Source organism: Ensifer sp. R-19, from assembly GCF_049905105.1.
GTDB lineage: Bacteria > Pseudomonadota > Alphaproteobacteria > Rhizobiales > Rhizobiaceae > Ensifer.
Genome location: NZ_CP184570.1, coordinates 1,605,491 through 1,716,779, shown reverse-complemented (window position 1 = coordinate 1,716,779; position 111,289 = coordinate 1,605,491). Strand labels below are relative to the sequence as shown.

Genomic DNA, 111,289 nt, shown 5'->3' with positions numbered 1-111,289 from the left:
AGCGTCGACTTGCCCGCGCCGTTCTCGCCCATGAGCCCATGGACGGCGCCCTGGCGCACGGAAAACGAGACGTCCGACAGCGCCTGGACGCCCGGATAGCCCTTTGAGATGGAACGGAATTCAAGAAAGTCTTGCATGCGCGGCTCCGAGGTGGAACGCCCGGCGGCCAAGCCGCCGGGCTGATAGTGTCGCGAGCAGCGACTACTCGATTCCGAGGTCCTTGCGCACGGCTTCGTAGTTGTCGCGCAGGGCAAGCTGGCCTGCGGTCAGGGTCAGCTTTTCCGGCTCCTTGCCGTTGGCGATCCACTCATACATGTTGAGTGCGGTCTCGTAACCGTGACGCTTCGGCGAGATGATGACGGTGCCGAAGAAGCCGGTGGCCGAGGGCTTCTTGAATTCGTTGATCGCCGAATCCGCGCCGCCGATGCCGACGCCGATCATGCTGTCGGCGGGAATGCCAACCGTCTCGGTCGCGCGCACAGCGCCGAGCACCGCTTCGTCATTGAGGCCGATGGCGACCCACTTCTTGATGCCGGCATTCTTGTTCAGAACGATCGTCGAGGCGTTCAGTGCTGCCTCGGTGTCGGTCTTTGCCTGCGGGGCGTCGAAGATGTTGGCTTCGGGAAGGCCGTTGGCTTTGAGCACCGAGAGGGCGCCCTCGACACGGTCGACGGCGGTCGGGAGCTGGTCGTAAGAAACGCGGATGGCGCCGACGTCCTTCATGTCCCAGCCACGCTTCTTGACCTCGTCGACGATCGCCTGGCCGACGGCTTCTCCGATTTTCGTTGCCGAGATGCCCATATGCGGAACGTCCTCGATCGGGCTGCCATCGGCGTTGACCAGCCGGTCGTCGACCGTCATCAGTTTGAGCTCATTGGCGGCCGCCTTGGCGACGATGCCGGGGCCGAGCTTGACATCAGGCGTGCAGACGATGAAGCCGTGTGCGCCCTGGGCGCCGAGGTTGTCGATCGCCGACTGAACCTTCTCGCCGTCTTCAGCGCCGATCTTCACCAGCGTGAAGCCCTTTTCCTTGGCGGCGACGTCGGCGAACTTCCACTCGTCCTGGAACCACGGCTCTTCCGGCTGCTTGACGATGAAACCGATCTTGACGTCGGCAGCGAACGCTGAGGTTGCCGTGAGCACGGCGACGGTACCAGCCAGAATGGCTGCCTTGATAAAGCGCATGATCTCTCTCCCTGGTGAACTGCCTCCTGCAGTGGACATTTGTGTATGATGAATCATCATATTCGTCAATTGCCTTTGTATGATGAATGAGCTAGTGGTGTATAACGATAGCAGCGTGCTTCGGTGCGTTGTCGCGTTCGGGCGTCTGCGCTAAGCAGCAGCTGGGAGACGCGAGCGGGAGGAGATGGCGGTGGAAGAACAGCAGCACCAGAGTGCCATTGAGGAACGCGGCCAGCGCCGCCCACGCGTCCAGAAGAACGTGACGCGCGCAATCGCTTCGGACATCTGCGCCGACGTTTTTCCGGTCGGCTCCTATCTGCCGCGTGAGAACGATCTTTGCGAACGCTATGGCGTCAGCCGAACCGTCATTCGCGAAACGCTGAAGGTGCTTGAATCAAAGGGAATGGTCCGTGGACGTTCCCGGGTCGGCACCGTCGTCTGCAACAAGGACGAATGGAACATTCTTGATTCGCAGGTGCTTGAATGGATCGGCGAGCGCATCTTCGAGTTCGACCTCTTGAACTGCATTCTGGAAGCCCGCCGGGCGATCGAGCCAGCGGCGGCGGAGTTTGCCGCCGAACGCGCCACCGTTCAGGAAATCGCCGATCTCGAACGCGCCTGGCAGGCGATGCGTGACGGCGAGCGCGATCTCGTTGGTTTCACCGATGCCGACGTCGCCTTTCACACATGCCTGCTCAAGGCCAGCCACAACCAGGTCTTCTTGCAACTCGTCGGCATTATCCAGGCGGCGCTGAAGTTCTCGCTGCACGCCTCCAACGAAGTCGCCGATCGCCGTGACGAAGCCGTCGACATTCACGGCGAACTGGTCGAGGCGCTGCGCCTGCGCGACAAGGCGCGGGCGCGCGACTGTTCGATGCGCATGCTCGACCTTGCGGCGCGCGACCTCAAGCTTGCCGTCGAACGTCACCGACCCGCCCATACGGCGGGCTGAAATCCTCTCTGAAGCGGCCATCGCCGCCTCGTTGCACCCAGCGGATATCGCACCATGAAAATCACCAAGCTCACCACCTATATCGTTCCGCCACGCTGGCTGTTTCTGAAGATCGAGACGGACGAGGGCATCGTCGGCTGGGGCGAGCCGGTCGTCGAAGGTCGAGCCCTGACGGTGGAAGCCGCGGTTAACGAGCTCTCGGACTACCTGATCGGCAAGGATCCGCTGCTGATCGAAGACCATTGGCAGGTCATGTATCGCGGCGGCTTCTATCGCGGGGGGGCGGTCCATATGTCGGCACTTGCCGGCATCGACCAGGCGCTCTGGGACATCAAGGGCAAGGCCTACGGCCAGCCAATCCACGCGCTGCTCGGCGGACAGGTGCGTGACCGCATCAAGGTCTATTCCTGGATCGGCGGCGACCGTCCGTCCGACGTCGCCAACAATGCGCGCGATGTCGTTGCCCGCGGCTTCAAGGCGATCAAGCTCAATGGTTGCGAGGAGATGCAGATCGTCGACACCTGGGAGAAGGTGGAGAAGGCGGTCGAGACCATCGCAACGATCCGCGAGGCGATCGGCCCGCATATCGGCATCGGCGTCGATTTCCACGGTCGCGTGCATCGGCCGATGGCCAAGGTGCTGGCGAAGGAACTGCAGCCCTTCAACCTGATGTTCATCGAAGAACCGGTGCTTTCGGAAAACCGCGAGGCACTGAAGGAAATCGCCAACCATTGCTCGACGCCGATCGCGCTCGGCGAAAGGCTCTATTCGCGCTGGGATTTCAAGTCGGTGCTTTCAGACGGCTATGCCGACATCCTGCAGCCGGATCTGTCGCATGCCGGCGGCATCACCGAGTGCCGCAAGATCGCGTCGATGGCGGAAGCCTACGACGTGGCACTGGCGCCGCATTGCCCGCTCGGACCGATCGCGCTCGCCGCCTGCCTTCAGGTCGACGCCGTCAGCTACAACGCCTTCATCCAGGAGCAGAGCCTGGGCATCCATTACAATACGGGCAACGACGTCCTCGACTACATCTCCAACAAGGAAGTCTTCCATTACGCAGACGGCTTCGTGTCGATCCCGCAGGGACCGGGCCTCGGCATTGAGGTGGACGAGCAATATGTCATCGAACGCGCGAAGGAAGGCCATCGCTGGCGCAACCCGATCTGGCGCCATGCCGACGGCAGCGTCGCCGAGTGGTGAGGAGCGCGGACATGGCGGGTCGTCTCGAAGGAAAGCGCGTCGTCATCACTGGGGCGGCTCAAGGCATCGGCCTTGCTATTGCCGAGACCTTCCTTGCGGAAGGCGCGAGCCTCTACCTCATCGATCGTGATGGCGGTCTGCTGGCGACCGAGGCCGAACGGCTCCGTGCGACCGGCGGAAAGATCGGCTACACCACGACCGACATCACGGATGCGGATGCCATCGAACACGCGATTGCCACGGCCAGCCGCGAGATCGGCCAGCCGAACGCGCTGGTCAACAATGCCGGCGTCAACGTCTTCTTCGAGCCGCTGAAACTCTCGGATGCCGACTGGCAGCGCTGCTTCGACATCAACCTCAAGGGCGCATGGAACTGCAGCAAGGCCGTGCTGCCGGGCATGATCGCTGCGGGTGGCGGCGTCATCCTCAACATCGCCTCGACCCACGCCTTCACCATCATCCCGCACACCTTCCCCTATCCCGTCGCCAAACATGCGCTTCTCGGCATGACCAAGGCGCTGGGGCTGGAATATGCCGGGCAGGGCTTGCGGGTGAATGCGCTGGCACCCGGCTACGTGCGCACGCAGAAAGCCGTGGAATACTGGAACTCATTTCCCGACCCGGCCGCGGCGGAAGCCGAAACGATGAAGCTTCATCCCGGCGGTCGCATTGCGACGCCGGAGGAAATCGCCAAGGCCGCCCTCTTCATGATTTCGGACGAATGCCCCTTCATGAACGCCACCTGCCTGACGGTCGATGGCGGGGTGAGCGTGCTGCATCATCCCTAAACCGTCGGCTGATGCGCGCGCCTGTATGGCGATCTCTGCTACAGCAGACGGGTAGAGCATCCTTTTTCATTGGAACGGCGCTGGGCACCAGGCGGTTCGGAGACCGAAGCATCACGGCCGCGACCCATCCTCACTTCCACATGGAACGCATCCGGGCGCCGACATCGATGCGGATCTGCTTGGCGCTGCGTTCGCCGACGGCCGCCGAAATCTTCGGCCAGTTCGTCGTCTCGAAGAACTGCAGCAGCGTCGCCGGAATGAAGCGGGTCCGCGATGCGTAGACATGCCGGTCGCCTTGGCTGTTCTGGCCGTAGGTGAAGAACCTTTGCGGCGTCACCAGCGCCAGGTGGTCGCGCGCCCGGGTCATGCCGACATAAAGCAGTCGCCGCTCCTCTTCGAGTTCGGCGGTTGTGCCGACACCAAGATCGGACGGGATGCAGCCGTCGACGACATTGAGCATGAAGACCGAGCGCCATTCCTGTCCCTTGGCAGAATGAATGGTCGACAGGATCAGGTAGTCCTCGTCGAGCAGGGGCACGCCTGCCTGGTCGCTGGTGGCATCCGGCGGATCGAGCGTCAGTTCGGTCAGGAAACGCTCGCGGTTCTGGTAGCCGCCGGCGATCTGCTCGAGTTGCACGAGGTCGGCCTTGCGCGTTTCGGCGTCTTCGTGGATGCGGTCGAGATGCGGTTCGTACCAGGCGCGCGCCGTCGCGATTTCTCCCGGCCATCCCGCGTCGGCTTTCCGCAGAGCGGAAACGAGATCAACGAAGCTCGCCCAATCCTCCCCGGTCTTGGGTGGCGCTGGAATTTCCGCGAGCGCTGCGAGCGGTTCCGGATCGGCGGCGATCGCGTCTAGGATTTTGCCTGCCGTCTGCGGGCCGATCCCGGGCAGCATCTGCAACAGCCGGAAGCCGGCGACGCGGTCACGCGGGTTCTGCGCGAAACGCAAGGTTGCCAGCAGATCCTTGACATGGGCGCTGTCAAGGAACTTGAGACCGCCGAATTTCACGAAGGGAATGTTGCGACGGGTGAGCTCGACTTCGAGCGTGCCGCTGTGGTTGGCGGAGCGAAACAGCACCGCCTGCTGCTTCAGGGCTATGCCGACCTCGCGGTTGGCGAGAACCTGCTCCACGATATAGGCGGCCTGGTCCGCCTCGTCCTTGACGGTGACAAGCTGCGGGCGCTGCTCGGACTGCCTGTCCGTCCAGAGGTTCTTGGTGAACCGTTCCCGCGCAAGCCCGATGACGCCGTTGGCGGCAGCGAGGATCGGCTGCGTCGAGCGATAGTTTTGATCGAGCGTGATGACGTCGGCGGGTTCCGGCGAAAACGCATTCGGGAAATCGAGGATATTGCGGACCGTCGCGGCCCGGAAGGAATAGATCGACTGGGCGTCGTCTCCAACGACGGTCAGGCCTTGGCCCTCGGGCTTGAGCGATAGCAGGATCGAGGCCTGAAGGCGGTTCGTGTCCTGATATTCGTCGACCAGGATATGATCGAAACGACTGCTGATATCCTGCGCCAGCTCCGCGTCGGAAACCATCTGGGCCCAGTAGAGAAGGAGATCGTCGTAATCGAGCACGCTTTGCGCCTGCTTTGCCTCGACATAGCCGGCAAACAGTTCCTTCAATTGCTGTTCCCAGCTCACAGCCCAGGGATACGCGGTCTTCAAGACGTCGATGATCGAGCTTTCCGAGTTCACGACGCGCGAATAGATCGCAAGGCACGTGCCCTTTGTCGGGAAGCGGCTTTCCATCTTGGAGAAGCCGAGCTCGTGGCGGACGAGGTTCATGAGATCGGCGCTGTCTTCGCGATCATGGATGGTGAAATCCGCGCCAAGGCCGATCTGTTCGGCATAGATCCTAAGGATCCGCGCGCCGATCCCGTGGAACGTGCCGGCCCAGGAAAGTGCATCCGTCATGACGGCGGCATTGTCGCCGAGCACCTGGCGGCAGATGCGTCCGACCCGGCGCGTCATTTCAGCGGCGGCACGGCGGGAAAAGGTCATCAGCAGAATGCGACGCGGATCGGCACCATTGACGATCAGATGCCCCACCCTGTGGGCGAGCGTGTTCGTCTTGCCCGACCCGGCGCCGGCAATAATCAGCAAAGGGCCGCCGACCTGGCCTTGCGGCAATCCCACACCATGCACCACCGCCTGGCGCTGGCGGTCATTCAGCTTTTCGAGATAGGCGGCGCTCATACGTGTCCAAGCGTTGTCAGCAAGATTCCCAAAATCTTCGTTCCGTTTCATCTCCTTGAAAGAATTCACGGATTCCGCTTCACGGCGTCAAACTCTTCGCCCGAAGCAGATGACTCGGAACAAAAATGGAACGTATCAGCTTCGATTGCCGCTGGAAACCCGGCTGGCCGGGCTTTCACAGGCTGCTATGCCGCAGAATATCCGGAACATCGAGGAGCGGAGCCGTGGACGGCCGAATTTTCGATCTCGAGAAGCAGATCCGGGGGCTATTGGTCACTGTGTTCGGAAACCTTCGACCTGGCCTTCGGTGCGCCGAACAAGCCAACCCGTCGGTGTTTAGATTGCCCGGGCCACGACCTGCGCAGCGACCGACACCAACAAGGTTGCCAGAGCGACGGCCGTGCCAAATCGTGCGATCTTCATGCGGCGCCCGCGTGCGCCATCCCAATCGTAACCCATCGTGCTCTCCCATAGGCATCATGCCATGGGTCCGATGGTGGGCAAACTTCGTAACAGGGGAGTAAATTTGCGATTGCTACTTCTGCGGGTCGAGCTGGTGCCCTTGGTGAGTGACAAGCAGCATCTCCCGCGCGCGCCGGGCGCGCGCGGGAGTGGAATGAGCGGTTACACGCTCTTGCGCGTGACGAAGCGGGTTTCCAGATAGGCTTCGATCGCCTCGGAGCCGCCTTCCGTGCCGTAGCCGGAATCCTTAATACCGCCGAAGGGCACCTCCGGTAGCGCCAGGCCGAGATGGTTGATGGAGATCATTCCGCTCTCGACTTCGCTTGCGAGGCGATGGGCGCTTCGCTCGGAGCCGGTGAAGGCGTAAGCCGCAAGCCCGAACGGCAGGCGGTTGGCCTCATTGATCGCCTCATCGAGCTCGTTGAAGCGGTTGATGATGGAGACGGGACCGAAGGGTTCGTCATTCATGATACGGGCGCTGACCGGCACGTCGGCAAGCACCGTCGGCTCGAAGAAATAGCCCCGGTTGCCGATACGATGACCGCCGATTGCCAGCCGGCCGCCATGCTCCACGGCATCGGCGACCAGGCTTTCGATCGCGGGGATGCGCCGCTCATTGGCCAGCGGCCCCATGTCGATGCCAGTCTCGAGGCCGTTACCGACCTTGATCTTCCGCGATGCGGCGACAAAACCTTCAAGGAACTGGTCTGCCACCCGTTCCTGGACCAGGAAGCGGGTCGGCGACACGCAGACCTGACCGGCGTTGCGATACTTGCTGCCGGACATGATCGCGACGGCCTGCTCGATGTCGGCGTCCTCGGTGACGATGACAGGGGCATGGCCGCCGAGTTCCATCGTCGCGCGCTTCATGTGCTGGCCGGCGAGTGCCGCCAGCATCTTGCCGACCGGGGTCGAGCCGGTGAAGGACATCTTGCGGATTACCGGATGCGAGATCAGATACTCCGAGATGACCGCCGGCACGCCATAGACGAGGTTGACGACGCCTGCGGGAATACCAGCATCGACGAAGCACCGGATCAGTTCGGCCGGCGATGCCGGTGTTTCCTCGGGTGCCTTCACGATGATCGAGCACCCGGTGGTCAGCGCGGCGGACAGCTTGCGTACGACCTGGTTGATCGGGAAATTCCAGGGCGTGAAAGCGGCGACCGGGCCGACGGGCAGCTTGACGGTCATCTGGGTGACATCGGGCGTGCGCGGCGGAATGATCTGGCCATAGGCGCGCTTTCCCTCCTCGGCAAACCACTCGATGATTTCGGCGGCGCTGAGGATTTCGCCCTTGGACTGGGCCAGCGGCTTGCCCTGTTCCCGCGTCATCAGCCAGGCGATGTCGCCGACACGCTCGCGCAGCAGCGCCGCTGCCGTTCGCATGACCTTTGCCCGGTCGAAAGCCGAGGTCGCACGCCAGACTTGGAAACCTTTTTGGGCGGCGTTCAGCGCTTCATCCAGATCCGCCACTTCTGCCCAGGCCACCTGGCCAATCGTTTCCTCGGTGGCAGGGTCGATGACGGGAATGGTCTTGCCCGCGCGCGCCGGCCGCCAGGTGCCGTCGATATGAAGGAGGATATCGGGATACTGGGTCATGGGGGAACCTTTGAAGATTGACGTCTATCGCTTCGAGTGCAGGACGCGCCGGTGAGGAAAGTGCGAAGGAGCGCGATGCCGATCAGTTGGGCGCTTCCGCCGGCAATATCAAGACGCGATTTGTCAGGAATAGGCGTGTCGGGTTTGAAGCCCGATGGCGATGGGGGATGGGGGCTACCCGCGATGATGTGCTCTGGCGATCGCGCCAGACCTTGAACATTGATCCTTCCAGCAGGCGGAATTCACGGCCGCGTCAGCAGCATCGAGATGCCCTGTCCGACGCCGATGCACATGGTGGCGATCGCACGCTTCGCACCGTGCTCCTCAAGCTCCAATGCTGCCGTCAGCGCCAGGCGTGCTCCTGACATGCCAAGCGGATGGCCGAGCGCGATGGCGCCGCCATTCGGATTGACGTGGGACGCATCGTCGGCAAGTCCGAGCTGCCGCATGCAGGCGAGCGCCTGTGCCGCGAAGGCTTCGTTCAGTTCGACGATATCGATGTCGCCGATATCAAGACGGAGGCGCTCCAGGAGCTTGCGGGTCGAAAACACAGGGCCGATGCCCATGATGCGTGGCGGAACACCCGCCGTTGCCATTCCGTCGACCCGGGCGAGAGGCTTTAGACCGTAGCGTTCGACCGCTTGGCCGGAGGCAAGGATGAGGGCAGCCGCGCCGTCGTTGACGCCGGAGGCGTTGCCGGCCGTTACCGTGCCGTTGGCGCGGAACGGTGTCGGCAGACTGGCGAGCTTCTCGATGGTCGTTTCGCGCGGGTGCTCGTCTTGCTCGACGCATGTCGTCTCGCCCTTGCGTGCCTTGATCGCATAAGGGGCGATTTCGCGGGCGAAACGCCCGCTCTTTTGCGCAGTGGCCGCCCGGGCCTGGCTGCGCAGTGCAAAGCCGTCCTGGTCTTCGCGCGAGATGGAAAACTCGGTCGCGACGTTTTCGGCGGTCTCCGGCATGGAGTCGATGCCGTATTGGGTTTTCATGACAGGATTGACGAAGCGCCAGCCGATCGTCGTGTCATGGATTTCAGTGCTGCGCTGGAACGGGCTTTCGGCCTTGGGCATGACGAAGGGCGCGCGCGACATGCTCTCGACGCCGCCGGCGACGATAATCTCGGCTTCACCCAGTCGGATCGCGCGGGCGGCGTAGCCGACGGCGTCCAGCCCGGAACCGCAGAGCCGGTTGATCGTCGTTCCGGCTGCCGTCTCGGGCAACCCGGCGAGCAAGGCGGCCATGCGCGCGACGTTGCGGTTGTCTTCGCCCGCCTGGTTGGCGCAGCCAAGAACAACCTCATCGATCGCCTCAGTCGGAACGGACGAAACGCGCGCCAGCGCCTCGCGGATCACGTGGGCGGCAAGATCGTCCGGGCGCGCGCTCGACAGCGCGCCGCCATAGCGACCGATGGGCGTGCGGACGCCGCCGACGATATAGGCTTCACCCATGGGATTTGTCCTTGCTTTGCTCGGCTGTAAACATCGGCCCGCCCTTATGCGCGGGAAAGCCGTAGCCGTTGATCAGCACCAGATCGATGTCGCCGGGACGTGCGGCAATGCCTTCCGCCAGCAGGGCCGTTCCCTCGTCGGCCATCGCTTTCAGAAGCCGGCTCATGATCTCGTCCGCGGTGAAATCGCGCGGCGTGATGTTCTTCACCGCCCTTGCGGTGTCGATGATCGCAGTGACCTCGGGATCGACGGTCCGCTTGCCATCGGGATAGGCGTACCAGCCGCGGCCGCTCTTGCGCCCGAGACGCCCCGCTTCGCAAAGCCTGTCGGCGATTTCGACATAACGGGCAGCGGGATCCCGCGTCGCAGCCTGTCGCTTGCGGCGCGCCCAGGCGATATCGAGCCCGGCCATGTCATTGACGGCGAAGATACCCATCGGAAAACCATAGGCCTCGAGCGCGGCGTCGATCTGCTCAGGCAGTGCCCCATCCTCCAGCATGAACTCCGCCTCGCGGCGATAGGCGGAGAAAACTCGGTTGCCGATGAAGCCTTCGGTGACGCCTGAGACGACGGGCAGCTTGCCGAGACGTTTGACGAAGGCAAGCGCGCTCGCCAGCACGTCAGGTGTGGTCTTGGCGCAGTTGACGACTTCGACAAGCCGCATGACGTTGGCGGGCGAGAAGAAATGCAAGCCTACGACCCGCGACGGATCGGCTGCCGCGGCGGCAATCGCATCGGGATCGAGGTAGCTCGTATTGGTCGCGAGGATGGCGCCGGGTGCGACGATGCCGTCGAGCCTCTGAAACAGCTGCGTCTTGACCTGAAGGTCATCGAAGACCGCTTCGATGACGAGGTCGGCTTTCGCGAGGTCTCCGGCCTCCGCGGTCGTCTGCAGTCGCGCGAGGCAGTCGTCGCGGCCGGCCGCAGTCAGCCGTCCGGAGCGCAGGGTCTTGTCGAGGGTCTCGGCGATACGTGCCCGCCCGCTGGCGGCGGCTTCTTCCGTCTGCTCCAGCGCGACCACGCGATAGCCGGAGGTCAAGGCGGAGACGGCGATGCCGGAACCCATCAACCCGGTGCCGACGACACCGACGGTCTCGATCCTGCGCGGCGATACCTTGTCGAGCCCCTCGACCTTGCCGGCGGCACGCTCGGCAAAAAACACGTATCTGAGCGCAGCGGACTCGGTGGAATCGCGCAAACGCAGGAAGGCCGCGCGTTCCTCGCTCAGGCCTTGTTTCAAATCGAGTTCGCCAGCTGCCTTGACGAGGCGAACGGCCTCTGCGGGGGCGGCTTGGCCGCGGGCTTTCGCCAGAACCTTGGCTGCAGCGACGTCCACGGCTGCGGCGTCCGCCGGCGGAACGGCGATCATGCCGGTCCGGTGGAGCGGTTTGGCAGCGCGTTCCTGCACGAAAGCCAGTGCGGCACCTACGGGATCGGCGGCAACGCTGTCGGCAAGGCCAAGCGTCACAGCTTCGGCGGCCTTAACGGCACGCCCGGTTCCGATGAGGTCTATCGCCACGACGATACCGGTCAGACGCGGCAGGCGCTGCGTCCCGCCTGCGCCCGGGACGAGGCCGAGTTTGACTTCGGGGAGGCCGAATGATGCCTTCTCGCCGGCGACGCGGCCATGGCAGGCGAGCGCGAGTTCGCAGCCGCCGCCAAGGGCGGCGCCATTCACTGCGGAGATGACAGGCTTGTCGAAGGTCTCGATGCGCTCGATCACGTCCGGAAGCGTCGGTTCGACCGGTGGTTTGCCGAACTCCCTGATGTCGGCGCCACCGATAAAGGTGCTGCCGGCGCCCGTGATGACCACGCCGCTAATCGTCGGGAGACTGGCCGCATCGTCGAGCGCCGCCATCAGGCGGGAGCGGACATGGGCAGAGAGCGCGTTCACGGGCGGATTGTCGATGGTGACGACCAGAACGCCGCCTTCAATACGAGCGGATACGCTCTCAGAAAATCGGACCTCGGACATGGTGGCAGCCTCAGTCGGGGATGACGGCCGTGGCCTGGATCTCGATCTTTGCGCGGTCCTCGACCAGCGCCACGACCTGCATCGCCGCCATGGCCGGGAAATGCCGGCCGATGATCTCGCGATAGGCCTGGCCGATGCCGCGCAGATTGCCGATATATTCCTGCTTGTCGGTGAAGTACCAGGTCATCGTGGTGATGTGTTGCGGCTCCGCGCCGCCGGCAGCGAGCACAGCGACGACGTTCTTCAGCGTCTGGCGCACCTGCTCGACGAAATCGTCGGTCTCAAACTCGGATTGCGCATTCCAGCCGATCTGGCCGCCGACAAAAACGGTGCGGCCCGTTGCAGCCACGCCGTTGGCGTAGCCGATGGGCTTTGCCCAGCCTTCAGGTTGCAGGATGGTGTGCATCGGTCGTCTCCAGGTGTTGTGTCAGCGCAGCGCGGATGTCGTCCGGCCATGCCAGTGAAGCGTGATTGTCGAGCGAGGTGGCGACGACGCGCTGTTTCGCCGTCCAGAGCACCGTGTCCCTTGCCGAGACCGTATGCTCCATGTCGAGCGACGACCGACCGATGCCGTGGACCTTGAGCGTGAAATCAAGTTCGTCGCCCTGAAAGCCCGGGCGAGTGAAGGTGAGATCGAGGCGCACGGTCGGCACGCCGATCCGCAGCCCGTCGTTCATCGTCTTCCAGGGAAAGCCGAGCGACGCGAAGAAGTCCTCCGTCACCCCGACGAGAATGTTGAGGTAGGACGGGAAATAGGCGATGCCCGAGGGGTCGCAGTCTCCAAAGCGCAGCGGTCTATTGGCCCTAAACATGATCTCGATCTCAGTTCGCGAAGGCGGCGATGCCGGTGATGGCACGACCGAGGATCAGAGCGTGGATGTCGTGCGTGCCTTCGTAGGTGTTGACCACTTCGAGGTTGACGAGATGGCGGGCCACCGGAAACTCGTCCGAAATGCCGTTGCCGCCGAGCATGTCACGGGCAGTCCGGGCGATTTCCAGTGCCTTGCCGCAGGAATTCCGCTTGAGGATCGAGGTCAGCTCGACCGGCGGGTTGCCTTCGTCCTTCATGCGTCCGAGGCGCAGGCATCCCTGCAGGCCAAGGGCAATTTCCGTCGCCATGTCCGCCAGTTTCTTTTGGATCAGCTGGTTGGCGGCGAGCGGCCGGCCGAACTGCTTGCGGTCGATGACGTATTGCCGTGCCGTCTCGTAGCAGGACTCAGCCGCACCGAGGGCGCCCCAGGCGATGCCGAAGCGCGCGGAGTTGAGGCAGGTGAAGGGGCCCTTCAGCCCGGTCACATCGGGCAGCATGTTTTCTTCCGGCACGAACACCTCGTCCATGACGATCTGGCCGGTAATCGATGCCCTGAGACCCACCTTGCCGTGGATCGCCGGCGCGCTGAGCCCCTTCCATCCCTTTTCGAGGATGAAGCCGCGGATCAGACCATCCGCGGTCTTCGCCCAGACGACGAAGACGTCGGCGATCGGCGCATTGGAGATCCAGGTCTTGGAGCCGGAAAGCAGATAGCCGCCATCGACCTTGGTGGCCTTGGTGATCATCGAGCCGGGATCGGAACCATGATCGGGCTCGGTGAGACCGAAGCAGCCGATTTTCGTGCCGGCAATCAGTCCCGGCAGGTATTTGCGTTTCTGGTCCTCGCTGCCGAAGGTATAGATCGGCACGATCACCAGGGAAGACTGGACGCTCATCATCGAGCGGTAGCCGCTGTCGATGCGTTCTACTTCGCGGGCGATCAGACCGTAGGAGACGTAGTTGAGGCCCGCGCCGCCGTGTTCCTCGGAGACCATCGGTCCGAGCAGGCCGAGTTCGCCCATCTCGGCGAAAATCGACGGATCGGTCTTCTCGTGGCGGAAGGCCTCCTGCACGCGCGGCGCCAGTCGGTCTTCGGCAAAACCTTGCGCGGTGCGCCGCACCATGCGTTCTTCTTCGGTCAACTGCGCATCCAGGTTGAATGGATCCTGCCAGTCGAATGACGCCTTCGAACCATGCATGTTCGACATCCCCCTCGTTATCGTCCCGTACCTTTCATCAGCTCGCGGCCGATGATGAGCTTTTGAACCTCGGTCGCGCCCTCGTAGATCCGCAGTGCCCGGATCTCACGATAGAGCCGTTCGGTGATTTCGCCGACGCGCACGCCGCGGCCGCCGAAGAGCTGCAGCGCCTGGTCGATGACCCATTGTGCATTCTCGGTCGCCGTCATCTTGGCCATGGCCGCTTCCCGCGTGGTCGGCCGCTTCTGCACGTCGCGCTGCCATGCCGTGCGGCAGGTCAGAAGGGCGGCGGCGTCGATCGCAGTCGCCATCTCGCCGAGCGTGCTTTGCGCTGTCGGCAAATCGGCAAGGGTTGCGCCGAACATCTTGCGGTTCTTTGCATGCGCCACTGCCTCGTCGAGCGCCCGGCGGGCAAAGCCTGTTGCGGCGGCCGCGACGGAGGGGCGGAAGATGTCGAGCGTGCGCATGGCGATCTTGAAGCCTTCGCCGGGGCTTCCGAGAAGCTGCGACGCCGGGATGCGGCAATTGTCGAAGCGAAGCCGGGCAAGCGGATGCGGCGCAATGGTCTCGATGCGCTCGGCGATCGTGAAACCCGGCGTGTCGGCGAAGACCACAAAGGCGGAAATGCCGCGCGTGCCGGGCGCTTCGCCGGTGCGGGCAAAGACGGTGTAGACGTCGGCGATGCCGCCGTTCGAGATCCAGGTTTTCTCGCCATCGAGCACGAAATGATCGCCCTCGCGTCGCGCACCACAGGCCATCGCTGCGACATCCGAGCCAGCCTCGGGTTCGGAAAGCGCAAAGGCGGAAATCCACTCGCCGCGGCTGACCTTGGGCAGGACGGCCTGCTTCAGTGCCTCGGAACCGGAAAGGCTGATCGCGCCGGTGCCAAGCCCCTGCATGGCGAAGGCGAAATCGGCAAGACCGTCGGTATAGGCAAGCGTTTCGCGGATGAGGCAGAGCGACCGGCTATCGATCTCCTCGCTTGCGCCGCCAAATGCTTTCGGCACGCAATGGCGAAGCACGCCTGCGGCGCCAAGGGCGCTGACGAGGTGTTTGCACGCGGCATCGGCATTTGCGTGATCGATCTCGCCGAGGCCGCCACGGGATACGAAGTCATCCAGCTCCGTAGCAAACGCACGATGACCATCGTCGAAGAACGGCCAGTCGAGATGGTCGCGGGTTGGTGGGCGCAAAGCCGTGTCACGGGAACTCATGCTCAATTCCCTTTGAATTCCGGCTTCGCCTTGGCGGCAAAGGCCTCGAAGGCGCGGCGGAAATCGCCGGTCGCCATGCAGATCGCCTGGGCCTGGGCTTCCGATTCGATCAGCTGGTCGATGCCCATCGCCCATTCCTGGTCGAGCATCTTCTTTGTCATCGCATGGGCGAACCAGGGGCCATCGGCGATGGTGCGTGCGAATTTCTGCGCCTCGGCAAGCAGCGACGCACGCTCGTGCAGGGCGTTGTAGAAGCCCCAGGCATGACCCTCGGGCGCGGTCATGACCCGGCCGGTGAAGAGCAGTTCGGCGGCGCGGCCTTGGCCGATGATGCGGGGAAGAATGCCGCAGGCGCCCATGTCTGCACCCGCGAGCCCAACGCGCGTGAAGAGAAAGGCGGTCTTCGCTTCCGGCGTCGCGACGCGGAAATCGGAAGCCATCGCCAAGATAGCCCCGGCGCCGGCGCAAATTCCGTCCACGGCCGCGATCACGGGTTGGGGGCAGGCGCGGATCTGGCGCACCAGTTCGCCGGTCATGCGGGTGAAATCCAAGAGGTCCGGCATCGACATGCGCGTCAGCGGCTCGATGATTTCGAAGACGTCGCCGCCGGAGGAGAAGTTGTCGCTGGCGCCGGTCAGCACCACGGCGCGCACGTCGCTGGCGCGGGCAAGCGACCGGAAGAGGTCGCAAAGCTCCTCGTAGCTCTCGAAGGTCAGCGGGTTCTTCTTTTCCGGACGGTTGAGCGTGATCGTCGCGACCCGGCCGTCCGCGTCCGTTTCGAACAGGAAGTGCTTGGCCTTGTAGTCCTTAAAGGCGCGCTTCTTGGCCTGCATCGGGTTTGTCATCTCTATCCTCCGAGAACTTCGCCACCGGCAACGGCGATCGCCTGGCCGGTGATTGCGGTCGCTCTTTCCGACACCAGCCAGGAGACCGTGTCTGCCACCTCATCCGGGGTCACCAGGCGCCCTTGCGGATTGGAACGGGCAAGGCTGGCACGTGCCTCCTCGCGCGAACGACCGGTCTTCTCGCTGATCGTGTCGAGTGCGCCATCGATCAGCGGCGTGTCGGTGAAACCCGGGCAGACGGCATTGACGGTCACGTCGGTTCGCGCCAGCTCGAGTGCCAGAGCGCGCGTCAGCCCGACGACGCCGTGCTTCGATGCGCAATAGGCAGATACATAGGCATAGCCGGTGAGGCCCGCCGTGCTTGCGACATTGACGATGCGGCCGTTGCCGGCCCGGCGCACGGAGGCAAGGGCTGCCTGCGTTACGAGAAAGACGCCGGTGAGGTTGATCGAGATTACCCGCTGCCAGAGCGCGAGATCGGTCTTCTCGAACGGCGCCGAGGGCGCTTCGCCGGCGCAGTTGACGAGAACGGCGATCTCTCCGCTCTTGGCAATCGCAGCCGCAATGCCTTGCTCGATGGCGGACGGGTCGGTCACGTCAAACCCATGGTGGACGTGGGCTTCGCCGCCCGATGAGAGAATCTCTGCTCGCACGGCTTCCAGCGGTGCTGCGCGTCGCCCGGCAAGGCTGACGATATGGCCGTCGGCGGCAAGCGCAAGCGCGATCGCCTTGCCGATCCCGCTGCCCGCGCCTGTGACAAGGGCGTGCCTCTTGCTCATGGCTTGCCCGCCGTCGTTGCCGCACGCGCCAGATTGTTCACATATTGCGCGCGGGCGGAGTGGTACTGCTTGGGCCAGGGCTGATCGTCATAGCCGATCTTTGCCGCCTCATGCATGACGAAGGATGGGTCGGCCAGATGCGGGCGGGCAATCGCGCAGAGGTCGGCGCGACCGGCAGCGATGATGGAATTGGCGTGGTCGGCCTCGGATATCGCCCCGACGGCAATCGTCGCGACCTGGATCTCGTTGCGGATCTTGTCGGAAAAGGGTGTCTGGAACAGGCGGCCGTAGACCGGCTTTTCCTCTTTCACCACCTGACCGGAGGAGCAGTCGATCATGTCGGCGCCGGCCTCCTTGAACAGGCGGGCAAAGATCGCCGCGTCCTCGGGCGTGTTGCCGCCTTCGTGCCAGTCATGCGTCGAAAGGCGCACCGACATCGGCCGATCCTCGGGCCAGGCCTTGCGGACCGCATGGAACACCTCGAGTGGGAAGCGGGCGCGAGCCGCATGGTCGCCGCCATATTCGTCCGTGCGAAGGTTGGTGAGCGGCGACAGGAAGCTCGACAGCAGGTAGCCGTGCGCCACGTGCAGTTCGAGGATGTCGAAGCCGAGATCGCGGGCCCGTTCGGTAGCGTGCACGAAGTCCGCGATGACGCGGTCCATGTCGGCACGCGTCATTTCGCGCGGCGTGTCCGAATGCTTGAGATAGGGCAGGGCAGACGCCGAGATGAGCGGCCAGGCGCCTTCGCTCAAGGGCTGGTCGATGCCCTCCCAGGCGAGCTTGGTTGCGCCCTTGCGTCCGGCGTGGCCGAGCTGGATGCCGATCTTGGCGGGTGTCTGCTGGTGCACGAAATCGACGATCCGCTTGAAGGCATGCGCCTGCTCGTCGTTCCAGAGACCGAGGCATCCGGGCGTGATGCGGGCATCGGCCGATACGCAGGTCATTTCCGGGAAAACGAGAGCGGCGCCCCCCATGGCGCGCGCGCCGAGATGCACCAAGTGGAAATCGTTCGGCACGCCATCGGTCGCCGAATACATCGCCATCGGCGAAACGACGATGCGGTTCTTCAGCGTCAGGCCGCGGAGCTTGAACGGCGTGAACATCGGCGGCGGGACCGTGCCGTTTGCGGCCGGCTCGACGCCGGCGCGTTCGGCAAACCAGCGCTCGAAGCCTTCAAGCCAGTCCTTGTCGCGGAGGCGAAGGTTCTCGTGGCTGATGCGTTGCGAGCGGGTCAGCATCGAATACATGAACTGCTCGGGCTCCAGCGTATCGGCATAACGCGTGCCGGCGACTTCGAACCACTCCATGGCATTGCGGGCCGCATTCTGGATGCGGGCGACATCGACCCGGCGTACCTCCTCGTAAGCAGCGAGAACGGCGGGGATATTGGCCTTGTCGTGGCCGAGAATGTCGAACTGCCGGGTGAGCTCGATGGCGTCGTCGATCGCAAGCTTGGTGCCTGAGCCGATGGCGAAATGGGCTGTATGGGCGCTATCGCCCATCAGAACGACGTGGCTGCGGCCGTTGAAATGGCTCCACTTCTCGCAGATCAGCCGACCGAAATTCAGCCAGGCCGAGCCACGCAAATGGCGCGCATTGGTCATCAGCTTGTGGCCGTCGAGGGTCCCGGCAAAGAGCTTTTCGCAGAATTCGATCGACTGCTGCTGGTCCATCTGGTCGAGACCATGGGCCCTAAAGACGTCATCGGTGGTCTCGACGATGAAGGTCGAGGTGTTTTCGTCGAAGCGGTAGATGTGCGCCTGGAACCAGCCATGTTCGGTGCGCTGGAAATCGAAGGTGAAGGCGTCGAACTGTTTGTTCGTGCCGAGCCAGACATAGCGGTTCGGCCGAACGACCATATCGGGCTGGAATACGTCGGCGTATCTGTTGCGGATGCGCGAATTGACGCCGTCGGAGGCGATGATCAGATCCGCGTCGGCGAACTGCTCGTCGCTCTCGACATCCTGCTCGAACACCAGTTCGACGCCGAGTTCGAGGCAGCGCTCCTGAAGGATGTTGAGCATCTTCTTGCGGCCGATGCCGACGAAGCCGTGGCCGGTCGTCCTGATCTTGCGGCCCTTGAAGACCAGCTCGATATCGTCCCAATGGTTGAAGGAGATCTCGATCGCCTCGGCTGTCTCCGGATCCCATTGGCGCATCGATTGCATGGTTGCGTCCGAGAAGACGACGCCCCAGCCGAAGGTGTCGAAGGCGCGGTTCCGCTCGACCACGGTTACGTGGTGTTCCGGGTGCTGGCGCTTCATCAGCAGCGCGAAATAGAGCCCGGCTGGCCCGCCACCGATACAGACGATCCGCATGTCGTTCTCCTCCCGAGTTCCGGCTGCGTGGGTCGCTGTCGAGATGCCGTTGGCCGTCATCCCGGACTGCTGGGAACAAGGTGGACTCGTTCGGGAGAAATTTCAAGCTTAAAATTGTTTTGGGTCGACGTGATGCCTATACGCGCGTTCAGACGACGGCGCGTGGTCATCACGCCGCTCTATGCTCTTGGGAAAAGGGAAGAGTGTTGCCCTCAGGAGTTGCGGGCCAGGGAAGCGATAACGGACCGCTTGAGCTTGGCAAGCTCGTCCATCAGCACGCCACCGTCCTGCGGTGAAACACCCGCGAACAGGTCGGAGATCCAATCGGCATGGGTTGCTGCCATCTTCTCGAATTCGGCGCGGCCGAAGGGGGTCAACGCGATGACCTGCACGCGGCGATCCGTCGGGAGCGTCGTGCGGCTGATGTGGCCGCTCTCGGTCAAGCGCTCCACCAGCACCGTAATGTTGCCGGGCGAAACCATCATGCGCTTCGAAACTTCGCCCAGCACCATGCCGTCAGGGGCGCGTTCGAGCTGGGCCATCAGGTCGAAGCGCGGCAAGGTCGAATCGAATTCTTCCCGAAGCCGGCGACGAATCTCGCTCTCGACCAGCGTCGAGCAGGTCAGCAGGCGCAGCCAGAGCCTGAGCTCGGCGCGGTGATCGCCTGGAGCTTCGAGCGCCTTGGTCTCGCCATCCACCCATTCCGGCGAAGTATCGAACTTGTCTTCACCCATCATTGCAAACGCCCGCTTCTTTTCCTGCGCCTTGGCAGGCACTTCCCTGTCTCTTTGCTTTTTAGAGACGTTTCCGGCTCTTGGACAGGCTGTCACGCGCCGTCATTTGGACGCATGCCGCGGCAACAGCGCTGCAGGGCGGCCGCCATCTTCGGACTGGTCGTAGACATTGACCGTAAAGCCGATGTGGTCGGTCATCAGCTTTCGGGCGCGGTCGACGTCGCGGTCGAGTGCGGCCTCCATCAATTCCGTATGATGCTCTATCGCCATCGCGTCCTGCAAGGCGGCAACCGCTTCCTCGTAGCCCTCGCTCATCCCTGCCGCAGCGCGCAGTGTGGGGGCAAGGCTCAGGAATCGGTGGTGGCGGCGGAGCTGGTCGGAGATCGTCGCCTGGAAGCGGGAAAGCCAGCTCGATCTCGCCGCACCGATCAGCGCGGTGTGAAAGGCGGCATGCTTCTCGTCCCACTCGTCGATCTCGCTTTCGGAGACGTTTTCGACGGCAATCTTGCAGCGCGACAAGCGATAGTGGGCGGTGACGACGGCGGACTCCCATGCGCTGTCACCATTTTCGATCGACTCGATGAGCAGCGGAATTTCGACGACCTGCCGCGCTCGGGTGAGGTCGTCGAGCGCCTCTCGCGAGACCGGCGCGACGGCAAAGCCGCGATTGCTGATGGCCGTGACAAGACCCTCCGCTTCCAGCCGCGACAGCGCTTCGCGCAGAGGCGTCCAGCCGATCCCGTAGCTTTCGCGCAGCGCGCTCAGCTTCATCGGTGCGCCGGGCTGCAGCCGCGTCGCCAGAATGTCGCGGCGGAGCAACCGGTAGGCCGATTCGGTTTTGGTCGACTGTTCGTGGTCTTGCATCAAGTTCCCTTAACGCCCGCATCGGATCGCAACAATTATATATAGTTCTGCGGCTCAGATGAAAATATATATATTTATTTGACAAGACCTCCGACCGTCGCCATCATCCACGCACGCCGCCGAGGAGGGCGGTAACGCTCGTCAAATTCTGGGAGGGATGTATGAGCAGGCTTAAGAGCACTTGGCTTTCGGGGTTGGTCGTCGCCGGCGCAATGGCGTGGGGGCTGGGAACGGCTGCCGCTGATCCGATCCGCATCGGCATCGCCAACTTCGGCGAACATCCACAACTGAGCGCGTCGATCGCCGGCTTCAAGAAGGCGCTGGCTGAAAACGGCTTCGTCGAAGGCAGCGACGTCGTCTACACCGAGAGCCACACCAATTTCGACGCCTCGCTGGTTCCGCAGATGATTGCCAAGCTGCAGGCCGAACAGCCGAAACTGATCTACACCATCACCACGCCGGTCTCGCAGATCGCCAAGAAGGCGCTCGCCGGCTCCGGCATCCCGGTTGTCTTTTCTGCCGTCACCGATCCGGTGGCCGCCAAGCTCGTTCCGTCCTGGGAGGCCGGTGACGAGGGGATGACCGGTGCGACGGACCTTCAGGACGTTGGCGCCGTGATGGCCTTTACCCGCAAGCTGCTGCCCGAAGCCAAGCGCTTCGGCGTGCCCTATAACCCGGGCGAGGCGAACGACACGGCGCTGCTCGACAAGATCAAGGAAGCCGCACCTGCCGCCGGCTTCGAAGTCGTCGCTGTCGGCGTCGACAACGTCAACGACATTCAGCAGCGCATCGCCTCCTTCGCCGGCAAGGCCGACGTGATCTACACGCCCGCATCCAACCTGCTGCAGCCGGCAATCGGTGCCGTTTCTGCGGCGGCACGCCAGGCAGAGATCCCGATCGTCAATTCCGACGATGGCGCCGTCCGCGATGGCGTCGTGCCGGCAAGCTTTGCCGTCAACTACGAGCAGGTCGGCGTCAATGCCGGCAAGATCGCTGCGGAAATCCTCAAAGGCAAGGACCCGAAGGCCATCGCGCCGTCGCGCCCGAGCTATGAAGACCACGCGCCGCTGATCTCGAAAAAGGCGACGGCCGCCTTCGGCATCGAAGTGCCGGCAGCGCTCGCCACCGACTGCAGCTGCGTCGTCGACTGATCTCCAATTGGTCTCAACAGTGGCGGCGCCGGGAGCGCCGTCACTCCACGGATAGGGGGAGCCAATGCTGGAAATCAGATCGGCCCGCAAGGTTTTCTACAAGGGGCAGGCAGACGAGAAGGTCGCGCTCGACGGCCTCAAACTCAGCCTCGCCACAGGCGAATTCGGTGTCGTCATCGGCTCGAACGGCGCCGGCAAGAGCAGCATGCTCAACGCCATCTCCGGCGCGCTCGTGCTCGATAGCGGCCAGGTCGTCATCAATGGCGACGACGTGACGGCCATGCCCGTGCACAAGCGTGCCATGCGGCTTGCCCGCGTTTTCCAGGACCCGATGCGCGGCACCGCCGCCAGCATGACGGTGGCGGAAAACATGTTGCTCGCCGAACTGCGCAGCAACAAGCGCACCCTGCGTCGCGGGCTGAATACGACGCGGCTCGCCACCTACAAGGAACGGCTGTCGCTGCTAGGCCTTGGCCTCGAAAACCGTCTCGATACGCGGGTGGAGCTTCTGTCCGGCGGACAGCGGCAGTCGCTGTCGCTGATCATGGCGGTCGGCGGTGAGCCGGAACTGCTGCTGCTCGACGAGCATACCGCAGCACTTGATCCCCGCACCGCCGATATCGTCATGCAGGCAACGATCCGCGCGGTCGAGGCGCTGAAGCTGACGACGCTGATGGTGACACACAACATGCAGCATGCGGTGGACTTCGGCCACAAGGTGATCATGCTCGATGCCGGGCGCGTCCGCCTCGAGATCGACGGCAAGGAAAAGGCCCAGACGACCGTGCCTGAGCTGATCGGCCATTTCTCCGTCAAAACCGACCGCATGTTCCTGGCGAGCTGACGATCATGGATATTCTTCAAAACACCATCGCGAGCTTCGTCTCGCTCGTTCCCGTCACTCTGGCGCAGAGCCTGATCCTCGCCTTCGTGGTGCTCGGGATCATGATCCCGTTCCGCATGTTGAGCTTCCCGGATCTGACCAGCGAAGGCGCGTTTCCGCTCGGCGGCTGCGTCTGCGGCGTGCTGATGGCGGCGGGGATGTCGCCGCTGGCCGCGATCGCCATCGCGCTCGTCGCCGGCTTCGTTGCCGGCTGCTGCACGGCTTTCATCCACCTGCGGTTCCGGATCCACACCCTGCTCGCCGGCATCCTGATGATGACGATGCTCTATTCGATCAATCTGCGCATCATGGGCCGGTCGAACCTCTCGGTCTTCGGCGCAACGACGGTGTTCGACTGGGCGCCGGGGTTGCAGCCGGGCTTCCCGGCAAGCAAGATTGTCGTTGCCGGTTTGATCGCGCTCGTTGTCTTCTTCGTGCTCTATCATTTCTTCCGCACCGAGAAGGGCACCGCCGTCCGTGCCGTCGGCGCCAACCCTGATATGGCCGAAGCGCAAGGCATCAACGTCTGGCTGGCGACGATCGGCGGTGTCGGGCTTGCCGGCGCGTTTTCCGCAGGCAGCGGTGCGCTGATGGTGCAGTCGCAGGGCTTCGCCGACGTCAACATGGGCCTCGGCATCCTGATCAACGGCCTTGCGGCGCTCATGATCGGCGAGGCGATCGTCGGCAAGCAAAGCGTGCTGCGCCAGCTCGCGGCCCCCTTTGTCGGTGCGATCGTCTACTACCAACTCGTTTCCTTCTGCCTGGCGGCCGGTATGCCACCGCCGGACCTGAAACTTGCGACCGGCCTGTTCGTTCTCGCCATGCTGGCTCTTCCGAGCCTCAAGCGAAGCCGCGGACCGGCACCTGCCCGCGAAACCGTTCGCGAATAGATGAGGACCACCTTCATGAATGCAGTTCCTGATTTTGCTGCGATCGAGGCGATGGATGCGGCCGATGTGCTGCGTCCGATGCGCGAGCGTTTCATCTTGCCGCCGAACCTGATCTACCTGGACGGCAACTCGCTTGGCGTCGCCTCGACCGCCGCTTTCGACGAACTTCGCAAGGCCGCGACCGAGGAATGGGGGCAGGATCTCATCCGCAGCTGGAACACGGCCGGGTGGTTCGAGATGCCGCTTGCGCTCGGTGACCGGGTCGGGCGGCTGATCGGGGCGGCCGCCGGCCAGACTGTCGTTTGCGATACGACGTCGATCAACATCTACAAGGCCCTGCACGCGGCCGTGGCGCTGCGGCCCGATCGCTCTGTCATCGTCAGCGAAGGCGGCAGTTTCCCGACGGACCTCTACATGGCCGAGGGCGTGGTTTCGACGCGCTCGGGCGCTTCGTTGCGGCTCGAAGGGGTCGATGCGCCCGATATCGAGGACCTGATCAACAGCGACGTTGCCGTGGTTCTGGTCAACCATGTCAACTACAAGTCCGGTGAACTGCGCGACATGGCGGCGCTGACACGCAAGGCGCATGAGCATGGCGCGCTGGTCATCTGGGATCTCTGCCATACCGCCGGCGCCCTGCCTGTCGATCTCGATGGCGCCAATGTCGATTTTGCCGTCGGCTGCACCTACAAGTACCTGAACGGCGGTCCTGGCGCGCCTGCCTTCATCTATGCCGCGACCCGTCATCACGGCGATATCCGCCAACCGCTCACCGGCTGGTGGGGCCATGCCCGCCCCTTCGCCTTCGAGAAGCACTATGCGGCCGGCGAGGGCATCCGTCGTTTCCTCTGCGGCACGCAGCCGATCCTGTCGCTGCGGGCGCTGAAGGGCGCGCTCGACGTCTGGGACGAAGTCGACATGAACCAGTTGCGCGAGAAGAGCATCCGGCTCACCGATCTCTTCATCACGCTCGTCGAGGCGAAATGCGCTGCCTACGGCCTGGAACTCGAGAGCCCGCGCGACGGGACAAAACGCGGAAGCCAGGTTTCGTTCAGCCATCCGAACAGCTACGAGATCATGCAGGCGCTCATTGCCCGTGGCGTCATCGGCGATTTCCGCGCCCCCACGACGATGCGCTTCGGCTTCACGCCGCTCTATGTGAGCTATGCCGATGTTTGGCGGGCGGTCGGAATCCTTGAAGAGATCCTTCTCACGGGCGCATGGCAGGACGCGCGCTTTGCGGTCCGCGCAGCCGTGACCTGATCTCGATGGTGGACTGCGGGCGGTCTGCCGTCCGGAGTCGAAAGCCGAGTCATAGGTCGCGATCCGCACGCCCGAACGCGTGAGGCAGACAGGAGACTTCGCAATGACTGCGCCGCAGCGCCCGACACCGGACGAAATCGCGGACGCTCGCGGCCGCATCGCTCCCCACTTCGCGCGAACCCCGCTGGTGCGGCTCGACCTTGGGTTCCCGGACCGCCAGATCTTTCTGAAACTGGAGACGCTCTCTCCGATCGGCGCCTTCAAGCTTCGCCCGGCGCTGAACGCACTCTTGTCGCGTGATCCGGCCGATCTGCAAAACGGCATGGCCGTCACCAGTTCCGGCAACATGGCCTATGGCATGGCCTGGGCCGCCCGCCTCATCGGTGTGCCGATGGTGGCCTACATGTATCGCGGCGCGCCGCAGACGAAGATCGACGGCGTGCGCGAGCTTGGCGGCGAGGTGCGCTTCGTCAGTACCGCGACCTGGTGGGACTACATTACCGATGCGGCCCGTCCGGATGCGCCGGAACTGCTGATCAATCCGGTGACCGATCAGGCGGTGCTTGCCGGCAACGGCTCCATCGGCATGGAAATCATCGAGGACTTGCCCGATGTCGACGTGGTGCTCACCCCCTATGGTGGCGGCAGCATGACGACCGGGGTCGCAAGCGCTGTCAAGGCCACTTCCGACCGTTGCCGTGTCTTCGCCGCCGAGGATGACAGCGCCGCTCCGGTTTCGGCGGCACTTGCGGCGGGACGGATCGTGACGATCGAGACCCGCCCGTCGTTCATCAAGAGCATCGGCGCGCCATCGCTTGTGCCGCAGCTTTGGCCAGTGGCACGGGAACTCATCGACGGGGCGATTGCCGTCAGCCCGGCCCAGGTGACCGATGCGATGCGGCTTCTGTTCAAAAAGGCCAAAGTCGTCGCCGAGGGGGCAGGGGCCGCCTCGCTCGCCGCCGCGATCTCGCGGCCCGACCTGACCGGAAACATCGTCTGCGTCATCTCGGGCGGCAACATCGACGCGGCTGCCTATTCCGTGGTCCTTGGCGGCGGCATTCCCTCGGCCTGAACGGCAAGCTCAGACGCCGAGATAGCGGTCCTGAAGTGCCGGTGTCAGCGCTGCCGGCGATCCTTCGAACACCGTCGCACCCTTTTCCAGGACGAAGCAGCGGTCGGCCACCGGAAGCAATTCCGAAAGCGTCTTGTCGACGACGAGGATCGATTGGCCGGCGACCTTCAGCGTGCGGATCGCCGACCAGATGTCCTGCCGGATCACCGGCGCAAGCCCCTCGGTTGCCTCGTCGAGAATGATCAGGCTAGGATTGGTCATCAGCGCCCGGCCGATGGCAAGCATCTGCTGCTCGCCGCCCGAAAGCGTGTTGGCATATTGGTCACGCCGTTCGCCGAGACGGGGGAAGAGCGCGACCACTTTCTCGAAGGTCCACTCGCTGCCGCGGGCCGTGGCAACCAGGTTCTCCATGACGGTGAGATTGGGAAAGCAGCGCCGTCCTTCGGGCACGAGGCCCAGGCCGAGTCTCGCTATCCGGTGCGGTCGCATGCCCGAGATCACCTTGCCGGCGAAGCTGATCGCGCCGGAGCGCGGCCGCACGAGGCCGAGGATCGAGTTGATCGTCGTCGTTTTGCCCATGCCGTTGCGGCCCATGAGCGCGACCACCTCGCCCTCCCGCACATCGAGATTGACGCCGAAGAGTGCCTGCGATGCGCCGTAGAAGGTTTCGAGACCTTTCAGTTCGAGCAGGCTCACGCGGCTTCTCCCAAATAGGCGCGGCGAACGTCCGGATCGCTGCGGATTTCATCGACCGTGCCTGTTGCGATGATGCGGCCATAAACGAGCACGGAAATGCGATCCGCAAGCGCAAAGACCGCGTCCATGTCGTGTTCCACCAGCAGCATCGGCGCTTCATGGCGCAAGCCGTCGAGCAACGTCGTCAGCCGCTTGGAACCTTCCGGCCCCATGCCGGCCATCGGTTCATCGAACAGAAACGCCTTCGGCGAAAGCGCCAGCGCGATGGCGATTTCGAGCTGGCGGCGCTCGCCGTGGGAAAGCTCTGCCGCCGGCACATGGGCGCGCGCGGCGAGGTCCACACGCTCGAGCATCGCCATTGCCGGCTCGGTCAGGTCCCTATCGCTCGTAACCTGGCGGAAGAAGCGGAAGCTGCTGCCTTGCCGCGCCTGCACCGCCAGCATGACGTTGCGAAGCGCTGAGAACTCCTGCGCCAGCGACGAAATCTGGAAGCTGCGCGCAAGGCCGAGCCTCGCGCGGGCTGCCATGTCGAGCCCGCTGATATCCTCGCCGAGAAAGCGGATGCTGCCGCTGTCGGCCTTGAGCGAACCGGCGATCTGGTGGATCAGCGTGCTTTTTCCGGCACCGTTCGGACCGATCAGCGCATGGATCTGTCCCGGACGAAGCTCAAGGCTGACCCCGTCGGTCGCCTTGAGGGCGCCGAAGGATTTGCGGAGATCGCGGATTTCGAGAACAGGCTCAGACATGGCGCGGCTTTCCGGAGAGAAGGCCCAGCAGCCCGCCGCGTGCAAAAAGCACGATGCCGAGCAGGATGAGGCCGAGGAAGAACTGCCAGCGCTCGGTGATACCGCCGAGCACATATTCGAAGAAGACGAAGATCATCGCGCCGGCGACGGGGCCGAACAGGCGGCCCTTGCCGCCGAGGATGATCAGCACGATCAGTTCGCCCGACATGTGCCAGGAGAGCATGGAGGGCCCGACGAAGCGATTGAGGTCGGCATAGAGCGCGCCGGCAAATCCGGTGATCATGGCCGAGGCGGCAAACGCGACGAGCCGAATATTGAAGGGCGCGATGCCGACGGCGGCAAGGCGGATTCCATTCTGTCTCGCCGCCTGCAGGGCGCTGCCGAAGCGCGAACCCTCGACCACGCGGAACAGGAGAAGTGCGGCCATGAGTGCCGCATAGCAGATCAGGAAATAGGGCAGGGGCTTGGCGGTGTTGACGCCGGGAAAGGCGTTGCGCACCGACATCGAGAGACCATCTTCGCCGCCATAGGCCGGCCAGGAGATCGCGAAATAGTAGATCATCTGCGCGAAAGCGAGCGTGATCATGATGAAATAGACGCCTGATGTGCGCAGGCTGATCGCGCCGATCGGCAGCGCGATGAGGCCGGCAACCGCCACGGCCGCTATCCAGATGAGCGGCATCGACGTTGTCGCCGGAATGCCGGCAAACAGCGGCTCGCCATTGAAGGCGTGGGTGGCGAGGATGCCGGCGACATAACCGCCAAGGCCGAAGAAGGCTGCGTGGCCGAAGGACAGCAGCCCGCCGGACCCGAGCGCCAGGTTGAGGCCGACGGCGGCAAGCGCCAGGACGACGACGCGGGTCGCGAGCGTCACATAGAAGGGTTCGCCCATGCCGGCGGCGACAAGCGGTGCGCCGAGAAGCAGAAGGGCAAGCAGCAGGTTGACGGTGGTTTCGCGGCTCATCTTGACCTCACGACTGTGCCGAAAACAGGCCGCTCGGCCGGAAAGCGAGGATGAGGGCCATGACCACATAGATCAGCATCGAAGCGAGCGCCGCGCCAATCGTAGTCGCCTGCGATGCGGGCATGGTGAGCGCCAGGACCGATGGGAGCAGGAAGCGGCCCATCGTGTCGACGACGCCGACGATGACAGCGCCGACAAGCGCGCCCTTGATGGAGCCGATGCCGCCGATGACGATGACGACGAAAGCGAGGATGAGCACCGGCTCGCCCATGCCGACCTGCACCGACTGCAGCGCGCCGACCAGGGCGCCGGCAAGACCCGCGAGTGCCGCGCCGAGCGCAAAGACGACCGTGTAGAGCGTGCCGATGTCGACGCCGAGCGCGCCGATCATCTCGCGGTCGGATTCGCCCGCGCGGATGCGCATGCCGAGCCGCGTCCTGGCGATCAGCAGATAGAGACCGATGGCAACCGCGATGCCGACACCGATGATCGCCAGCCGATAGAGCTGGTACTGGCCGCCGCCGGGCAGAGGCACCGCGCCCTGCAGCATGGGCGGTATGTCGAGATAGAGCGGGAAGGAGCCGAAGAGCCAGCGCGCGCCCTCGGACAGGATCAGGATCAGTGCGAAGGTGGCGAGCACCTGGTCGAGATGGTCACGATCATAGAGCCTGCGGATGACGGCAACCTCGATGATTGCACCGACGCCCGCGGCTGCCGCAAGACTGGCGATCAGGCCGATCCAGAAGGAGCCGGTGGCGGCGGCGACCGTGGCGCAGGCGAAGGCGCCGATCATGTAGAGCGAGCCGTGGGCAAGGTTGATCAGGCCCATGACCCCGAAAATCAGGGTCAGGCCGGCGGCCATTAGAAACAGCATGACGCCGAGCTGTAGCCCGTTGAGCAGTTGTTCGATCAGGAGTGCGGTGAACAAGAGGTCGGTCCAAGCTTGATGTCGGGATGACGCGGGTCATCGACCGGATGGCGGCGTCACGGCCGCGCATCCGGGCAACGACGGGTGCGAGCGTTACATGCTGCACTTGTCGGCGTAGGCGTCCTTGTGGTCTTCGAAGGCGGTGGCGATGATCTTGTTGGTCAGGACGCCATCGTCTTCCTTCACCACCTCACGAACGTAGATGTTCTGGATCGGGTGGTTGTTGTTGTTGAAGGTGAACTTGCCGCGCACCGACTTGAAGTCCGCCGCCTTGAGCGCCGCGCGGAAGGCGTCCTTGTCCTTGACGCTTGCCTTCGATAGCGCGGCGAGGATCAGGTTTGCTGTATCCCAGCTTTGTGCGGCGTAGATCGAGGGCAGGCGCTTGTACTCGGCCTTGAAGGCCTCCACGAACTTCTTGTTGGCTTCGTTGTCGAGGTCCTTGGACCAGGTCGCTGAGTTCTTGACGCCAAGGGCAGCGTCGCCGATCGCCGGCAGGACGTCCTGGCTGAAGGAGAAGCCCGGGCCCATGACCGGGATGTTCACGCCCGACTGCGCATATTGCTTCATGAAGGCGATGCCCATGCCGCCGGGCAGGAAGAAGTAGACGGTATCGGCGCCGGAGGCGCGGATCTGGGCGATTTCGGCGGCATAATCCGTCTGGCCGACCTGCGTGTAGATCTCGCCGGCAAGAGCGCCCTTGTAGTAGCGCTTGAAGCCGGTCAGCGCGTCTTTGCCGGCCGGATAGTTGGGCGCCAGGATGAAGGCGTTCTTGTAGTCCTTGTTGGCGTATTGCCCCATCGCCTCATGGAAATTGTCGTTCTGGTAGGCGACGTTGAAATAGTTCGGGTTGCAGTTCGCACCGGCCAGTGCCGAAGGACCGGCATTCGGTGAGAGATAGATCACGTCCTGCGCGACCGCGTTCGGCACGACCGCCATGGCGAGATTCGACCAGATGATGCCCGTCATCAGGTCGACCTTGTCGCCCTGGATCATCTTCTCGGCGATCTGAACCGCAAGTTCCGGCTTCTGGGCATCGTCCTCGATCACCAGCTCCACGTCCTTGTTGCCCGACTGTTTGATTGCCAGCGTGAAGGCGTCGCGCATGTCGATGCCGAGGCCGGCGCCGCCGCCCGAAAGCGTGGTGATGACGCCGATCTTCACCGGCTCGGCATGGGCAAGGCTCGACGTCGCAAGCGAGAGGCCAAGAAGGCTCGCTGCCAGAATGCGGTTCATGCTGTTCTTCTCCTAATAGGTTCCCTTATGAGTTGTGTTCTATCAGAGACCCGTGCGCACGTGCCAGAGCTCTGGGAAGAGTTCCACTTCGAGCATCTTCTTCAGATAGGACGCGCCGGATGTACCCCCGGTTCCGCGCTTCAGGCCGATGATGCGCTCGACCGTCGTGACGTGATTGAAGCGCCATCGGCGGAAATAGTCCTCGAAATCGACCAGCTTCTCGGCGAGTTCATAGAGCATCCAGTAGCGCTCCGGGTCGCGGTAGACGGTCTGCCACGCCGCAAAGACCTTGTCGCTTTCCACGCGCGTTTCGCGCCAATCGGTCTTGCTCGTTTCGTCCCCGACGTCGAAGCCGTTGCGCGAAAGCAGCCGGATCGCTTCGTCGTAGAGCGACGGCGCGGCCAGGATCGCCTCGAGCTTTTCCATGATGTCGGGACGGTGCGCGTGTGGGCCGAGCATGGCGACGTTGCGGTTGCCGGCGAGAAATTCGATCGCCCGGTATTGCCACGACTGGAAGCCGGAGGATTGGCCGAGCGATTCGCGGAACGTGGTGTATTCGCTGGGCGTCATCGTGCGCAGCACGTCCCAGGCGCTGTTCAACTGTTCGAAGATGCGCGCCACGCGCGTCAGCATCTTGAAGGCGGGTTCCAGCCGGTCGTCGCGGATCGAGCGGACTGCGGCGTTGATCTCGTGCAGCGCGAGCTTCATCCAGAGCTCCGACGTCTGATGCTGGATGATAAACAGCATCTCGTCATGGGCCTTGGAAAGCGGCTCCTGTGCGTCCAGCACCTTCTCCAGCATGAGATAGTCGCTGTAGGACATGCGTCCCTTGAACGACATCTGGGCGCCTTCTTTCGAAGGATCGTATGATTTGCTCATGGTTTTAGTTCTCCGAGCGCAATCGGAACCGCTGGATCTTGCCCGTGGCTGTCTTCGGCAGGCTCTCCAGGAATTTGACCGATCGCGGATATTTGTAAGGCGCGATCGTCGCCTTGACATGATCCTGCAGGCGCTTGATCGTCGCGTCGTCGGCCGAGACGCCTGAAATCAACACGACATAGGCTTCGACGATCTGGCCGCGTTCGGCATCGGGGGCACCGACGACGGCGCATTCCGCGACTTCCGGGTGCGAGATCAACGCCGCCTCGACCTCGGGGCCGGCGATGTTGTAGCCGGCGGTAACGATCATGTCGTCCGAGCGGGCGGCGAAATGGAAGAAGCCGTCTTCGTCCTGGTAGAAGGCGTCGCCGGTCAGGTTCCAGCCGTCGCGGACATAATCGCGCTGGCGGGCGTCCGCCATATAGCGGCAGCCGGTCGGGCCGCGCACCGCGAGCTTGCCGACCGTACCGCGAGGGACCTCCCGCATCTCGTCATCGACGATCCGGGCTTCGTAGCCACCGACCGGCTTGCCGGTCGAGGCGGCCTTGCGGTCTTCGAAGCGGTTGGAAATGAAGATATGCAGCATCTCTGTCGCGCCGATCCCGTCGAGGATCGGCTTGCCGGTTTTTTCCGTCCACTCCTCGAAGACAGGCCCCGGCAGCGTTTCGCCCGCCGAGATCGCTACCCGGAGCGACGAAAGGTCGGCACCGTTGTCCATCGCCTTCATCATCGCCCGATAGGCGGTCGGAGCGGTAAACGAGATCGTTGCTTTGTACTTCTCGATGATCTCCACCATGTTGGCGGGCGTCGCGTGCTCGAGCAGCGTTGCCGCCGCGCCGAAACGCAAGGGGAAGATGGCAAGGCCGCCGAGACCGAAGGTGAAGGCGAGCGGCGGTGAGCCGACGAAGACATCGTCGGGTGTCACCCCGAGCACCTCCCTGGCATAGCCGTCGGCAATAACAAGGAGATCGCGATGGAAGTGCATGGTTGCCTTCGGGACCCCTGTCGTGCCCGAGGTGAAACCGAGAAGGGCGACGTCGTCACGACCGGTGTGTACCGCTTCGAAGACCACAGACTTGTCGAGCGCAATGCGGTCGAGTTCGGCGTCGTGGTTTGCTGTCCCGTCGAAGCCGACGACCTGCTTCAGGTAGCGACTGTCCTTGGCGCAGGCGATCATCTCGTCCATCAGGCGGGTATCGCAAAGCGTCAGGCTGACCTCTGCCTTGTCGACGATCTTGGTCAGTTCGCCGGCTCTGAGCATCGGCATGGTGTTGACGACCACGGCGCCGGCCTTGGTGGCCGCCAGCCAACAGGCGACCATGGCCGGATTGTTGGCCGAGCGGATGAGCACACGGTGTCCAGGCTTCACGCCGTAGTTTTCGACGAGGGCATGGGCGAGCCTGTTCGTCCAGTCGGACAGCTCCTTGTAGGTTCGCCGGCGCCCGTTGCCGATCAGCGCGGTATGGTCGCCAAAACCCTTGGCGACCATGGCATCCGTCAATTCGACGGCGGCGTTGAGATGGTCCGGGTAGTCGAAGTCTTCGAGACGGAATTCCGGCCATTCTTCCGGTGGCGGCAGATGGTCGCGTGTGAACGTATCGACGTGCGAAGTCGGTCCAAGCATATGGCGGCTGTTCCCTTGTTCAGTTTCTGCCCGTTGTCCAGGCATTTTCAAAGCCGGCTAAAGTTCTGGTCGTCGCGCGGAGCCCTGCCGTGCGAACAGACGCCAAGCCTCGCCGCATCGTCGTCGATGGGCGCATGCCGTCGCTAGGGCGGCTCCAGTGATCGTGATGGGCACAGCGAGACCTCCACTTCTCGGCTGAACATGGGGCAGCATCGCACCAGTCCAAAATTATTTCAAGCCTAAAGTTTTTTTGAATGACGCATTGCGTTTCTTGATGGGGCAGGCGATTTCTATGCGTGGGGAGACATCGAAGGGAGGATTGCATCGATGCTGGAACACCGTGTTTCCGATTGGAACGACGCCTATGCCAATGGCGTGAACATTGCGCGGGGCGACCGGTGGCCGCAGGCATGGGTTGGGCCGGCGGAGGCATTCCGCAATGCGCTTTCGGCATCAGGGCTGGCGAAACTCGACCTTGCCTATGGCGAGCGATCCAGAAATCGCATGGACCTTTTCTTCCCCGATGGCGCGGCGAAAGGCCTGGTCGTCTTCGTGCACGGTGGATTCTGGCTGCAGCTCGACAAGAGCTTCTGGTCGCATCTCGCCGCAGGCGCTGTCGCCAGCGGTTACGCCGTCGCCATGCCGTCCTACACGCTCTGCCCGGAGATCCGTATCACCGGGATCGTCGAGGAAGTCGCCGCGGCAATCGGTGAGGCAGCAAAGCTGGTCGAAGGGCCGCTGATGCTGACAGGCCATTCGGCTGGCGGCCATCTCGTCAGCCGAATGATCACGGCGACCGCGCCGCTCTCGCCGGATGTCCAGGGACGCGTCCGCAACGTCGTCTCGATCTCGGGTGTGCATGACCTGCGGCCGATCATGTCGACCGGGATGAACGAGAAGCTTGCGATCGATGAGGCGGAGGCTCTTTCGCAAAGCCCGGCGCTGCTGCGGCCGATGCGGGATACCCGCATCACCTGCTGGGTCGGCGGCGGCGAGCGCGCCGAGTTCCTGCGCCAGAATGCCCTGCTTGCCAATATCTGGACGGGACTGGGTGCAACCACGGCCGCCATCGTCGAACCGGACAGGCACCACTTCAACGTCATCGACGGCCTTGCCGACGCCGGGCATCCGCTGACGCGAACCCTGCTTTCGGTGTGAAGCGCTGTGCCGGACCAAGGGCGGGTGGTTGCGAAATCTGGGTCGCCCTTCTGGCTCGCCCTCGAAATGTCATCGAGAGGTGCCATAACACCCTAGGGTTATTGGCATAGCCCTCGGTTTCCCCGACGCTTCCAGTCTGTTCGTTGGAGGAGGGGAACATGACACAAAACATTAAACTCGATCGAACCCTTGGTCTGTGGTCCGTGGTGCTGTTCGGGCTTGCCTACATGACGCCGATGATCGTGTTCGGCACGTTCGGGGCGCTGGCCTCGGCAAGCCAGGGCACGACGGCGATGGCCTATTTCATCGCGGCGCTTGCAATTTTCCTGACGGCCGCGAGCTACGGGATCATGGCGAAGGTCTATCCGGTCGCCGGATCCGCCTACACCTACGCCCGCAAGTCGCTGAATTCCGGTGCAGGCTTCCTCGTCGGTTGGGCCGTGCTGCTCGACTATTTCTTCCTGCCGATGGTGATCTGGCTGATCGGCGCCGCCTATCTGGGTTCCGCCTTCCCGGCCGTACCGGCCTGGCTGTGGATCGTCGGCTTCATTGTGCTGACGACGGCGGTAAACGTCATCGGCATCGCTTTCGCCAACCGGGTGAACGTTGTGCTGATGCTGGTGCAGCTCACCGTGCTGATCGCCTTCGTCGCGCTGGCAGCACGCTATGTCGTTGCCATCAATGGCGTCGGTGGGCTTGCGTCGGTGCGGCCATTCTTCGAAGCGAATGTGCCGTTCAGCGCCTCGGTCGCCGGTGCGGCAATCGCGGCCTATTCTTTCCTGGGCTTCGACGCCGTCTCAACCCTGACGGAAGAGACGCGTGACCCAACCCGCACGATGCCGAAGGCGATCATGATCATCGCGGTGATCGGCGGGATCATCTTCACCGGTTCGGCCTATGTGACGCAGCTCGCCCATCCCGGCGGCGAATTTACCTCTGTGGATTCCGCTGCGTCGGAAATCGCTCTGATGATCGGCGGCGATATCTTCGTGACCCTGTTCCTCGCCACGCTCGTGGTTGCCCAGTTCACCTCGGGGCTTGCGGCACAGGCGAGCGTCGGTCGGCTGCTTTTCGCCATGGGCCGCGACGGCGTGTTGCCGATGGGGATCTTCGGCAAGCTGCATGAGAAATGGCGCACGCCGGTGTTCAACCTCGTGCTCGTCGGCATCGTCGGCCTGCTTGCGCTCACACTCGACGTGACGACCTCGACGTCCTTCATCAATTTCGGCGCATTCCTCGCCTTCACCGCCGTCAATGTCTCGGTGATCGCGCTCTATCTGCAGGGCAACGCAATCGTCCGGCCGCTTGGCGCGCTGCTGGGGCTTGTCGTTCCGGCTGTCGGCGCGGTCTGCGACCTGTTCCTGCTGTGGAATCTCGATGGCCACGCCAAGCTCCTGGGTATCATCTGGCTGGCCATTGGGGTGTGTTATCTCGCCTACCTCACCCGGTTCTTCCAGTCAGCGCCGCCGGAAGTGGAGTTCGTCGAATGATCAGCGGCGGCTGAGGAAGAGATGGAAGAGCTCCGCCTGGCTGGAAATGGAGAGCTTGGCATAAGCCTGGCGACGATGGACCTTGACCGTATTCGGCGAGAGGCCGAGCGTCGCTGCGATGGAGTAGGTCGAGTGACCCTTGAGGATCAGGGTCACGATCTCCAGCTCCCGTTTCGAGAGCAACGGGTGGCTGATCGTCGCCGCGGCGTCATCCTCCTCGCGGGGCGGGTCGAACCGCGCGCGCCAGTGCCGTTCGGCGAGTGCCCGCACGATCGGCGCAGCACTTTCCAGCCGGGCGATGTCACGGCGGGAGAAGCCGGGCACGTCGCCGATGCGCGAGAGCGACAGCACGGCATCGACATGCGGAAGCTTCAAAATGAAGCCGATCTCATCGACGATGCCGGTCGCCTGGTAGTGGCGGCGGAAGTATTCCGTCTCGGTGAAGCGGTCCGGCGCCAACCGTCGCATCACCAGGACGCCGCCGTCGAGTTTTGCGTTGCGGACAGCATCGTAGAACGGGTCGAGGATATAGGCGCCGGCAAGGTAGTGATCGACGATGGTGACGCGGTCGCCGACGATGCGCTCGTTATGGAGATCGAAGGCCTTGCCGCCTGGCGAATAGGCAAAGCCGTTCATCATTTCGAAGGCGACGAGTTGCCGAAGCGCGCGCTCCAGGGTTTCCGGGAAGCCGGGCTCGCCGAGGTTCGATATGGCCTCTGCGAGCCCGGCGTTCCAGGCATCGATATAGGCGCTCGCTCCGCCGGATGTTGCTGCCACGTCCATTCCCCACCTGTCGAAGACAAGACCTAGCACGGAGTCCGCAGTCATGCAGACGGTTTCTCGCACCCTTGCGCCCACGCATCCGCTCGACCTGCCCGCAACGGAGATCGCTGCCGGCATCCGCGCCCGCCATTTTTCGGCTGAAGCGGTCGTTGTCGAATCGCTGCGCCGCGCGAAAGTCGTCAATCAGACGCTGAACGCATTCACGCTGCTGCGGGAGGAGGCGGCAATCGCATCGGCGCGGGCGGCTGACGAACGCGTCGCAACCGGCGGTGACACGCCCGCTCTTCTCGGCGTCCCCTTCGCCGCCAAGGACCTGACACCGACCAAAGGCGATCTCACCACGCTCGGCTCCTGGACGCGTGGAAATTGGATTCCAACGGAGACGGCGCTGTGCATCGAGCGGCTGGAGGCTGCCGGCGCGATCCTGATCGGCAAGACGACGACGCCGGAATTCGCCCATTCCAGTTTCACGTCGAGCCCACGCTGGGGCGTGACCCGCAATCCCTGGAATCCGGAGCGAACCTCCGGCGGCTCCTCGGGCGGATCAGCGGTCGCTGTCGCGACCGGCGTGGTTCCCTTCGCCGAAGGCACGGACATGGGCGGGTCGGTGCGCATTCCTGCAGCACTTTCGGGCGTCGTTGGCCTCAAGCCCAGCCTGGGGCGAATTCCGATGACCATCCTGCCGAGCGTCTTCGACAACATATCCCATTTCGGCCCGCTGGCGCGCACCGTCAGCGATGCTGTCGCTTTCATGGCAGCGGCTGCCGGCCCCGATGATGCGGATATCGCCTCGTTGCCGCTCTCCTTCGCGGCCGACCGGGCAAGAGCAGGCTCACTTGCGGGCCGGCGCTTCGCCCTTTCGCTGGACCTTGGCTACTACAGCGTCGATGCCTCCGTGCAAGCCGCGATCCTTGCGGCGGTCGAGCAGCTTCGTGCGGCTGGCGCCACGGTGGAACCCGTGGACATCGGCTGGTCCCGCGCCGTCAACGACCAGTGGTACGATCTCTGGTGCGTGTTCATGGCCGCATTTTTCGGCGACGCGATCGATGGCTACCGCGAGCGCATGGACCCGATCGTCGTCGAGCTCATCGAACGCGGGCTTTGTATGAATGCTACAGTCTACAAACGGGTGGAACTGCTCCGGACTGCGATGTGGCGTGATCTCGCCATGATCCTCGCCCGCTACGATGCGCTGCTCTGCCCGACTTGCGCGGTCACGGCCCCCTCGGCTGACGCGGACGACAACGACTACATTGCCGATACGCCGGACGGGCGCTTTCGCGGGCTGGACATGACCTGCCCGTTCAACCTGCTGCCGCAGTGTCCAGCCCTGTCGGTGCCTGTCGGCCTCGCCAATGATGGCCTCCCAGTCGGCCTGCAGATGGTCGGTCGCCGCTACGCCGATGAAGACGTGCTGTCGCTCGGCGGTGCCATCGAGAGCGTGTTGCAGGCTTCGGGTCTTGCGGTCGGCCGGGCGGAGCGGTGGCGCTGGTAACGTGCGCGCCGCCGACGATCGGCCGGCTCCGACCCCTCAAAGCAGCAGGAGCTTCCTCAGCACCGAAACGACTTCCACGGCTTGCTTTTCGGCGATGTCACATCGGGCGATGAACTGGAATTAATTAAATCAATTGCTTGATTGTTGTTGTACCGGCGTGTTCCGCGAATGCGAAGCTCGGTATCGAAGAATCCGCCGATCGCGCGAGGGGCGGTCACCTCGCACTGACCGGCTAGTGAGCCACGCCATGACTTGGTGTCAGCGAATGAAGATCAGCGCCATGCCGAGGACGACGAGGGCAGCACCGGCCCAGGCGCCGGCGGCAGGCCGTTCGCCCGTCCTCAGCCACAGCATCGGCAGGATCATGACCGGCGAGGTCGCGGACAAAGTCGATACGATGCCCACCTTGCCGCCCGAGAGCGCGAAGAGCAGCAGCGTCATCCCCATGCCAAGAGCGAGGACCCCGGTCAGCGCGGTCATTGCGGCAACCTTCAAGGTCAGCGGCGCCCTCGGCTTGACCGATGGAATGGGCAGCTGGATCAGGATGCTCAGGCAGAAGGCGGCAATGCCGACACGCAGCATGGAGGCGACAAAAGGATCGATGCCGGCGGCCATGACCGGTCGTACGATGATCGAGCCGATCGCCTGGCCGGTGGCGGCGCCAAGACCGAGCAGGACGCCGATCCAAAGCGGCCCCTTGACCTTTTCCCATTCGTGCATCTGCGCCCGGCGCTTGCCGAAGAGAATGGCGAGGAACACGCCGGTGGCCGTCAGCGCGATGCCTCCAATCGCGGTTGGTGACAGCGCTTCGCCAAGCACCAGCCAGCCGAGCAAGGCGGTGATCGGCGCGTTGAGGGCGAAGAGGATGCCGGAGCGGCGCGGACCGAGCCGGTTGAGCGCGGCAAAGAGCAGCGTGTCGCCGATGAAAATGCCGATCAAGCCGGACAAAAGCAGCGGCGTGAGGCTTGTCGCATCCAGCCCACGCCACGCCCCGGTGGCGAGCACATAGATTGCCAGAAGTCCCGTGACGAAGATCTGCCGAAGGCGGTTGAAGGCGGGTGCGCCGAGGTGGCCGGCCGGTCCGGCCGAGATCAACCCCGTCAGGGCCCAGCAGGTCGCGGCCCCCAGCGCGGCGAGTTCATGAATTGGCATGATATTCCGATCGGTAGACTGCGGCCCCGAAGGAGCTCTCCTCGGCCTCCGTTAAAGCTTGAGCGAACGGCATTCGTCCAGCGCTTTTTCAGCCGCATCAACAGGGCGCTTCGTGCCGGGCGGCAGACGGTGCAACAGCGCTCATCATGGTCGTCTTGTGCCCACAGGCGATATGTCCAAGGGCCCACGCGCCGACGTTGATTCCGAATGAATTTTTCAGCACTTTTCGCCAGGCGATTGGAACGCCTGAAGCCGGCTGCCGTTAGGTTGGACATCAAAGGAATCCGCCATGAAAAAGCTCCTGATTGCCCTTCTGGTCTTCGGAGCGCTCGCGGCCGCGGGCGGCCTGAGCCTCGGCTATCTGTCGCGACGGGAGGCTACGGTGCCGATTGAAAAGACCGACGGTCCCGATCCGGTCCTGGTCGAACCAAAGGTGGAGCTCGTGCCATCCGTCGCTGTCGCGGAAGCCACGCCCTGGCCTGCAGGCATGATGCCATCGGCCGCGCCGGGCCTTGCCGCCAAGGAATTTGCGGGCGGCTTCGATCATCCCCGCTGGCTGCACGTGCTGCCGCATGGCGATGTGCTGGTCGCAGAAAGCAATGCGCCACCCCAACCCGACCCCGGCTTTTCGGTGCGGGCCTTTGCTGCTCAGCTCATCCAGGGCAGGGCCGGCGCCCGAAGTAAGAGCGCCAATCGCATATCGTTGTTGCGCGACGCGGACGGTGACGGCGTGGCGGAAACGAAAACGCCCTTCATCACCGGGCTCAATTCACCGTTCGGTATGACATTGCTCGACGGTAAGCTCTACGTAGCCAATGCCGATGCGATCGTGGCCTTTCCCTATCAGGAAGGCGCGACCGAGATTACGGCGCCCGCAGAGAAGATTGTCGACCTACCCGCGGGCCGCAACCATCACTGGACGAAGGACGTCATCGCCAGCCCGGACGGGACCAAGCTTTACGTCACGGTCGGCTCCAATTCCAACGTCGGCGAAAACGGCATGGAGGAGGAAAGGGGACGCGCCGCGGTGCACGAGATCGACCTTTCCACCCGGCAGATGCGGCCGTTTGCATCCGGACTTCGCAATCCCAACGGCCTCTCATGGCAGCCGGATAGCGGTGAGCTATGGGTTGCCGTCAACGAGCGCGACGAACTCGGGCCCGATCTCGTTCCCGATTACATGACCTCGGTCAAGGACGGCGCCTTCTACGGCTGGCCCTATAGCTGGTACGGGCAGCATGTCGACGAGCGGGTGAAGCCGCAGAAACCCGAACTGGTGGCGCGCGCGATCAAGCCGGACTATGCGCTCGGCCCCCACACCGCCTCGCTCGGCCTGACCTTCAACACCGGCGACCTGTTCGGCCCGGAGATGAAGAATGGCGCCTTCGTAGGCCAGCATGGCTCGTGGAACCGGATCCCGCGCAGCGGCTACAAGGTCATCTTCGTGCCTTTCAGCAACGGCAAGCCTTCCGGCCCGCCGCGGGATATCCTGACGGGTTTCCTGACCGACGACGGCAAGGCGCTCGGCCGTCCGGTCGGCGTCGCAATCGCCCGTGATGGCGCGCTGCTTGTTGCCGACGATGCCGGCAACAAGGTGTGGCGGGTCGCCCCCATGCGGTGAGCGATCTCGCGGCTTAGGGGGCACTGGGGCATTTGTGCAACTATTTGGTTGCGCATCTGTCTGTGATCCCTATACTTGCAACCAAATCGTTGCACGAAAGGAAAGCGTCATGAGCTCGTTCGATCGTATCGAGAAGGCAATCCTGTTGCGCGCGCCCATCGAGCGCGTCTGGCGGGCGATAACCGATGTCTCGGAATTCGGGCAGTGGTTCGGCGTAAAGCTGAACGAGCCTTTTGCTCCGGGGCGGGCGATAGCCGGCTCTTTTAAGGGAGAGTTCAAAGCGGAAGACATTGCGAAATATCAGGCTTCGATCGGGATCGAGCCGACACCGATCCGCCAGCCCGAGCCGAATGCCGTTTTTTGCACCGTCGAGGAAATGGATGCGCCGCGGCTTTTCAGTTTTCGCTGGATACCCTATGGCCTCGATGCCGAATGCGATCCCGCGCGGGAACCGACGACACTCGTGGAATTCCGGCTGGAAGCCGTTGCCGGGGACACACGGCTGACCGTCACGGAATCCGGCTTCGAAGGCGTGCCGGCGCATCGGCGCAAGCGCGCATTTCTCATGAATGACGGTGGCTGGAGCGCCCAGATTGAAAACATCAAGCGCCATGTCGAACACGCCTGAGCGAGAACTGGCGGGCGTCTTCGCCGCCCTGGGCGATACGACCCGCCTTGCGCTGATCACGCGGCTTTTGGCTGCCGGTGCCCTGACGGCAACCGCGCTGTCCGAGGGGCAGGCGATCACCCGGCAGGCGATCGTGAAGCACCTGCAGGTGTTGGTAGCGGCTAGGCTGGTGGTGCACGAGCGTCACGGCAAGAAGGTCCTCTACGCGGTCGATCCGCGCCGTCTCGAAGAGGCGCGCGCGTTCCTGACGGCAATCGCTGAGGGTTGGGACAAGGCGCTTGGCCGGCTCAAGTCGCTTGTCGAGGCGCCCTGACGCGAGACACCCAACCGCGCTGGGCCGCTCGGAGCAAAGTGCGTGCCCGCCGGCAACCTGGGTGACCTGGCCGGTGATCCAATCGGACGCGTCGCTGCGAAGAAACAGCACTGCGGCTGCAATTCGATGGTTGCCGACGGCCTTAGCCGTGGATGCTTTTTCGCCGACGGACCGCCTGCCGACACGCGCGGCGAGCGCCTTGCCTCGGTTCGCGAAGCCTATATCGCGCCGATCAAGGTCGAGAGCCCCCACCCGGTCGCTCCCCGCACTTGCCCGTGATCGGTCCAATCGACTGCTCCAGCAGGCTTGAAATCGAAACGCCCCGCTACAGTTGTCTCCTTTTGGTCACCGGGCGTGGGACCAATTTCACAAGCGGATTCGTGATCGCAGTCTTTAGCGGTGGTCCCCGTAGATCGCTGGCCGGGACCCGGAGTGCAGACATGAGGCAGAGTTCGTCCGGCGTCGATAGCTCCTGGATCAAGAAGGCGGATGAACTGGCGGCTCTGTTTCAGTTCACGGATGCGCTCTATCGTGCCAATTCGCTGGCCGACATTTTCGATGCCACGTTCGATGCGATCGAGCGAGCCTTGCGCTGCCGCCGCGCCTCCATCCTACTTTTCGACTCTGCGGGGGTGATGCGTTTCGTCGCTTCACGCGGGCTCTCCGAAGGCTATCGCCGGGCGGTCGACGGTCACTCACCGTGGAGGCCCGGTGACCGCGAAGCCACCCCGATTTTCGTCAGCGACATAGAGCTTGCCGAAGAGCCTCAGGCGCTCAAGGACACCATAAGGGGCGAGGGGATTCGCGCGCTCGCCTTCATTCCCTTGACCGCCAACGGCGTGGTCATTGGAAAGTTCATGACCTATCGCGAAGTCGTGCATGTCTTCACGGAGGAGGAGGCCGTCCTCTCCCTGACGATCGCTCGGCAACTGGGCTTCAGCATCGAGCGCAGACGGACCGAGGAGGCGCACCAGCGTGCCGAGGAGGGACTTCGCCGCAGCAACGAGCGGCTGCGGATCATCCTCGACAGCGCCAGCGAGTATGCGATCATCACGCTCGACGGTGCCGGACGGATCGCAAGCTGGAACAGTGGCGCCGAACGGCTGCTCGGCTATCGCGACACCGAGATCCTCGGTCAGCCGGGTGACATTTTCTTCAGCCCGCAGGACCGAGCATCGGATGTCCCCGAGCAGGAGATGCGAACGGCGCGCGAGGAGGGGCGCGCGACCAACGAACGCTGGCACTATCGCGAGGATGGATCCCGTTTCTGGGGCTCCGGCGTCATGCTTCCCGTCGAGGAGAGCGGACCGGATCGCTATCTCAAGATCTTCAGGGATCGAACCGAGGAGCGCAGAGCACAAAAGCGCCAGAAGCTGCTGATCGGTGAGCTCAACCATCGTGTGAAGAACACGCTTGCAACCGTGCAGTCCCTTGCCGAACAGACGTTGAAGAGTGCCGATAAGCCGGAAGCCTTTGCCGAAGCGTTCAACGGCCGACTGCTTGCTCTTGCCGGGGCACACGACCTGCTGACCCGCGAGGCATGGCAGGCGGTGTACCTGAACGACATCGCCCGGGCGGTTCTCGCAGCCTGGATCGAAGACGGGCGCGTGGCTCTCCACGGGCCTGCGATCCGCATCAGCCCGAAACAGGCCCTGCCGCTTTCGATGGCGTTCAACGAATTGCTGACCAATGCGATCAAATACGGTTCTCTATCGAGCCCCGGTGGCCGTGTTGCGCTGTCATGGCAATGTAGAGACGTGTGCACGGTCCGGTGGGAAGAGCGCGGAGGACCACTGGCATCGCCCCCTCAGCGGCAGGGTTTCGGGCTGCGCGTTCTCAACCGCGGCCTCGCCAACGAACTGGGACACCCCGTCGATCTCCGGTTCGAGCCGGAAGGTGTCACCTGCACGATCGCGATGGACTTCGTCGACGGTGAGCGTGCCGGCATGGACGACAAGGGGGAATGACCATGTCTGGGATATTGACGGGACGCCGGATACTTGTCGTCGAAGACGAGATGCTGGTGGCCATGTCGATCGAGGACACCTTGGTCGATGCCGGCGGCGAAGTGATTGGTCCTGCGCCAACCGTCGGGCGGGCATTGGGGTTGCTGCAGGAGGAGACGAAAATCGACGCCGTCGTGCTGGACATGAATCTCCAGGGGCACAGCGGGCTCCCGGTCGCCGACGCATGCGATGAAAGATCGATCCCGTTTCTCATATTGAGCGGCTATGGCGACACGGCCCTGAACGGCACGCACCATGCGGCCCCGATCCTTTCCAAGCCCTTCGCGAGTGCGGTGCTGGTGGAGACGCTCAAGACGCTTTTCGGAGGCAACCGCGCGTGACGGGCCCGGGTCGTACCCGGTTGCTGACACCAGCACCGATTGCGTACAGCCGGGATGAGGAACCGCATTTCATCCCGCGGAGTTTGTTCGTTGGACCCAAATGCGTTGGGTGGCCCAATGTGTCGGGTGGATTGTGATCATGAACGCGGAACGCTGGATTCATATTTGCGTCGACATGCAGCGAATGTTCAACGAGGAGACGCCGTGGCAGGTGGATTGGATGGCGACGATCTCCGACCAGGTGGTGGAGGTCGCTAGCCGCTTTCCGGATCGCACCATTTTCACCCGGTTCGTCCCGCCACATTCGCCGGCGGAAATGCCGGGCATGTGGCGGCCCTACTATGAAAAATGGCCGATGATGACCGCGACACGGCTCGATCCGGGCCTGATCAATCTCCTTCCTCCCTTGCAGCGTCTGGTGCCGCCCGCCCGTGTTCTCGACAAGCGCACCTATTCCCCCTGGTTAAGCGGCAAGCTGGAAAGCCTGCTCGCTCACCAGGATATCGGAACGATCGTGGTGACCGGCGGTGAGACGGATGTCTGCGTCCTGGCGACCGCGTTCGGAGCGATCGATCTTGGCTACCGGGTGATCCTGTTGAAGGATGCGGTCTGCAGCTCGGTCGATCAGACGCACAATGCCGCGCTCGAGCTTCTCGGCAATCGCTTTTCGGTTCAGCTGGAGATCGCAACGACCGATGAGTGGCTTGCGCAGGCGCGGGCTTAGGCGCGGCCCATTCGGGAACCTTTGCGCGCCACCCTGTTCGCCGCCCTTCAAGCCATGCTTGGTTCCCTCTCTGGCGATGCCCGGCTGGCCATCAGCCCCATGAGCCCGACACCGATGATCGCTGCCGCATAGATGTCGGTCGTAAGCTGGTAGCCCACCGCCTTCGCCAGGAAGCCGGCCAGAATTGCCGGCAGGCTGAACGCCAGATAGCTCTGGATGTAGATGGTAGACAGCAGCCCGGCGCGCTCCTCGGCTTTTGCCAGCGGCATGACCGAGCCGAGCGTGGCGAGGAAGCTCGTGCCGAAACCCATACCGGTGAGAAGCGTGCCGACGATCAGGATGGGCACATAGGCGAGATGGGTTCCGGCGACCACGGTCAGCATGCCGAATGTCGTGCTCAAGACACCGAAGGTCAGGTTTGCCTTGGGGTTGCGGGCGCGGCGAAGGAAGACGCCCAACGCGCCGGCGGCCATCAGCGCCGCGACCACGGCGCCTCCGGTGAGCGGGTTCTTGCTTCCCGTGGTGGCGGCGACAAGCGAGGGGACGAGTGAGAGGTAAAAACCCCCAAGCGCCCAGTTCGCGATATTTACGGGGGTGACGAGCGCCAGCGGCCGCTTGGCGCGCTGCGGAACGGCGATCCGCGGCATGAGCGAGGACAGCGCTCCGGGACGACGCGCGCCGGTTTCAGGGATCAGCCAGATCGCCGCCGCCTGGACTATGAAGCCGACGAACAGCAGCACATAGATGAGATGCAGCGGAAGGGGGCCGTACTGGATCAGCGCGCTGGTGCCGAGCGCCCCGACCGCCAGGCCGATCAAAGGTGCGAGCGAGTTGACCAGCTGTCCCCTGACGTGATCGACATCGACGAGCGCCGCGCCGATCGAAGCGCCGGCAACGCCGGTCGCAAGACCCTGCACGATGCGTGCTGCGATCAGCCAGCCGGTTCCGTCGGCAAGGACGAACAGAGCCATCGCTGCCATCTCGACGAGCAGCGCTGCGAAAATCACCGGCTTGCGCCCGAGATGATCCGAGATCGAACCGGCGATCAGCAATGCCACGAGAAGTGCGAAGGCATAGACCGCGAAAATAACGGTCATCTCCACCGGGCTGGCGGCGAAGTTCTCCTGGTAGAAGCGGTAAAGCGGGGTTGGGGCCGAGGAGGCGCCGAAGAATGTCGCGAGCGTGACGGCGTAGAAGGCAATGGGATTTGCCGCGCGAGTGCTCTCTCTGGATTCGGAGGATGAAGACATCTATATAACCCTTAAAGCTAAATCGTTGCGTTTCGCAGATTTAGGTATGCTTCGCGCTAAAAGCAAATAATTTGCTTTTATGTTGTTGTGAGAATTTCTGAAGCATCGGCCGCACGGCCGAAGAAAGACGGGGTTGGAGCGAATGGCGACAAAGGAAAGCCCGCGGCCGGGCGGACGAAGCGCCCGGGTTCAGGCATCGGTTCACAAGGCCGTGCAGACCTTGCTGGCGACGCTCGAGCGCACCGAGGTCACAGTTCCGCTGATCGCAGCGGAAGCGGGCGTCACGCCTTCGACCATCTATCGCCGCTGGGGCGACCTGCAGGAATTGCTCGCCGACGTCGCGGTCGAGCGGCTGCGTCCCGACATGGTGCCGGTCGACACCGGAAGTTTTGGCAGTGATCTGATGGCCTGGGCCGAGCAATATGCCGAGGAAATGTCCTCGGGGCCGGGTCGCGAAATGATCCGTGACGTGCTTGCGGCGCAGGATGGCAGCGGTGCCTACCAGTGCTGCAACTTCACCAGGCAGCAGATCGAAGTGATCGCCGAACGCGCCGAGGAGCGTGGTGAAGTCTTTACGGATGTCGAGGCCGTCATGGACGGCGTCGTCGCGCCGATCATGTACCGGATCCTCTTCGGCGGTGCGCCGGACGCGGCGCATGTCGAGCGTCTGGTGACGGCATCGCTGGCATCAAAGCCGGCGCCTTGAGGCGTAGTTGCTTCCAAGAAGCATAACACCCGCATCCCGCGTAGGTCTGGTGAGGATCCCGCAACCGGAACCTAAACCCGTTCCCGGGGTTGGAACGCCTGCTCAACACCTGTTCTGGAGGATGCGAGATGAGACCGTTCCACAAGAGTTCCCTTCTGGCTGGCCTTGCGACTATTGTGATCTTGGCCGCCGGCGGCGTTTCGGCCGAAACCCTGAAGTTCAAGGCGGACATGACGGGATCGGGTGAGGTGCCGCCGAACGAAAGCGCGGGCAAGGGCACAGGCGAGATCACCCTCGATACGACGACGAAGAAGGTGACCTGGACGGTGACCGCCGATGGCCTGTCGGGGGATGCGACCGCCGCCCATTTCCACGGTCCGGCAGCCGCGGGCGAAAATGCCGATCCGGTCGTCGACATCTCGACCTCGATGAAATCTGGTTCTGCCGAGCTTACCGATCAGCAGCTCGCAGATCTGCAAGGCGGAAAGTGGTACCTCAACATCCACACGGCGAAATTCCCCGACGGCGAGATTCGCGGCCAGGTGGAGAAGGCACAGTAGACGCTGGCGGTCTTCTACTTCACTGCGCCATGGGCCAGTCCGCTGACCAGATAGCGCTGCATGAACAGCGCGATCAGGTAGACCGGGGCGATGCCCGCGAGCGAGGCTGCGGCCATCTGGCCGAAATTCACCAGCCTGTCGCCCTGGAAAAGAGAAATGCCGACCGGCAGCGTTCGCGTGGCATCGGAGAAGGTGAAGGCCGAGGCGAAGAGGAACTCGTTGTAGGCGAGCACCGTGACGATGATGAAGGTCGCCACGATGCCGGGCGCAATGATCGGCACCACGATCTGCAGCAGAATGCGCAGCGGCCCCGCTCCGTCGATGGCGGCCGCCTGCTCGATCTCGAGCGGCATCCGGCGCAGGAACGGTGTCAGCAGCCAGAAGGCGACGGGCACGTTGGCAAGCCCGTAGATCAGAACCAGGCCGGCGCGCGTGTCGAGCAGGCCGCTCGTCCTCAGCAGGAAGAACAGCGGGATGAGTGCGACGATCGGCGGCGCCATGTAGCTCGAGAGCGTCACGTCCGAAAGCCATTGGCCACCGATCTTCAACCGCAGGACCGCGTAGGCCGACGGCAGCGTGAGCGCGATGGTGAGCAGCCCCGCCAGCAGCGACACGGTTACGGAATTCACGATGAAGCCGATGACATTGGCCGCCTCGAAGGCCGCCGGCCAGTTGGCAAGGGTCGGCGCCGTCGGCCAGAACGAGCCGTTCAGCACGTCGTCCTTCGTCTTCAGGGAAACGGCGATCAGATAGAGGATGGGCAGGGCGAAAAAGCCGACGATCGGTGCCGTTGCCAGACCCAGCCAGAGATGGTGTCCGACGCGCCTCATAGTTCGCGCCTTTCGAAACGCTGATGCAGGCGCACGACCGGCAGCGTCGCCAGACCGATGACCAGCGCATAGACGATCGTCTCGGCGGCCGCCCGACCGACATCGAACTGCTCTATCGCCCGGCGATAGATGGAAAATCCTGCCGAGGTCGTCGCAAACCCCGGACCGCCGAAGGTGAGGATGTAGACCAGGTCGAACAGCTTGAACGAGAGGATCAGCTTCAGGAGGTAGATGGACGAGAGCGGGGCGGCGACGAGCGGCAGCGTGATATGCCAGAAGCGCTGCCAGCCATTCGCGCCATCGACGAGCGCAGCCTCCCGCACACCCTCCGGGATGGTCGAAAGCGCTGCGAAGCAGAGGATGACGATGAAGGGCGTCCATTGCCAGAGATCGGCGACGGCGATCGCCAACCAGGCCAATAGGGGGTGGCCGAGGAAAGAGATCGGCTGGGAGATCACGCCGTAGTTGATTAATGCGCCGTTCAAGAGCCCGCCTGCGGGCGCGAAGATCAGCTTCCAGGCGATCCCGACCATGACGGGCGGCGTCATCAATGGCAGCAACACAAGGCTCATTAGGAAGCGGCCGCCTTTCAGCAGCGACGTGAAAAGCAGCGCGATCAGGAAACCCAGTGCGAGCTGCAGCAGCGACGTCGACAGCGCGTAGGCGACGCTTCTGCCGATTGCCGAAAGGAAGATCGGATCCTGAAGCGCCGTTGCGAAGTGCTTGACGCCGACGAAGCCGCGAAACGGTTTTCCAAGCGTGCTCTTGCTGAAGGCAAGCCCCAGCAGGAAGACTGTCGGGTAGAGCGTCGTGACGGCCAGTGCGAACACGACGGGAGCGATCCACAAGGCGCGGCCGAGACGCGCTGCAAGGATGCCTCGTCGCGCGGAATGGCGCTCGGCGCCCGGCTCGAGAGCGTCGAGGGTGAAGGCGGTCATGCCGCCTCTGCCAGAACCGGCCGCGTCGGCCCGCTGCCGGCCCGCGTGGCAACCAGCATGTCCTCGATGTCATCGAGGTCACCGGGCGTGAGCGCGACGGTTGCCGCTTCGATCCAGCCGTCGATATGCGTTGGCTGACGTGCCCCAATGATCGCCCCGGTCACACCGGGCCAGGAGAGCGCCCAGGCGGCAGCGATCGCGGCAATGGTCGTCTCGTGCCGCGCGGCGATGGGCCTCAGTCCCTCGGCGAAAGCGAGATTGCGGTGGAGCGCCTCGCCGGAAAATTCCTCGTCGCGCGACCGCCAGTCGTTCGTCGGAAGCGCCCGGGCGCGGGCCGGCGTGAAAGCGCCAGTAAGCAGGCCCGACTGCAGCGGACTATAGGCGATGACGCCGCTGCCATGCGCGCGCACCCAGGGCAGGTCGTTCTCGGCGAACCTGCGTTTGATCGCGGAAAAAGGTGGCTGCACCACGTCGACGGGAGCGACCGTGGCAGCGCGCTCCAGCAGTTCCCGGTCGTGGTTCGAAAGACCGATGGCCCGGACCTTGCCCTCTTTCTTGAGGTCGGCAAAGGTTGCCCAATAGTCTTCGACCGGTGTGCCGTCGTTGGTCGGCCAATGCATCTGGTAAAGGTCGATGACCTCGACGCCGAGCCGCTTCAGCGAAGCCTCCACCTCGCGGCGCAGCGATTTGGCATTGCCGATGCGGGCCGGAAGGGCGTTGCGATTGTCCGGATCCCATACCAGCCCGGCCTTGGTGAAGATCAGCGGGCGCTCGGATTTCGGCAACGTCGAGAGCGCTTCACGAACGATCGCCTCGGAATGACCGAGACCGTAGACCGGTGCCGTGTCGATCCAGTTGATGCCGCGCTCGACCGCATGACGGATAGCTGCAATGGACTGGCTGTCGTCCTGGCTTCCCCAGCCCCATCCCCAATCGGGGCCGCCGATCGCCCAGGCGCCGAAGCCGACGGGAGTGATGTCGAAGCCGGTACGGCCGAGCTTGCGCTTCGGCAAGATTTCCGTGGTCATGATCTTTCACCTCTAAAGAGAAGAGGGGGCGCTGCCGGGAGGAAGCGAGCGCCCCCAGGGAGCAATCAGCCGTTGGTCTCGATGATCTCGGTCCAAGCTTGGTGGGCATCGGCGATCGCCTGTTCTGCGCTCTTGGTGCCGGCCAGCGCCAGCGCCAGCTCGTCGGTCAGCGCGTTTTCGAGCTTCGGCGCATAGACGGCGGTCGGCCAGGCAAGGCTGTTTTCCAAGGCGCCGTCGTCGAGCAGCGGCTGCACGAGCGGCTGGAACGCCCTAAACTTCTCCGACTTCAGGCCCGACTGGCGGTCCGGGTCGATGCCGGATCCGGTCAGCGCCAGCAGCTGCTCGTGATAGTCCTTACTGGTGGCGAGCTTGATCAGGTCCCAGGCGACATTCTTGTTCTTGGATCCGCTGGTGATCGCAAAGCCGAAGCCGGCGTTGAAGGCGAGGCGCGGCGTCTTGTTGCTGCCGCCGGTCGGAATACGGGCCACGCCCCATTTGTCGACGATCTTCGAGCCCTTGGGATCCTGGGCGTAGCCGCCAAGATCGGTCCAGAAATCGATCTGCGCCGCCTTGCCGTTGAGAAAGGCGGGCAGGCCTTCCTCAAAGCGCGTTTCGAGCGGGGTCGGCAGCGCGTGGGGTGCGGAGGCGAGCAGCGACTTCAAGGCCTCGACGGCCTCGGTGCTGTCAAGCGCGGAGGTGCCGTCCGGCTTCAGGAAGTTGCCGCCGAAGCCGGTCAGGCGGTTGGCATAGGTCGAGAGGATGATGACCGGGATCTTGGCGCCCAGGACGGCCGCGCCATAGATGCCGTTCTTCGATTCGGCCTCGGTGATCACCTTGGCGTTCTCGTTGTATTCGTCCCAGGTGGAGGGCGCCTTCAGGCCGTAACGGTCGAAGAGTTCGCGGTTGTAGAACAACAGGTGGCTGTCGCCGTCATAGGGCAGGCCATAGCGGCGGCCGTCGTGCAGCGTGTACTGGTCGTAGATGGTCTGGATGAAATCTTCCGGCTGGATCTCGACCTTGTCGCGCTCGATAAGGTCGGTCACGTCCTCGATCACGCCGTCCTCGGCAAGCTGACCCTTGTAGGTGTAGAAATAGTCGATGACGTCGAACTGGTTGGCGCCCGATTGCACGTCCAGCGTCGCCTTGACGCTGACCTGGTCATAAGGCACCGCCGTGACGTTGACCTTGGCGCCGGTCAGCTTCTCGAAGTCCTCGGCAATCTTCTTGCCGGTGACGACATGCGGCTGGATGATCAGCAGATTGATCGTGCGCCCGGCGTACTTGTTGCCGGAAGCAAGGGCCGTCGACGAGGCAAGTGGGGCGATGAAGGGCAGGGTGCCCGCGGCGGCAAGCGATTTCAGCACGCTGCGGCGGCGATAGGCCTGGCCGAAAATGGAAATGGACATGGAATCCTCCGTCGAGATCTGAGTTCTGGCGGTCGGCGATGGCGTACGCCAATCCGTTGGCCGGCGGTCTGCGCCGTGCGACTTTGCTTCAGCATCATGGGGGAGAAGAGGATTCTGATATACAGATAATACATATATTTTATGGATTATATGAGAACGATTTTCCTGCGGCGAGCCGCCGGTCGGGGTAGGAATTTCTCAGGCGACCCGATCGCCGCATCAATGCCGTTGGAGGCGGAAGACGCTCCCGTCGGCGCTGTTGCGGGAACGAGCCGCGCCAGACCGTAGAGACGGCAGAGGAAGCCGATTGGGTCCCGGCGCTCAGACGCTCAGGGCCCAATCGCTGCGGTCATACCTCGAAGACGTCCTCGAACGATTCCGGGAAGCTCTGGCGGGCAACCTTCTCGTTGATGATGAGCAACGCTTCATAGGACACGGGATCGAAATCCTTGTCGACCGGCAGCACCTCGCGTCCGAACAGGAGGTTCAGCCGGGCGGCATCGAGATTGCCGCGCTCGAAAGGTTCCGCACCGAAATGATGCCAGAGGGCGTGGAGGAAGGCCGCATCGATGCGGTGCGCCCCAGATCCCGGCCGGGCATGGCGAGGCAGCGCCTTGATCGGCGTTGCCCCCTTGGGATTGGCCCGACGGATGACGAACTGGATGCCCGTGCCCGGCATGGCGTAGGGAAAACCCCGATGTTTCGTCATATCAGCCAGCTTGGCCATTCTGTTCTCCTTACGCGGTCTGCTTCTCGACGATCTTGTCCTCAGTCTTCGTGTCGAAGTCGGAGGCGTCGTGACGCTCATGCAATTGCTCGGCCGGATCGCCGCTCAGCCGGTTGACCATGCGGCCGCGCTTGACCGCCGGGCGAGCGGCAATTTCGGCCGTCCAGCGCTGGACGTGCTCGTAGCTCTGAACCTCGAGGAAGGTGCCAGCGTCGCCATAGGCCTGGCCAAGTGCCAGGTTGCCATACCAGGGCCAGGTCGCCATGTCGGCGATGGTGTATTCGGAGCCGGCGAGGAACCGGTGGTTGGCAAGATGGCGGTCGAGCACATCGAGCTGGCGCTTCACTTCCATGGCGTAGCGGTCGATGGCGTATTTGATCTGCATCGGCGCATAGGCGTAGAAATGACCGAAGCCGCCGCCCAGGAACGGTGCCGAGCCCATCTGCCAGAACAGCCAGTTCAAGGTCTCGGTGCGGGCGCGAAGCTCGCTCGGCAGGAAGGCGCCGAATTTCTCAGCGAGATAGGTGAGGATGGAGGCCGACTCGAAGACGCGGACCGGCTCGCCGCCGCCCTTCGGCTGATGGTCCGTCAGCGCCGGGATCTTGGAGTTGGGGTTGACGTCGACGAAGCCGGAACCGAACTGGTCGCCATCGCCGATCCGGATCGGCCAGGCGTCATATTCGGCGCCCGAATGGCCCGCCGCCAGAAGCTCTTCGAGCATGATCGTGACTTTCACGCCATTCGGAGTCGCGAGCGAATAAAGCTGCAGCGGGTGCTTGCCGACCGGCAGGTCCTTGTCGTGTGTCGGTCCGGCGATCGGGCGGTTGATGCTGGCAAACGCGCCGCCGTTGCCTTTGTCCCAGGTCCAGACCTTGGGAACTTGGTAGCCGGCAGGGAAATTGTCAGCGGGGGATTTTTCGGTCATGAAATCTGTCCTTGTCGTCTAAAGGCATATCCAACGGGCAAGCAACGTCACAAAACATGCGATGTCGGCCAGCTGCTTCGCGCAGTTCTATACCGTCCTTTCGGTACCTGCCAGAAAAACGGTTTCTCTTCGTGCCCGCGCGCTAGCAAGCAAGTTTCGGAGACGTGCGACTTTTTCGACATGCGCATGTCCGCTTTGGCCAGCGGGAACACCAGCGGCAGATCGCCCGCCGCGGTGCAGCATCAACCGCGCCGTGCCGCCTCGATCGCGGCCACGTCGATTTTGCGCATGTCCATCATGGCCTCGAATGCGCGCTTCGCCTCGCCGCCGCCGGCCGCCAGCGCTTCCATCAGGACCCCGGGCGTGATCTGCCAGGAGATCCCCCATTTGTCCTTGCACCAGCCGCACGCGCTTTCCTCGCCGCCATTGTTGACGATGGCGTTCCAGTAGCGGTCGGTCTCTTCCTGATCGTCGGTGGCGATCTGGAACGAGAAGGCCTCGTTGTGCTTGAACATCGGCCCCCCGTTGAGGCCGAGACAGGCGACGCCCGCAACGGTGAACTCGACCGTCAACACATCGCCCTCCTTGCCGGACGGATAGTCGCCGGGCGCCCGGTGCACTGCGGTCAGACGGCTGTCCGGGAAGACCTCGGCGTAGAACCGCGCAGCGGCTTCGGCGTCCTTGTCATACCAGAGGCAGATCGTGTTCTTTGCCATAGCCTTGTTCCTTTCGCGTTGAAGGCTTGCGGCCCTCTCCATGGGGTCTCATACGAAATAGGTAGCAGCCCGGTTATCTCCAGCCCGAAAGTGCTAGTGCGCTTTGCTGAGCGCAGATGATGACGACGCCACCGCTTGCGGCTTCTACGCGTCGGTTCGATCGCGTACGATCTGATTTCCGTTCGTCGCAAGATCAATCGTCTACATATGTGAACGATAAGTCTATTTTCGGCAGCCTACAGAGGTAGCGTCCACGCGAATATATCCATGGCATCAACCATGGAGAAACCGACATGCACACTATCGCTGAACCGATCTTCACCGCGGGCTTTCCGCTCGGCAGTTCCGCCGGACTGGTCACCGCGTTTGAATGGCTCGGCCAACCCTACCGCCTCACCCGCGTCGACATGCTCGGTGAAATGCGCACCGAGGCCTATCAGCGGCTGAACGGCCGGGTCGAAACGCCCGTGTTGGTCACCGACGAAGGGCGTGTCCATACGGAAACGATGGCGATCGCGCTGTGGCTCGAGGGGCGGGACCATGAGCGCCGCATCAGCTTCGCGCCCGGAACCTACGAAGCCGACCGGATGCATCAGTTCATCGCTTTCCTCAACACCGGCTTCACCGGTGCCTTCTTCCCGATGTGGGTGGCGCTGGAGGCGGAAGAGGCTACGGAAGAATATCGCCAAACGCTCCGCGTCTTCGGCCGTGAGTTTGTCGCTAAGCGCCATGCGCAGCTCGAGGCGATGATGGGGGACAGCGATTACCTGCTGGGCGGCCGGCCGACACTGGCCGATGCGGTTTTCGTCGGCGTCGCCCGCTGGGTGGATTTTCACGAGGCGATCGAGCCCGAGGACTATGAACGGAACTACCCGCGCATCCATGCGCTGCGCAAACGCATCGAGGCTGATCCCGCATTCCGCTTCGCATTGGCGATCGAAGACGGCGAACCTGCCGCCGGCAACGGTTCGATGAAAGGTCTCGTTCCGCTTGAGGACGTATTGCGTTTGACGGGCGCGATTGCGGTCTGAGCCGCCGGAGTGTTGCGCGCCGATGGTCGCGGCGCGCGACCTGCCACGCTGTCAGAGGCGCCGCGCGAAATCGATGATCGCGTCGCTCACGAGGTCCGGACGCTCCTGCGGGAGCCAATGTCCGCTGCCGGGCACGACGATCTTGCCCTTGAGTTGGGGGACGAGGCCGGGCATTGCATCGATGATATCGAGCATCCCCGGTATGCTGAGCCCGGTGTCCCGCTCGCCGATCATGAACAGGGCCGGTACATCGACCATGACGCCGGCGAGCGCCGCTTGCAGTTGCCAGTTGCGATCCAGGTTGCGGTAGTAGTTCAGGCCACCGCGAAAACCGGAGCGAGCGAAAGCCGCCGCATAGGCGTCGAGGTCGGCAGCGGTCAGCCAGTCCGGCATTTGCTGCGGATCGGGAAGGGCTGCGAGCAGCCCGTCGCGCCGCGAGACCATTCCGAACGGATTTGGCGTCTGGTCTCCGGCTTGCCGCGGGCCGGCCTCTCCCGAAGCCGCGAAGAGGATTTTCCGCAGCGCCTGTCGAATGTCCCGCTCCAGTTTTTCCTCGGCGATGCCGGGTTCCTGGAAGTAGAGTGTGTAGAGTTGTGCCTCATCGGTCTGCGGGAAGATGCGGGTTGGCGGCACGGGTGGCTGGGCCATCATCGGAACGCTGATCGCGACCACGCCGCGGAAGTGGTCGGGGCGCATCTGCGCCGCCTGCCACGCGACCGTCGCGCCCCAGTCGTTGCCGACGATGAGGGCGGTCTCTGCGCCGAGGGCGTCCAAGAGCGCGACCATATCCCCGACAAGGTGAAACAGGGTGTATTCGTCGATCGCCGAGGGGCATTCCGTATGCCCATATCCGCGCATGTCCGGCGCCACCGCACGAAATCCGGCCTTGGCCAGCGCCGCGATTTGATGACGCCAGGCGTGGGCCGTTTCCGGAAAGCCGTGGCAGAAGAGGACAAGTGGCCCTTCTCCCTGTTCGACGACATTCATCCGGATCGTTCTCGTCTCGATGGTGCGAGCAGGCATTTTCGGTCCTTCCGCTCTTGATGTCGTACCGCAGATGGCGCTCGGCGCGGCGCTACACGGCCATGCGGCCGCCAACAGACCGGCCAACATCGTTCGTCTTCGCATCCCTGGGCCCTTGATTCCGTAATTATCTAAGTTACAGAATTGGGTGAGGTCAAGTATGCGTAACAATAAAAGTTACGCTTTAGGGGTGGCATATGAAACGAGACAGCCGGCTGGCGCGCATGATCCACGTGCTCATCCATATGGGGCTTTTGGGCGGGCGCGAGACCTCGGAAACCATCTCAAAGATGCTGAACACCAATCCCGTGGTCGTGCGCCGCACGATGGCGGCGTTGAAGCGCAAGGGCGTGGTGGGTTCAGAGGGAGGGCGCGGTGGCGGATGGGTGCTGCTGCGGTCTCTGGACGACTTGACGGTCCTGGACATCCAGAAAGCGCTCGACGAAGGCGAGGTTTTGTCCGCCGGCGTTTCGGAAGATCATCCAACCTGTCCGGTGGAGCGGGCGGCGAACGCCGCCCTGGTGCAGGCCTTCGACAAGGCGGAGAGCACTCTGCTGGACGAGTTCGCAAAGCTCAGGCTATCGATCATCGCGGAGCATGCCCTGTCGGCGGACAGGCAGCTGACACGGCACCAAGACGGAAGAAATGATGGCTGACAACAGCGCTGACCATCCGCGTTTCGTATGGCGCGGCGACTTCGCGAATGCCGAGTTGAATGCGCTGCATGCCGAGTGTTTCGAACACGCGCTTGCCGGTGACGATTGGTGGAAACAGGTGAACACCTTCAGCCTCGGCTGGGTTTGCTTGCGTCTCTCGGGCAAGCTTGCCGGTTTCGTCAATGTCGCCTGGGATGGCGGTGTGCACGCTTTTCTGCTCGACACCATGGTCTCAGCGCCCTGGCGGCGAAAGGGTTACGCGCGCCGGCTCGTCGAAGAGGCGGTGGCAAATGCAAGGCTGTCGGGTTGCGAGTGGCTGCATGTCGACTTTGATGCGCATCTTCGCGACTTTTACCTTGAAGTCTGCGGGTTCGTTCCCACGGATGCCGGCCTGATCCGCCTTCGCCAGGACTAGCGAATGCGAGCCCCGATCGGGGCTTCCGTTGCGAATTAAAGATGAGTAAAGAAGGAAGGAATTAGATCGAGGCGCGGCCTCTGATTCCCCGAGCATTGGGCAATTGATGACGTTCCAGCCACGGATGCAGAACAAGATCTCCGGCTTCAAGGTCCTCGGCGGTTTGCGCCGCCGGGATTGGAACGGGATCATCGCCGACGTCTGGGATGTCGAATGCGAGGCGCGGGCGGGCGGTCACTATGTGTCGGATGATCCGCGCATGTTCATCGTGCTCGATGCCCAAGGCGGGAGCCGCTGCAACGTCAAGCTTTCGCCCGGCGGCCCCGGGACGGTGCAGAACTATCGCGAACAAGGTCTTTCCTACATCCCGGCGGGCATGGAAATCTGGGCCGATGTCGTCGATGTGCAATACATCCGCCATCTCGATCTGCACTTCAATCTCGATGTCCTCAGCCGACGGCTGATGGAAGACCTCGACGCCAGCCGTTGCAACGCGCCCCGGCTGATGTTTCATGATGAGCGTTTCCTGCAACTCGCACGGCTCATCGCTGCGGAGTGCCTCAATCCGCAGCCATTGCATGATCTCTACGGGGACGGCCTCACGGTCGCGCTGTTCATCGACCTGATGAGGCTCAACCGTGCCGATCCGCGCAAGCGCAGTCCGCTTGCTGCCTGGCAGATGCGCCGCGTGGCCGATTACATCGAGGAGAACTTCGGCCGCAACATCCGGCTTGAGGAATTGGCAACGCTTGCCGGGTTGTCGCAATCGCATTTCAGCCATGCCTTCAAGGCCTCGACCGGCATGCCGCCGCATCAGTGGCAGACGAAAACGCGCGTCGAACGGGCCAAGCAACTCCTGCTCAAGAATGACGCGTCGCTGACGGCGATTGCCGTCGAGACCGGGTTTTCGGACCAGGCGCATTTCACCCGGGTCTTCCGCAAGGTTGTCGGCACAACGCCGGCGCAATGGAAGCGGAGCCGATTGGCCTGAGCAAATCGCCGCGCGCACGGGCGATTGTTCGCCGCAAATTGCCCAGGATCGTTCAATTGTCGCGGATCGCTCCAAGCGTCGGCATAATAGTTGATATAAACACTCATCTTATAGGGATTACTTTCTAACGCCGCATATCGCTCCGGGGATTGGCGCGATGGGCGGCTCGGGGCGATGAAGAGATGATGGTGAGTGGCAGGGCGGCAGGTTTCGCCGAATGGCTGGCAGATGGGGTAGCCGGCATTGCAATTCTGGCAGCGGGTGCCGCGATCGCGCAGGACGCGCCGGCGACTCGGCTGGAAAAGATCGAGGTCCAGGCTGGAGCGACCGCAGACGACGCAACCGGTCCGGTCGAGGGCTATGTCGCCAAAGCGACGACCACCGGCTCGAAGTCTGCCACCCCGATCAACGAAATTCCCCAATCCGTATCGGTCATCGGCCGCGACGAGCTGGACGATCGCGGCGTCGTCAACAAGATCGACGAGGCGCTTCGCTATACGCCCGGCGTGATGGCCGAGCCCTTCGGCGTCGATCCGGATACCGACTGGTTCTACATCCGCGGCTTCGATGCCACGCAGACCGGCGTCTTCCTCGATGGCCTCAATCTTTTCTCCTACGGTTTCGGGGGTTTTCAGATCGATCCGTTCATGCTGGAGCGCGTCGAGGTGCTGAAAGGGCCGGCGTCTGTGCTCTATGGCGGCGCCAATCCGGGCGGCATAGTCAGCCTCATCAGCAAGCGGCCAAGTGATGGGAGCTCCACCTATGTGGAGACCGGCATCAACAACAATGGCAATGCCTTCCTTGGCATCGACGTGAACCGCCCGTTGGACGATGCGATCAACTACCGCGTCACCGGCAAGGTCTCCGGCGGCAACAACTACACCGACCACTCGGAAGACATGCGCGGGTTCATCCTGCCGCAGATCACCTATCAGCCCGACGATGCGACCAGCCTGACGGTCTACGGCCTGCTGCAGGGCCTTGATCAGGTCCATACCGGTGGCGGCTTCCTGCCCTATGTCGGGACGGTCGTCGATGCGCCGTTCGGCAAGATCGATCGCAAGGCCTTCTTCGGCGAACCGGCTATCGATACCGGCACCTATGTGCAGCAGATGCTCGGCTACGAGATCAAGCACGAGTTCGATAGCGGTTGGCAGTTCAGCCAGAACCTGCGCTACGGTCACCTCTACAAGCATGAGAACGGCCCGTATACCTACGGCTATTACGATCCGAGCCTGCCGTTCCCGGTTTCGCCGACGCCGGCCACACCTGACAATCTGCTCTATCGCCTGGGCTTTGAGGCGACCTCCAAGGTCGATACGTTCGGCGTCGACAATCGTCTTGAGGGCGAATTCGAGACCGGCGCGCTCGATCATACGCTGCTGGTCGGACTCGACTACAAGCTCTTCCGCCTGGATCACGTCCAGGCATCGTCGGCGGCAACGCCGATCAGCGCCACGGATCCGGTCTACGGCGCACCGCAGCCGGCCAACGCCATCTATATCAACCAGGTGATCACCCAGCAGCAGCTCGGCGTCTACGCGCAGGACCAGATTCGATTCGGCGACGGTTGGCTCGTCACGCTCAATGGCCGTTACGACTATGTCGACACCAAAACTGACAATGGCCCCACCTTCTGGGCTCCGACGCAGAACTCGAGCTTTGATTACAGCGAGGGCGCCGTCAGCGGCCGCGCCGGACTTGCCTATGAATTCGACAATGGGCTGACCCCCTATGTCAGCGTTGCCACCTTCTTCAATCCGATCGTGGCGGTAACGGCAACCGGCAACACCAAACCCGAGGAGGGCGAGCAGTTCGAGGCCGGCGTCAAGTACGAGCCATACTTCTTTGATGGCGTGTTGACGGCGTCCATCTACCAGCTGACCAAACGCAATGCTTTCGTGACCGACCCGTTGACGAGCATTTCCACCCAGACGGGCGAGGTGCGTTCCCGCGGCATCGAGCTCGAAGGCAAGGTCAATCTCAACGAAAGCTGGAAGGTGATCGCCGGCCTCGACTTCATGGATATCGAGGTGACCGAGGACGCGAACCGCGCGCTGGTCGGCAAGTCGCCCTATCTCGCTCCCGATGCGCAGGCCGCGTTGTGGGTCGATTACACCGTGCAGCAGGGCGCGCTCGAGGGCGTCAGCCTCGGTGCCGGTGTTCGCTACCGCGGCGAAAGCTGGGCGGACAAGGAGAACACGGCGAAGGTGCCTTCCTCGACGGTGTTCGATGCCGGGCTGCGCTATGAAAAGGACGGATGGGGTGCCGCTCTCAACGTCACCAACCTTTTCGACAAGGAATATGTGAGCGGTTGCAGCGGCGTGCTCGTCTGCGGTTACGGCGACGCCCGAACCGTCACGCTCAAGCTCAGCAAGACATGGTAGACTGAGCCCATGGGCGGGGCCGGAGTGTACCGGCCCTGCGCCACTTCGCGTAGAGGTTGAGCGTCGGTTCTGCGCCACAACCACTGTCTGGCGAGCCGCCCGGCTGCTATGTCGCGGGCGGGCATTTCCGCGCGATCGGTGAGGCGATCGACGTCTCCTCGAAGTCGCTGGTCTCTCGCCTACCTGTTCCAATTCCGCGGACGAACCGACCTGGCAAACGGGTTTCCGCAGAGCGTTTGACAAACACATAGCCAATTGGCTATACGTCATCCCATAGCCAATCGGGTATGAGACATGTCGCAGTTACAAGATGCGGTATTTCGGGCACTTGCAGATCCCACACGTCGCGGGCTCTTCGAACACCTCTGCCGCCAAGGAGATACGACGGTCGTCGGATTGCTGGCCGATGCCGGGGTTTCGCAGCCGGTCGTGTCCAAACATCTGAAGATCCTGAAGGCGGCAGGGCTCGTGCACGATCGGCATGAAGGCCGTTACACCTATTACAGCGCCAAGCGCGAAGCTCTTGCCACCCTGGTCGATTGGACGACCGAGATGGCCAGCTTCTGGCAGGAGCGTTTCGATGATCTCGATGATTTACTAAAGAGAATGGACCAATGAACGAAACAACCGAAACAACACGCTCTGTCGTGGTCGAACGCGAATTTTCTCATGCGCCGGAAAAGATCTGGCGCGCGCTGACCCAGCCCCATCTGATTGCCGAATGGCTGATGCGGAACGATTTCGTGCCCGAAGTGGGCCGTCGCTTCACGCTTTCGGCCGACTGGGGACAGGTCGATTGCGAAGTCGAAACGATTGAGAAGGACCGCTCGCTCGCCTATCGCTGGGACACAAAAGATCTCACCAGCGTCGTCACCTGGACACTCGTTCCCACCAACGGCGGCACCAACTTGCGTATGGAACAGCGCGGCTTCAAGGCGGATCAGAAGTCTTACTACCAGGGCGCAACCGTCGGGTGGCGACGCTTCATCGACCAGCTGGCCGAAGTTGTCGCAAAGTTCGACTGACCATCTCCCGGCTTCAGGACCCTTTCTCAAACAACGAGGTGCCAGAAATGACCGCTCTCATCCGAACAATCCATCGCTGGACGTCGGTGCTTTTCTCGCTGGCCGTTGCGGCGATCTTTGCCGGCATGGCTCTGACGACGCTTCCCGAATGGGTCTATCTCATGCCACTGCCGCCGCTTGCCGTGCTTGTGCCGACCGGCCTCTATCTCTTCGCGCTGCCCTATCTGAGCAAGCCGCGAGAGAGGATTCAGGCGGCCGAGTAGGGGCGGCAGCCTGCCAGTTTATCCGGCCGGAAGAGCCGGGCTGGCGAAGCGCTTTCGGTACTCTGCCGGCGTCACGCCGACATGGCGCATGAAGGCACGGCGCAGCGTATCGGCATCGGAAAAGCCGCATTGAGCCGCGACCTGCTTGGGGGCTTCGTGTCCCTGCTCGAGAAGGCGGCGGGCAGCGTTGACCCGCGCCTCCTCGACCCAGGTTGCCGGCGTGATGCCGACCTCGCTGCGGAAGAGCCGGGAGAAATGGCGCGGGCTGAGATCCATCCGGCTGGCGAGGCTTGCAACGCTGTGATCGTGCGCGGATTGGCCGCGATCCAGCGCTGCAATTCCTGAAGCGCGGACCGGCCCGCTGGCATGGCCTCGCCCTTGCGGCTGAACTGCATCTGCCCGCCGGGCCTTTTGAAGAACATCACCAGCTGGCTCGCCACGCGTTTGGCGATCTCATGCCCGAGGTCCTCCTCGACCAGTGCCAGCGCCAGGTCGAGCCCCGCCGTCACGCCGGCCGCCGTGCGCGCCGGCCCGTCGCTGACATGGATCGCGTCCTCGTCGACGGTGACCTCAGGAAAGCGCCGCGCGAGATCTTCGGCGACGGCCCAGTGCGTAGTCACGCGCCGCGGCAATTTCTGCTGCGTGATCCGCTGCTCGCACTGGCACGGCTGAGGCGTCCTGTGCGCGGGGATGCCACATGTCCTGAGGCAGCCCCGCGCCTGTCAGCCTATTCCAAAAGACAGTCAATCAACGCTCGTGTTGCGGAAGAGAGATGACGATGCGGCGGGTAGATGAGGGAGAAGGGCCGCGATCGGCCGCCAAAATTCGGCAGGAGTTCGACCAGGCTTCCCTGCGCCAGGCGATCGCGCACGACGAAGTCATAGGTCTGACATATGCCAAGGCCCGCCTCTGCCAGGGATACGGTGCCGAGCACATCATCCTCGACATGGACAGGACCCTGCGGCACCCAGTCGATGTCATGCCCATCGACCCGGAACAACCACGGACCGGGACGGCCGGTTCTCGGCATGATGAACAGCAGGCACGTATGTGCCGTAAGATCGTCGATCGAGCGTGGCAGCCCGTGCCGCGCCACATAGGCGGGAGATGCCACCAACCTTAGCGGTGCGTCCTCGAGTTTTCGCCCGATCATGCCGCTATCGGGAAGTTGGCCGAGTCGTATGACCAGGTCGTAGCCTTCCGCGACCAGATCGACGTTGCGGTTGGCCACTGACAGTTCGACGATGACCGACGGGTGCTTCAGCGCGAAGCGTGTCAGCTTTTCCGGCAGGCGGAAATGACCGTAGGTGGTGGAAACGCTGAGGCGGACCCGACCGGCCAGAATGCCTGTGCCTTGAACGGCCCGCTCCGCCTGATCGATCGTCTCGAACGCCGAGCGGACCTGTTCCAGATAGGTGCGTCCCGCTTCCGTAAGGCTGATGCGCCGCGTCGTTCGCCGCATCAGTTGGGTCCCGAGCTTCGTTTCCAGCCGGGTGATCGCCCGGCTTAGCACCGAAGGCGTCGTACCAAGCGCCACGGCGCCAGCCGTCATCGAACCCCTGTCCATGACCGTGATGAAAGCCTCGACATCGGCGAGGTGATCGAAGCGGCGCATTTTTGCCTTTCTAGACCAAATCATTTCCCTAAAGGCGAATTTATCGCCGATATCGAAGCTAATAAATAGACGCCATCAGCAACGCCCGCGACGTCGGGCCCATTCCAAAAAGGGAAGTGATGATGACGGAGACAGCCCCGTTAGCCGGAAAACCCGTGCTTTTCGTTCTCACCAGCCACGGCACCAAGGGCGACGGCGGCCAGCCGACCGGCTTCTATCTCGGTGAGGTCACGCACCCGCTGGCCGTGCTCGAAGCGGCTGGGATCTCCGTCGAATTCGCGTCGATCAAAGGGGGTGAACCGCCGATCGACGGTCTCGATCTCGAAGACACGATCAACCAGCGCTATTGGAACGACGAGGCGTTTCGCGCCGCGATCCGCACGACCGCCAAGCTCGATGAGGTCGACCCCTCGCGCTACGCTGCGATCTTTTTCGCCGGCGGCCACGGCGCCATGTGGGACCTGCCGCAAAGCGGCGCGGTCGACCGGGTGACCCGTTCGATCTTCGAGGCCGGCGGTGCTGTCGCGGCGGTGTGCCATGGCCCGGCGGCGCTCGTAAACGTCAAGCTTTCCGGCGGCAGCTACCTGGTGTCCGGTCGTAATGTCAGCGCCTTCACCGATTCAGAAGAACGCGCCGTCGGTCTCGACAAGACCGTGCCCTTCCTGCTCGCCAGCACGCTCGTAGAGCGCGGCGCGCGGCATCACCCGGCGCCGGACTGGACGTCGAAGGTGGTCGTCGATGGCCGATTGATCACCGGCCAGAATCCGCAGTCCGCCACAGGCGTCGGCGAGGCCCTTCGTGACGTTCTTGTCGCCTGAAAACCCAGTTGCAGGAGGTCGTGAGACTTCCATTTGGAGATATAAAAATGAAAATGCTGATGACCCTGACGGCGACGATGGCAATCGTCCTCGGCGCCACGCACGCGCATGCCGGCAATATCCTGGTCGTGCTTTCGGATGAAAACAGCCTGGACCTCAAGGATGGCAAGGTTTTCGAGACCGGCTTCTACCTCAACGAATTGATGCAGCCGGTGAAGGCGTTCCTGGACGCCGGCCACGAGTTAACCTTCGCGACGCCGAAAGGCATGGCGCCCAGCGTCGACCGTACGTCGATCGACAGGATGTATTTCGGCGGCGATGAAACGGCGATGCGGGAAAGCGAAGCGCTGCTCGGCAAGCTCAAGATCACCTCGCCGGCGGAGACACCGGTTGTCAGTCTGTCGCGGGTGGAACAGATCGGCTACGACCATTTCGATGCCGTCTATGTTCCGGGCGGGCATGCGCCGATGCAGGATTTGCTTGTCGACGCGGACCTCGGCGAGTTGCTTCGGCATTTTCACGCGAGCGGCAAGACGACCGCCCTGATGTGCCACGGGCCGATCGCGCTTCTGTCGACACTGTCCGAGTCGGTTGCGTTTACCGGCGAACTGGCAGCGGGCCGTCAGGCTGCCGCCGATGCCGGCTGGATCTATGCCGGCTATCGGATGACGGTCTTCAGCAATGGCGAGGAAGAAATGGCCAAGCCGCTGCTGAAGGGCGGCGAGATGAAGTTCTATCCGCAGGATGCGCTAACCTTGGCTGGCGGCGCAATCGCCAACGGTGATACGCCCTTCCAGCCGAACATGATCGTCGATCGCGAACTGATCACCGGCCAGAACCCGGCGAGCGCCACGGAGGTCGCGGCAGAGATCCTGAAGCGCGTCCAATAGACTCTTATTGTCGCGGTGGCCCTCGGGGCTCGCTTAGATTTCGTTTGCGAATTAAGTCTATGCAATGCATAGGTTTTTGATCGCCTTCACGAGGTTGCTCCGAGGTCGCTCATGCCCATCGCAAGTCTTGCCATGTATGTCAGTCCGGCGCCGCTGAAGGATGCGACGCGGCAGTTCTGGGAGGCGCTGGCGGACCGCCTTCGTGCCGTGGGGGTCGATGCGCCCACGGCTCTGCAAGAGGATATGCGCTATGACGAGGCCTGGCTTCGTCCCGACCTCCTGTTCGGCCAGACCTGCGGCTATCCCTATGTCCAGCGTCTGCGCGGTCAGGTGCAACTGGTGGCGACGCCGGTCTACGGACTGCCGGGCTGCGACGGTCCGCTCAAATGCAGCTTCATCATCGTCAGCGCCAAGTCCGCCGCGCGCTCGATCGAAGATCTGCGGGGGGCACGCGCGGCGATCAACGATCCCGGCAGCAATTCCGGCTACAACCTGTTCCGCGCCTCTGTGGCGCCCCATGCGATCGACGGACGGTTCTTCTCGTCGGTGCTTCAGACCGGCGGCCATGTGGCGAGCATCGACGCGGTTTCGAGCGGGGTCGCCGACATCGCGGCGATCGACTGCGTGACCTTCGGCAACACCTTGCGCTTCGACCCCGATCGCGTCGCAGGCGTGCGCATTCTGGCGGAGACAAAAAAGGGTCCGGGTCTGCCTTTCATCACCGCGGCATCGACGCCGGCAAAGGATCTCGTGCTGCTGCGCCGCGTGCTTGCGGAAACCATCGCAGATCCGGCGCTTGCTGAGATCTGCGATACGCTATCGCTGCGCGGTATCAGCCTGCTCGGAGACAGTGATTACGAGGCCCTGGCGGCGCTTGATCGCGATGCTGCCGGTCAAGGATACCCGACGATCGCCTGACGGTTCATCGGCACATGGCGACCTGTCGCGAACACAACGACCGAAATAGAATATAAATTACATAGAATAAATATTTTACCGCTGCGGCGTTTGGCGCAAGCAGTATTCCCGTTTGCGCCGCTTCGCCGCAAAGCCATGCGGCGCGTTCCCATTGGCCGGCTTTTTATATTGGCGATTGAAATCTATCGCTTTTCCGGCCGGACACCGCATGTCGACTGATGCACTGCCCCCACAATCGAACCTAACTGCCATCGCCCGCGTCGAATGGCAGACCATAGCGCTGGTCGTGGCCATTTATGGTGGCTTTCTCGCTCTGACCTGGTTCTGGCAGTCGCTTCCGATTGTCCTCGTGATCGGTCTTGGCGGCTGGCTGATTGCCTGGCACGGCTCGCTGCAGCATGAGGTCATTCACGGGCACCCGACGCGCAATCAGCGTATCAACGATGCGATCGGATGGCCGCCGCTGTCTCTCTGGCTGCCCTATGCGATCTATCTGGAAGGCCACCTCGTCCACCATCGCGACGAACATCTGACGGATCCGATCGAGGATCCGGAGTCCTCCTATTTCACCCGGGCCGCCTGGGAAGGCATGGGCAAGGTGGGGCGGAAGCTTGCAGAGTGGAACACGACTTTGCTCGGTCGGCTGACGCTCGGGCCGCTGGTCATGATCCTGAGCTTCCTCGCACAGGAACTGGTGCTGATCGTGCGGGGTGACAGGGAGCGGGCAAGGACCTGGCTCTCGCACGGGGCAGGCGTCGCCATCGTGCTCGCCTGGGTCGTCGCGGTCTGCGGCATGCCGCTCTGGCTCTACCTTTTCGGCTTCGTCTATGTCGGTGCCGCACTGACGCGGCTTCGCTCCTATGCGGAACATCGTTATGCCGGCCATCACGAGGAACGGACGGCGATCGTCGAAGACACGCCGCTTTTCGGTCTCTTGTTTCTCTACAACAACCTGCATGTGCTGCATCACCAGCGGCCGGGTATTCCCTGGTACCAGATCCCGGCACTTTATCGCCGGCACAGACGTGCGCTGCTGGCGATCAACGGCGGCCTCGTCTATCGCGGTTATCGCGATGTGGCCCGTCGCTTCCTTCTGAAGCCGCATGATGATCCGCGCCATCCGCAGCATCTCTGATGTTACGGACGCGCGCCGCCATCCGCGAAGGCCTGCGCGAAGCCCTAGGCGCCTCGCGTGTGGCGCGCCCGGTGGTGGGCGACGAAGGCGCGCACGGCCGCCGAGCCTTCGACCTTGCGAGAGGCGACCGCGAGGTCCGACGTGACGCGGTTTCGCGCCAGTGAAACATAGCGCACGCCGGGCAGCTGCAGGCATTGCAGCGACTGCGGCACGAGCGCGATGCCGAGCCCCACCGCGACCATGCTCATGATGGTGGTAAAATCTCGGCCTGTTGCACTGACCTTTGGCGCCAGCCCGGCGTCCTTGCAGGCGACGAGCGTATTGGAGTGGAAGCCGACATCGGCGGGTTGGCGCGGCGTTATGAAGGTCTGGTCCGAGAGCGCTGCGAGATCGATCGCATGCTGGGCGGCGAGCGGATGCGCCTCCGGCAGCGCCACCACCAGCGGCTCGCGCAACACGGTGGTCGTCGTCAGGCCGGCCGGGATCGGCGCTGGCGGGCGGATGTAGCCGAAGTCGAGTTCGCCTTCCGAGATCATCGTGAGTTGCTGGCGCATTTCGATCTCGACAAGCTGAAGCTCGATGTCGGGAAATTCTTGTCGGAAGGCAGTCAGCGATTCCGTCAGCACGCCCGAATAGGCGGCCGAGGCGACATAGCCGATCGATATTCTGCCCGTCTGGCCGCGGCCGACCCGCTGCAGTTCGGACAGCGCGAGGTCGGCCTGGGCGACGATCTTTCGGGCCTCATCAAACAGCAATTGCCCCGACAGTGTCAGCTGCACGGAACGTTTCGCGCGGTTCAGCAGCGGGATGCCGACCAGGCTTTCCAGATTGAGGATCTGCTGGCTGAGGCCGGGCTGGGCAATGCCGAGCCGGGCGGCGGCGCGCTCGAAATTCTTTTCCTCCACGAGAGCGATGAAATAGCGCAGATGGCGAAGTTCGAAGGTCGCGGCGCGTGGCGATTTTGGAGCCGACATGGGGCCTCGCAATGCAATAACTGAAAACGATGCTGTGCGCGCATATCATAATCGATAGTTCTGAAAAATCCTGTGCCGAGTTATTGGAAAGCCGGAAAATTTGACTATAGAAAGATGACAAAATTACTCCAGATTGAGCGCGCAGAGGCCGCGCGCGCAGAGGCTTTCGTTATCCCATGTCACGCATTCATTGGCTGCTGTTAACGTCCGTCGCCTTCGTGGGGTCCGCCGGACAGAGCGCACTGGCGCAGCAGCAAGCCGAGACCAAGCTTGAGGCGATCGTCGCGAAAGGCGACAGGGAGGCCGGCGGCCCGGTTGAGGGCTATGTGGCGAAGTCGAGCCGCACCGCTTCGAAGTCCGGCGCGCCCCTGCTCGAGACGCAGCAGTCGGTGTCCGTCATCACCCATGACCAGATCGAGGCGCAGGGTGCCCAGACCGTGGGGCAGGCGCTGAATTACACGCCCGGCGTTTTCGGACAGCCCTTCGGCGCCGACCCCCGCTTCGACGCGCCGATCATCCGCGGCTTCGACGGTCGCCAGGTCCAGTTCCTGAACGGGCTCAGGATGATGCGCACCGCCGGCGCACCGGCCGTTGAAATCTACGGGCTTGAAAACATCGACGTCCTTCGCGGACCCGCTTCGGTCATGTATGGCCAGGGCAATCCGGGCGGCATCATCAACATGATCAGCAAACGGCCGGTCTTCGAGAATTTCGGCGAAGTCGGCGTGCAGGGCGGAAGCTACGAGACCTTTGGTGGCTTCTTCGATTTCGGCGGTACGCTTCGCGAGGAGTCGGATTTTGCATACCGGCTGACCGGTCTTGGCAAGAACGCCGCTGCCCAGGTCGACGAACTGGACAACGATCGCTACTTCATTGCGCCGGCGCTGACCTGGCAGCCGGACGAGGACACCAAGCTGGCGATCCTTGCGAGCGTCCAGCACGACAATCCCGGCACGCCCTCGGGCCTGCCGCCGCAATATACGCTGAACGCCACCGACTTTCGCCTGCCGCGCGACTTTTATGTCGGCGACGAATCCTTCGACCGCTCCAGCCGCACGCTGACAAACCTCGGATACGAACTCGAGCATCGCCTGAGCGAGAACTGGATCTTCCGGCAGAACTTCCGCTACACCGACTTCGACTGGGACTACCAGTCGCTTGGCATGTCGACGCTTGGTCTTGCCGCTGACGGCCGGACACTCCGCCGAAACGCGACCTTCCAGGACGAGGCGCTCAACACCGTCAATATCGACAACAATCTGCAGGGCGAATTCTCGACCGGCGAGGTCGACCATACGCTGCTTGTGGGCCTCGACTATCGCTACTTCGACAACAATGTGCGCACCCGCTTCTTCCAGGCAACGCCGCTCGACGTGCGCTCGCCAAGCTATGGCGGACCGATCCGGCTGATCGCGCCGACGCTCGATACGACCGTCGATAGCGAGCTTTTGCAGCTTGGCGTCTACGTGCAGGACGAACTGGCGCTCGGAGGCTGGCGCGCAACGTTGGGCCTCAGGCAGGATTGGACCAGCAGCTCGGGAACGTCGCTCAATGGGCTCTCGCGCGTTTCCCGTCCGCTCGACCAGGACGATCATGAGCTGACCGGCAGGGCCGGCCTCAGCTATATCTTCGACAATGGCATTGCGCCCTATGTCAGCTACTCGACGTCCTTCGAGCCGGTGATCGGCGCTGCTCCGGACGGCAGGCCTTTCGAGCCGACTTCGGGCGAGCAGGTCGAGCTCGGCGTGAAATACGAACCCACGGATTGGAACGGCTTCTTCACGGCGGCCGTCTACGACCTCAAGCAGAAGAATGTGCTGCGCACCATCGCCGGCATTTCGTCGCAGATCGGCGAGGTCAATGTCCGCGGCCTGGAACTCGAAGGTGTCGCGAGCATAACACAAGGGCTCGATTTGCGGGCGGCCTACACCTACACGGATGCCCGGATCGCAGCGGGCGCCGACGACGGCAATCGCGTCGAAAACGTGCCGGAGCATATGGCGAGCCTCTGGGCGAACTACACCTTCCAGGAAGACACGGCACTCGAAGGTCTCGGCATTGGGGCGGGCGTGCGTTATGTCGGCCAGCGCTACGGCAACAGCGCCAACACCTTCGAACTAGATTCGGTCGTGCTCGCCGATTTCGCGCTCTCCTATAAGAAGAATGGTTACAAGGCGTCGCTCAACGTTCAAAATCTCTTCGACAAGGACTATGTCGCAAGCTGCAGCTCGTTCGGCTGCTACTACGGCGACGGACGCACGTTTATGGGGAAGCTGACCTATAGCTGGTAGCGAATTGAGAGAGCGGGCATTGGGTCCTTTTGTCAGTCGCCGGGAGCTGCTTCTCGGCGCGGCGCTTTTGCTCGCCGCGCCGATGGCCAGGGCCGGCGCGCCCTTGCGCATAGCCGCGATCGACTGGGCGATGCTGGAGACGCTGTGCGCGCTCGGCCTTACCCCGGTCGCCGCGACGGAGCTCATTCAGTTTCGAAGCGATGCCGTCGAGCCCGACTTACCTGCAGATGTCGTCGATCTCGGTCTGCGCGGCTCGCCCAATTTCGAACTGCTTCACCTGCTCAGGCCGGACCTGATCCTGATCACGCCGTTCTATGTACGCCACGAGGCGGCGCTCGGCCGGATCGCGCCGCTTTTCTCCCTGCCATTCTACGTGCGGGGCGAGCCGCCTTTCGAAAAGGCGCTCGCAGCGGTGAAGGCGCTCGGCGAGCGTCTCGGACGCTCCGACAGGGCGGAGGCGCTGCTGAAGGAGATAGTCGGCGAAATCGAAGGCTTTAGGCAGACGCTCGCTCCCTTCGCGAACAGGTCCACCTATATCGTCAATATCGGCGACGCGCGGCATGTCCGCGTCTTTGGTTTCGACAGCATGTTCGGCGACATGCTCGCCCGGCTCGGCCTGCCGAATGCCTGGACGGATCGTTCGCGCTTCACCTTTGCGGCACCCGTCTCGATCGAAAACCTGGCGGCAGATCCCGACGCACGCATCGTCATCGTTTCCGAGGTGCCGGTCGAGGCGCGCAGTGGCCTTCGAAACAGCATCATCTGGAATTCGTTGGAGCCGGTCCGCAAGGGGCGGGTCATCCAGCTCGCCAACGTCAATCCCTACGGCGGTGTTACTGCGGGCCTGCGGTTTGCGCGCCTCTTTGCCGAGGCGATGCTTGCAGGAGACCGGCGCGGATGACGATGCGGGCATGGTCCTTCCTGTCGGCCAGCCTGCTCGCCAGCCTCATGCTCTTCGCGCTGGCCGCATCGAGCCAGGTCCCGTTTTCGCAATGGGGAGACCTGTTGGCCCCTCCCGCCGAGCTCACGCTCGACAAGATCATCCTGGCCTATAGCCTGTTCCCGAGGGCAGCGGTCGCTCTGGTCGCGGGCGCCGCACTCGGACTATCCGGGGCGCTTCTCCAGCAATTTCTGCGCAATCCGCTTGCCGATCCCTCGACCCTCGGCATCTCGGCCGGCGCTCAGCTCGCGATCGTAGCGGCGACGCTCTATGTGCCTGAGATCGTCGACGGCCACCGAACTTTGGTCGCGCTCGCCGGCGCCGCCGGGGCAGCGGCGATCGTCTTCGCGCTCGGTTGGCGTCGGGCTTTCGAGCCGGTGACGATGGTGGTCTGCGGCCTGCTTGTGGGGGTGACAGCCGCAGCCCTGTCCGCAGCGATGACGCTCGCGCGGGGTGAGTACCTCATGTCGCTTGTGACCTGGAACGGCGGATCCCTCAGTCAGCAGGACTGGTCAGTGTTCCAAAGCCTTGGCCTGGAGTTGGTGCTCCTCGGCCTGTTTGCCGGCCTGTTGATCCGCCCGATGTTGGTGTTGGGGCTTGGCGACACGAGCGCGCGCAGCCTGGGTGTCAATCTCGGTGGCATTCGCTTCGCAATCGCCGCGATCGCCACGGCACTTGCCGGCTTCGTCGCCTCAGCGGTTGGCCTGGTGAGCTTCGTCGGCCTTGCCGCCCCAGCCTTCGTGCGCGCCTGCGGTGCCCGCCGCCCAGCGGCGATCGTCGCGCTGTCGCCACTTGCGGGGGCGCTTTTCCTCTGGCTCTGCGACAGCATCGTGCAAACCGTCGCGCGTGCCTCCAGCGAGAATTTTCCGACGGGCGCGGTCACCGCACTTGTTGGCGGTCCTTTGCTGCTCTGGCTTCTGCCCAAGGTGCGAAGCATGGAAGTGCCGCACGAGGCGCGGGAAAGCGTCCACCGCGGCAATCTGAAAATAGCATTTGCCGCCTTTCTGGTTCTCGTGCCGGTCCTTGTCGCGATCGCATTCGTCGTCGGGCCGTCCGGACATGGCTGGAAGATCCTGAGTTGGGCGGAGACGCTCGACTTGGCACCGCTCAGATGGCCTCGGCTCCTGGCGTCTGCCGCGGCCGGCGGCCTGCTGGCCGTGACCGGCGCGATCCTGCAGCGCATGACCGGCAATGCAATGGCCAGCCCCGAGGTCGTCGGCGTCAGCGGCGGTGCCGGCCTTGGCTTTGCCGCAGCGCTCACATTCGCGCCGGATGGCGGCACAGTCGTGGTCTTCACTGGCGCAGGGCTCGGCGCGCTCATTGCCATGCTGGCGGTGCTGGTCTTTGCCAGCCGCCGGCATCTGCCGCCGGAAAAGCTGTTGCTTGCGGGCGTGGCGGTCGGTTCCTTCAGTTCGGCCGTCCTGTCGGCGCTGCTGGCGATCGGTGATCAGCGGTCGTGGCAAATTCTCTCCTGGCTCGGTGGTTCGGCATCCACGGCAACGCCGGCGACTGCGATTTTCCTCGGCATTCTTTCTCTGCTCGTCGTTGCCGCGGCACTGCTGTTGAGCCGCTGGTTGACGATCCTGCCCTTCGGACCGTCGATCGCCCTGTCGCTTGGCCTGTCGGTGCGGTTGAGCCGCGTGCTTCTTCTGCTTCTTTCGGGTGCTGCGACCGGTGCGGCGTCCCTGCTTGTCGGGCCCTTGAGCTTTGTCGGGCTCGTCGCGCCGCATATCGTCCTGCGCGCCGGTCTCGTCACGGCGCCGCAGCACCTGGCAGGCTCGTTCCTGCTCGGCTCGATCCTGATGGCCCTTGCCGATTTCGGCGCCCGCACGGCGACCTTTCCCTACGAGCTGCCGCTCGGCCTCTTCGCGGCACTCGTCGGCGCGCCCTACCTCATCTGGCTTCTGGGACGGCACAGATGATGGTGAACCAGCTTCCGGTGCTTCCGATTCCGTTCGCGGATGCAGCCCTGAGCCACGCAGTGCCGGCTGAAGACGATGATCTCGTCAGCCTGGACAGCATTCTCGAGCCAGGGCCGGTTGCGAACGCACTGGATGGACTGTTGCGGCGGTGGGGGCCGGGCGATCGCCGGGCCGCGGCGTCGCTATGGACGCAGGGTTACTTCGGCCGGCTGCTCAGACCCGTTATCGCCTATGGCCTCGTTCACGACATCTGGTTTTCGATGACGTTACCGGACGTTCAGGTCGGCCTATCCGATATGGCGACGCCCGTCCGGTTCGTGCTGAAACGCGCGGCTCCCGCTCCGTTGAGCGCGCGCCTGCGGGGGATTGTCGAAGACAATGTGCGACCTTTGATCGTCCGGATGGCGAACGTGACGGCCACGTCCGAACGGGTGCACTGGAGCAATGCGTCCTTCGCGTTTTGCCGCGCCTGCCGTCATGTTGATGATCTTTGGTCACAGGAGGCCATGCCGGTAGATGTCGCGGCGCGCTTGCGCGAGATGGAGACGCTGATCGCTGCGGACCATCCCCTTTTTCGGCTGACGCAGACGATCCCGGGTGTCGCGGGCGGTGCCTGTCTCCAGCGCAAGGTCTGCTGCATCCGCTACAAGCTCGACGGCCTGAAGAAATGCGGCACAGCCTGCCCGATCAATGCTTCGACCTTTTGCAGTCAATGATATCTATCGATGAGACCAACAGCAGGTCCAGCAATCCTGTCCGGAACGAAAAGATGCAGAACCACGCGACTGAAACTCCACCCATCGCCCGCGACCAGGCCGTTCTGTCGCTCCATGATGTGAGCTTTGCGATCGATGGGCGCAACCTGCTGCACCCTCTGACGTTGGAGATCCCGGCCGGGCATTCCATCGCGCTGATCGGCCATAATGGTTCCGGCAAATCGACGCTGCTCAAGCTGATCGGGCGACAGCTCGCGCCGACCACTGGGCGTATCGATTTCGAGGGAAAGCCGCTTGCTGGCTGGGGAACGCGGGCCTTCGCCCGGCGGCTCGGCTATCTGCCGCAGAATACGCCGCCAGCACACGGCATGCTGGCACGGGAACTGATCGCACTTGGCCGCTATCCCTGGCACGGCGCGCTCGGCCGCTTCGGGGCGGCCGACAAGGCGAAGGTCGAAGAGGCGATCGAGGTCACCGGCATCGAGCCGTTTGTCAACCGGGAGGTCGACAGTCTGTCGGGCGGGGAACGCCAGCGCGTTTGGCTTGCCATGCTCGTCGCCCAGGATGCCACCTGCCTGCTGCTCGACGAGCCGATCTCCGCCCTCGACATCGGCCACCAGCTCGAGGTGCTGGCACTGACCCGCGACCTCTGCCGGGACAAGGGCATCACCATCATCTCGGTACTGCACGAGATCAATATGGCCGCGCGTTTCTGCGACCGCATCGTGGCGCTCCATTCCGGCCGCCTTATCGCGGAGGGCACGCCTTCCGACATCATGACGCCGGAAGAATTGGCGCGGATTTACGACGTGCAGATGGATGTTCTGGAACAGCCCGTCAGCGGACGCCGCGTCGCGCTGGCGCGGTAGGCCACACGGCCACGGATCTGGCCGATAGTCCGACCGAGCGCGTACTGAACAGAGGTCCCGTTTGCTCGAACGGCGAGGACGGGCTTCGCCGTCCCAAGCGATCAAGAGCCACAGATCCCAATAACAACCCGGCATTTGGCACCAAGGCGCCTGACCCGCAATTGACATGAGTCAATGCGGCAGCCTCGTCCTTCGGGCCTATTCCCGGTTGTGTTTGAGTGGTCGCGGGCTATTCTCGTGGTCCGTTTTGATGGTGGGACGCTGAAATGGAAAAAGCCCGGAAGAATTGGCTCCTGGTTGGTCTGGTCATTCTGGCGCTCGCGGGCGGCTACTATGCCTGGCAGAACATGGATCGCAATGCGCTACCCGCCGGGATCGCGAGCGGCAACGGACGCATCGAAGCAGTTGAGATCGACATCTCGACCAAGACGGCAGGCCGGATAAAGGAAATCCTGGTGGATGAGGGCGATTTCGTCACTGCCGGCCAGGTGCTCGCCCAGATGGATACCGTGCAATTGGAAGCGCACAAGCGGCAGGCCGAAGCGCAGCAGCAGCGTGCGATCATCAGCGTCGAAGCGGCGAAGAACCTGGTCACGCAGCGCGAAGCGGAAAAGGCGGCGGCGGAGGCTGTCCTCGCGCAGCGGCGCGCACAACTGGACGCTGCCGAACGGCGGCTCGCCCGGTCCGAACAACTCGTGAAGACGAGCACCGTTTCGCAACAGGTGCTCGACGACGACAGGGCCACCGCCGAGGGCGCGCGCGCTGCCGCCAGCGCCGCGGAAGCATCGCTCGCCGCGTCAAATGCGGCGATCAATTCGGCGAAGTCCCAGGTCGTCGATGCCGAAGCCTCGGTCGAGGCGGCCAAGGCGTCGGTCGAAAGCATCATCGCCGACATCAACGACAGTACCCTGGTCTCGCCGCGCGACGGCCGTATTCAGTATCGTGTGGTCCAGCCGGGCGAAGTGCTGGCGGCCGGCGGCCGCGTGCTTAATCTCGTCGATCTCGGCGATGTCTACATGACGTTCTTCCTGCCGACGGATCAGGCCGGACGCCTGTCGATCGGCAGCGAAGTCCGGCTCGTGCTGGACGCCGCACCGCAATACATCATTCCCGCCAAGGTTTCCTATGTCGCCGACGTCGCGCAGTTCACGCCGAAGACGGTCGAGACGGCAGAGGAGCGGCAGAAGCTGACCTTCCGCATCAAGGCGCAAATTCCGAAGGAACTGCTGAAGAAGTACATCCGCATGGTGAAAACCGGTCTTCCGGGCGTCGCCTATGTGAAAGTCGATCCGAATGCAGAGTGGCCGGCGAGCCAGACCGGCACGCTGGTGCAGTGATGGCAGCCCCTGATCGGGCCGGCCTGCCGCCGGCAGAGCCCGTGGTTCGTCTGAGCGCCGTCACGCTTTCCTATGGCAAGACCAAGGCGCTGGATGACGTGACGCTCGACATACCCTCGGGCTGCATGGCCGGGCTGATCGGGCCCGACGGCGTTGGGAAATCGAGCCTGCTGTCACTCGTCGCCGGCGCACGCGCCGTACAGGCGGGGCGCGTCGAGGTGCTTGGCGGCGACATTGCCGATGCCGGCCATCGGCGCCGGACCTGCCCGCGTGTTGCCTACATGCCGCAGGGTCTTGGGAAGAACCTCTATCCAACGCTTTCCGTCTTCGAGAATGTCGACTTTTTTGGCCGGCTCTTCGGCCACGATCGCGAGGAACGCGAGAGGCGGATTGCCAGCCTGCTCGAAAGCACCGGGCTTGCCCCCTTTGCGGAGCGCCCTGCCGGCAAGCTCTCCGGCGGCATGAAACAGAAGCTCGGGCTTTGCTGCGCGTTGATCCACGATCCCGATCTCCTGATTCTCGACGAGCCGACGACCGGCGTGGACCCCCTGTCGCGACGGCAGTTCTGGGAGCTGATCGACGACATCCGCTCTGAGCGGCCGGGCATGAGTGTCATCGTCGCGACCGCCTATATGGAAGAAGCGGCGCGCTTCGATTGGCTGGTGGCAATGGATGCGGGCCGGGTGCTGGCAACGGGCACGCCCGATCAACTGCTTGAAAAGACCGGCGTCGACACGCTTGACGCCGCCTTCATCGCGCTGCTTCCCGAGGAGATCAGGGGCGAACATCACGACGTCGTCATTCCGCCGCGCCCCGAAGGCGCGAGCGACGACATCGCCATCGAGGCCAACAACCTCACCATGCGCTTCGGCGATTTCGTCGCCGTCGACAATGTCAGCTTCCGCATCGGCCGCGGTGAGATCTTCGGCTTCCTCGGCTCCAACGGCTGCGGCAAGACGACGACGATGAAGATGCTGACGGGCCTGCTTGCCGCCAGCGAAGGGACGGCCAAACTCTTTGGCCGCGAGGTCGACCCGCGCGACATGGAAGTGCGCCACCGCGTCGGTTACATGTCGCAGGCCTTCTCGCTCTATACCGAGCTCACGGTTCTGCAGAACCTCGAGCTGCATGCCAAGCTGTTCGGCATGGCGGCGGACAGCATTCCCAAACGGATCGAGGAACTGGCGAAGCGCTTCGATCTCTCGGATGTGATGGAGGCCTTGCCGGACGCCTTGCCGCTCGGCGTGCGCCAACGGCTCTCGCTTGCGGTCGCGCTGATCCATTCACCCGATATCCTCATCCTCGATGAACCGACATCCGGCGTCGATCCCGTGGCGCGCGACAGTTTCTGGCAGATCCTCGTCGATCTCTCCCGCAACGATCAGGTGACGATCTTCATCTCCACCCACTTCATGAACGAGGCGATGCGCTGCGATCGCATGTCGCTGATGCACGCGGGCAAGGTGCTCGTCAGCGATACGCCGGCCGGCATAATGAAAAGCCGTTCGGCCTCGACGCTGGAGGAGGCTTTCATCGCCTATCTGGAAGAGGCGATCGCCGGGGCAAAGCAACCGGCGCCCGCAGTGGTCAGGGCCAAGGCGCCGTTGGAGCCGGTCGCCGAACGATCGGCCGAGACCAAACGGCCTCCGAAGTCAGGGTTTTTCGACGTCGGGCGGATGTTCAGCTATACCCGCCGCGAAGCGCTGGAACTGGTGCGCGATCCCATCCGCGCGACGCTTGCCACCATCGGCACGGTCATCCTGATGTTCGTCATCGGCTACGGCATCAACATGGATGTCGAGGACCTGACCTTCGCGGTGCTCGACCGCGACCAGACGACGACCAGCCGCGACTACATCCTCGAGATCGCCGGTTCGCGCTACTTCATCGAGAAGGATCCGATCACCGACTATGCCGATCTCGACCGGCGTATGCGCAACGGCGAACTGAGTCTCGCAATCGAGATCCCGCCGGGCTTTGCCCGCGATGCGGCGCGCGGCGACACGGTGGAGATCGCCGCCTGGATCGATGGCGCGATGGCGAGCCGTGCCGAAACGGTCAAGGGCTATGTGCAGGGACTGCACGCCCATTGGCTGACCGGCAAGATCCGCGAACGCTATGGGGCGGCTGCGACCACCGGCAGCTTCAAGATCGAGACGCGTTTCCGCTACAACCCTGATGTCAAGAGCATCGTTGCGATGGTGCCGGCGGTCATCCCGCTCCTGCTGATGCTGATCCCGGCCATGCTCTCGGCGCTCAGCGTCGTGCGCGAGAAGGAGCTGGGGTCGATCGTCAATCTCTATGTCTCGCCGGTGACGCGGCTCGAATTCTTGATCGGCAAACAGATTCCCTACATCGCTCTGGCAATGCTCAATTTCGTGCTGCTGACGGCGTTCGCGATCTTCGTCTTCCGGGTACCTTTTACCGGCAGTCTGCTCGCCTGGACGGCCGCGGGGCTGATCTACGTCTCGGCGGCAACGGCCATGGGGCTCGTCATCTCGACCTTCATGTCGAGCCAGATCGCCGCGATCTTCGGCACGGCGATCCTGACGCTCATTCCGGCAATCCAGTATTCCGGGATGATCGATCCGGTCTCCTCGCTCGAAGGGGCGGGCGCCTTCATCGGCCAGATCTACCCGACCACACATTTCATGACGATCGCCCGCGGTACCTTTTCCAAGGCTCTGGGCTTCGGTGACCTCGGCGGCGCCTTCGTGCCGATGCTGATCGCGGTGCCGGTGCTGCTCGCGGTGGGCACGCTATCCCTCAAGAAACAGGCGAGGTGACGATGCGCCTGTCCCATATCTACCATCTCGGCATCAAGGAACTCTGGGGGCTCTGGCGCGATCCGATCCTGCTGATCCTGATCGTCTATTCCTTCACGCTGTCGGTCTATACCGGCTCGACCGCGATGCCGGAAACGCTGAACCGTGCGGCAATCGCCATCGTCGACGAGGACCGCTCGCCGGTTTCGACGCGGATCTCGACGGCTTTCTATCCGCCCTATTTCGTGCCGCCGCAGATGATCACGCCGGCGGAAATGGACCGCCGCATGGACCAGGGGCTCGATACCTTCGCGCTCGACATTCCGCCGAATTTCCAGACGGATCTATTGGCCGGCCGCTCCCCGACGATCCAGCTCAATGTCGACGCAACGCGCATGAGCCAGGCCTTTTCCGGCAATGGCTACATCCAGCAGATCGTCACCGGCGAGGTCTCGGGCTTCCTCGATCGTCACCGCAGCGAGCAGAAACTGCCGGTCGATCTGGTTCTGCGGGCGCGGTTCAATGCCGAGCTCAACAAGGGCTGGTTCGGCGCGGTGATGAACGTCATCACCAACATCACCATCCTGTCAATCGTGCTCACGGGTGCCGCCCTCATCCGCGAGCGCGAACACGGGACGGTGGAGCACCTCCTGGTCATGCCCGTGACCCCGTTCGAAATCATGGTCAGCAAGGTCTGGTCGATGGGGCTGGTGGTGCTGCTCGCCTCGGCGGTCTCGCTGATCGTCGTCGTCAAGGGCGCGCTTGCGGTTCCGGTGCAGGGCTCGTTCGCGCTGTTCCTGCTGGCAACGGCCCTGCAACTCTTTGCGACCACCTCGATGGGCATCCTGCTTGCCACGATTGCCGGCTCCATGCCACAGTTCGGTCTGCTGCTGATGCTCGTACTCTTGCCGCTACAGGCCCTCTCCGGGGGCATGACGCCGCGCGAAAGCATGCCCGAGATCATCCAGAACATCATGCTGGCGGCGCCGAACACACACTTCGTCATTCTGGCGCAGGCGGTTCTCTTTCGCGATGCCGGTCTGGACGTGGTCTGGCCTCAGCTTCTTGCCTTGCTGCTGATCGGCGCCATCCTCTTCGCCTTTGCCATGCGGCGCTTCCGGGTGTTCCTGAAGTAGGCATCCCATACATGGCTGATCGGTTGACGTGACGTGCCGACCGACCAGCGCTTTGTCGGAAAAACGCTATTGTCGGCACCGTGCGCGAGGCGTCAGGCGGGAATGAACTTTCCGTCGTAGCGCACGCGAAAATTCCGGCGTTGGGCGTCTTCCTGGAAGCAGACAAACACCAGTTCGAGATCGTGCGTGCTGCTGCGTCTGCCAAGCAGGCTCAACGTGATCACGATGACGCCGCCATAGGTGCGCGTCAGATTGATGGCGGCGCGCCGGATTTCATTGGTTCCGGCATCGTCCCGGTCTTCGCGCCGCTCGTATACCTGCCAGAAACGCGCGCTCTCCCAGGCGGACCGCAGGGCTTCGGTTATCTCGGCCTTGAACTCGTCCACCGACCTGCCCTTGCTCCATGAAACGGTCCGCTCGGTGTGATCGCCAAAGATATCGAGATAGCCGTCATAGTCGTCCGGATCGGAAAAACACCGCTCGATCATTCCGAATGCTACGTCGTCGGAAATTGCTGCCTTAAAGAAAATCGTCATCGAATCGCAATCCTGCCTTGAGCGCCTATGTTGTCAAAGCGTCGACGGTGTATCCAGCCCCTCGGCGTCTGATCGCCGCCGCGCGAACAACTATCGTCTCGCTGCAATGGCTTAGGTGGGTCGATCGCATCGCGCCGGCGGCCGATTCCGCGTCCATGATCGTTGCCTTATGTTCGGGCTCCATGCTATCTTTGGTTTCATTATTGACTGACGCAACTTTCATTTCTCTTTCGCCATCCCGCGCACGGTCGCAGCAATGGATGCGAAAGAACTGTTTGTTTTGATAGTCATATTTGCAGAATGAAATTTGCGGGGGGCCGCGCACCACGCTGATGCGAAAAGGGATCGGGCGAGATCCCTGGACCGCCGGCGCAGGGACAGTCGGGAGAGGGACAGTTTTTTGATCGGCATGGCATTTCCACGAGAAGTTTTCTCGCGTTCAGTGGTCATTGTCTGTCTGTTGGTTGGGCTCCTGGCCTCGGCCGCGACGGTTCGAGCGGCGCCGGCTGGCGGCGCTGACATGCAGTTCTTCGTGGTTCGCAGCGGTCAGCCAGGGTGCGAGCCAACCTGTCCGGAGTGGATATCGGCGGAGGGGACGATCGTTCGCGAAAGCCCGGCGCAGTTCAAGAAGCTGCTCAAAACCATCGGCAAGCGCCGCCTGCCGGTCGTGGTGACGTCACCTGGGGGAGACGTCGACGCTGCGCTGGCGCTAGGGCGGCTCATCAGAGCGCGAAGGCTTGAAGTGGCGGTCGGCAAAACCCGCTTCATCGGTTGCCAGCCGCAGCAGAAGGATTGCCGCGAAAACGACGGCAAGGGCGCCCGCTATATCGGTATCGCCTATTCGGGCGGAGCCTACTGCAATTCGGCCTGTCCGCTGATGTTCGCCGGCGGAACCCGCCGAGTGGCCGGGGAATGGGCCTATCTCGGCGTTCACCAGATCACCACTGTCTTCGTTCAGACCCAGACGCGGTATCGGGAGGAGTACCGTATCGTCAACGGCAAGAAGAAGGTGACCAGCAAGAAGGTCGTCAGCCGCAAGAATGTCGGCAGCCGCAAGATCTACGAGATGACCAAGGCGCAGGAGCGCGAGTTGACCGCCTACCTCGCGGAAATGGGCATCGGCCGCACGGTTATCGATCTGATGAAGATCACGCCCGCCTCCGATATGCGCAAGATCGAACCCGTCGCGATGACCGAGATGAAATTGATCACGCAGCTGGGCGGGGTCGAATTGCTGACCTCGGTCGAGACCTGCAGAACGGTACCGGCGTCCGCCAATTGTCGGGTTTTCGTCATGTCGGACCTGAAGCGTTAGACCAGGGGATTTGGGTTGGAGACCGGAATGCGAATATGGAGTTCTCCCGTCGGCGCAGCCACGCCCCGCCTGCTACGGGTTGCGCTGGTAATCTGTCTGCTGGCCGCAAGCCTGTTGATGGAGCGGCCGGCAATGGCGGCTGAGCAGGAGATGCGGTTTGTCGTCGTGCGCTCCAACCAGGCCGGGTGCGAGCCGACATGTCCGGAGTGGATTTCCGCCGCGGGCACCATCGGGCCGAAGACACCGGCCCTGCTGAAGGCAACCTTGAAGCCGCTCGCAGGCCGCAAGCTGCCATTGGTCCTGCGATCGCCCGGTGGCGACATGGCGGCTGCGATGGCACTCGGCCGCCTCATCCGCAAAAGCAAACTGAGCGTGGCGGTGGGCACGACCGTTTTCTTCGGGTGTCAGCGCGATCAGAAGAACTGTACCGCAAACGACCAAAAGGGAGCCGCCTATATCGGCAAGGCCGTTTCGCTCGGAGCCTGCTCACAGGCATGTACGCTCGTCCTTGCGTCAGGCAGTCGACGGCTCGCGGGAGAAGGGACGATCGTCGAAGAGATTCCGATGGTGACTGGAAACGAAGCCAGCAGCAAAAAGCTGGCGGCCTACTATGATGAAATGGGCGTGCGCTACCAGATGCTGGCCGAGGGCCCGCGCGATGCGGCTGGCAATCCCGGTCTCTGGCAATTGTTCAAGGCCCTTCTGCTGACGAACACGCTGGCAGTGGACCAACTGGTCGATGCGCAGATTTGCAAAAGCACGCCTGCGCCCGACAATTGCCGCGTCTTCACCACGATGGATCTGGAGTAGCTGCGCCCAAATAATTGTCGGCCAGTCTCGGCCGTCGATCCGTCTCCCGCCAAGATCTCCGGGCGACGCACGCGGGTCTCCAGGCGGGCAAGGAGCGATGGTGGGTTGAGGTGGCAGCAAGCAATGGCTATGTGGTGCGTTCCGTACTCAACGAACCATAAGGCCAATCGGGATGATCCCAGCGTTTCTCGTTACCCATTCCGGTGGCTTCCATGCCGACGAGCTGTTGTCCACCGTCATTCTCACGCGGCTTTTCCCGCAGGCTCGCCTGATCCGCAGTCGGGCTCCGGAATGGATCAGGCCCGGTGCAGACCGTATCGTCTACGATGTGGGTGGCCAATATGACGCCGCGGCCGGTATCTTCGATCATCACCAGCGCGGCGCGCCGCTGAGAGAGGACGGCCAGCCCTACAGTTCGTTCGGGCTGATCTGGAAGCACTACGGCCGCGACTATCTCGCCGCTTCAGGCGTTCCTGAAGACCATATCGAGGCGGTCCATGCGGCCTTTGATGCACGCTTCGTGCTTCCGGTCGACCTGGTGGATAATGGTGCGCTCGACCCTTCCGTTGCCGGGCCGCTCGCAGGGCTCACCCTGCCGGCGCTTTTGGAAACCTTGAAGCCGGTTTTCGACGAGGCCGGCCAGGAGGCTGACGATCGCGGCTTTCAGGCGGCCCTGGCGGTTGCCCGTGCGCTCGTCGAGGCCAGCGTCGCCCAGCGCGCCGCCAAGCTCAGAGCCGAGGCACTCGTTCTTCAGCAAATCGCCCGTGCCGGGGATGGTCGCGTTCTCGAGCTGCCGATGGGCATGCCCTTCCGTCCGGCCGTCGTGAAGTCCGGTGCCGATCACCTGTTGTTCGTCGTTCACCCGCGTGACAAAGACTGGTGCCTGACGGGCATCCGCAAGGCCGATGAGGGCTTTGAGCTTCGCGCAGACCTGCCCGCAGCCTGGGCCGGCCTGACCAACGGAGAACTGGAAGCGGCCTGCGGGGTCGCGGGCGCAAGCTTCTGCCACAATGGCCGCTTCATCGCGGCTGCCGCAACGCGCGAAGCTGCCCTTGCCATGGCCGCGTTGGCCGTCGCAGAGGCCACGTCGCTTGCAAGTGAAACCAAGGCGTAAGCCAGGACATGCCCTGCTTCGGGCCGGCGCTGCCCGGAATCGGCTGCACATGGTCCGACCGCGGCGCGGTCGGCCACAAGACGCAGCTTCGCGCTAGCTTTTGGCGAGCCCGCTACCCGCAGTCCTGATGAAATCGACGAAGGCGCGTAGCGCCGCCGGCATTTGCCGTCGGCTCGGATAGTATAGATAGAGGCCGCCGTAGTAGGGGCACCAGTCCTCGAGCACCCGAACAAGTTTTCCTTCGTCTATCAGCGACAGCACCTGATCCTCGAAGGTGAAGGTCACGCCGGCTCCGGCAAGGGCAGCGTCCACCATCATGTCCTGGTCGTCGACGATCAGGGGGCCGCTCACTTCGACCTGAAGTTCCACGCCGCCGCGCTCGAATTCCCATGCGTAAAGCCGGCCGCTGCCGAAGCGCAGTCCGACACAGGGGAGTTCCCTCAGGTGATCGGGAGCGGTCGGTTTTGGAAAGCGCTCGAAGAAGGAACGCGTTGCCACAATCGCCGTGCGCTGGCGCGGCCCGATCGGTACGGCAATCATGTCCTGCGCGATGACCTCGCCGAAACGAACGCCGGCGTCGAAACCCTCCGACACCATGTCGACGAGGTCGTTGTCGGTGACGATCTCGATGCTGATTTTCGGGTAGGCTTCGAGAAAGCGTGCGACCAAAGGCAGAAGCACCATCTTCGCGGAGGCGCGCGCCGCATTGAGTTTCAAGCGCCCGACAGGTGTGCCCCGGAAGTTGTTGAGGTCGTCAAGCGCATCCTCGATGTCGCGGAAGGCGGGGGCGACGCGCGCGAGCAGAAGTTCGCCCGCTTCCGTCAACGCGACGCTGCGGGTCGTTCGGTTGAAGAGGCGGAGATCGAGCCGCTCCTCAAGTGCCTTCAGGGCATGGCTGAGTGCCGATGGCGTGCAGCCGACCTCGTCAGCGGCGCGGCGGAAGCTTCGGTGCCGGGCCAAAGCCAGGAAGGAGGACAGGTCGGAAGGCGATACGGTTCTCATTGATGAATCTTACTCATTAGCTCAAGGAGAATCCAGTCGATTTTCTCAGCAGATGGAGCGCGGTAAAACCTTCTCAGCCGCCGACGATGGAGCGGCGAAACAAACAGGAGGTTCACATGCATACATGGTTCGTTACCGGAGCATCCCGTGGATTTGGTGCTCTCATCGTTGAGAAGGCACTCGCCAAGGGCGATCAGGTCGTCGCGACGGCGCGCAATCCGAAGGCGATCGCCGAGCGTTTCGGCAAACAGCCCAACCTTCTGGCCGTAGCGCTCGATGTTACCGACGGGTCCCAGGCGCATCAGGCCGTCGGGCAGGCGATCGCCCGCTTTGGCCGGATCGATGTTCTGGTCAACAATGCCGGCTACGGACTGCTCGGTGCGGTCGAAGAGGCAAGCGGTGCCGAGATCGAGGCCCTGTATCGCACCAACGTCTTCGGCCTGCTGGCCGTCACCCGTGCCGTGCTGCCGCACATGCGCCGCCAGCGTTCGGGACGCATCCTGAACTTCTCGTCGATCGGCGGCTATCGCAGCGGCCCTGGCTTCGGGGTCTATTGCTCGACGAAGTTTGCCGTTGAAGGCCTGACCGAAGCGCTCGCAGCAGAGCTTGCCCCGCTCGGTATCCATGCGACGGCGATCGAACCCGGTTACTTCCGCACCGACTTTCTCGACTCGACCTCACTCGGCATCAGCCCGATCGAGATCGAGGACTATGCCGAGACGGCCGGCTTCGTTCGCAGCAAGGCGAAGGAGATCAGCCATAACCAGCCGGGCAATCCCGACAGGCTGGCAGAGGTCTTGATCTCGTTCGCTGATGCCGAAAATCCGCCGGTGCGGTTGCCGCTTGGCAGCGACACGGTGGCCACGATCGAAGCCAAGCACGCATCGGACGCAGAAATCCTTGCCCAATGGCGTGCCGTGTCCCTCTCGACCGACTTTGAACCGGCCGCATAAGCGTCGAGGAGCGGCGGTCGACCGTTCCCTCAGAGGCCCCGCCATCGTGCGGGGCCTTCTCGTTGGCTGAGCCAACCTCGGTCCGCGCTGTCGCAGCTCACTCAACCGTTCAACGCTGCGCGTCTTCCGCATGCTTGGATCCCGTAGGTCTTGTCGCCAGCCAGAAGAGCAGCGAGGTAAGGCTGATCGCCGCGCCCATCAGGCAGACGCCGTTCCATCCCGCATGCGTATAGGCGACCGTGGAGAGAGAGGATCCGATCGCGCTGCCGAGCGAATAGAAGAGCATGTAGGCTGCCGTCAGTCGGTTCTGCGCTTCCGGACGGACGCGATAGATCAGGGCCTGGTTGGTCACGTGGACCGCCTGGAGCCCGAAGTCGAGGACGAGCACACCGGCGATCAGCCACAGGATCGAGTGATGCAGCAATGAGATCGGCAGCCATGCGATGAGCATAAGCGCGAGTGCAATCCCCGTCGTCGCCTGGCCAAATCCGCGATCGGCCCAATGGCCCGCACGAGAAGCGGCCAAAGCCCCGGCGATCCCTGCCAGACCGAAGAGGCCGACCTCGGTATGCGACATGGAGAAGGGCGGTGCGCTCAGCGGCAGGACAAGCGGGGTGAGCAGGGTCGTCACGTTCGCGAAGATCAGCATGGCGATCACGCCGCGGGTGCGCAGCACCGGCTCTTCCCAGATCAGCTTGAAGGTGGAGCCGACAAGGCGGGGGTAGCTGAGCTTGCTCGTTTCCCGTCTCTGGTGCGGCAACAACCTGTACAGCAGGCCGGCGATCAAGAGCGTTGCGACACATGATGCAAGATAGACCGATCGCCAGCCGGAGAGATCCGTCAGAAGGCCCGCGACGGTGCGTGCGGAGAGGATGCCGATCACGATGCCGCTGGTGACAAACCCCACCACCCGGCCGCGTTCTGACGGTTGGGCCAGGCTGGCCGCATAGGCGACCAGCGCCTGTGTCAGGACGGCCAGCATGCCGACCGCCGCGATCGCGGCCATCAGCATTTCGGCGTTGGCCGAAAGGGCGACGAAGCCGAGCGCGACCACGGAAAGCAGGGATTGAATGATGATGACCTTGCGGCGATCGAAAAGGTCGCCAAGAGGAACAAGCAGGACCAGGCCGAGCGCGTAGCCGATCTGCGTCGCGCCGACGATCAAGCCGGCGCTGGTCTGCGAAAGGTCGAGATCCGCGGCCATCACATCCAGCAGGGGGTGGGCAAAATAGGCGTTGGCGACCGCAAGGCCAGAGGCGAGGGCAAAGAGTGTCATCATCGGGCGCGTCAACAGTGATGCCGTGGCATCTCCGGCATTTGGGCGCGCAGCGTCGTTTGCGGCGTCGATCGACGCCGCAGCAGCTCCACCATCCATTGGACTTCTTCCTTATTTCGGTTTAATAATGAAACCAAATTTATGGATACCGATTTGGTTTCATAATGCAACCAAAATCTCGTGGCCGCGAGAGAGGAGAGTTCGTATGGTGGCGCGCAGAAGCCTCAAGGGAGACTACTGCCCCAGCGCGCGATCTCTGGACGCGATTGGCGACTGGTGGTCGCTGCTGATCGTGCGCGATGCGTTCGACGGGCTCCGGCGTTTTAGCGATTTTCAAAAGAGCCTCGGCATTGCCAAGAACATCCTGACGGAGCGCCTACGCACGCTCGTCGATCGCGGCATTCTGGAGACGGTTCCCGTCGGAGAGGCGAAAGCGCGGGTCGAGTATCAATTGACGGCGATGGGCCGGGACCTCTTTCCTGTGATGGTCGCCTTGCGCCAGTTCGGCGAAAGGCACCTCTTTCAGCCCGGCGAGGAGCATTCCCTGCTGGTCGAAAAAGAAACAGGACTGCCTGTGAAGCTCGACATCCGCACACAGGATGGCAGGCCGATCGAGGCCGACGAGACGGTCCTGATCAAGGTGCCCGAAGACTGACCGTGCCTGCAACGCCCGGCGCAGGCGAACCGATCTAACTTTAGACGAATATTCAGTTTTCTCTGCTAGCTTGCTGGAGTCCTTCCGCAGCCGGGGAAATTGGTAATGGGCGTTGTCACGCTAGACCAGGTAGAGAACCAGATCGCGCGCGGCTTTCGTTATCTGCAATTCTCGCCGGAGATCGAGGCGCTGTTCCGCAAGGAATATGCGGCCGAGCGTGTGCGGCTCGCGGTGATCTGGGGCGTGATCGGCGTTTTCATCTACGATCTGGTCTATTTCGGCGATCGTACGATGCTGCCCGACGTGTTCAACGAGCTGCTCGTTGTCCGCTTCCTGGTGTTCACGCCTTTCGTCATCGGCTGTATCCTGGCCGTGCGCCGCTGGCCGGATGCGCTTCTCTACGACGTTCTGGCGGTGGCGATCGCCGTGCTGGGCGTCACCTTGCCGATGGCTGCGGCCACGCAGAGCGCCAGTTCCTACCTGTTCGTCTATCAGAACGGCAACTCCGCCGCCTTCCTGTTCTTCGTCATTGCCTTGCGGCCACGCTTCTTTGCCGTCGTGATCGGGCTCGCGCTGCTGTGCGCTTCCCATTTCACCACCACGCGCCTGACCGGCGCCTTCGACGATGTCACCTATTCCGGCATCATCACCTTCTATTTGACGCTGTCGATCTTCCTGGCGGTCAGCGCCTATTTTCTGGAGCAGAAGGACAGGCAGAATTTTCTCAACCAGTTGAGAGGAAGCCTTCTCTATCGTCAGCTTGAGCGTAATGCCGAACGGGATGAACTGACGGGACTGTTGAACCGCCGCTCGCTGGCGCGGGTTGGCGAGATGCTGTGGAACGACGCGCCTCGCCTGGCGCCGGTTTCGGCGATCCTGCTGGATATCGACCACTTCAAGCGGTTCAACGACGTTCACGGCCATATCGAGGGCGACGCCTGCATCCGCGCCGTCTCGCAATGCATGCGCGACACGGTGGATGATGCCTCCTTCGTCTTCCGTTTCGGCGGGGAGGAGATGCTGGTGCTCGTGGCGGATCGGGAGCCGCTGCAGGCGTTGGCGATGGCCGAGCGTATCCGCACGGCGATCGAACGGCTCGCCATTGCCCATCGCGGACTTGGCAATGGGTGCGTGACGGCAAGCCTGGGCGTCGCCTCTGCGCTTGCGACTGAGACGACGCTTGAAAAGCTGCTGCAAAAAGCAGACGCGGCTCTCTACGAGGCAAAGCACATGGGCCGCAATACGGTCGCTTTGGCAAGCGCGCCGAAGGCCGGCGCGCAGGTCGCCTGAAACACGGGGATTGCCGCTCAGCCAATGATCGCCTTCGGCTCGAGGAAGGCTTCGAGGCCGAAGGGCCCGAATTCGCGACCGATGCCGGAATGCTTGAAGCCACCGAACGGAGCCTGGGCATCTGCCGGCGCCTCGTTGAGGACCACGCGACCGGCCTCGAGCCGGCTGGCCACGCGGCGCATGCGTTCCACATTGGTGCCGAGAACGTAGGACTGCAGGCCATAGTCCGTGTCGTTGGCGATGGCGATCGCCTCGTCTTCGTTGCGATAGGAAAGAACGCTGAGGACGGGGCCGAAGATTTCTTCCCGCGCGATCCGCATGCCGTTGGTGACATCGGTGAAAACGGTGGGGCGAACGAACCAGCCACGTTCGAGCCCTTGCGGGCGACCTTCGCCGCCGGCAAGCAGCTTTGCTCCGTCCTCCTGACCGAGACGAATATAGGACTGGACGCGCTGCCATTGTCTGGCGCTGACCATCGGGCCGATATCCGAGGTCGGGTCGCTCGAAGGGCCGATCTTCAATGCCGAGACGGCGGTGGCGAGACGCGAGGTCACTTCCGCTAGTCTCCGCTCCGACACCAGAAGCCGGGTGCCGGCAATGCAGGCCTGGCCGCTGTTGCGGAAGGCGGAAGCAAGCACGCGCGGGATGGCGTGGTCGAGATCGGCATCGTCGAGCAGGATCTGCGGCCCCTTGCCGCCGAGCTCCAATGTTACGCGCTTGAAGCTCTCCGCCGCGGTTCGAAGGATCGTCCGTCCGGTCGTGGTCGAGCCGGTGAAGGTGATCTTGGCGATGCCAGGGTTCTGGCTGAGCTCGGCGCCGACGACATGGCCGTAGCCATTGACGACGTTGAGCACGCCGCGCGGCAGACCGGCTTCGTGCAGCGCTTCCAGCAGAGTCTGGGTCTGGATGGCGCTCATTTCCGACGGCTTGATCACGATCGTCGTGCCGGCCGCGATTGCGGTGGCGAGCTTGGTGCAGATGAAGCCGATGTTGCTGTTCCAGGGGGTGATGGCGGCGGCAACCCCAACCGGTTCCATGACGACCGCGGCGTTGCCGATCTGCCGGGTAAAGGCATAGCCAGCCACGGTCTTCGCGGCGACCTCGAAAACGTGCGAAGCATGCGGCACTGAGAAAGCGAGGAAGGACTGCGGTGCGCCGTATTCGGTCGCCATGGCCTCATGCAAGGCATCGGCGTGCGCAGCGATGGCGTCGCGCAGCGCCTGCAGCATGGCAATGCGCTCGGCCGGTGTCGTGCGCCGCATCGCGGGGAAGGCGCGCCTGGCGGCTGAGATCGCGGCGCGGGCGTCTTCCGCATCGCCGAGACGAACCTCGCCGATCTTCTCCTCGGTGGCGGGATTGAAAAGCTCGAAGCGCTCGCTGCCCTCAGGGGTAACGAAAGCGCCATCGACATAGATCTGCTCGATCATCTTCATCGTTCGGTTTCCTGTTGCGATGAAGGGGATATGCGCCGGAAGCATCGCTAGGATAAGATCATCAATCATAGACAGGTTGATGAGGAAAATAGCGCAATGAGACCCAGTCTGTCCGAACTAGAGGCGGTGACGACGATCGCGCGGCTCGGCGGCTTCCGGGCCGCTGCCCGTGAACTCGGCGTTTCGTCCTCCGCGCTCAGCCATGCCGTGTCGGCGCTGGAGGAGCGGCTGGACGTCCGCCTGTTCAACCGGACGACCCGGTCGGTGGCGCTCACAGCGGCGGGCGAGGCCTTCGTCGCCGAGGTCCTGCCGGCTCTCGCCGCGATCGACGGTGCCGTCGAGAGGGTGACGGAATCCCGGTCGCGGCCGACCGGGACGCTTCGGCTGAACACCTCGCCCGGAGCGGCACGCATGGTGCTGCAGCCGCTGCTGATGGAATATCTCCGGCGCTTTCCGGAAATGGCGGTGGAGGTGGCGACCGACAATGCGCTGGTGGACATCGTCGCCCTCGGCTTCGATGCCGGCTTCCGGCTGGTTGAGGCGGTGCCGCCGGACATGATCGCAGTGCCGGTCACGCGCCAGTCGCGCATGATCGTCGTCGGATCGCCGGATTATTTCCGGGAGAGGGCGGCGCCTCAGCGACCGGCCGATCTCGTGAATCACACTTGCATTCGGGCGCGCATGGCGAGCGGCCGGATTTATCACTGGGAGTTCTCGCGTCATGGCGAGAGCGTGGAGATCGATGTGCCCGGACGGCTCATTCTGGACGAGAGCGGGCTGATGCTCGAGGCGGTACTGTGTGGCGCAGGGCTGGCCTATCTCTCCGACTATGCGGTCCAGGAGCACGTCGCTGCCGGACGGCTGGTGCAGGTTCTCGAGGATTGGACGCCACCCTATGACGGCCTTTGCCTCTATTTCTCCGGCCGGCGACACGTACCGGCAAAGCTCCGGGCGTTGATCGAGCTCGTCAGAGAGCTGCGTGTCGAGGGCGGGGGCGCGGATGTTGCGCCTTGAATCTCGATGAGAAAGTGAGACGAACCGGACAGGTTGGGCGCTCGACTGCCGTTGCGTTGGCCATGGCGAGAAACCGGAAAAACCGCCATGTTCGCCATCCCTGCCGCGTCCGGTTGACACGGTTCGCGCTCAGATAGGTAATCCGCCCTCGGAGCGAAAAGTTCCGCTTCTGCAACGGGATACGGTCTCCGGCCAAGGACGCTCAGGCTCGGCGGCGAGGCGTCGAGGCAATTGGCTGGAAAAATAACATGACTATTACAGACAAGTTTATTTACGCGTGCTAAGAGACGTCGCGTTCGTTTGGCCACCCGGTCCACCGATCGCGTCGCGGCAAGCAGTGCGAACGACGCTGGACGCCACATCAAAGTTGTTTTGTTCGGATCAGACGCCTTGGTCGACATGGAAACGCGCCATCAGGTCTATTTCGCCAAGCGTACCGCTTTGGTCGCCTATGCCACGCGCATCGTCGGATCGCGTGAGACTGCCGAAGACATCGTGCAGGAGGCGTTCATCCGCTTCGCGCCGACCAATACCGACAATGGTTCCCAGGGCCTCTCGCCTGCCTATCTCTACAGGATCGTCCGCAATCTGTGCCTCGATCTTCTCAAGCGCCGGAAGATAGAGGCGCGGGAGGAACAGGACGAGCCGCCGTTCTGGTCGATGCCGATCGAGATGCCGACGCCCGAAGACATCGCCGTGGTGACCGACGAGATCCGGCGCATTTCCGGCGTCCTCGACGATCTTCCCACGGACGTTCGTGTTGCCCTTGAGATGCACCGCTTCGGTGGATACACCCTGGAAGAAATCGCCGCCCACCTGAACATCTCGGTCGCAACCGTACATCGCCATGTTCGCACCGCCATGATGCGGGTGGCGACAATTCTGGCGGGCGATGCCTCCTAGAATTTTGAGCCGGCGTGAAAAAAAATCCGCAGTAATTCGTCTTTGTGACAGACCGAATGATTCCGCTTGTGCATGTTTCCTTGAATCGTACCCGATTAAAGGATGAAAACATGCAGCAATTCAAAGTGCTACAGCGACCTTTGCGCGTCTGATAAGACGCGCGGCGCTGTAGTGTCTCGTCGAACACGTAACCAGCAGGCAGAGCTTTGACCAAGGACAACCACATACCGGAGGTGTTGCTCGAAGAGGCCATGGACTGGTTCCTCGAACTGAAGGCGCGTCCGAACTGTCGGGAGACGGAAGCCGCGTTCCGCACTTGGTTGGGCAGGTCGGAACTGCATGTCCGATCCTGGGAGACGGCATTGAAGACCTGGCAATTGCTGGGAGAAGTGCCGCCGGTTCATGAGCAGCTTTGGCGCGGGGCGACGCCGTTAGTCTCATCTGCGGCAACCACCCGCCAGCCGAAGCGTTGGGCGGCCAGAACCTTAGTTGCCGGCACCGCAGTGATCGCGCTTGCCGCCTGCCTGGTGCTGTTCGTCGCGCTCCCGTCGCTGCTGGTGTGGTGGCAGGCCGATCATGTGACCGAGACCGCGCAGAGCAGGACGATCACGCTGGAGGACGGCACGACTATCCAAATGGGTGGCGGCAGTGCTATCGCCACCGAGATCAACACCGCGGCCCGGCACGTCCGGCTTCTAAAGGGCGAAGCCTATTTCGATGTCGCGCGCGACCCGTCGCGTCCGTTCGTCGTCGATGCCGGCGGCGTGGAGGTTTCGGTTCTCGGCACCTCTTTTGACGTGCAGCTTGCGAGTACGGAGACAACGGTCGAGCTCGCCCACGGCACGGTGGCCGTTTCGTATAGCGGCGAAAACCATAAGCAGAATTTCGAACTCGCGCCGGGAGAAATGGCGACGGTGGCGCATGCGACGGGTGCTGTCACCCGAAGCGCGATCGCGACCGAAGAGATCGGCGCCTGGCGCAGTGGCAAGATGTTCGTCAACAACGTCACCGTTGCGGCTGCCGCCGAGCGGCTGCAACGTTACCATTCCGCCTGGATCTCCATCCCGCAATCCGAACTCGCGGCGCGACGGGTGACGGGCGTCTATGATCTCACGGATCCCGATCACGCTCTTCAGGCATTGGTTCAGCCGTTTGGTGGCAATGTGCGCGAGGTGACATCCTATGGCCGCGTTCTGACGCAATTTTAATTTGGACTCAAAAATTCAAGAAAAAATCGCGGACCGGTGAAAAAAAATCCGGAGCCCGTCGTCTTTGGTCCGAAGCGCCTGCCGAGAGGCAGCGCGCGGATCATCGAGACGGGGGTAAAATGAGTTCGCCGAAATGCCGCAAGGGACATCTTTCTTTCAACGCAGGATATAGCCATGCAGGTCTGCGCCTGCTGACAACGACGGCGATCGTCGGGCTTTCCTCCCTTGCCTTCATGCCCCTTTCCATCGCCTCCGCCCAAGAGACGACGTCGCGCGTCAGCACGGCCCGCACATTCAACATTCCGTCGCAACCGCTTGCGAGCGCATTGAATGCCTTTGGGCGGCAATCCGGTCTGCAGGTGACCCTGGCTGCAGCGACGTCCGAGGGCATTCGTTCGACCGCCGTCAGCGGCACGCTGGAGCCGCAGCAGGCCCTGGCACAGCTGCTGTCGGGCACCGGCATCTCCTACAGCGTATCGGGCGGAACGGCGCTGATCGGTTCGGCCACGGCGGCCGGCAGCGGTGACGGCGTGGATGCATCCGGCGCCACGGTTCTCGACCCGATTTCCGCCTTTGGCAGCGGACCGCTCGGCGCCGGCGAAATCGTTATCTCGTCGGAGGACCTGAAGCTGAAGAACCCCGCCAACATTGCCGACGTCTTTTCAGGGGAGCCGGGCATCGCCGTCGGCAGCCCCTTGCCGATGTCGCAGAAGGTCTACGTTCATGGCATCGAGGAAACGAGCCTTGCCGTGACCATGGACGGCGGCCGCCAGAACAACAAGGTCTTCCACCACAATGGCACGAACCTCATCGATCCGGGCCTCCTGAAGGCCGTCAGCGTCGATGCCGGCGTTGCCCCGGCCGATGCCGGCCCGGGGGCGCTCGCCGGTGCGATCGCCTATGAGACGATTGATCCGCGCGATCTGTTGGATGCCGACGCTTTCGGTGGCTTCGTTACATCCAGCTATAATTTCAACAGCGACACGGTGACCACGGGGCTCTCCGCCTATGGCATGCATGAAGGGCTTGAGTTCCTCGGCTACTTCAACTTCGGCAATGGCAACGATTTCACCGCGGGTAACGGTAAGGAGGTTGAAGGCACCAGCACCAATCTGCTGAGCGGCCTCGGCAAGCTCGCCTACGAGTTCGAGAGTGGCGACCGTTTCGAGATCAGCCACGACCGTATCAACGACGATGCGCCACGGCCGTTCCGCGCCAATGTGGGTTCGATTTCGAACCCCAAGCCGTGGGAGCCGCGCATCCGCGACTATACGCTCGACCGGCAGAACACCGTCTTTACCTATACCGACAGCACGCCGGAGGGGTGGTTGGACCCGAAGCTCCTGCTTGCCTACAGCAAGACAGAGGTCGATCTGCCGATCTTCCCGAAGCCGGGACCGGGCGTTCCGAAGACCTATGACGCCATCGGCACGTCGGATAGTTTCAATGGCAAGTTCGAGAACAAGTTCTCTTTCGATATCGGCAATGTGATCGCGGGCATCGACTTCTACAGCGACAAGGCGGAGCTTGAGGATCTCTACGATCCCGGTACCGAGAAGGCGCGCAATGTCGGCATTTACGCGCAGGCGAGGCTTGAGCCTTGGGAGAGGACGCGCCTTTCCTTTGGCGCAAGAGGGGATAACCAGCACTTTACCGGAACGACGGGCGAGAAATGGACCAGCTCGGGCTTCAGCGGTAACGTCTCGGGCGAATATGATCTTATCGAGGATCTTCTGACGGCCAAGGCCGGCTACTCGCATGTCTGGGCCGGCATTCCGCTTGCCGAGAACTTCATCATCAATCCCAACTGGGACTACGGCAACGGTCCGAAGCCGGTAACGGCCGACAATTACATCTTGGGATTGGAGGCAAACTACAACGGCTTCATCGTCGAGGGCAGTGTCTTCCAGACCGATCTCGATGATGCGCGCGCACCGCGCTTCCGGGCAGACCTCGGTATCGCCGCCCATGATGTTCGCTCGCGCGGATTCGAAATCGGTGGCGGCTACAATTGGGGTGATGGCTATTTCAAGGTGAAATACGCCAATATCGACGTCGAGATCGACGGCAAGCCTGCCGATTCCGACCTCGGCACCTATCTTGCAGCACCCGCAGGCCAGATCATCACGCTGCAGGCGATCCACACGCTGGCCGACTGGGGCGTCACCTTCGGCGCCGACGCCGAGATTGCGCTCGACTACGACGACGTCGCCGCCGGCAGAAAGCCTTTCGAGGGCTACGAGGTCTTCAACGCCTTTGTCGAATATGTACCGCCGCAACGGCCGAACCTGACGCTGCGCGCCGAACTCAAGAACATCTTCGACGAAACCTATTCGGACCGGGCGACCTACGGCCAGGAGTTCGGGAACGTGACGCCGCTCTACGAGCCCGGCCGTTCCTTCATCCTGACCGCAAGAGCGACTTTCTAGGCCGACGGTTCACGATCGCGGCTGCCGTGTCCTCCCCACGGCGGTCGCCCGAGACGCTCAGGCGGTCATCCCGGGCCGACTGGGCAACAAAAAGCCTGATGACAGGAGTTCCAGATGCAAGAAGCGACCACCCACTTTGCAACGGACGACGGCCAGAAATACCTGACGCAGCTCTGCAAGCACTTCGCCCACAAGATCGACGTCGAACAGGCTGGCGATCGCGCCGAACTCCGGTTTTCCTGCGGGACCGGCTATCTCCAGGCCACACCGGATGGCCTGAGCATCCGCGCCCGCTCGCCTGGCGAGGCCGATCTCGACGATACGAAATCGGTCATCGAAAGCCATCTTCTGCGCTTCGCGTTCCGCGAGCAGCCGGGATCGCTCCACTGGCAGGCCGCCGGCTGAGCGCCACGGGCTGACAACGCTCTCAATAAGAAAATTCAATGTGTTGGTCGAAAACGTCCAACGCCATTGCGCGGCTATGCGTCGCGTGCCGAGGATCGACAGGATGCAATCGTCTAGGCAAATCGCAGAAATCGCCACCTTTCAAAGCTTCGCCAACTGCTATCTACGCGAAGTGAACCCGGGTATCCGGGTCATGCATCGAACCGTCGGCGGCGCTTTCGACTGTGTGGAATGGTCGCTCCCGAGGCAGCACATGATCTTGCGCGTCGAGGTGATGTCGCCGTCCCTCTGCGGCCCGCATCATTTCGGCCGGGTCTGGGGCAGGGGCGGTTCCGACGGGACATGGCGCCAGATCGAACTGATATCGGCGCTGCACATCCTCATCCACGAGTGCTACCGCCAGGGCGATGAAAACCAGGCGGATGCATTGCGCGGCTTCGAACTCGAACTGCTGATGCGGGTCCTCGAAAGTTATCAGCAGACCGCACTCTATATCGACAAGGCGGAGCCCGAGCCGGCAGAGGGCGGCCATTTCATCGAGGCGGAGCAGTCGCTCGTCTTTGGTCACTGGCAGCATCCGACGCCGAAGAGCCGGCAGGGCATGACCTACTGGCAGCAGGAATCTTACGCGCCGGAACTGCGCGGTACGTTCAAGCTGCACTATTTTGCCGCCAAGGCTGAGTGTGTGCGGCAGGCGTCCGCCCGTTCGACGGCGGCCCACGAAATTGTCCGTTCGCTGGTGGGGCCGGATGCGGATGGCGTCACGCTCGGTAACGATGAATGCCTGCTGCCGATGCATCCGCTCCAGGCGGAAGCGCTGCTGCTTGATCCCGATATTCAGGCTATGTTTGCCGAAGGGAAGCTGCGCCACCTCGGTCCAGCGGGCCCCGTTTTCACGGCGACCTCATCGGTGCGCACGGTCTACGCCTCCGATGCCGACTGGATGCTCAAGTTTTCCCTGCCCGTCCGCATCACCAATTCCGTGCGTCTGAACCGGCGCCAGGAACTCGAGGCGGGCGTCGCCATGGCGAAGCTCCTCGATCGCATCGGGTTTGCCGCGCGGTCCCGCAACTTCCGGATCATCCAGGACCCCGCCTATATAACGCTCGACCTGCCCGGCCGGAGCGAAAGCGGCTTCGAAGTCATCCTGCGGGAGAACCCGTTTTCGGGCGCAAAGGGCAGGGGCGTCGTGACGGTTGCCGCCCTGACGGCCGATCCGCTCCCGGGCGAGGGTTCGCGCCTGGAACGCCTTGTCCGAGCTCTCGCCGCGCGCACGGGCGAAAGCCTGCCGGATGCGGCCCTGCTGTGGTTCCGCCACTATCTCGACTGCGCGGTCGAGCCTTTGATCCGCCTTTATGACGACTATGGCATCGCGCTCGAGGCGCACCAGCAGAACAGTCTGCTGGACATCGCCAACGGTTATCCCTCTGCCAGCTATTATCGCGACAATCAGGGCTTCTATCTCTCCGAACGCTATCGCAGCCTGATCGTCAGCCATGTTCCCGAGACGCAAACGATCGCCTCACTCTATTATGCCGACAGCGAAATCCGCGACCGCTTCGCCTACTACCTGATCGTCAATCAGGTCTTCTCGGTCGTCAGTCGCATGGGCCATGACGGCGTCTGTGACGAGAGCCTGCTCTTGCGCGAACTGCGCCTGCATCTCGAAGGTTATGCCGCCCGCATGACCGGAGCCGGACGCGAATTCGCGCGTCATGTCCTCGACCTGCCGACGATCGCCTCCAAGGCCAATCTGACGACGCGCCTCTATGACGTAGACGAGCTGCAATCCAATCACGCGCCGACGCTGTATCGCCCCGTGCCAAACCCGCTCAGGGCGCCGGCAGTCCTGACAGCGCCGAGGACCGATCATGCCATTGCCTCTTGATCTCAAGGGACGGCCGGACGAACGCGTGCTTCGCCAGCTCGCCGCCGCCCTCCTATACGAAGACATCGTCGATGCCAGTGAGCACGCCCACGGGGATGCGGTCGATTTTTCTTGGTCGCTCGGCGGCCGGGATTTCCGGTGCCGCGGCGCCATTGGCCCCTTTGGACGGCTTCGCTTGATGCCGGGTTCGGTGGAGATGCGCGAAGGCGCGGACAGCTGGGTCGCGCCGCCGCTGGCGCAACTGGTTGCCGCCTTGCCGGGCAGCGGCCCGACGCGCGGAAAGCTGCTCGACGAGCTCACGCAGACGATCGCCTTCTGCCAGTGGAACGAACGTCACCTCCCTGCGCGGTCGCGGCGCACGATGTCCTTAGCCGAACTGGAAGGCGCACTTGATGAAGGGCATCCGTACCATCCCTGCTTCAAGGCGCGCACGGGCTTTTCCTTCGCAGACCATGCGGCCTACGGACCGGAAACGGGCCGGGCATTCCAGCTCGTCTGGCTGCTGGTGGCACGCAAACATCTTCACCAGGCAATGCCCGGCGGCGAGGGTGCCTTCTGGCGCGTGGAACTCGGACATGATGTGTGGGCCGAGCTGCTCGCGAAGCAGCAGCAACGCGGCGTCTCGCCGGAAGATTTCGGGCTTGTCCCGCTGCACCCCTGGCAGTGGCGCGAACTGCGCGAAACTGAGCTTGCCGGTTGGATCGCATCGGGGGACATCCATTATCTGGGGCCGGCCGGCGACCGCTACACGGCAACACAGTCGGTGCGCTCGCTGCTGAACCAGGACAGGCCTCTTGCGGCAAGCATCAAGCTGCCGCTCAACATCGTCAACACCTCGTCGCGGCGGACGCTTGAGCCGCATTCGGTCTGCACGGCGCCGGTGATCTCGCGCTGGATTGCCGGGATCGTCGAGAGCGATCCGGCCTTTGGCGAATGCTATCCGCTCACGATCCTGCAGGAATATGCCGGGATTATCGCCGGTCGCGACGGACCTTTGGCGGGCCAAGTGGCGGCGATCTGGCGCGAGAGCGCTGAAGCCACCCTTGCAACGGGCGAGGCTGCCATTCCCTTCAATGCCCTGATGATGATCGAGGCGGACGGACGCCCGTTCGCCGACGGCTGGATCCGCCGTTTCGGCCTCATGCCGTGGATCAACCGGTTGATCGAGATCGCCATCCTTCCGGTCTGGCATCTGCTCGTCCATCATGGCCTGGCGGTCGAGGCGCACGGGCAGAATATGCTGCTCGTTCATCGCGACGGCTGGCCGGTCAGGCTCATCCTGCGCGATTTCCACGAGAGCATCGAGTTCTCGCCGGGCTTTTTGCGCGAGCCGGAAAAGGCGCCGGACTTCCTGGCACTGAACCCAGTCTACCGTGATGCCGAGCCGGACCAGTTCTACTGGACGGACAATCTGGATTCGCTGCGCGAATTGGTGATGGACACGCTGCTCGTCTACAATCTCAGCGAGATCTCCCACCTTCTCGACCACTGCTACGATCTGCCGGAAACGCTTTTCTGGCAGCGGGTCCAAACCGTGCTTGCGTCCTATGAGAGCGAGCATGGGGCGACCGAGCGGCTGAGCCAGCTCGGCTGTGGCCAACCCCGCATTCTCACCGAATCCCTGATGACGAGGAAGCTCCTCGCGCTCAAGCCCGAATACCACCACACGGTGCCGAACAGCTTGGCCGCGAAAGCGCTTCAACGAAGGAGGAAGTCATGATCCGCATCGATGACAGGCTCTACGACGAGTCCTATTTCAGCGAAACATCGGCACGATTGGCCGCCGAGATCGGCCTCTCCGACCGTGACACCGGCCGCTACGCCGTCTGCTTTCCGGAAACCGTCGACTGGCTGGCGCTGTTTTTCGCCATCCGCAAGGCGGGTGCAAGCGTGCTGCCGATCCATCCCGGAACGCCCTATCCGGGCGCACGCAAGCTCGCGATCGGCGCCGGTTGCGACCGGCTGCTCTATAACAGCCTGACAGCCGAAGTTCTCCAGAAGCCCGAGCTGGGGTCGCCGCAGGGCACGCTGTTGCAGATGAGTTCCGGGACGACAGGCGCGCCGAAATGCGTGGCGCGAAGCTGGGCGGAAATCGACGCCGAAATCGAAAGCTATGTTCGCACGTTCCGCCAGCCGGAGGGCATGACGCCGGTCATCGCCTGCCCGACCACCCATTCCTACGGGCTGATCTGCGGCATTCTGGTGGCGCTGAAGCGCGGCCAGACGCCCGTGATCGTCAACACCGGGAACCCGAAATATCTGCTGAAGGTGCTGCGCGAAACGGAGCGGCCGTTGCTCTATTCGTCGCCGGCGATCCTGCACACGCTTGCGCGGCTTCTGCCCCAGGGCGAACAGATCCACGCGACGATGACGTCCGGCACCCTGCTCCCGATCCGTGGTTTGCCGATATCCGCGCCAAAAGCCGGTTCATGTTCCAGCAATATGGCTGCTCCGAATCCGGCTGCATCGCCATCAATCCGGATGTCGCCGCCGCTGGCGACATGGGCTTCGTGCTGCCGCATCTTTCCGCGGAAACGGGCAGCAGTTTCGAAGACGCCGGAGAGATTGTCGTCAGGAATGGCGATGGCGCGCCGATCCACACGCGTGATCTCGGCTACCGCCGCGCCAACGGCATGCTGGTCTTCGTCTCCCGTCTGGACGACATGATCAATGTTTCCGGCCTCAACGTCTACCCGAAGGACGTGGAGGATGCGGTCATGGCCATGCCCGCGATCACCGATGCGGTCGCCTTCCGCAAGAACGACCGTTTTGCCGGGGAGCGCGTGGCGCTGCTCTTCAGCGCCGATGTACCGGTGGCGCCGCAGGCCGTGCGCGAATGGTGCAGCCGCCAGCTCGCCGGCCACCAGTTGCCGATGGAGATCCTGCAGGTCGATGCGGTTCCGCGTCAGGCGAACGGCAAGATCAGCCGGCGGGACGTGGCGGCGCGCCATCTGGCAGGGGAGTTCAACAGGCCAATGGCGGGAGCTGCATCATGAGCGAGAACGAAATCCTGGCGGCAATCGAGACTGTCCTCACCGAAAAAATGGCACATGGGCACATGGAGGGGTTCGGCCCGGATGCCCGCCTCAACGAAGACCTCTATCTCGATTCCGTCCTGATCCTGGAGATCTTCCTCAATCTCGAACTTGAATACGGGCTATCGGTGCCAGAGGAGGCGATCGCGAAACAGGAGATCGAGACGGTCGGCGATCTCGTCTTGCTCTATCTGCCGAAAACGACGGCTACCGTCGTACCGGCCTTTCCGCTCACGGGCGGGACGACCGACGAGGGCGTTCATGGCGAGGCCTACTACGACATCAAGGTTCATTGCTTCGTCAGCTGCGTTTCCGATGGATTGAAGCGAAACGGGCTGGACCAGCGGCCGTTCTATTTCGGCGTCTGGGACGCGAAGTTTGCTGTCAGCGAACGCTTCGAGCTTCTCTATCACGCACCCGACATTACCCAGGAGTTCTTCCGCGGCTGGTTCGAGCGGCTCTACGGTGTCTCCGTCGTCGAATGGTACGATCCGGCGCGCACCAAGCTCGACAACCTTGCAGTGCTCACCGGTCTTCTCAAACAGCGCAGCGAAACCGGCTCGGTCATGGTCATGCTCGACATGTTCCATCTGCCGGAGCGCGAGAACAAGTTTAATCAGAACCCGTTTCCGCACTATCTCATGCTGCAGGAGACCGCCGATCCCGAGACCTGGTTCGTGCACGACCCCGACTATCGCTGGGAAGGCGAGATCGCCAAGGAAAAGGTCATTCACGCGATCATGCAGCCGACAGTCGGCGGCGGCTATGTCTTCGATAATGCCGAAGCGCGCGCGCCACACGCGGAAGACCTGAAAGCCTATTTCGAAGCGTGCTTCATTCGTGACCGGAACCCGCTTGTCGATGCCGTCCGCGAAATCGTCACCGCGCACCTCGACGAACGAGACGGGCTCACGCTCTCGAATCTTGGTGCCGCGGTGCGCGAACTGCCCGTCATCACTATCCGCAAATACGCCTATGAGCACGGCTTTGCCTTCTACTGGCGGGCACTGAAGCTACCGGCGGCGGAATTCGAGAAATGGTGCGAGGAAATCGAGGCGCTGGTTCAGGCGCTGAAGACCCTGCACTACGCCTGCATGAAGCTGGCCCAGACGGGAAATCGCGCCCTGGCCGGAGCAGTCTTCGAGCGCCTCGACGAAGCGGACCGGTTGGAGACGAAGCTTAAGGCAAAGCTCGCCGAGGTCTTCGATCTCTGGTCCGCCCTCGTCCTACCCGCAGAAGTTCCCCCATTGAAGAGGGTCGCGCGATGAGAGTTTCGCTCTGCACCATCACCTTCCGGCATCACCTCATCTCGCTCGACGAGATCGCCACCTGGGCCGAGGCGAACGATTTCCAGGGCATCGAACTCTGGGGCGCGCATGCACGCAACCTGGCGCCACGGGTGGACCGCAACGCCGAGTGGCTCGACGGCTACGGCCTGTCCGTGCCGATGATCAGCGACTACTTGCCGCTTGATGGCGATACCGAAGCGTTGCGGCACAAGACGGTGGAGCTTTGCAGGCTTGCCCGCCGTTGGCGCACCCGCAAGATCCGCACCTTCGCCGGAAGCCGCGGCAGTCTGGCCGTCGGGGCGGACGAGCGGCAACGGATCGTCGCTCGGCTGAAGGAGATCTGCGAGATCACCGCCAGCTACGGCATTCAGCTGCTTGTCGAGACGCACCCGAAGACACTGGCCGACACGGCGGCCTCGACCATGCAACTGATCGAAGAGGTCGACCATTCCCATTTCGCAGTTAATTTCGACACGCTGCATGTCTGGGAGAGCGGTGACGATCCGGTTGCGGTCCATCGGGCCATGAAGCCGCACATCCGCCACTACCACCTGAAGAACATCGTTAGCCGGGCGGATCTCACCGTCTTCGAACCGGCCAATGTCTATGCCGCCGCCGGCAACAGGCGCGGCATGACACCCTTGTTCGAGGGAACCGTCGACTACGATCGATTCCTCCGGGAGATTTCCGGCGATCCGCTGGCCGATGCGTCGCTGGAGTGGTTCGGCAATGATTGCCTGGACACCCTAAGGCGCGACCGCAGGCAGGTGCGCCAGGCGATCGAAGGCGGCGAGCGCCCGTTGCTGACGGCAAACGTCTAGGAACGTGTGCAGAAAAGCCTTCGCGGCGGACTCGGCAGTCCGGCACGAAAGTGAGTAGAACACCGCGCTTTAATCGAACAGCGCGGTGTTCGATGGAGAAGGGCGAAAGTCGGCTGTGTCAGCCGTCCTTGTAGTAGTAGCTGTAGCCGTTGAGCGCCGGCGCGCCGCCAAGATGAGCGTAGAGGACGCGGGATCCTTCGGGGAAGAAGCCCTTGCGGGTGAGATCGATCATCCCCTGCATGGATTTACCCTCATAGACCGGATCGGTGATCATCGCTTCGGTGCGGGCCGCAAGCCGGATCGCCGCGTTCGTTTCCTCGGATGGTACGCCATAGGCGGGGTAGGCGTAATCGGGATTGATGACGATCTCGTTTTCGCGGATCGCCCGGTTGAGCCCGACCAATTCGGCTGTGGAATCGACGATGTTGCGGACCTGGGCGCGGGTTTGCTCGAGCGTGCCCGATGCGTCGATGCCGATCACCCGCTCGGCCCGGTCCTGCGCCGCAAAACCGACGATCATGCCGCCCTGGGTCGAACCGGTGACCACGCAGACGACGATGTAATCGAAGGTGAAGCCGAGTTCCTTCTCCTGTTCCGCGACCTCTTCGGCAAAACCGACATAGCCGAGCGCGCCATATTTGTGCACCGAGGCGCCGGCCGGAATCGGATAGGGTTTGCCGCCCGCATCCTTCACCGACTGGATCGCGTCCTCCCAGCTCTTGCGGATGCCGATGTCGAAGCCGTCATCGACCAGCCGGCTGTCCGCCCCCATCAGCCGCGTCATCAGGATGTTGCCGACACGATCATAAACAGCATCATAGTGCGGCACCCATTTTTCCTGGATCACCACGCATTTCATGCCGATCTTCGCTGCGGTCGCAGCGACCATGCGGGTGTGGTTCGACTGCACGCCGCCGATCGAGACCAGGGTGTCAGCGCCGGAGGCGATCGCATCCGGAACGATGTATTCGAGTTTCCGGAGTTTGTTGCCGCCCATGGCAAGACCGGAATTGCAGTCTTCGCGCTTGGCATAGATCTCGACTTTTCCGCCAAGTGCTGCCGTCAGCCGCGGCAGATGCTCGATCGGCGTCGGGCCGAAGGTGAGCGGGTAGCGTTCGAACTTTTCGAGCAGTGACATTGATCCAGGCCTCCGTGTGGAAATTGTAGGCAAAGGATAGGGGAAGATGCGTGAAAGGTGCTCTCTAATTTCCTGTTCTGGTTTTTTGCAGATGAGATAGAGTTCTCAAACGATTTCGTTGTTCTTCAAGATTGTGGCTCAGAAATGAAAGATTCTTCCAACGAAGATTTCGACAGGATCGACATCAAGATCCTGCGCGCCCTGCAATCAGAGGGCCGGCTGACAAATGCTGACCTGGCCGAGCGGGTGAATGTCAGTCCGGCCACCTGCCACCGGCGGACGCAAAGGCTGTTCGACGAGGGTTACATTACCGGCGTTCGGGCGGAAATCGCACCCGCTGCCGTCGGTCTCGGCGCTTTGGTGATGGTCGGCGTGGTGCTCGACCGTTCGACGCCCGAAAGTTTTGCGGCCTTCGAAGGCGCGGTGATGGAGATGAAGGAAGTGCTCGACTGCAACCTGGTCGCCGGCGATTTCGACTATCTCCTGAAGATCCGCGTCCGCGACATGGCCGATTTCAACAAACTGCACGGCCTGAAGCTGATCGCCTTGCCCGGAGTGCGCCAGACCCGGACGTTCTTCGTGATGAAGGAAGTCAAGGAGAACGCGCGGCTGCCGTTCTGACGGCCGTCATACGGTTGGCCGCCCGCGCAGGAAGGTGCGCGCGGCTCACCTGTCTCGATCGAGAAGGATGCGGCCGGCTTGACGCAGTCCGCCTAGACCTGGACGAAATGGTCCTCGGCGACCTGTTGATAGCGCCGCTCGACCGGAACGTAGTCGGGCGCGCGCAAGGGGCTTTTGAGCTCGTCGCTCGCAACGCCACGGCGCGTGTGGCGGCGGGTCGGGTCGGCGATCGGGACGGCGGCGATCAGCTTCCCGGTATAGGGGTGCTGCGGGTTTTCGAACACCTGTGCGCGTGAACCGATCTCGACGATTTCGCCGAGATGCATGACCGCCACACGGTGGCTGACGCGCTCGACGACCGCCATGTCGTGCGAGATGAACAGGTAGGCGAGGCCGAGGCTCGCCTGCAGGTCGAGCAGCAGGTTGATGACCTGCGCCTTGATCGAGACGTCGAGTGCGGAAACGGATTCGTCGGCGACGATCACCTTCGGGTCGAGCGCCAAGGCGCGCGCGATGCAGACGCGCTGGCGCTGGCCGCCGGAGAATTCATGCGGGTAGCGCGCCGCCATGTCGGGTTGCAGGCCGACGCGTTCGAGCAGGTCGGCAATCCTCTCGCGGGCCTGGCGTGGCGTGCCGAGCTTGTGTTCGAGATAGGGCTCGGCAATGGCCGCCCCCACCGTCATGCGCGGATTGAGGCTCGCGAAGGGATCCTGGAAGATCATCTGCATGGTGCGGCGCATTTCGCGCAAGCTCTTGCGGTCCATCGCCAGCACGTCCTTTCCGTCAAGCATCACCGAGCCGCTTTCCGGTTCGATCAGCCGCATGATCGCGCGGCCGGTCGTCGATTTGCCGCAGCCGGATTCGCCGACGAGCGACAGCGTCTCGCCCGGCTGCAGGCTGAACGAGACGTCTTCGATCGCGTGCACGCGGCCCTTGAGCTTGCCGAGCAGGCCCGCATGGATGTCGAAGCGCTTGACGAGGTTCTTCACCTCAAGGATCGGCTTGCGGTCGGATTGAACCGTGTCGGTCGCTTCAGCCACGGTACCCGGAAGACCGGTTGCCGCATCGATGACCGGAAAGCGCATAGGCTGGGGCTCGCCCTTCATCGCCCCGAGCATCGGCACTGCCGAAAGAAGCGCGCGGGTATAGGGATGTTTCGCCCTGAGGAAGATGTCTTCCGTCTTGCCGGTCTCGACCGCGTCACCGCGGAACATCACCACGGTGCGATCGGCGATCTCGGCGACGACGCCCATGTCGTGGGTGATGAACAGCACCGAGGTGCCTTCCTCCTCCTGCAGCACTTTGATCAGGTCGAGGATCTGGCCCTGGATGGTGACGTCGAGCGCCGTCGTCGGCTCGTCGGCGATCAGGAGCTTCGGACGGCTTGCAAGCGCCATGGCGATCATCACGCGCTGGCGCATGCCGCCGGAGAAGCGATGCGGATACTCGTCGAAGCGCGAGGCGGCCGAAGGGATACGGACCTTTTCCAGAAGGCGAATGGTTTCTGCTCTCGCCTCCGCCTTCGACATCGGGCTGTGGCAAAGCAGGGCTTCGGAGATCTGGTCGCCGATGGTGAACAGCGGATTGAGGCTGGTCATCGGCTCTTGGAAGATCATCGCGACGTCGTTCCCGCGCACATGACGCATCTCGGATTCGGGCAGGTCGAGGATGTTGCGGCCGCCCATCATCACCCGGCCCTCGACGCGGCTCGTTTCCTTCTGCAAGAGCCGCATGATCGAGAGCGAGGTGACGCTCTTGCCCGAACCGGATTCGCCGACAATCGCGACGGTCTCTCCCGGCGCCACCTGGAAGGAGATGTCGCGCACGACGGGCTTCCATGCGCCATCGACCAGGAACGAAGTCGTCAGGTTCTCGACGGAAAGAACAGGCGTCGTCGAGCGGGCCTCTGCGATTGCGGTGTCGGTCATGTCGGCTCCTCCGCCTGTTGCTATGCGTCTTGTCGTTTTCGGTGTCCGGTCAGTCGGGCCAGCGCAGCAGGCCGGCGAAGCGCCGGGCGTTGCGCTCGCTGAGCGAGGTGGCGATGATCTCGTTCGAGGCGCGCGCCTTGTCGAGTTCCTCGGCAAGGCGGCTTGCGACCACCTTCTCCTGGCCGGGGTGCAGGTTGCACGGGTCGAGATAGAAGTAATTGTGCTCGGCCTCGTGGTCCCGCACGATGATCGGCGGTGTGCCGCGGGCGAGCGCGTCGGCGAGATCCCAGGCGGTGATGTGGGCTTCCTGCGGGTCGATGTTGACGCGCAGGCGGTCGAGCGGGTTGTTGGTCGGATCGGCCTCGACCACCGGCTTGATGCCGGGGCGGCCGCTCAGCGTCTCGTGCCAGAGGTTCAGGTAACCGGTTTCACGCTCACGGATGCCGGCGTGGTCGCGCTTTTCCCAGGCTTCGAGTGCCGCCATCACGCCCAGCATGCTTTCCTTGCCGACCTTCATGCCGCGGCCGATGCCGAGGTTCTGCAGGAAGGTGTTGCGCACCAGGTCCTTTTTTCCGGCGACGATGCCCGAAGTCGGGCCACCCAGGAACTTGTGGCCGGAATAGAGCACGATGTCGGCGCCCTCATCGAGGAAGATGCGCAGATCATATTCCGAGGCCGCGTCGACGATGACCGGCACCCCCTTCGAATGGCAGACCTCGGCAAATTCCTTGAGCCCCAGGAGGCCGTATTGCACCACATGGTGCGAGACGACGTAGACGGCGCAGGCCGTACGCTCGTTGATCGCGCCCTCCAGATGGTAGCGATAGGCCGATGTCGCCTGGCCGACCAGCACCGGCTTGGCGCCGGCGATGCGGATTGCCTGGTCGACGGGCGCGCCGTAGCTCACCACATGGCCCATTTGGATGACGACCTCGTTCTTGAGGCCGCTGGTGTCGGGCAGGCGCTCGATCGCGGCAAGGTCGCTGCCGGTCATGGTTCCCGAGACGGCAAGGCTGATGCCGGCGGAGCAGGACGCCGTGACGAAGCCGGCTTCGGCACCCGTCAGCCGCGCGATCACGGGGCTCACCTTGCGCTGCAGGTCGTTGATCTCGACGAATTGCGGCAGTATGCCTGTCATCGCGGCGATCGCTTCCGGGACCACGATCGATGCGCCGAGCCCGGTCATCGTGCCGGAGACGTTGATAACGGGACGAAGTCCGAGAGCTTCGCGAATGTCACGGTCAGGCATAGTGGGCTCCATGTGATTTTTTGGCAGGCGATTTTCTGGCAGGCGAAACGGATAGACTATTCCGTTTTCGCGGAATATCTACCATAGTAATGAAGTATGGGTGAGGCCTTCCGCCATCTGTCGCGGCCGCCATCGAGGGCGCGGCAGCAGCGGGACCCGACACTTTCCCGGCAGTGCGCAATTCGAGCCGCGCAGGAGTTGAGCAGTGGACAAGACGATGACCGGCGTCGAGCCGAACGAGGACATAGAAACGACCGGCAAGCCGCGCCGTTCGCGCGTGAGCGGTATGGACCGCGCCTTGCAGGTGCTCGATTTCCTTTACGAGACGGGTTCCCCGAGCGGCGTCTACGCGATTGCCAAGGCAGTCGGCGCGCCGCTGTCGACGGCCTATGTGATTGTCGACGACATGGTCGAGAAGAACCTGCTCAGCCGCGATGCCGATGGGCTCGTCTGGCTTGGCGACCGGCTCTATCATTATGGCCTCGCCTATGCCCGTTCGCTCGATTTCCTCGGCGTTGCCACCCGCGAGATGCATGACCTTGGTCGGGAAGTGTCCGAAACGATCCAGCTTTGCGGTCGCGACGGCGACTACATGCAGGTGCTCGCCATGGCCGACGGTCCCGGCCATTTCCAGGTGACCTCGCGCGTCGGTACCCGTGTGCCGCTCAACTGGACGGCATCCGGTCGCCTGCTCGTCGGCCATCTGCCGGCCGACGAAAGGCTCGAGCTCTTCCGCCGCTGCGCCCGCACCTCGCCGACCGGCCGCGCCGACATCGATCCGGCGGCACTTTCCGATCAGGCCGGCAGCGCGCTTGCAGCAAGGCTGTCTATCCAGGCCGGCGAATCCGATTACGCGGTCGCCTGCGTCGCCGCTCCCATTCTCGACGACAAGGGCAATTGCGCCGCGACGATCTCCATCGTTCTGCCCGAGCAGAAGATCGTCGACGACCGGGCGTTCTACGCCGATCACGTCAGGGTATCCGCCGAGCGGATCGAGAAGATGATGGGCTGGCGCAGCCATTGATCCAACCTCCCGTCGTTAATCGTGCAGAGCGACGATCGCTTCGATCTCGACGGTGATGTTGCCGGGTAGCGACCCGAAACCCACCGCCGAGCGCGCATGGCTGCCGGCCTCGCCGAAGACATCCATCATCAGGTCCGAGCAGCCGTTGATGACGCGCGGGTGCTCGGCGAAATCCGGAACGGCATTGACCATGCCGAGGATCTTGACGATGCGCTTGACCCGCCCGAGGTCGCCCAGTGCATCGTGCATGACGGCAAGCAGGTTGATGCCGGTCAGCCGGGCGTGATCATAGGCGCTGTCGATATCGACATCGGCGCCCACCTTGCCGGCGTGCAGATGGCCATCGACTTCACGCGGGCCCTGGCCTGAGAGGTAGAGGATATTGCCTTCGCGCACATGCGTCACGAAATTGGCGATCGGCGGCGGCGCCGGCGGCAGGTTGATGCCGAGGGCCTGAAGCCGTTGATAGGGCGAGACGGCGGCAGGGCTGTCTTTTTTCTGATCCAGACTGTTCACGCGATGTCCTGTCATTTCTGTATTCTGTCGTCTCGAGTCAGCGGTAGCCGAAGCCATGGCTGTGATCGGGGCACTCGATATGCGGCGGCTGGTAGCGGTTGGCCGCGACCACCTCAGCGCCCATGACCGCGTAGCGTGGCTCGAAGAGGCGGTTGAGGTGCGCCTCCGCCCCAAGGGAATCGAAGACCCGCAGTTCCGAGTCGACGAGGTCGAAGAGGGTGAACTCGGCGCGGGCGCCGACGCTCAGGAGATTGTCCATCGGCAGGCGGATCACCGAGGCCGGCGCCTGGGTCACGGCCTCGACCACCTTTTCAAAGGGCATGCCGACGCTGAGCAGCTTCGACATGGTGGTGCCGAGATCCCAGACGGACTGGTTCATGCTGCGCAGATGTACGTCGGTGGAGATTGAGAAGGGCAGCAGTCCGCGGGCGATCGCGACTTCCGCGACGCGGAAGGAGAAGGAGGCGCCGCCATGGCCGATGTCGAGGCGGATGCCTTCGCCGGCGCAACGTTCTGCAAGCTCGAACAGGTCCTCGTCCTCGATGATGCTGGAGCCGGCCTTGCCGTTGAAGCAGTGGGTGACGATGTCGCCGGGGCCGAGGATCTCCAGCACCTCGTCATAGAGCGCCGGGGGTTCGCCGACATGCACCATCATGGGGACCTTCAGGATCTTGGCGATCTTCTTACCGAGCTTGACCGGCGTCACGCCCCAGGACCCGGTGATCATATGGCTGGCACGAACCTTCAGCCCGACGATGTGCTCGCGGTTTTCCTGGTAGCAGGCGATGATGCGGTCGATGTCGATCGAGCGGATGTCGGAGAGTTCACTGACGCGGTTGCAGGCGACAAGGCCGATCGAGCCGAGATTGAGAAACGCCTTGATGCGCTCGCGCGACGGCTCGATGATGTATTCGCGAAAGCCGTGGAAATTGGCTTCGCCGGCGGAACCCGCATCGACGATGGTGGTGACGCCGCGCTCCATGCCGCAAAGCTGCGGGCGCACGGAGATGTCGGTGCCGCCATGCCAGACATGGGCGTGCAGGTCGATCCAGCCGGGCGAGATCCAGGCGCCGTGACCCTCGACGCGACGCACGCTGCCGGATGCGTCCAGGTTCGGGCCGAGGGCCGAGATGCGGCCTCTGCCATCGACGAGTATATCGATCGTTTCGGCCGGCGCGTCCACGCCGAAGGCGACGGGTTTCACCTGCCGGATCAGGACCGGACCGGCGTCCTTGGTTGCGTTCGTCATGACTTACAGATCCTTTCTGAGGCGGGGGTCAAGCATGTCGCGCAGGCCGTCTCCGACCATCTGCAGCGACAGCACCGAAAGCACGATGGCGATGCCGGGGAAGAGCGTCACCCAGTCGGCCTGACCGATATATTGGCGACCCGAGGCGATCATCGTGCCCCAGGTGGGAATTTCCGGGCTGACGCCGACGCCGAGGAAGGAGAGGCCGGCCTCGGCCAGCATGGCATGGGCAAAGAGGAAGGTGCCCTGCACCAGCACCGGAGACAGAAGATTGCGCAGCACATGCCGCGTCATGATGTGCGGCGTCGAGATGCCGAGCGCGCGCGCCGCCTCGACGTAAGGAAGCTCGCGGATCACCAGCGTCGAGGC

The 111,289-nt window shown here is 63.1% G+C and carries 105 protein-coding genes and 1 pseudogene (2 of these 106 cut by a window edge); 59 read left to right on the top strand and 47 right to left on the bottom strand.

Going from position 1 to position 111,289, the window contains the following annotated elements; translation table 11 throughout:
- Together araG and ACN9MO_RS27145 are read right to left on the bottom strand one after the other, a co-directional pair.
- Positions 1–137 carry the 5' end (the start) of an L-arabinose ABC transporter ATP-binding protein AraG gene (gene araG, locus ACN9MO_RS27150; RefSeq protein ID WP_113132542.1) on the bottom strand. Its footprint begins 1,378 nt before the window's first position, so the window shows 137 of its 1,515 coding nt (coding positions 1–137); the start codon lies at positions 135–137; its stop codon lies beyond the left edge, outside the window.
- Between the two features lie 64 nt (positions 138–201).
- Positions 202–1,185 (bottom strand): arabinose ABC transporter substrate-binding protein, encoded by a 984-nt coding sequence (locus ACN9MO_RS27145; protein WP_112996505.1) that lies wholly within the window; start codon positions 1,183–1,185, stop codon positions 202–204.
- Positions 1,186–1,375: 190 nt separating this feature from the next.
- On the opposite strand from ACN9MO_RS27145, the gene ACN9MO_RS27140 reads away from it, so the two are divergent.
- Genes ACN9MO_RS27140 through ACN9MO_RS27130 form a run of 3 tightly spaced genes read left to right on the top strand, consistent with a single transcriptional unit; the run spans position 1,376 to position 4,128 of the window.
- Positions 1,376–2,137: a FadR/GntR family transcriptional regulator gene (locus ACN9MO_RS27140; RefSeq protein WP_057255538.1), complete on the top strand. Its 762-nt coding sequence runs from the start codon at positions 1,376–1,378 to the stop codon at positions 2,135–2,137.
- A gap of 54 nt (positions 2,138–2,191) precedes the next feature.
- Positions 2,192–3,340 carry a galactonate dehydratase gene (gene dgoD, locus ACN9MO_RS27135; protein ID WP_425987159.1) on the top strand — a complete coding sequence of 383 codons (1,149 nt, stop codon included), beginning with the start codon at positions 2,192–2,194 and terminating at the stop codon, positions 3,338–3,340.
- 11 nt (positions 3,341–3,351) lie between these two features.
- A complete protein-coding gene (locus ACN9MO_RS27130; RefSeq protein ID WP_112996503.1) occupies positions 3,352–4,128 on the top strand; it encodes an SDR family oxidoreductase in 777 nt (258 codons plus the stop codon).
- Between the two features lie 130 nt (positions 4,129–4,258).
- Here ACN9MO_RS27130 and ACN9MO_RS27125 read toward each other — a convergent pair whose 3' ends face one another.
- The 14 genes from ACN9MO_RS27125 to ACN9MO_RS27060 form a co-directional block, all read right to left on the bottom strand.
- Complete coding sequence (locus ACN9MO_RS27125) at positions 4,259–6,328, bottom strand: ATP-dependent helicase (protein ID WP_057255213.1); 2,070 nt, start codon at positions 6,326–6,328, stop codon at positions 4,259–4,261.
- A 336-nt stretch (positions 6,329–6,664) separates the two neighbouring features.
- Positions 6,665–6,787 carry a hypothetical protein gene (locus ACN9MO_RS27120; RefSeq protein WP_255571072.1) on the bottom strand — a complete coding sequence of 41 codons (123 nt, stop codon included), beginning with the start codon at positions 6,785–6,787 and terminating at the stop codon, positions 6,665–6,667.
- Positions 6,788–6,952: 165 nt separating this feature from the next.
- The gene (locus ACN9MO_RS27115; protein ID WP_113132544.1) at positions 6,953–8,392 is read right to left on the bottom strand and encodes an NAD-dependent succinate-semialdehyde dehydrogenase; all 1,440 of its coding nucleotides are present in this window, start codon (positions 8,390–8,392) and stop codon (positions 6,953–6,955) included.
- A 242-nt stretch (positions 8,393–8,634) separates the two neighbouring features.
- Positions 8,635–9,837, bottom strand: a complete 1,203-nt coding sequence (gene pcaF / locus ACN9MO_RS27110) for a 3-oxoadipyl-CoA thiolase (protein ID WP_057255215.1) — start codon at positions 9,835–9,837, stop codon at positions 8,635–8,637.
- Positions 9,830–11,812, bottom strand: coding sequence for a 3-hydroxyacyl-CoA dehydrogenase NAD-binding domain-containing protein (locus tag ACN9MO_RS27105; RefSeq protein ID WP_113132545.1), 1,983 nt, complete (start codon positions 11,810–11,812; stop codon positions 9,830–9,832). The genes pcaF and ACN9MO_RS27105 overlap by 8 nt, the downstream gene beginning before the upstream one ends.
- 10 nt (positions 11,813–11,822) lie before the next feature.
- Complete coding sequence (locus ACN9MO_RS27100; protein ID WP_057255217.1) at positions 11,823–12,218, bottom strand: RidA family protein; 396 nt, start codon at positions 12,216–12,218, stop codon at positions 11,823–11,825.
- Positions 12,196–12,627 (bottom strand): acyl-CoA thioesterase, encoded by a 432-nt coding sequence (locus ACN9MO_RS27095; RefSeq protein ID WP_113132616.1) that lies wholly within the window; start codon positions 12,625–12,627, stop codon positions 12,196–12,198. Before ACN9MO_RS27095 ends, ACN9MO_RS27100 begins: the two co-directional genes overlap by 23 nt.
- Before the next feature lie 7 nt (positions 12,628–12,634).
- On the bottom strand, positions 12,635–13,822 hold the full coding sequence (locus tag ACN9MO_RS27090; protein WP_113132617.1) for an acyl-CoA dehydrogenase: 1,188 nt from the start codon (positions 13,820–13,822) through the stop codon (positions 12,635–12,637).
- A gap of 17 nt (positions 13,823–13,839) precedes the next feature.
- Positions 13,840–15,036 carry an acyl-CoA dehydrogenase family protein gene (locus ACN9MO_RS27085; RefSeq protein ID WP_113132546.1) on the bottom strand — a complete coding sequence of 399 codons (1,197 nt, stop codon included), beginning with the start codon at positions 15,034–15,036 and terminating at the stop codon, positions 13,840–13,842.
- A gap of 2 nt (positions 15,037–15,038) precedes the next feature.
- Positions 15,039–15,881: an enoyl-CoA hydratase family protein gene (locus ACN9MO_RS27080; protein WP_057255219.1), complete on the bottom strand. Its 843-nt coding sequence runs from the start codon at positions 15,879–15,881 to the stop codon at positions 15,039–15,041.
- 2 nt (positions 15,882–15,883) lie between these two features.
- Positions 15,884–16,660 (bottom strand): SDR family NAD(P)-dependent oxidoreductase, encoded by a 777-nt coding sequence (locus tag ACN9MO_RS27075; protein WP_057255220.1) that lies wholly within the window; start codon positions 16,658–16,660, stop codon positions 15,884–15,886.
- Positions 16,657–18,978, bottom strand: a complete 2,322-nt coding sequence (locus tag ACN9MO_RS27070) for a bifunctional salicylyl-CoA 5-hydroxylase/oxidoreductase (protein ID WP_113132547.1) — start codon at positions 18,976–18,978, stop codon at positions 16,657–16,659. Before ACN9MO_RS27070 ends, ACN9MO_RS27075 begins: the two co-directional genes overlap by 4 nt.
- A gap of 212 nt (positions 18,979–19,190) precedes the next feature.
- Entirely contained in the window at positions 19,191–19,712 is a 522-nt protein-coding gene (locus tag ACN9MO_RS27065; RefSeq protein ID WP_057255541.1) for a MarR family winged helix-turn-helix transcriptional regulator, read from the bottom strand.
- A gap of 102 nt (positions 19,713–19,814) precedes the next feature.
- The gene (locus ACN9MO_RS27060) at positions 19,815–20,576 is read right to left on the bottom strand and encodes a GntR family transcriptional regulator (RefSeq protein WP_057255222.1); all 762 of its coding nucleotides are present in this window, start codon (positions 20,574–20,576) and stop codon (positions 19,815–19,817) included.
- A 161-nt stretch (positions 20,577–20,737) separates the two neighbouring features.
- Between ACN9MO_RS27060 and ACN9MO_RS27055 the strand changes: the two genes are divergently transcribed.
- The 5 genes from ACN9MO_RS27055 (at position 20,738) to ACN9MO_RS27035 (ending at position 25,835) form a co-directional block, all read left to right on the top strand.
- Positions 20,738–21,727, top strand: coding sequence for an ABC transporter substrate-binding protein (locus ACN9MO_RS27055; RefSeq protein WP_113132548.1), 990 nt, complete (start codon positions 20,738–20,740; stop codon positions 21,725–21,727).
- A gap of 64 nt (positions 21,728–21,791) precedes the next feature.
- Positions 21,792–22,571: an ABC transporter ATP-binding protein gene (locus ACN9MO_RS27050; protein WP_057255224.1), complete on the top strand. Its 780-nt coding sequence runs from the start codon at positions 21,792–21,794 to the stop codon at positions 22,569–22,571.
- Between the two features lie 5 nt (positions 22,572–22,576).
- Positions 22,577–23,500 carry an ABC transporter permease gene (locus ACN9MO_RS27045; RefSeq protein WP_057255225.1) on the top strand — a complete coding sequence of 308 codons (924 nt, stop codon included), beginning with the start codon at positions 22,577–22,579 and terminating at the stop codon, positions 23,498–23,500.
- A 15-nt stretch (positions 23,501–23,515) separates the two neighbouring features.
- On the top strand, positions 23,516–24,763 hold the full coding sequence (gene kynU, locus ACN9MO_RS27040) for a kynureninase (RefSeq protein WP_113132618.1): 1,248 nt from the start codon (positions 23,516–23,518) through the stop codon (positions 24,761–24,763).
- Between the two features lie 103 nt (positions 24,764–24,866).
- Positions 24,867–25,835 carry a pyridoxal-phosphate dependent enzyme gene (locus tag ACN9MO_RS27035; RefSeq protein WP_113132549.1) on the top strand — a complete coding sequence of 323 codons (969 nt, stop codon included), beginning with the start codon at positions 24,867–24,869 and terminating at the stop codon, positions 25,833–25,835.
- 9 nt (positions 25,836–25,844) lie between these two features.
- Here ACN9MO_RS27035 and ACN9MO_RS27030 read toward each other — a convergent pair whose 3' ends face one another.
- The 7 genes from ACN9MO_RS27030 to ACN9MO_RS27000 all read right to left on the bottom strand — a co-directional run bounded on the left by ACN9MO_RS27030 (position 25,845) and on the right by ACN9MO_RS27000 (position 32,905).
- Positions 25,845–26,531 carry an ABC transporter ATP-binding protein gene (locus ACN9MO_RS27030; RefSeq protein ID WP_113132550.1) on the bottom strand — a complete coding sequence of 229 codons (687 nt, stop codon included), beginning with the start codon at positions 26,529–26,531 and terminating at the stop codon, positions 25,845–25,847.
- Positions 26,528–27,277, bottom strand: a complete 750-nt coding sequence (locus ACN9MO_RS27025) for an ABC transporter ATP-binding protein (protein ID WP_113132551.1) — start codon at positions 27,275–27,277, stop codon at positions 26,528–26,530. The genes ACN9MO_RS27030 and ACN9MO_RS27025 overlap by 4 nt, the downstream gene beginning before the upstream one ends.
- Positions 27,270–28,241, bottom strand: a complete 972-nt coding sequence (locus tag ACN9MO_RS27020) for a branched-chain amino acid ABC transporter permease (protein WP_113132552.1) — start codon at positions 28,239–28,241, stop codon at positions 27,270–27,272. Before ACN9MO_RS27020 ends, ACN9MO_RS27025 begins: the two co-directional genes overlap by 8 nt.
- 7 nt (positions 28,242–28,248) lie before the next feature.
- On the bottom strand, positions 28,249–29,169 hold the full coding sequence (locus ACN9MO_RS27015) for a branched-chain amino acid ABC transporter permease (protein ID WP_057255230.1): 921 nt from the start codon (positions 29,167–29,169) through the stop codon (positions 28,249–28,251).
- Between the two features lie 93 nt (positions 29,170–29,262).
- Positions 29,263–30,402: an ABC transporter substrate-binding protein gene (locus ACN9MO_RS27010; RefSeq protein WP_057255231.1), complete on the bottom strand. Its 1,140-nt coding sequence runs from the start codon at positions 30,400–30,402 to the stop codon at positions 29,263–29,265.
- Between the two features lie 42 nt (positions 30,403–30,444).
- The gene (gene kynA / locus ACN9MO_RS27005; RefSeq protein ID WP_113132553.1) at positions 30,445–31,281 is read right to left on the bottom strand and encodes a tryptophan 2,3-dioxygenase; all 837 of its coding nucleotides are present in this window, start codon (positions 31,279–31,281) and stop codon (positions 30,445–30,447) included.
- A gap of 4 nt (positions 31,282–31,285) precedes the next feature.
- Positions 31,286–32,905, bottom strand: coding sequence for a benzoate-CoA ligase family protein (locus ACN9MO_RS27000; protein ID WP_057255233.1), 1,620 nt, complete (start codon positions 32,903–32,905; stop codon positions 31,286–31,288).
- Positions 32,906–33,232: 327 nt separating this feature from the next.
- Here ACN9MO_RS27000 and ACN9MO_RS26995 point away from each other — a divergent pair, with 327 nt between their 5' ends.
- Together ACN9MO_RS26995 and ACN9MO_RS26990 are read left to right on the top strand one after the other, a co-directional pair.
- The gene (locus ACN9MO_RS26995) at positions 33,233–34,063 is read left to right on the top strand and encodes an alpha/beta hydrolase (RefSeq protein WP_057255234.1); all 831 of its coding nucleotides are present in this window, start codon (positions 33,233–33,235) and stop codon (positions 34,061–34,063) included.
- A gap of 158 nt (positions 34,064–34,221) precedes the next feature.
- The gene (locus ACN9MO_RS26990) at positions 34,222–35,553 is read left to right on the top strand and encodes an APC family permease (RefSeq protein ID WP_057255235.1); all 1,332 of its coding nucleotides are present in this window, start codon (positions 34,222–34,224) and stop codon (positions 35,551–35,553) included.
- On the opposite strand, the gene ACN9MO_RS26985 is transcribed toward ACN9MO_RS26990, so the two are convergent.
- Complete coding sequence (locus tag ACN9MO_RS26985) at positions 35,554–36,381, bottom strand: helix-turn-helix transcriptional regulator (protein ID WP_112996500.1); 828 nt, start codon at positions 36,379–36,381, stop codon at positions 35,554–35,556. It lies immediately after the preceding gene.
- Between ACN9MO_RS26985 and ACN9MO_RS26980 the strand changes: the two genes are divergently transcribed.
- Positions 36,380–37,831 (top strand): amidase, encoded by a 1,452-nt coding sequence (locus ACN9MO_RS26980; RefSeq protein WP_425987158.1) that lies wholly within the window; start codon positions 36,380–36,382, stop codon positions 37,829–37,831. The two genes, ACN9MO_RS26985 and ACN9MO_RS26980, sit on opposite strands and share 2 nt — an antisense overlap.
- 258 nt (positions 37,832–38,089) lie before the next feature.
- Here the strand turns inward: ACN9MO_RS26980 and ACN9MO_RS26975 are convergent, their stop codons facing one another.
- Positions 38,090–38,983: a DMT family transporter gene (locus ACN9MO_RS26975; protein ID WP_113479730.1), complete on the bottom strand. Its 894-nt coding sequence runs from the start codon at positions 38,981–38,983 to the stop codon at positions 38,090–38,092.
- Between the two features lie 289 nt (positions 38,984–39,272).
- On the opposite strand from ACN9MO_RS26975, the gene ACN9MO_RS26970 reads away from it, so the two are divergent.
- From ACN9MO_RS26970 to ACN9MO_RS26940, 7 genes are all read left to right on the top strand, one after another.
- The gene (locus ACN9MO_RS26970) at positions 39,273–40,604 is read left to right on the top strand and encodes a PQQ-dependent sugar dehydrogenase (protein WP_113479729.1); all 1,332 of its coding nucleotides are present in this window, start codon (positions 39,273–39,275) and stop codon (positions 40,602–40,604) included.
- Between the two features lie 109 nt (positions 40,605–40,713).
- Positions 40,714–41,232 carry an SRPBCC family protein gene (locus ACN9MO_RS26965; RefSeq protein ID WP_057255240.1) on the top strand — a complete coding sequence of 173 codons (519 nt, stop codon included), beginning with the start codon at positions 40,714–40,716 and terminating at the stop codon, positions 41,230–41,232.
- On the top strand, positions 41,216–41,545 hold the full coding sequence (locus ACN9MO_RS26960; protein ID WP_425987157.1) for an ArsR/SmtB family transcription factor: 330 nt from the start codon (positions 41,216–41,218) through the stop codon (positions 41,543–41,545). The genes ACN9MO_RS26965 and ACN9MO_RS26960 overlap by 17 nt, the downstream gene beginning before the upstream one ends.
- Positions 41,546–41,587: 42 nt before the next feature.
- Positions 41,588–41,824 carry a hypothetical protein gene (locus tag ACN9MO_RS26955; RefSeq protein ID WP_218373021.1) on the top strand — a complete coding sequence of 79 codons (237 nt, stop codon included), beginning with the start codon at positions 41,588–41,590 and terminating at the stop codon, positions 41,822–41,824.
- Positions 41,825–41,985: 161 nt separating this feature from the next.
- Complete coding sequence (locus ACN9MO_RS26950) at positions 41,986–43,512, top strand: sensor histidine kinase (protein ID WP_057255242.1); 1,527 nt, start codon at positions 41,986–41,988, stop codon at positions 43,510–43,512.
- Positions 43,509–43,892, top strand: coding sequence for a response regulator (locus ACN9MO_RS26945; RefSeq protein ID WP_057255243.1), 384 nt, complete (start codon positions 43,509–43,511; stop codon positions 43,890–43,892). Before ACN9MO_RS26950 ends, ACN9MO_RS26945 begins: the two co-directional genes overlap by 4 nt.
- 139 nt (positions 43,893–44,031) lie before the next feature.
- Positions 44,032–44,616: an isochorismatase family cysteine hydrolase gene (locus ACN9MO_RS26940; RefSeq protein ID WP_113132555.1), complete on the top strand. Its 585-nt coding sequence runs from the start codon at positions 44,032–44,034 to the stop codon at positions 44,614–44,616.
- A gap of 47 nt (positions 44,617–44,663) precedes the next feature.
- On the opposite strand, the gene ACN9MO_RS26935 is transcribed toward ACN9MO_RS26940, so the two are convergent.
- On the bottom strand, positions 44,664–45,866 hold the full coding sequence (locus ACN9MO_RS26935) for an MFS transporter (protein WP_057255245.1): 1,203 nt from the start codon (positions 45,864–45,866) through the stop codon (positions 44,664–44,666).
- 142 nt (positions 45,867–46,008) lie between these two features.
- Here ACN9MO_RS26935 and ACN9MO_RS26930 point away from each other — a divergent pair, with 142 nt between their 5' ends.
- On the top strand, positions 46,009–46,572 hold the full coding sequence (locus ACN9MO_RS26930) for a TetR/AcrR family transcriptional regulator (RefSeq protein ID WP_057255246.1): 564 nt from the start codon (positions 46,009–46,011) through the stop codon (positions 46,570–46,572).
- Between the two features lie 128 nt (positions 46,573–46,700).
- Positions 46,701–47,132 carry a CHRD domain-containing protein gene (locus tag ACN9MO_RS26925; protein WP_057255247.1) on the top strand — a complete coding sequence of 144 codons (432 nt, stop codon included), beginning with the start codon at positions 46,701–46,703 and terminating at the stop codon, positions 47,130–47,132.
- Positions 47,133–47,146: 14 nt separating this feature from the next.
- On the opposite strand, the gene ACN9MO_RS26920 is transcribed toward ACN9MO_RS26925, so the two are convergent.
- The 7 genes from ACN9MO_RS26920 to ACN9MO_RS26890 form a co-directional block, all read right to left on the bottom strand.
- Entirely contained in the window at positions 47,147–47,962 is an 816-nt protein-coding gene (locus ACN9MO_RS26920) for a carbohydrate ABC transporter permease (protein WP_057255248.1), read from the bottom strand.
- Entirely contained in the window at positions 47,959–48,900 is a 942-nt protein-coding gene (locus ACN9MO_RS26915; RefSeq protein WP_057255249.1) for a carbohydrate ABC transporter permease, read from the bottom strand. Before ACN9MO_RS26915 ends, ACN9MO_RS26920 begins: the two co-directional genes overlap by 4 nt.
- Entirely contained in the window at positions 48,897–49,928 is a 1,032-nt protein-coding gene (locus ACN9MO_RS26910; RefSeq protein ID WP_113479728.1) for an aldo/keto reductase, read from the bottom strand. Before ACN9MO_RS26910 ends, ACN9MO_RS26915 begins: the two co-directional genes overlap by 4 nt.
- Positions 49,929–49,993: 65 nt before the next feature.
- Complete coding sequence (locus ACN9MO_RS26905) at positions 49,994–51,334, bottom strand: ABC transporter substrate-binding protein (protein WP_057255251.1); 1,341 nt, start codon at positions 51,332–51,334, stop codon at positions 49,994–49,996.
- Between the two features lie 349 nt (positions 51,335–51,683).
- Positions 51,684–52,061, bottom strand: coding sequence for a hypothetical protein (locus ACN9MO_RS26900; protein ID WP_057255252.1), 378 nt, complete (start codon positions 52,059–52,061; stop codon positions 51,684–51,686).
- Positions 52,062–52,071: 10 nt separating this feature from the next.
- Positions 52,072–52,986 (bottom strand): glutathione-dependent disulfide-bond oxidoreductase, encoded by a 915-nt coding sequence (yghU, locus tag ACN9MO_RS26895; RefSeq protein ID WP_112996492.1) that lies wholly within the window; start codon positions 52,984–52,986, stop codon positions 52,072–52,074.
- A 242-nt stretch (positions 52,987–53,228) separates the two neighbouring features.
- A complete protein-coding gene (locus ACN9MO_RS26890; RefSeq protein WP_057255254.1) occupies positions 53,229–53,702 on the bottom strand; it encodes a VOC family protein in 474 nt (157 codons plus the stop codon).
- Between the two features lie 293 nt (positions 53,703–53,995).
- Between ACN9MO_RS26890 and ACN9MO_RS26885 the strand changes: the two genes are divergently transcribed.
- Positions 53,996–54,733: a glutathione S-transferase family protein gene (locus tag ACN9MO_RS26885; protein ID WP_057255255.1), complete on the top strand. Its 738-nt coding sequence runs from the start codon at positions 53,996–53,998 to the stop codon at positions 54,731–54,733.
- 51 nt (positions 54,734–54,784) lie between these two features.
- Here the strand turns inward: ACN9MO_RS26885 and ACN9MO_RS26880 are convergent, their stop codons facing one another.
- Positions 54,785–55,756 carry an alpha/beta fold hydrolase gene (locus tag ACN9MO_RS26880; protein WP_112996490.1) on the bottom strand — a complete coding sequence of 324 codons (972 nt, stop codon included), beginning with the start codon at positions 55,754–55,756 and terminating at the stop codon, positions 54,785–54,787.
- 197 nt (positions 55,757–55,953) lie between these two features.
- On the opposite strand from ACN9MO_RS26880, the gene ACN9MO_RS26875 reads away from it, so the two are divergent.
- The 7 genes from ACN9MO_RS26875 to ACN9MO_RS26845 all read left to right on the top strand — a co-directional run bounded on the left by ACN9MO_RS26875 (position 55,954) and on the right by ACN9MO_RS26845 (position 61,493).
- The gene (locus tag ACN9MO_RS26875) at positions 55,954–56,412 is read left to right on the top strand and encodes an Rrf2 family transcriptional regulator (RefSeq protein WP_057255257.1); all 459 of its coding nucleotides are present in this window, start codon (positions 55,954–55,956) and stop codon (positions 56,410–56,412) included.
- Entirely contained in the window at positions 56,405–56,827 is a 423-nt protein-coding gene (locus tag ACN9MO_RS26870) for a GNAT family N-acetyltransferase (protein ID WP_057255258.1), read from the top strand. The genes ACN9MO_RS26875 and ACN9MO_RS26870 overlap by 8 nt, the downstream gene beginning before the upstream one ends.
- A gap of 106 nt (positions 56,828–56,933) precedes the next feature.
- Positions 56,934–57,818 carry a helix-turn-helix domain-containing protein gene (locus ACN9MO_RS26865; RefSeq protein WP_112996489.1) on the top strand — a complete coding sequence of 295 codons (885 nt, stop codon included), beginning with the start codon at positions 56,934–56,936 and terminating at the stop codon, positions 57,816–57,818.
- A gap of 182 nt (positions 57,819–58,000) precedes the next feature.
- Complete coding sequence (locus ACN9MO_RS26860) at positions 58,001–60,205, top strand: TonB-dependent siderophore receptor (RefSeq protein WP_113479727.1); 2,205 nt, start codon at positions 58,001–58,003, stop codon at positions 60,203–60,205.
- 294 nt (positions 60,206–60,499) lie between these two features.
- Positions 60,500–60,823, top strand: a complete 324-nt coding sequence (locus ACN9MO_RS26855) for an ArsR/SmtB family transcription factor (RefSeq protein ID WP_058322340.1) — start codon at positions 60,500–60,502, stop codon at positions 60,821–60,823.
- Entirely contained in the window at positions 60,820–61,230 is a 411-nt protein-coding gene (locus tag ACN9MO_RS26850; protein ID WP_113479726.1) for an SRPBCC family protein, read from the top strand. The genes ACN9MO_RS26855 and ACN9MO_RS26850 overlap by 4 nt, the downstream gene beginning before the upstream one ends.
- 47 nt (positions 61,231–61,277) lie before the next feature.
- Positions 61,278–61,493: a hypothetical protein gene (locus ACN9MO_RS26845; RefSeq protein ID WP_057255262.1), complete on the top strand. Its 216-nt coding sequence runs from the start codon at positions 61,278–61,280 to the stop codon at positions 61,491–61,493.
- A gap of 18 nt (positions 61,494–61,511) precedes the next feature.
- Here the strand turns inward: ACN9MO_RS26845 and ACN9MO_RS26840 are convergent.
- Both ACN9MO_RS26840 and ACN9MO_RS26835 read right to left on the bottom strand, forming a co-directional pair.
- Positions 61,512–62,119, bottom strand: a pseudogene (locus ACN9MO_RS26840) (GlxA family transcriptional regulator); the annotation flags it as partial.
- A 101-nt stretch (positions 62,120–62,220) separates the two neighbouring features.
- Complete coding sequence (locus ACN9MO_RS26835; protein ID WP_162764869.1) at positions 62,221–63,108, bottom strand: LysR family transcriptional regulator; 888 nt, start codon at positions 63,106–63,108, stop codon at positions 62,221–62,223.
- A gap of 122 nt (positions 63,109–63,230) precedes the next feature.
- On the opposite strand from ACN9MO_RS26835, the gene ACN9MO_RS26830 reads away from it, so the two are divergent.
- From ACN9MO_RS26830 to ACN9MO_RS26815, 4 genes are all read left to right on the top strand, one after another.
- Positions 63,231–63,926: a type 1 glutamine amidotransferase domain-containing protein gene (locus tag ACN9MO_RS26830; RefSeq protein WP_375293088.1), complete on the top strand. Its 696-nt coding sequence runs from the start codon at positions 63,231–63,233 to the stop codon at positions 63,924–63,926.
- A gap of 47 nt (positions 63,927–63,973) precedes the next feature.
- Positions 63,974–64,816, top strand: a complete 843-nt coding sequence (locus tag ACN9MO_RS26825; RefSeq protein WP_057255265.1) for a type 1 glutamine amidotransferase domain-containing protein — start codon at positions 63,974–63,976, stop codon at positions 64,814–64,816.
- Positions 64,817–64,927: 111 nt separating this feature from the next.
- Positions 64,928–65,734, top strand: a complete 807-nt coding sequence (locus ACN9MO_RS26820; RefSeq protein WP_057255266.1) for a phosphate/phosphite/phosphonate ABC transporter substrate-binding protein — start codon at positions 64,928–64,930, stop codon at positions 65,732–65,734.
- Between the two features lie 208 nt (positions 65,735–65,942).
- Positions 65,943–66,869 (top strand): fatty acid desaturase, encoded by a 927-nt coding sequence (locus ACN9MO_RS26815; protein ID WP_057255267.1) that lies wholly within the window; start codon positions 65,943–65,945, stop codon positions 66,867–66,869.
- Between the two features lie 44 nt (positions 66,870–66,913).
- On the opposite strand, the gene ACN9MO_RS26810 is transcribed toward ACN9MO_RS26815, so the two are convergent.
- On the bottom strand, positions 66,914–67,843 hold the full coding sequence (locus ACN9MO_RS26810; protein ID WP_113479724.1) for a LysR family transcriptional regulator: 930 nt from the start codon (positions 67,841–67,843) through the stop codon (positions 66,914–66,916).
- 176 nt (positions 67,844–68,019) lie between these two features.
- Here ACN9MO_RS26810 and ACN9MO_RS26805 point away from each other — a divergent pair, with 176 nt between their 5' ends.
- The 8 genes from ACN9MO_RS26805 (at position 68,020) to ACN9MO_RS26770 (ending at position 79,819) form a co-directional block, all read left to right on the top strand.
- Positions 68,020–70,134: a TonB-dependent siderophore receptor gene (locus ACN9MO_RS26805; RefSeq protein WP_113479723.1), complete on the top strand. Its 2,115-nt coding sequence runs from the start codon at positions 68,020–68,022 to the stop codon at positions 70,132–70,134.
- 19 nt (positions 70,135–70,153) lie between these two features.
- Positions 70,154–71,035 carry an iron-siderophore ABC transporter substrate-binding protein gene (locus ACN9MO_RS26800; protein WP_425987156.1) on the top strand — a complete coding sequence of 294 codons (882 nt, stop codon included), beginning with the start codon at positions 70,154–70,156 and terminating at the stop codon, positions 71,033–71,035.
- Entirely contained in the window at positions 71,032–72,996 is a 1,965-nt protein-coding gene (fhuB, locus tag ACN9MO_RS26795; protein ID WP_057255271.1) for a Fe(3+)-hydroxamate ABC transporter permease FhuB, read from the top strand. The genes ACN9MO_RS26800 and fhuB overlap by 4 nt, the downstream gene beginning before the upstream one ends.
- Complete coding sequence (gene fhuF / locus ACN9MO_RS26790) at positions 72,993–73,712, top strand: siderophore-iron reductase FhuF (protein ID WP_082616238.1); 720 nt, start codon at positions 72,993–72,995, stop codon at positions 73,710–73,712. The genes fhuB and fhuF overlap by 4 nt, the downstream gene beginning before the upstream one ends.
- Before the next feature lie 53 nt (positions 73,713–73,765).
- Positions 73,766–74,581, top strand: coding sequence for an ATP-binding cassette domain-containing protein (locus tag ACN9MO_RS26785; RefSeq protein WP_113479722.1), 816 nt, complete (start codon positions 73,766–73,768; stop codon positions 74,579–74,581).
- 266 nt (positions 74,582–74,847) lie between these two features.
- Complete coding sequence (locus tag ACN9MO_RS26780; protein ID WP_057255274.1) at positions 74,848–75,918, top strand: HlyD family secretion protein; 1,071 nt, start codon at positions 74,848–74,850, stop codon at positions 75,916–75,918.
- Positions 75,918–78,704 (top strand): ribosome-associated ATPase/putative transporter RbbA, encoded by a 2,787-nt coding sequence (rbbA, locus tag ACN9MO_RS26775; RefSeq protein ID WP_113479721.1) that lies wholly within the window; start codon positions 75,918–75,920, stop codon positions 78,702–78,704. The genes ACN9MO_RS26780 and rbbA overlap by 1 nt, the downstream gene beginning before the upstream one ends.
- 2 nt (positions 78,705–78,706) lie before the next feature.
- The gene (locus ACN9MO_RS26770) at positions 78,707–79,819 is read left to right on the top strand and encodes an ABC transporter permease (protein ID WP_057255276.1); all 1,113 of its coding nucleotides are present in this window, start codon (positions 78,707–78,709) and stop codon (positions 79,817–79,819) included.
- Between the two features lie 92 nt (positions 79,820–79,911).
- Here ACN9MO_RS26770 and ACN9MO_RS26765 read toward each other — a convergent pair whose 3' ends face one another.
- On the bottom strand, positions 79,912–80,355 hold the full coding sequence (locus ACN9MO_RS26765) for a hypothetical protein (RefSeq protein WP_057255277.1): 444 nt from the start codon (positions 80,353–80,355) through the stop codon (positions 79,912–79,914).
- 520 nt (positions 80,356–80,875) lie between these two features.
- Here ACN9MO_RS26765 and ACN9MO_RS26760 point away from each other — a divergent pair.
- The 3 genes from ACN9MO_RS26760 to ACN9MO_RS26750 all read left to right on the top strand — a co-directional run bounded on the left by ACN9MO_RS26760 (position 80,876) and on the right by ACN9MO_RS26750 (position 83,594).
- A complete protein-coding gene (locus ACN9MO_RS26760) occupies positions 80,876–81,670 on the top strand; it encodes a hypothetical protein (protein WP_244495736.1) in 795 nt (264 codons plus the stop codon).
- A 117-nt stretch (positions 81,671–81,787) separates the two neighbouring features.
- Positions 81,788–82,480, top strand: a complete 693-nt coding sequence (locus ACN9MO_RS26755) for a hypothetical protein (RefSeq protein ID WP_425987155.1) — start codon at positions 81,788–81,790, stop codon at positions 82,478–82,480.
- 172 nt (positions 82,481–82,652) lie between these two features.
- Positions 82,653–83,594 (top strand): MYG1 family protein, encoded by a 942-nt coding sequence (locus ACN9MO_RS26750; protein WP_057255281.1) that lies wholly within the window; start codon positions 82,653–82,655, stop codon positions 83,592–83,594.
- Between the two features lie 93 nt (positions 83,595–83,687).
- Here the strand turns inward: ACN9MO_RS26750 and ACN9MO_RS26745 are convergent, their stop codons facing one another.
- Entirely contained in the window at positions 83,688–84,596 is a 909-nt protein-coding gene (locus ACN9MO_RS26745) for a LysR family transcriptional regulator (protein ID WP_057255282.1), read from the bottom strand.
- A gap of 116 nt (positions 84,597–84,712) precedes the next feature.
- Here ACN9MO_RS26745 and ACN9MO_RS26740 point away from each other — a divergent pair, with 116 nt between their 5' ends.
- A complete protein-coding gene (locus tag ACN9MO_RS26740; RefSeq protein ID WP_113132560.1) occupies positions 84,713–85,549 on the top strand; it encodes an oxidoreductase in 837 nt (278 codons plus the stop codon).
- Between the two features lie 109 nt (positions 85,550–85,658).
- Here the strand turns inward: ACN9MO_RS26740 and ACN9MO_RS26735 are convergent, their stop codons facing one another.
- A complete protein-coding gene (locus ACN9MO_RS26735) occupies positions 85,659–86,924 on the bottom strand; it encodes an MFS transporter (RefSeq protein WP_057255284.1) in 1,266 nt (421 codons plus the stop codon).
- 106 nt (positions 86,925–87,030) lie between these two features.
- Here ACN9MO_RS26735 and ACN9MO_RS26730 point away from each other — a divergent pair, with 106 nt between their 5' ends.
- The gene (locus tag ACN9MO_RS26730) at positions 87,031–87,480 is read left to right on the top strand and encodes a winged helix-turn-helix transcriptional regulator (protein WP_057255285.1); all 450 of its coding nucleotides are present in this window, start codon (positions 87,031–87,033) and stop codon (positions 87,478–87,480) included.
- Positions 87,481–87,585: 105 nt separating this feature from the next.
- Positions 87,586–88,770, top strand: coding sequence for a GGDEF domain-containing protein (locus tag ACN9MO_RS26725; RefSeq protein ID WP_113132561.1), 1,185 nt, complete (start codon positions 87,586–87,588; stop codon positions 88,768–88,770).
- Between the two features lie 17 nt (positions 88,771–88,787).
- Here the strand turns inward: ACN9MO_RS26725 and ACN9MO_RS26720 are convergent, their stop codons facing one another.
- Positions 88,788–90,203 (bottom strand): aldehyde dehydrogenase family protein, encoded by a 1,416-nt coding sequence (locus ACN9MO_RS26720; RefSeq protein ID WP_113132562.1) that lies wholly within the window; start codon positions 90,201–90,203, stop codon positions 88,788–88,790.
- Between the two features lie 96 nt (positions 90,204–90,299).
- On the opposite strand from ACN9MO_RS26720, the gene ACN9MO_RS26715 reads away from it, so the two are divergent.
- From ACN9MO_RS26715 to ACN9MO_RS26665, 11 genes are all read left to right on the top strand, one after another.
- Positions 90,300–91,217: a LysR family transcriptional regulator gene (locus ACN9MO_RS26715; RefSeq protein ID WP_057255288.1), complete on the top strand. Its 918-nt coding sequence runs from the start codon at positions 90,300–90,302 to the stop codon at positions 91,215–91,217.
- A 399-nt stretch (positions 91,218–91,616) separates the two neighbouring features.
- Positions 91,617–92,120 (top strand): RNA polymerase sigma factor, encoded by a 504-nt coding sequence (locus ACN9MO_RS26710; RefSeq protein ID WP_058330143.1) that lies wholly within the window; start codon positions 91,617–91,619, stop codon positions 92,118–92,120.
- 206 nt (positions 92,121–92,326) lie between these two features.
- A complete protein-coding gene (locus ACN9MO_RS26705) occupies positions 92,327–93,328 on the top strand; it encodes a FecR family protein (RefSeq protein ID WP_113132563.1) in 1,002 nt (333 codons plus the stop codon).
- A 119-nt stretch (positions 93,329–93,447) separates the two neighbouring features.
- On the top strand, positions 93,448–95,757 hold the full coding sequence (locus ACN9MO_RS26700) for a TonB-dependent receptor (protein ID WP_113132564.1): 2,310 nt from the start codon (positions 93,448–93,450) through the stop codon (positions 95,755–95,757).
- Between the two features lie 114 nt (positions 95,758–95,871).
- The gene (locus ACN9MO_RS26695) at positions 95,872–96,162 is read left to right on the top strand and encodes a DUF2218 domain-containing protein (protein ID WP_113132565.1); all 291 of its coding nucleotides are present in this window, start codon (positions 95,872–95,874) and stop codon (positions 96,160–96,162) included.
- 253 nt (positions 96,163–96,415) lie between these two features.
- Positions 96,416–98,050, top strand: coding sequence for an IucA/IucC family protein (locus tag ACN9MO_RS26690; RefSeq protein WP_425987154.1), 1,635 nt, complete (start codon positions 96,416–96,418; stop codon positions 98,048–98,050).
- A complete protein-coding gene (locus ACN9MO_RS26685; protein WP_113132566.1) occupies positions 98,034–99,770 on the top strand; it encodes an IucA/IucC family protein in 1,737 nt (578 codons plus the stop codon). The genes ACN9MO_RS26690 and ACN9MO_RS26685 overlap by 17 nt, the downstream gene beginning before the upstream one ends.
- A complete protein-coding gene (locus ACN9MO_RS26680; RefSeq protein ID WP_425987153.1) occupies positions 99,767–100,717 on the top strand; it encodes an AMP-binding protein in 951 nt (316 codons plus the stop codon). The genes ACN9MO_RS26685 and ACN9MO_RS26680 overlap by 4 nt, the downstream gene beginning before the upstream one ends.
- A complete protein-coding gene (locus ACN9MO_RS26675) occupies positions 100,714–101,046 on the top strand; it encodes an AMP-binding enzyme (RefSeq protein WP_425987152.1) in 333 nt (110 codons plus the stop codon). Before ACN9MO_RS26680 ends, ACN9MO_RS26675 begins: the two co-directional genes overlap by 4 nt.
- Positions 101,043–102,353, top strand: a complete 1,311-nt coding sequence (locus ACN9MO_RS26670; RefSeq protein WP_113132567.1) for a DUF6005 family protein — start codon at positions 101,043–101,045, stop codon at positions 102,351–102,353. The genes ACN9MO_RS26675 and ACN9MO_RS26670 overlap by 4 nt, the downstream gene beginning before the upstream one ends.
- Positions 102,350–103,195: a sugar phosphate isomerase/epimerase family protein gene (locus ACN9MO_RS26665; RefSeq protein ID WP_113132568.1), complete on the top strand. Its 846-nt coding sequence runs from the start codon at positions 102,350–102,352 to the stop codon at positions 103,193–103,195. The genes ACN9MO_RS26670 and ACN9MO_RS26665 overlap by 4 nt, the downstream gene beginning before the upstream one ends.
- Positions 103,196–103,313: 118 nt before the next feature.
- Here ACN9MO_RS26665 and ACN9MO_RS26660 read toward each other — a convergent pair whose 3' ends face one another.
- Positions 103,314–104,333, bottom strand: coding sequence for a 1-aminocyclopropane-1-carboxylate deaminase (locus tag ACN9MO_RS26660; RefSeq protein ID WP_057255297.1), 1,020 nt, complete (start codon positions 104,331–104,333; stop codon positions 103,314–103,316).
- 144 nt (positions 104,334–104,477) lie between these two features.
- Between ACN9MO_RS26660 and ACN9MO_RS26655 the strand changes: the two genes are divergently transcribed.
- Positions 104,478–104,954: an Lrp/AsnC family transcriptional regulator gene (locus tag ACN9MO_RS26655; protein WP_057255298.1), complete on the top strand. Its 477-nt coding sequence runs from the start codon at positions 104,478–104,480 to the stop codon at positions 104,952–104,954.
- Between the two features lie 92 nt (positions 104,955–105,046).
- Here ACN9MO_RS26655 and ACN9MO_RS26650 read toward each other — a convergent pair whose 3' ends face one another.
- Positions 105,047–106,882: an ABC transporter ATP-binding protein gene (locus ACN9MO_RS26650; protein WP_057255299.1), complete on the bottom strand. Its 1,836-nt coding sequence runs from the start codon at positions 106,880–106,882 to the stop codon at positions 105,047–105,049.
- Positions 106,883–106,931: 49 nt separating this feature from the next.
- Positions 106,932–108,131 carry an aminotransferase class V-fold PLP-dependent enzyme gene (locus ACN9MO_RS26645; RefSeq protein WP_057255300.1) on the bottom strand — a complete coding sequence of 400 codons (1,200 nt, stop codon included), beginning with the start codon at positions 108,129–108,131 and terminating at the stop codon, positions 106,932–106,934.
- 217 nt (positions 108,132–108,348) lie between these two features.
- Between ACN9MO_RS26645 and ACN9MO_RS26640 the strand changes: the two genes are divergently transcribed.
- Positions 108,349–109,155 carry an IclR family transcriptional regulator gene (locus ACN9MO_RS26640; protein ID WP_057255544.1) on the top strand — a complete coding sequence of 269 codons (807 nt, stop codon included), beginning with the start codon at positions 108,349–108,351 and terminating at the stop codon, positions 109,153–109,155.
- A 15-nt stretch (positions 109,156–109,170) separates the two neighbouring features.
- Here ACN9MO_RS26640 and ACN9MO_RS26635 read toward each other — a convergent pair whose 3' ends face one another.
- The 3 genes in view from ACN9MO_RS26635 to ACN9MO_RS26625 are tightly spaced (at most 46 nt apart) and all read right to left on the bottom strand, a layout consistent with a single transcriptional unit that may run on beyond the window.
- Positions 109,171–109,662 carry a RidA family protein gene (locus tag ACN9MO_RS26635; protein WP_244495747.1) on the bottom strand — a complete coding sequence of 164 codons (492 nt, stop codon included), beginning with the start codon at positions 109,660–109,662 and terminating at the stop codon, positions 109,171–109,173.
- Positions 109,663–109,708: 46 nt separating this feature from the next.
- Positions 109,709–110,920, bottom strand: coding sequence for an amidohydrolase/deacetylase family metallohydrolase (locus ACN9MO_RS26630; RefSeq protein ID WP_057255302.1), 1,212 nt, complete (start codon positions 110,918–110,920; stop codon positions 109,709–109,711).
- Positions 110,921–110,923: 3 nt separating this feature from the next.
- Positions 110,924–111,289, bottom strand: the 3' portion of a protein-coding gene (locus ACN9MO_RS26625; protein ID WP_057255303.1) for an ABC transporter permease. It continues 504 nt past the right edge of the window; the window shows 366 of its 870 coding nt (coding positions 505–870); the start codon falls outside the window, past its right edge; it ends in the stop codon at positions 110,924–110,926.

What these genes read in the sequence shown, in the direction of transcription:
- ACN9MO_RS27145 (WP_112996505.1), bottom strand. Translation starts at nt 1,185, where the DNA reads ATGCGCTTTATCAAGGCAGCCATTCTGGCTGGTACCGTCGCCGTGCTC.
- dgoD (WP_425987159.1), top strand. Translation starts at nt 2,192, where the DNA reads ATGAAAATCACCAAGCTCACCACCTATATCGTTCCGCCACGCTGGCTG.
- ACN9MO_RS27130 (WP_112996503.1), top strand. Translation starts at nt 3,352, where the DNA reads ATGGCGGGTCGTCTCGAAGGAAAGCGCGTCGTCATCACTGGGGCGGCT.
- ACN9MO_RS27125 (WP_057255213.1), bottom strand. Translation starts at nt 6,328, where the DNA reads ATGAGCGCCGCCTATCTCGAAAAGCTGAATGACCGCCAGCGCCAGGCG.
- ACN9MO_RS27120 (WP_255571072.1), bottom strand. Translation starts at nt 6,787, where the DNA reads ATGGGTTACGATTGGGATGGCGCACGCGGGCGCCGCATGAAGATCGCA.
- ACN9MO_RS27115 (WP_113132544.1), bottom strand. Translation starts at nt 8,392, where the DNA reads ATGACCCAGTATCCCGATATCCTCCTTCATATCGACGGCACCTGGCGG.
- pcaF (WP_057255215.1), bottom strand. Translation starts at nt 9,837, where the DNA reads ATGGGTGAAGCCTATATCGTCGGCGGCGTCCGCACGCCCATCGGTCGC.
- ACN9MO_RS27105 (WP_113132545.1), bottom strand. Translation starts at nt 11,812, where the DNA reads ATGTCCGAGGTCCGATTTTCTGAGAGCGTATCCGCTCGTATTGAAGGC.
- ACN9MO_RS27100 (WP_057255217.1), bottom strand. Translation starts at nt 12,218, where the DNA reads ATGCACACCATCCTGCAACCTGAAGGCTGGGCAAAGCCCATCGGCTAC.
- ACN9MO_RS27090 (WP_113132617.1), bottom strand. Translation starts at nt 13,822, where the DNA reads ATGCATGGTTCGAAGGCGTCATTCGACTGGCAGGATCCATTCAACCTG.
- ACN9MO_RS27085 (WP_113132546.1), bottom strand. Translation starts at nt 15,036, where the DNA reads ATGAGTTCCCGTGACACGGCTTTGCGCCCACCAACCCGCGACCATCTC.
- ACN9MO_RS27080 (WP_057255219.1), bottom strand. Translation starts at nt 15,881, where the DNA reads ATGACAAACCCGATGCAGGCCAAGAAGCGCGCCTTTAAGGACTACAAG.
- ACN9MO_RS27075 (WP_057255220.1), bottom strand. Translation starts at nt 16,660, where the DNA reads ATGAGCAAGAGGCACGCCCTTGTCACAGGCGCGGGCAGCGGGATCGGC.
- ACN9MO_RS27070 (WP_113132547.1), bottom strand. Translation starts at nt 18,978, where the DNA reads ATGCGGATCGTCTGTATCGGTGGCGGGCCAGCCGGGCTCTATTTCGCG.
- ACN9MO_RS27065 (WP_057255541.1), bottom strand. Translation starts at nt 19,712, where the DNA reads ATGGGTGAAGACAAGTTCGATACTTCGCCGGAATGGGTGGATGGCGAG.
- ACN9MO_RS27060 (WP_057255222.1), bottom strand. Translation starts at nt 20,576, where the DNA reads ATGCAAGACCACGAACAGTCGACCAAAACCGAATCGGCCTACCGGTTG.
- ACN9MO_RS27055 (WP_113132548.1), top strand. Translation starts at nt 20,738, where the DNA reads ATGAGCAGGCTTAAGAGCACTTGGCTTTCGGGGTTGGTCGTCGCCGGC.
- ACN9MO_RS27050 (WP_057255224.1), top strand. Translation starts at nt 21,792, where the DNA reads ATGCTGGAAATCAGATCGGCCCGCAAGGTTTTCTACAAGGGGCAGGCA.
- ACN9MO_RS27045 (WP_057255225.1), top strand. Translation starts at nt 22,577, where the DNA reads ATGGATATTCTTCAAAACACCATCGCGAGCTTCGTCTCGCTCGTTCCC.
- kynU (WP_113132618.1), top strand. Translation starts at nt 23,516, where the DNA reads ATGAATGCAGTTCCTGATTTTGCTGCGATCGAGGCGATGGATGCGGCC.
- ACN9MO_RS27035 (WP_113132549.1), top strand. Translation starts at nt 24,867, where the DNA reads ATGACTGCGCCGCAGCGCCCGACACCGGACGAAATCGCGGACGCTCGC.
- ACN9MO_RS27025 (WP_113132551.1), bottom strand. Translation starts at nt 27,277, where the DNA reads ATGTCTGAGCCTGTTCTCGAAATCCGCGATCTCCGCAAATCCTTCGGC.
- ACN9MO_RS27020 (WP_113132552.1), bottom strand. Translation starts at nt 28,241, where the DNA reads ATGAGCCGCGAAACCACCGTCAACCTGCTGCTTGCCCTTCTGCTTCTC.
- ACN9MO_RS27010 (WP_057255231.1), bottom strand. Translation starts at nt 30,402, where the DNA reads ATGAACCGCATTCTGGCAGCGAGCCTTCTTGGCCTCTCGCTTGCGACG.
- kynA (WP_113132553.1), bottom strand. Translation starts at nt 31,281, where the DNA reads ATGAGCAAATCATACGATCCTTCGAAAGAAGGCGCCCAGATGTCGTTC.
- ACN9MO_RS27000 (WP_057255233.1), bottom strand. Translation starts at nt 32,905, where the DNA reads ATGCTTGGACCGACTTCGCACGTCGATACGTTCACACGCGACCATCTG.
- ACN9MO_RS26995 (WP_057255234.1), top strand. Translation starts at nt 33,233, where the DNA reads ATGCTGGAACACCGTGTTTCCGATTGGAACGACGCCTATGCCAATGGC.
- ACN9MO_RS26990 (WP_057255235.1), top strand. Translation starts at nt 34,222, where the DNA reads ATGACACAAAACATTAAACTCGATCGAACCCTTGGTCTGTGGTCCGTG.
- ACN9MO_RS26980 (WP_425987158.1), top strand. Translation starts at nt 36,380, where the DNA reads ATGCAGACGGTTTCTCGCACCCTTGCGCCCACGCATCCGCTCGACCTG.
- ACN9MO_RS26985 (WP_112996500.1), bottom strand. Translation starts at nt 36,381, where the DNA reads ATGACTGCGGACTCCGTGCTAGGTCTTGTCTTCGACAGGTGGGGAATG.
- ACN9MO_RS26975 (WP_113479730.1), bottom strand. Translation starts at nt 38,983, where the DNA reads ATGCCAATTCATGAACTCGCCGCGCTGGGGGCCGCGACCTGCTGGGCC.
- ACN9MO_RS26970 (WP_113479729.1), top strand. Translation starts at nt 39,273, where the DNA reads ATGAAAAAGCTCCTGATTGCCCTTCTGGTCTTCGGAGCGCTCGCGGCC.
- ACN9MO_RS26965 (WP_057255240.1), top strand. Translation starts at nt 40,714, where the DNA reads ATGAGCTCGTTCGATCGTATCGAGAAGGCAATCCTGTTGCGCGCGCCC.
- ACN9MO_RS26960 (WP_425987157.1), top strand. Translation starts at nt 41,216, where the DNA reads ATGTCGAACACGCCTGAGCGAGAACTGGCGGGCGTCTTCGCCGCCCTG.
- ACN9MO_RS26950 (WP_057255242.1), top strand. Translation starts at nt 41,986, where the DNA reads ATGAGGCAGAGTTCGTCCGGCGTCGATAGCTCCTGGATCAAGAAGGCG.
- ACN9MO_RS26945 (WP_057255243.1), top strand. Translation starts at nt 43,509, where the DNA reads ATGACCATGTCTGGGATATTGACGGGACGCCGGATACTTGTCGTCGAA.
- ACN9MO_RS26940 (WP_113132555.1), top strand. Translation starts at nt 44,032, where the DNA reads ATGAACGCGGAACGCTGGATTCATATTTGCGTCGACATGCAGCGAATG.
- ACN9MO_RS26935 (WP_057255245.1), bottom strand. Translation starts at nt 45,866, where the DNA reads ATGTCTTCATCCTCCGAATCCAGAGAGAGCACTCGCGCGGCAAATCCC.
- ACN9MO_RS26930 (WP_057255246.1), top strand. Translation starts at nt 46,009, where the DNA reads ATGGCGACAAAGGAAAGCCCGCGGCCGGGCGGACGAAGCGCCCGGGTT.
- ACN9MO_RS26925 (WP_057255247.1), top strand. Translation starts at nt 46,701, where the DNA reads ATGAGACCGTTCCACAAGAGTTCCCTTCTGGCTGGCCTTGCGACTATT.
- ACN9MO_RS26920 (WP_057255248.1), bottom strand. Translation starts at nt 47,962, where the DNA reads ATGAGGCGCGTCGGACACCATCTCTGGCTGGGTCTGGCAACGGCACCG.
- ACN9MO_RS26915 (WP_057255249.1), bottom strand. Translation starts at nt 48,900, where the DNA reads ATGACCGCCTTCACCCTCGACGCTCTCGAGCCGGGCGCCGAGCGCCAT.
- ACN9MO_RS26910 (WP_113479728.1), bottom strand. Translation starts at nt 49,928, where the DNA reads ATGACCACGGAAATCTTGCCGAAGCGCAAGCTCGGCCGTACCGGCTTC.
- ACN9MO_RS26905 (WP_057255251.1), bottom strand. Translation starts at nt 51,334, where the DNA reads ATGTCCATTTCCATTTTCGGCCAGGCCTATCGCCGCCGCAGCGTGCTG.
- ACN9MO_RS26900 (WP_057255252.1), bottom strand. Translation starts at nt 52,061, where the DNA reads ATGGCCAAGCTGGCTGATATGACGAAACATCGGGGTTTTCCCTACGCC.
- yghU (WP_112996492.1), bottom strand. Translation starts at nt 52,986, where the DNA reads ATGACCGAAAAATCCCCCGCTGACAATTTCCCTGCCGGCTACCAAGTT.
- ACN9MO_RS26890 (WP_057255254.1), bottom strand. Translation starts at nt 53,702, where the DNA reads ATGGCAAAGAACACGATCTGCCTCTGGTATGACAAGGACGCCGAAGCC.
- ACN9MO_RS26885 (WP_057255255.1), top strand. Translation starts at nt 53,996, where the DNA reads ATGCACACTATCGCTGAACCGATCTTCACCGCGGGCTTTCCGCTCGGC.
- ACN9MO_RS26880 (WP_112996490.1), bottom strand. Translation starts at nt 55,756, where the DNA reads ATGCCTGCTCGCACCATCGAGACGAGAACGATCCGGATGAATGTCGTC.
- ACN9MO_RS26875 (WP_057255257.1), top strand. Translation starts at nt 55,954, where the DNA reads ATGAAACGAGACAGCCGGCTGGCGCGCATGATCCACGTGCTCATCCAT.
- ACN9MO_RS26870 (WP_057255258.1), top strand. Translation starts at nt 56,405, where the DNA reads ATGGCTGACAACAGCGCTGACCATCCGCGTTTCGTATGGCGCGGCGAC.
- ACN9MO_RS26865 (WP_112996489.1), top strand. Translation starts at nt 56,934, where the DNA reads ATGACGTTCCAGCCACGGATGCAGAACAAGATCTCCGGCTTCAAGGTC.
- ACN9MO_RS26860 (WP_113479727.1), top strand. Translation starts at nt 58,001, where the DNA reads ATGATGGTGAGTGGCAGGGCGGCAGGTTTCGCCGAATGGCTGGCAGAT.
- ACN9MO_RS26855 (WP_058322340.1), top strand. Translation starts at nt 60,500, where the DNA reads ATGTCGCAGTTACAAGATGCGGTATTTCGGGCACTTGCAGATCCCACA.
- ACN9MO_RS26850 (WP_113479726.1), top strand. Translation starts at nt 60,820, where the DNA reads ATGAACGAAACAACCGAAACAACACGCTCTGTCGTGGTCGAACGCGAA.
- ACN9MO_RS26845 (WP_057255262.1), top strand. Translation starts at nt 61,278, where the DNA reads ATGACCGCTCTCATCCGAACAATCCATCGCTGGACGTCGGTGCTTTTC.
- ACN9MO_RS26835 (WP_162764869.1), bottom strand. Translation starts at nt 63,108, where the DNA reads ATGCGCCGCTTCGATCACCTCGCCGATGTCGAGGCTTTCATCACGGTC.
- ACN9MO_RS26830 (WP_375293088.1), top strand. Translation starts at nt 63,231, where the DNA reads ATGACGGAGACAGCCCCGTTAGCCGGAAAACCCGTGCTTTTCGTTCTC.
- ACN9MO_RS26825 (WP_057255265.1), top strand. Translation starts at nt 63,974, where the DNA reads ATGAAAATGCTGATGACCCTGACGGCGACGATGGCAATCGTCCTCGGC.
- ACN9MO_RS26820 (WP_057255266.1), top strand. Translation starts at nt 64,928, where the DNA reads ATGCCCATCGCAAGTCTTGCCATGTATGTCAGTCCGGCGCCGCTGAAG.
- ACN9MO_RS26815 (WP_057255267.1), top strand. Translation starts at nt 65,943, where the DNA reads ATGTCGACTGATGCACTGCCCCCACAATCGAACCTAACTGCCATCGCC.
- ACN9MO_RS26810 (WP_113479724.1), bottom strand. Translation starts at nt 67,843, where the DNA reads ATGTCGGCTCCAAAATCGCCACGCGCCGCGACCTTCGAACTTCGCCAT.
- ACN9MO_RS26805 (WP_113479723.1), top strand. Translation starts at nt 68,020, where the DNA reads ATGTCACGCATTCATTGGCTGCTGTTAACGTCCGTCGCCTTCGTGGGG.
- fhuB (WP_057255271.1), top strand. Translation starts at nt 71,032, where the DNA reads ATGACGATGCGGGCATGGTCCTTCCTGTCGGCCAGCCTGCTCGCCAGC.
- fhuF (WP_082616238.1), top strand. Translation starts at nt 72,993, where the DNA reads ATGATGGTGAACCAGCTTCCGGTGCTTCCGATTCCGTTCGCGGATGCA.
- ACN9MO_RS26785 (WP_113479722.1), top strand. Translation starts at nt 73,766, where the DNA reads ATGCAGAACCACGCGACTGAAACTCCACCCATCGCCCGCGACCAGGCC.
- ACN9MO_RS26780 (WP_057255274.1), top strand. Translation starts at nt 74,848, where the DNA reads ATGGAAAAAGCCCGGAAGAATTGGCTCCTGGTTGGTCTGGTCATTCTG.
- rbbA (WP_113479721.1), top strand. Translation starts at nt 75,918, where the DNA reads ATGGCAGCCCCTGATCGGGCCGGCCTGCCGCCGGCAGAGCCCGTGGTT.
- ACN9MO_RS26770 (WP_057255276.1), top strand. Translation starts at nt 78,707, where the DNA reads ATGCGCCTGTCCCATATCTACCATCTCGGCATCAAGGAACTCTGGGGG.
- ACN9MO_RS26765 (WP_057255277.1), bottom strand. Translation starts at nt 80,355, where the DNA reads ATGACGATTTTCTTTAAGGCAGCAATTTCCGACGACGTAGCATTCGGA.
- ACN9MO_RS26760 (WP_244495736.1), top strand. Translation starts at nt 80,876, where the DNA reads ATGCAGTTCTTCGTGGTTCGCAGCGGTCAGCCAGGGTGCGAGCCAACC.
- ACN9MO_RS26755 (WP_425987155.1), top strand. Translation starts at nt 81,788, where the DNA reads ATGGAGCGGCCGGCAATGGCGGCTGAGCAGGAGATGCGGTTTGTCGTC.
- ACN9MO_RS26750 (WP_057255281.1), top strand. Translation starts at nt 82,653, where the DNA reads ATGATCCCAGCGTTTCTCGTTACCCATTCCGGTGGCTTCCATGCCGAC.
- ACN9MO_RS26745 (WP_057255282.1), bottom strand. Translation starts at nt 84,596, where the DNA reads ATGAGAACCGTATCGCCTTCCGACCTGTCCTCCTTCCTGGCTTTGGCC.
- ACN9MO_RS26740 (WP_113132560.1), top strand. Translation starts at nt 84,713, where the DNA reads ATGCATACATGGTTCGTTACCGGAGCATCCCGTGGATTTGGTGCTCTC.
- ACN9MO_RS26735 (WP_057255284.1), bottom strand. Translation starts at nt 86,924, where the DNA reads ATGGATGGTGGAGCTGCTGCGGCGTCGATCGACGCCGCAAACGACGCT.
- ACN9MO_RS26730 (WP_057255285.1), top strand. Translation starts at nt 87,031, where the DNA reads ATGGTGGCGCGCAGAAGCCTCAAGGGAGACTACTGCCCCAGCGCGCGA.
- ACN9MO_RS26725 (WP_113132561.1), top strand. Translation starts at nt 87,586, where the DNA reads ATGGGCGTTGTCACGCTAGACCAGGTAGAGAACCAGATCGCGCGCGGC.
- ACN9MO_RS26720 (WP_113132562.1), bottom strand. Translation starts at nt 90,203, where the DNA reads ATGAAGATGATCGAGCAGATCTATGTCGATGGCGCTTTCGTTACCCCT.
- ACN9MO_RS26715 (WP_057255288.1), top strand. Translation starts at nt 90,300, where the DNA reads ATGAGACCCAGTCTGTCCGAACTAGAGGCGGTGACGACGATCGCGCGG.
- ACN9MO_RS26710 (WP_058330143.1), top strand. Translation starts at nt 91,617, where the DNA reads ATGGAAACGCGCCATCAGGTCTATTTCGCCAAGCGTACCGCTTTGGTC.
- ACN9MO_RS26700 (WP_113132564.1), top strand. Translation starts at nt 93,448, where the DNA reads ATGAGTTCGCCGAAATGCCGCAAGGGACATCTTTCTTTCAACGCAGGA.
- ACN9MO_RS26695 (WP_113132565.1), top strand. Translation starts at nt 95,872, where the DNA reads ATGCAAGAAGCGACCACCCACTTTGCAACGGACGACGGCCAGAAATAC.
- ACN9MO_RS26690 (WP_425987154.1), top strand. Translation starts at nt 96,416, where the DNA reads ATGATCTTGCGCGTCGAGGTGATGTCGCCGTCCCTCTGCGGCCCGCAT.
- ACN9MO_RS26685 (WP_113132566.1), top strand. Translation starts at nt 98,034, where the DNA reads ATGCCATTGCCTCTTGATCTCAAGGGACGGCCGGACGAACGCGTGCTT.
- ACN9MO_RS26680 (WP_425987153.1), top strand. Translation starts at nt 99,767, where the DNA reads ATGATCCGCATCGATGACAGGCTCTACGACGAGTCCTATTTCAGCGAA.
- ACN9MO_RS26675 (WP_425987152.1), top strand. Translation starts at nt 100,714, where the DNA reads ATGATCAATGTTTCCGGCCTCAACGTCTACCCGAAGGACGTGGAGGAT.
- ACN9MO_RS26670 (WP_113132567.1), top strand. Translation starts at nt 101,043, where the DNA reads ATGAGCGAGAACGAAATCCTGGCGGCAATCGAGACTGTCCTCACCGAA.
- ACN9MO_RS26665 (WP_113132568.1), top strand. Translation starts at nt 102,350, where the DNA reads ATGAGAGTTTCGCTCTGCACCATCACCTTCCGGCATCACCTCATCTCG.
- ACN9MO_RS26660 (WP_057255297.1), bottom strand. Translation starts at nt 104,333, where the DNA reads ATGTCACTGCTCGAAAAGTTCGAACGCTACCCGCTCACCTTCGGCCCG.
- ACN9MO_RS26655 (WP_057255298.1), top strand. Translation starts at nt 104,478, where the DNA reads ATGAAAGATTCTTCCAACGAAGATTTCGACAGGATCGACATCAAGATC.
- ACN9MO_RS26650 (WP_057255299.1), bottom strand. Translation starts at nt 106,882, where the DNA reads ATGACCGACACCGCAATCGCAGAGGCCCGCTCGACGACGCCTGTTCTT.
- ACN9MO_RS26645 (WP_057255300.1), bottom strand. Translation starts at nt 108,131, where the DNA reads ATGCCTGACCGTGACATTCGCGAAGCTCTCGGACTTCGTCCCGTTATC.
- ACN9MO_RS26640 (WP_057255544.1), top strand. Translation starts at nt 108,349, where the DNA reads ATGACCGGCGTCGAGCCGAACGAGGACATAGAAACGACCGGCAAGCCG.
- ACN9MO_RS26630 (WP_057255302.1), bottom strand. Translation starts at nt 110,920, where the DNA reads ATGACGAACGCAACCAAGGACGCCGGTCCGGTCCTGATCCGGCAGGTG.